60 protein-coding genes, 2 rRNA genes and 1 riboswitch (2 of these 63 only partly in view) are annotated in these 87,329 nt (G+C 58.4%); of the genes, 7 read left to right on the forward strand and 55 right to left on the reverse strand.

Translation table 11 applies throughout. The features are described 5' to 3' along the window. The 24 genes from KB449_RS30930 to urtA form a co-directional block, all read right to left on the reverse strand. Nucleotides 1-945: the 5' portion of a spermidine synthase family protein gene (locus KB449_RS30930; protein WP_282912031.1), read on the reverse strand. 1,479 nt of this gene lie to the left of the window's left edge; the window shows 945 of its 2,424 coding nt (coding positions 1-945); the start codon lies at nt 943-945; the stop codon falls past the left edge of the window. Nucleotides 946-952: 7 nt separating this feature from the next. Next, a complete protein-coding gene (locus KB449_RS30935) occupies nt 953-1,795 on the reverse strand; it encodes a carbohydrate ABC transporter permease (RefSeq protein ID WP_282912032.1) in 843 nt (280 codons plus the stop codon). Nucleotides 1,796-1,801: 6 nt separating this feature from the next. After that, entirely contained in the window at nt 1,802-2,749 is a 948-nt protein-coding gene (locus KB449_RS30940) for a carbohydrate ABC transporter permease (protein ID WP_282912033.1), read from the reverse strand. Nucleotides 2,750-3,064: 315 nt separating this feature from the next. Continuing rightward, entirely contained in the window at nt 3,065-4,438 is a 1,374-nt protein-coding gene (locus KB449_RS30945) for an ABC transporter substrate-binding protein (protein ID WP_282912034.1), read from the reverse strand. 106 nt (nt 4,439-4,544) lie between these two features. Further along, nucleotides 4,545-6,707, reverse strand: coding sequence for an amylo-alpha-1,6-glucosidase (locus KB449_RS30950; RefSeq protein ID WP_282912035.1), 2,163 nt, complete (start codon nt 6,705-6,707; stop codon nt 4,545-4,547). Nucleotides 6,708-6,862: 155 nt separating this feature from the next. Beyond that, nucleotides 6,863-7,882, reverse strand: a complete 1,020-nt coding sequence (locus tag KB449_RS30955; RefSeq protein WP_282912036.1) for a LacI family DNA-binding transcriptional regulator — start codon at nt 7,880-7,882, stop codon at nt 6,863-6,865. Between the two features lie 188 nt (nt 7,883-8,070). Continuing rightward, nucleotides 8,071-8,613, reverse strand: a complete 543-nt coding sequence (gene spoVT, locus KB449_RS30960) for a stage V sporulation protein T (protein WP_282912037.1) — start codon at nt 8,611-8,613, stop codon at nt 8,071-8,073. A 316-nt stretch (nt 8,614-8,929) separates the two neighbouring features. Next, nucleotides 8,930-15,415, reverse strand: a complete 6,486-nt coding sequence (locus KB449_RS30965) for a cadherin-like domain-containing protein (RefSeq protein ID WP_282912038.1) — start codon at nt 15,413-15,415, stop codon at nt 8,930-8,932. Nucleotides 15,416-15,741: 326 nt separating this feature from the next. Further along, nucleotides 15,742-16,431: a S1C family serine protease gene (locus KB449_RS30970; protein WP_282912039.1), complete on the reverse strand. Its 690-nt coding sequence runs from the start codon at nt 16,429-16,431 to the stop codon at nt 15,742-15,744. Nucleotides 16,432-16,493: 62 nt separating this feature from the next. Beyond that, nucleotides 16,494-24,980: an S-layer homology domain-containing protein gene (locus tag KB449_RS30975; RefSeq protein WP_282912040.1), complete on the reverse strand. Its 8,487-nt coding sequence runs from the start codon at nt 24,978-24,980 to the stop codon at nt 16,494-16,496. A 27-nt stretch (nt 24,981-25,007) separates the two neighbouring features. After that, the gene (locus tag KB449_RS30980) at nt 25,008-32,621 is read right to left on the reverse strand and encodes an S-layer homology domain-containing protein (RefSeq protein ID WP_282912041.1); all 7,614 of its coding nucleotides are present in this window, start codon (nt 32,619-32,621) and stop codon (nt 25,008-25,010) included. Nucleotides 32,622-32,741: 120 nt separating this feature from the next. Continuing rightward, nucleotides 32,742-38,138: a hypothetical protein gene (locus tag KB449_RS30985; protein WP_282912042.1), complete on the reverse strand. Its 5,397-nt coding sequence runs from the start codon at nt 38,136-38,138 to the stop codon at nt 32,742-32,744. Between the two features lie 501 nt (nt 38,139-38,639). Further along, nucleotides 38,640-39,476: an urease accessory protein UreD gene (locus KB449_RS30990; protein WP_282912043.1), complete on the reverse strand. Its 837-nt coding sequence runs from the start codon at nt 39,474-39,476 to the stop codon at nt 38,640-38,642. Beyond that, nucleotides 39,451-40,137 (reverse strand): urease accessory protein UreG, encoded by a 687-nt coding sequence (ureG, locus tag KB449_RS30995; RefSeq protein WP_282912044.1) that lies wholly within the window; start codon nt 40,135-40,137, stop codon nt 39,451-39,453. The genes KB449_RS30990 and ureG overlap by 26 nt, the downstream gene beginning before the upstream one ends. 34 nt (nt 40,138-40,171) lie before the next feature. Further along, nucleotides 40,172-40,861, reverse strand: a complete 690-nt coding sequence (locus KB449_RS31000) for an urease accessory protein UreF (protein WP_282912045.1) — start codon at nt 40,859-40,861, stop codon at nt 40,172-40,174. Nucleotides 40,862-40,877: 16 nt separating this feature from the next. Beyond that, on the reverse strand, nt 40,878-42,590 hold the full coding sequence (gene ureC / locus KB449_RS31005) for an urease subunit alpha (protein WP_282912046.1): 1,713 nt from the start codon (nt 42,588-42,590) through the stop codon (nt 40,878-40,880). Further along, the gene (locus KB449_RS31010; RefSeq protein ID WP_282912047.1) at nt 42,583-42,960 is read right to left on the reverse strand and encodes an urease subunit beta; all 378 of its coding nucleotides are present in this window, start codon (nt 42,958-42,960) and stop codon (nt 42,583-42,585) included. The genes ureC and KB449_RS31010 overlap by 8 nt, the downstream gene beginning before the upstream one ends. An 87-nt stretch (nt 42,961-43,047) precedes the next feature. Continuing rightward, nucleotides 43,048-43,350, reverse strand: a complete 303-nt coding sequence (locus tag KB449_RS31015) for an urease subunit gamma (RefSeq protein ID WP_282912048.1) — start codon at nt 43,348-43,350, stop codon at nt 43,048-43,050. After that, nucleotides 43,331-44,311, reverse strand: coding sequence for a HoxN/HupN/NixA family nickel/cobalt transporter (locus KB449_RS31020; protein ID WP_282912049.1), 981 nt, complete (start codon nt 44,309-44,311; stop codon nt 43,331-43,333). The genes KB449_RS31015 and KB449_RS31020 overlap by 20 nt, the downstream gene beginning before the upstream one ends. A 20-nt stretch (nt 44,312-44,331) precedes the next feature. After that, complete coding sequence (gene urtE / locus KB449_RS31025) at nt 44,332-45,039, reverse strand: urea ABC transporter ATP-binding subunit UrtE (RefSeq protein WP_282912050.1); 708 nt, start codon at nt 45,037-45,039, stop codon at nt 44,332-44,334. Then, entirely contained in the window at nt 45,026-45,802 is a 777-nt protein-coding gene (urtD, locus tag KB449_RS31030; RefSeq protein ID WP_282912051.1) for an urea ABC transporter ATP-binding protein UrtD, read from the reverse strand. Before urtD ends, urtE begins: the two co-directional genes overlap by 14 nt. Next, nucleotides 45,753-46,865 (reverse strand): urea ABC transporter permease subunit UrtC, encoded by a 1,113-nt coding sequence (gene urtC, locus KB449_RS31035; protein WP_434082533.1) that lies wholly within the window; start codon nt 46,863-46,865, stop codon nt 45,753-45,755. The genes urtD and urtC overlap by 50 nt, the downstream gene beginning before the upstream one ends. A 51-nt stretch (nt 46,866-46,916) precedes the next feature. Then, entirely contained in the window at nt 46,917-47,819 is a 903-nt protein-coding gene (urtB, locus tag KB449_RS31040) for an urea ABC transporter permease subunit UrtB (RefSeq protein ID WP_282912052.1), read from the reverse strand. A 110-nt stretch (nt 47,820-47,929) separates the two neighbouring features. Beyond that, complete coding sequence (urtA, locus tag KB449_RS31045; protein ID WP_282912053.1) at nt 47,930-49,198, reverse strand: urea ABC transporter substrate-binding protein; 1,269 nt, start codon at nt 49,196-49,198, stop codon at nt 47,930-47,932. 470 nt (nt 49,199-49,668) lie between these two features. On the opposite strand from urtA, the gene KB449_RS31050 reads away from it, so the two are divergent. From KB449_RS31050 to KB449_RS31065, 4 genes are all read left to right on the forward strand, one after another. Continuing rightward, complete coding sequence (locus tag KB449_RS31050; RefSeq protein WP_282912054.1) at nt 49,669-51,300, forward strand: plastocyanin/azurin family copper-binding protein; 1,632 nt, start codon at nt 49,669-49,671, stop codon at nt 51,298-51,300. A gap of 13 nt (nt 51,301-51,313) precedes the next feature. Beyond that, nucleotides 51,314-52,126 carry a plastocyanin/azurin family copper-binding protein gene (locus KB449_RS31055; protein ID WP_282912055.1) on the forward strand — a complete coding sequence of 271 codons (813 nt, stop codon included), beginning with the start codon at nt 51,314-51,316 and terminating at the stop codon, nt 52,124-52,126. Nucleotides 52,127-52,266: 140 nt separating this feature from the next. Beyond that, nucleotides 52,267-52,833, forward strand: coding sequence for an RNA polymerase sigma factor (locus KB449_RS31060; protein ID WP_282912056.1), 567 nt, complete (start codon nt 52,267-52,269; stop codon nt 52,831-52,833). A gap of 5 nt (nt 52,834-52,838) precedes the next feature. Next, nucleotides 52,839-53,624, forward strand: coding sequence for an anti-sigma factor (locus KB449_RS31065; RefSeq protein ID WP_282912057.1), 786 nt, complete (start codon nt 52,839-52,841; stop codon nt 53,622-53,624). A gap of 418 nt (nt 53,625-54,042) precedes the next feature. Here KB449_RS31065 and KB449_RS31070 read toward each other — a convergent pair whose 3' ends face one another. From KB449_RS31070 to pth, 4 genes are all read right to left on the reverse strand, one after another. After that, nucleotides 54,043-55,218 (reverse strand): peptidylprolyl isomerase, encoded by a 1,176-nt coding sequence (locus KB449_RS31070; protein ID WP_282912058.1) that lies wholly within the window; start codon nt 55,216-55,218, stop codon nt 54,043-54,045. Then, on the reverse strand, nt 55,205-58,729 hold the full coding sequence (gene mfd, locus KB449_RS31075; protein WP_282912059.1) for a transcription-repair coupling factor: 3,525 nt from the start codon (nt 58,727-58,729) through the stop codon (nt 55,205-55,207). The genes KB449_RS31070 and mfd overlap by 14 nt, the downstream gene beginning before the upstream one ends. Nucleotides 58,730-58,838: 109 nt before the next feature. Further along, nucleotides 58,839-59,069, reverse strand: a complete 231-nt coding sequence (locus KB449_RS31080) for an anti-sigma-F factor Fin family protein (protein ID WP_090117844.1) — start codon at nt 59,067-59,069, stop codon at nt 58,839-58,841. Between the two features lie 171 nt (nt 59,070-59,240). Continuing rightward, nucleotides 59,241-59,807: an aminoacyl-tRNA hydrolase gene (gene pth, locus KB449_RS31085; RefSeq protein WP_282912060.1), complete on the reverse strand. Its 567-nt coding sequence runs from the start codon at nt 59,805-59,807 to the stop codon at nt 59,241-59,243. Between the two features lie 107 nt (nt 59,808-59,914). Between pth and KB449_RS31090 the strand changes: the two genes are divergently transcribed. After that, nucleotides 59,915-60,118: a hypothetical protein gene (locus KB449_RS31090; RefSeq protein WP_350356252.1), complete on the forward strand. Its 204-nt coding sequence runs from the start codon at nt 59,915-59,917 to the stop codon at nt 60,116-60,118. A gap of 503 nt (nt 60,119-60,621) precedes the next feature. Here KB449_RS31090 and KB449_RS31095 read toward each other — a convergent pair. From KB449_RS31095 to KB449_RS31160, 14 genes are all read right to left on the reverse strand, one after another. Continuing rightward, nucleotides 60,622-61,269 (reverse strand): 50S ribosomal protein L25, encoded by a 648-nt coding sequence (locus KB449_RS31095; protein ID WP_282912061.1) that lies wholly within the window; start codon nt 61,267-61,269, stop codon nt 60,622-60,624. Nucleotides 61,270-61,477: 208 nt separating this feature from the next. Then, the gene (locus KB449_RS31100) at nt 61,478-62,434 is read right to left on the reverse strand and encodes a ribose-phosphate diphosphokinase (protein ID WP_282912062.1); all 957 of its coding nucleotides are present in this window, start codon (nt 62,432-62,434) and stop codon (nt 61,478-61,480) included. 87 nt (nt 62,435-62,521) lie between these two features. Next, on the reverse strand, nt 62,522-63,946 hold the full coding sequence (gene glmU, locus KB449_RS31105; protein WP_282912063.1) for a bifunctional UDP-N-acetylglucosamine diphosphorylase/glucosamine-1-phosphate N-acetyltransferase GlmU: 1,425 nt from the start codon (nt 63,944-63,946) through the stop codon (nt 62,522-62,524). Between the two features lie 160 nt (nt 63,947-64,106). Next, complete coding sequence (gene spoVG, locus KB449_RS31110; RefSeq protein ID WP_067781204.1) at nt 64,107-64,394, reverse strand: septation regulator SpoVG; 288 nt, start codon at nt 64,392-64,394, stop codon at nt 64,107-64,109. A 407-nt stretch (nt 64,395-64,801) separates the two neighbouring features. After that, nucleotides 64,802-65,629, reverse strand: coding sequence for a pur operon repressor (purR, locus tag KB449_RS31115; protein WP_282912064.1), 828 nt, complete (start codon nt 65,627-65,629; stop codon nt 64,802-64,804). Nucleotides 65,630-65,755: 126 nt separating this feature from the next. Further along, nucleotides 65,756-66,613, reverse strand: a complete 858-nt coding sequence (ispE, locus tag KB449_RS31120) for a 4-(cytidine 5'-diphospho)-2-C-methyl-D-erythritol kinase (RefSeq protein ID WP_282912065.1) — start codon at nt 66,611-66,613, stop codon at nt 65,756-65,758. 197 nt (nt 66,614-66,810) lie between these two features. After that, complete coding sequence (locus tag KB449_RS31125) at nt 66,811-66,996, reverse strand: small, acid-soluble spore protein, alpha/beta type (RefSeq protein ID WP_090117853.1); 186 nt, start codon at nt 66,994-66,996, stop codon at nt 66,811-66,813. A gap of 148 nt (nt 66,997-67,144) precedes the next feature. Continuing rightward, complete coding sequence (gene veg / locus KB449_RS31130; RefSeq protein ID WP_277529852.1) at nt 67,145-67,417, reverse strand: biofilm formation stimulator Veg; 273 nt, start codon at nt 67,415-67,417, stop codon at nt 67,145-67,147. Nucleotides 67,418-67,569: 152 nt separating this feature from the next. Beyond that, the gene (gene yabG, locus KB449_RS31135; RefSeq protein ID WP_282912066.1) at nt 67,570-68,454 is read right to left on the reverse strand and encodes a sporulation peptidase YabG; all 885 of its coding nucleotides are present in this window, start codon (nt 68,452-68,454) and stop codon (nt 67,570-67,572) included. Nucleotides 68,455-68,555: 101 nt separating this feature from the next. Then, the gene (gene rsmA, locus KB449_RS31140) at nt 68,556-69,470 is read right to left on the reverse strand and encodes a 16S rRNA (adenine(1518)-N(6)/adenine(1519)-N(6))-dimethyltransferase RsmA (protein ID WP_434082534.1); all 915 of its coding nucleotides are present in this window, start codon (nt 69,468-69,470) and stop codon (nt 68,556-68,558) included. Further along, nucleotides 69,467-70,222 (reverse strand): ribonuclease M5, encoded by a 756-nt coding sequence (gene rnmV / locus KB449_RS31145; RefSeq protein WP_350356253.1) that lies wholly within the window; start codon nt 70,220-70,222, stop codon nt 69,467-69,469. The genes rsmA and rnmV overlap by 4 nt, the downstream gene beginning before the upstream one ends. A gap of 339 nt (nt 70,223-70,561) precedes the next feature. Then, on the reverse strand, nt 70,562-71,713 hold the full coding sequence (locus KB449_RS31150; RefSeq protein ID WP_282912067.1) for a resuscitation-promoting factor: 1,152 nt from the start codon (nt 71,711-71,713) through the stop codon (nt 70,562-70,564). 311 nt (nt 71,714-72,024) lie between these two features. Next, nucleotides 72,025-72,236, reverse strand: a riboswitch (cyclic di-AMP (ydaO/yuaA leader). Between the two features lie 154 nt (nt 72,237-72,390). Further along, on the reverse strand, nt 72,391-73,188 hold the full coding sequence (locus tag KB449_RS31155) for a TatD family hydrolase (protein WP_282912068.1): 798 nt from the start codon (nt 73,186-73,188) through the stop codon (nt 72,391-72,393). Between the two features lie 81 nt (nt 73,189-73,269). Then, a complete protein-coding gene (locus KB449_RS31160; RefSeq protein WP_282912069.1) occupies nt 73,270-74,562 on the reverse strand; it encodes an HD domain-containing protein in 1,293 nt (430 codons plus the stop codon). Between the two features lie 317 nt (nt 74,563-74,879). Between KB449_RS31160 and KB449_RS31165 the strand changes: the two genes are divergently transcribed. Continuing rightward, on the forward strand, nt 74,880-75,128 hold the full coding sequence (locus tag KB449_RS31165; RefSeq protein WP_067781230.1) for an AbrB/MazE/SpoVT family DNA-binding domain-containing protein: 249 nt from the start codon (nt 74,880-74,882) through the stop codon (nt 75,126-75,128). Nucleotides 75,129-75,219: 91 nt separating this feature from the next. Here KB449_RS31165 and rsmI read toward each other — a convergent pair whose 3' ends face one another. From rsmI to KB449_RS31220, 11 genes are all read right to left on the reverse strand, one after another. Then, nucleotides 75,220-76,281, reverse strand: a complete 1,062-nt coding sequence (gene rsmI / locus KB449_RS31170) for a 16S rRNA (cytidine(1402)-2'-O)-methyltransferase (RefSeq protein ID WP_282912070.1) — start codon at nt 76,279-76,281, stop codon at nt 75,220-75,222. A gap of 3 nt (nt 76,282-76,284) precedes the next feature. After that, nucleotides 76,285-77,076 carry a tRNA1(Val) (adenine(37)-N6)-methyltransferase gene (locus KB449_RS31175; RefSeq protein ID WP_282912950.1) on the reverse strand — a complete coding sequence of 264 codons (792 nt, stop codon included), beginning with the start codon at nt 77,074-77,076 and terminating at the stop codon, nt 76,285-76,287. 236 nt (nt 77,077-77,312) lie between these two features. Next, nucleotides 77,313-77,696, reverse strand: a complete 384-nt coding sequence (locus KB449_RS31180) for an initiation-control protein YabA (protein ID WP_282912071.1) — start codon at nt 77,694-77,696, stop codon at nt 77,313-77,315. Between the two features lie 54 nt (nt 77,697-77,750). Then, nucleotides 77,751-78,551 (reverse strand): PSP1 domain-containing protein, encoded by an 801-nt coding sequence (locus tag KB449_RS31185; RefSeq protein ID WP_282912072.1) that lies wholly within the window; start codon nt 78,549-78,551, stop codon nt 77,751-77,753. A gap of 41 nt (nt 78,552-78,592) precedes the next feature. Next, nucleotides 78,593-79,576 carry a DNA polymerase III subunit delta' gene (gene holB / locus KB449_RS31190; RefSeq protein ID WP_282912073.1) on the reverse strand — a complete coding sequence of 328 codons (984 nt, stop codon included), beginning with the start codon at nt 79,574-79,576 and terminating at the stop codon, nt 78,593-78,595. Nucleotides 79,577-79,632: 56 nt separating this feature from the next. Then, nucleotides 79,633-80,076 carry a YaaR family protein gene (locus KB449_RS31195; RefSeq protein WP_282912074.1) on the reverse strand — a complete coding sequence of 148 codons (444 nt, stop codon included), beginning with the start codon at nt 80,074-80,076 and terminating at the stop codon, nt 79,633-79,635. A gap of 25 nt (nt 80,077-80,101) precedes the next feature. Beyond that, the gene (locus KB449_RS31200; RefSeq protein WP_067781248.1) at nt 80,102-80,431 is read right to left on the reverse strand and encodes a cyclic-di-AMP receptor; all 330 of its coding nucleotides are present in this window, start codon (nt 80,429-80,431) and stop codon (nt 80,102-80,104) included. A 143-nt stretch (nt 80,432-80,574) separates the two neighbouring features. Beyond that, on the reverse strand, nt 80,575-81,213 hold the full coding sequence (gene tmk, locus KB449_RS31205; protein WP_282912075.1) for a dTMP kinase: 639 nt from the start codon (nt 81,211-81,213) through the stop codon (nt 80,575-80,577). Nucleotides 81,214-81,260: 47 nt separating this feature from the next. Further along, nucleotides 81,261-82,811 (reverse strand): glycan biosynthesis hexose transferase WsfD, encoded by a 1,551-nt coding sequence (gene wsfD, locus KB449_RS31210; RefSeq protein WP_282912076.1) that lies wholly within the window; start codon nt 82,809-82,811, stop codon nt 81,261-81,263. A gap of 41 nt (nt 82,812-82,852) precedes the next feature. After that, entirely contained in the window at nt 82,853-84,319 is a 1,467-nt protein-coding gene (locus tag KB449_RS31215) for an aminotransferase class I/II-fold pyridoxal phosphate-dependent enzyme (protein WP_282912077.1), read from the reverse strand. A gap of 147 nt (nt 84,320-84,466) precedes the next feature. Further along, complete coding sequence (locus tag KB449_RS31220) at nt 84,467-84,652, reverse strand: sigma factor G inhibitor Gin (protein ID WP_282912078.1); 186 nt, start codon at nt 84,650-84,652, stop codon at nt 84,467-84,469. Nucleotides 84,653-84,809: 157 nt separating this feature from the next. Here KB449_RS31220 and KB449_RS31225 point away from each other — a divergent pair, with 157 nt between their 5' ends. Beyond that, entirely contained in the window at nt 84,810-85,337 is a 528-nt protein-coding gene (locus tag KB449_RS31225) for a transposase (protein WP_282912079.1), read from the forward strand. Nucleotides 85,338-85,618: 281 nt separating this feature from the next. Here the strand turns inward: KB449_RS31225 and rrf are convergent. After that, a 5S ribosomal RNA gene (rrf, locus tag KB449_RS31230) occupies nt 85,619-85,735 on the reverse strand. 134 nt (nt 85,736-85,869) lie between these two features. Next, a 23S ribosomal RNA gene (locus KB449_RS31235) occupies nt 85,870-87,329 on the reverse strand; it runs 1,471 nt beyond the window's last position.

Here is an 87,329-nt window from a genome sequence, read left to right on the forward strand (position 1 = left end):
GGCAAGCCCCGCCACCGAGGCGAGATCGCCGTCGAACTTGTACATATAGCTCCCCGCGCCGCCGTCGATGAACACGGTCTTGCGCGCGGGATCGCTGCCGGAGACGACGTCCGCCCGGGCGAACGCATCCCATTCGGTCCGCTCCAGCGTCGCGCCGGGCTGCCGGAGCGCGCTCACGATTGTCTTATCCGGCGCAGCGCCGCGCATGCCGGCGTAATCGATGTTCCACCAGCCTGCGCCGGATGCCAGGCCGACGACGACGGCCACGAGCGGCAGCAGCGGTGCGAAGCGCAGCCAGCCGCGACGCTTCGGGCCGGCCACGGATGGCGAAAGAGACGGCGCAAGCAGCAGCACGGCCGCGGCAAAGGCGGGAATGGACAGCGCGAACATCGCCTGCAGTCCGCCCCAGAGTTGAATCAAGCCGTAGGCGGCGGCCACGCCGAGTCCGGCGCCCAGCAGGTCGGCGGCGTAGAGCGAGCGCGTGCGGACGCCGCTCGCCAGCGCGAGTCCCATGCACCAGCCGAACAGAACGAACGGCATGGCGCCGAGCAGCGCGTATACCGCCAACTGGTCGACGTAAGGGAATTGGGCAAGGAAAAGGCTGAGCAAGGCGATGAATAAGCCGAGCTCGAGGGCCGCGAGACCCGCGGATCGGCCGGAAGCCGCATTAGAGGCGCCCGATTCGTCGGCAACGCCTGCAGCGGCCGCGGTCGAAGAGGCGGCTGCACGCCCCGCCGACTCCGACTGCCTGCGCGCCGCATAGCTGCCTGCCCCGATGCCGAAGACGGCCAGCGACACGACAAGCGATACGTAGTGATACTGCAGCAGCACGCCGAATACGTTGGTGAGCGCCATTTCGAGGCCGAGCGCGGACGCCGACAGACAGCCCAGACCCAGCATCCAGCGAAACGCTCCGCTTTTTCCACCACCACCCGCTACAGCCATCCGTCCGTCACCCCTTCATGCCGGTCAGCGTAATGCTCTCGACGAAGTACTTTTGACCGATAAAATAAAACAGCAGCGAAGGCAGCATGGTCACCATAGAGGCCGCCATCAGGTAGTTCCACTGCACGTTGTTCTGGCTCTTGAAGAAGTTGATGCCGAGCGTGAGCGTGTACAGCTCCGGTTTGCTCAGATACAGGATCGGCTGCATGAAGTCCTTCCAGCTGTCGTTGAACTGGAAGATCGTAATCGTCACGATCGCCGGCACGGTCAGCGGGAGGATGACCCGCCATAGAATGCCGAAGGTGGAGGCGCCGTCGATCTTGGCCGCTTCCTCGAGATCTGCCGGGATGGACATGAAGAACTGCCTGAGCAGGAAGACGAAGTAGGCTTTGCCGAAGAACAGCGGCACGATGAGCGGATAGAAGGTGTTGATCCAGCCGAACTTCGTAAACATGTAGAACTTCGGAATCATCGTCACGGTGTCCGGCAGCATCATGGTCGCGAGCGTCAGGATGAACAGGAACGACCGGCCCCGCGCTTTGAACCGGGCGAAGCCGTAGGACACGATGACGCAGGAGACCACGGCGCCGATGATGGAAAGAACGGTGATGATGATCGTGTTGTTGAACCATTGACCGAACGGCAAGCTTGTGAAGGCGGTCTTATAGTTGCTCCACTTGACCGGATCCGGGATCCACTTGGGCGGCCACGTGAATACCTGGTACGATTCCTTGAGCGAGGTCGAGAGCATCCAGGCGAAAGGAACAAGCATGACGAGGGAGCCGATCGCCAGCAGGACGTAAATCAGCGAATTTTTGAGCAGCAATCTGCCGCGGTTCGTAGTGGTCATGTGGCCTCAGTTCCTTTCCCCTTCGTAGTAGACCCAAGCCGCCGAGGATTTGACGACGAGCGCCGTGAGCGCCAGGATCAGGATGAAGAGCACCCAGGCCAGCGCGGAGGCGTAGCCCATTCTGAAGTTTTGGAACGCGTGATCGAACAGGTAGAAATTGAAAAACAGCGTGGAGTTCATCGGTCCGCCCTTGGTCATGACATAGGCTTCGCCGAACGTCTGCATCGCGCCGATCACGCCCATGACGAGGTTAAAAAAGATCGTCGGGGTCAGCATCGGGATCGTGACGTTTTTGAACTTCTGCCAGCCGCCGGCGCCGTCCAGCTCCGCGGCTTCGTACAACGAAGGCGGAATGCCCTTGAGTCCGGCGAGCCAGATTATGACGCTGCCGCCGACCGTCGACCAGAGACTCATAATGACCATGGAGGGGAGCGCCCAATGCGGATCGAAGATCCAGCCCGGGCCCGCGATGCCGAAGTAGCCGAGAATCGTGTTCAGCAGGCCGATCTGCGGATTGAAAATCCACATCCACAGCACCATGACGGATACGCCGCTCACGACCGCCGGCAGGTAGAAGATCGTGCGGAACAACCGCATGCCCCGAACCGCCTGATTGAGCAGCAGAGACAGCAGCAGCGACGCGATGAGGCCGAGCGGCACGGAGAAAACGGAGTACAACGCGGTCACCTTGAGCGACTGCCAGAAGAGCGGATCGTGATTGAACGCGGTATTGTAGTTTTTGAAGCCGACGAACTTCGCCGGGGTTAGCATATCCCATTGATTCAGGCTGATCCAGAGGGAGGCGACCATCGGTACGGCGAAAAAGATGAGCAGCCCGATCAGCCACGGCCCAGTCAGCAGGTAGAAAGTACGTTCCTCCTTGCGCTCCGCTTTGGACAGGCGGCGCTTGGTCTTGACGGGCGTGTATTCGGATGCGTTCGCTGCCTTTTCCATGATCAAACACCTCTTTCTTTTTGAAAATGCCGCAAGGGCGGCGGATAGCTGCAAAAATGCAGTTAAATCTGGTCGCAAATCGAGGGCCGCAATTCATGGAGCCACTTTGCAATGGGGCCGCTTTTGAGCCGCAAGGGTGAATTAAGTGCATTTTTACAGCTATCGAATCCGGTTGCCGGTGCGCGTGTCGTTGTTGCGAGTGCGGGAACGCGCGACCGTTCTTGCCCAGACGCCGGAGAAGCCGGCGGGGAAGTAAAGCTGTGGACTCCCCGCCGCCGTTCCGACCGTGTTGCTTGCCGTGACTCATTCGTTCTTTTACTGATTTTTGGCCGCCGCGAGGTCGGTCGTCGCTTGCTTGGCCGCGGCGTCGAGCTCCTTTTTCACGTCGATCGGCTTGCCCAGCATCATCTTGTCGAGCACGGTCTGCATCGCCTTGGCGCCGGAAGCGCCGAAGAATTCGCTCGTCTTTTCCGGGAATTCCTTGATGTTCGGGATATCGTCGAGGAACGGCTTCAGATGCTCATCCGTTGCCTGACCGAGCTTCTCCGTCGTGGACTTGACCGCCGTGAAGGCGTACTGCGCCATGACCTCCTGGCCTTGCGGGCCGGTCAGGTACTTCAGATAATCCCAAGCTGCGTCCTTATTGGCCGACTTGGAGTAGAGACCGTAGCCGGAGTAGCAGATCGTGTTGGCCGCACCGCTCGGACCGACCGGCATCTGGGCGACGCCGAAGCTCAGGTCCGGGTTCTTCTGGTAGTCGGCAACCGGCCAGCGGCCCGTCATGGACATGGCGACCTTGCCTGCCGCGAACAGATCGACGCCTTGGAGAGCTGCGGAATCCGCATTGGACGGACTGATCTTGTCCTTGAGATACATGTCTTGGTAAAGTTCGAGCGCCTTGACGGTACCGTCGCTGTTCATGTAGCCTTCGAATGATTCGCCGTCCGGGCTGATGACGCTGCCGCCGTAGCTGTTGATGAGCGGCAGGATCGCGCGCAGCCAGCCGCCCGGGAGGCTGACGCCCCACTGCGTCGTCTTGCCGCCCTTTTGCACCGTCAGCTTCTTGGCCGTTTCGTAGAACTGATCCCACGTCCAGCCCGTCTGCGGATAAGCGACGCCCGCGTCGTCGAACAGCTTCTTATTGTAGTAAACCGCGATGTCGGAGTAGTCCTTCGGAAGCGTATAGTATTTGTCGTCCAGCTTGCCGACGTCCAGAACGCTCGTATAGTAGTCGTTCAGGTCGATGCCGGAGGCGCCCTGGATATAAGGCGTCAGATCCTCGAGCGCCCCCTTTTGCATGAACATCTTGACGTCGCCGTCGCCGATCTGGAAAATGTCCGGCGCTTGGCCCGCGGCCACCTGCGTAAGCAGCTTGGTGCCGTACTGATCCGGCACGGACTCGATGTTGATCTTTACGTTCGGGTGCTCTTTGGTGTAGTTGTCCGCGATTTGCTGCTGCTGCTTCAGGCCGTCTCCGCCGTCCCAAGTGCCGACGCGAAGCGTGACGTTCTTGGCTTCGGCGGACGCCGAAGGACTCGCCGACGTGGAAGCGCTTGCGGATTGCGTCGCGTCATTCGTGGCCGCAGCCGATGACGAGGACGCGTTATTGTTGTTGTTTCCCCCGCATGCCGTCACCGCCATCGCAGAAGCCAAACCGAGTGCAAGTAATGCCGTTCCCCTTTGTCTCATGCACGAACACTCCTTTGGTTAGGTGTGAAAATATGTTTAAGGGATTCCGCCGCCGCGTCTGGCGCACGGCGGAGCCTCTAAAACCGATGCTAGGCGTTTGCGCCGGTCAAGCGTTGACGCCGGCTGTCCGCCGATCGTCGACTTGAACGGCGAAGCCGCTCGAGTTGCCGACGACGTCGACTTCGTAGCCGCCCTCGCGATCCCGCCGCACGTCGACGTCCAGCGTGCCGGCGCCGAGCTTGATGCGCCGTGCCCGGAGCCGGTTCATGCCCGGTGGCAGCGCGGGCGCGAGCCGAACGGTGCCGCTCGGGCCGTCGATGGCAAGGCCGAGCATGGCCGTGAGCATGACGAGCGGCGTGCCGGCCGCCCAAGCTTGCGGCGAGCAGGCGACCGGATAACGGACCGGTCGGCCGCGCTCCTTCGCGTAGCCGCAATATAGCTCGGGCAACCGGGCGTTCTCGAAGTGCGTGGCGGCGGCCAGCAAACCATCGATGACAATGCCGCTTTGCTCCGGGAAGCCGCCGGCAGCGAGTCCCATCAGACACATCGAGTTGTCGTGGGGCCAGACGCTGCCGTCGTGGTAGCTCATCGGGTTGTAGCCCGTCTGGCCCTCGGCCATCGTGCGGATGCCGTAGCCGCCGAACAGATCCGGCGCCGTCAGCCGCTTCGCTACGGCAGCCGCCCGCTCCGGCGCGAACAGCCCGGAGGCCAGCACGTGTCCCGGATTGGAGGTGACCGACCGGACCTGGCGGCCGTCGCGGTCCAGCGCGATGGCGTAGTAGCCTTCCTCCTCCATCCAGAACGCCGCTTCGAATCGCTCCCGCAGCGTCTCCGCCTCTTCGGCGAGCCGTGCGGCCATGCCGCGCCAGTCGCGGCCCGGCTCCTCCGGCAAGCGGGGAAGCTGCTCGGACAGCAGCCTCTTCGCCTGGTAAACGTAGCCTTGTACCTCGACCAGCGCGATCGGCGTCCTCGCATACTCGCCGTCCCGATGGACGACGGAATCGGCAGAATCCTTCCAGCCCTGGTTCGCGATGCCCTTGGCCGACTCGCTGTGATAGGTGACGAAGCCGCCCGATGCAGCTGCGTTGCGGTCGATCCAGCCGAGTGCGGCTTCTGCGTTCGGCAGCAGTTCGCGCAGGGCGGACAGATCGTTGGTCCACTTGACGTACTCGGCCAGCAGGACCAGGAAGAGCGGCGTGGCGTCGACCGTGCCGTAGTAAGGCGTGAACGGCACCTGGTTCGTGTTCGCCAGCTCCCCGCGGCGCATCTCGTGCATGATCTTGCCGGGCTGCTCGTCGCGCCAGGCGTCGTCGCGCTCGCCTTGATACCGCGCCATCGTGCGGAGCGTGGCGAGCGCGACCTCCGGCCTTACCGGCAGCATCTGCAGCGCGGTGATCAGGCTGTCGCGGCCGAAGAGCACCGCGTACCAGGGAAGTCCCGCGACGGGGAAGCGCCCGAGACCTTCATCGTTCAGCAGCACGCGCAAGTCCAGCAAGCCTCTCGCATACAGGGCGTCAAGCTGCGGATCGTCCGTTTCAAGGGTCGCGGACGTCGACACCCACTCGGCGTAGTCCGCCTCCAGCCGCGCCAGCGCTTCCGCTCTCGGCGCTGCGGCTTCGGGCTCGGCATCCCCGATCGAAGGAATAAGCAGCAGCTCGAGCGACCGGGAGGCGCCTGGCGCCAGGGAGACTGCCAAGCGGACCGTGCCGTCGACGCCTGCGACGGCTTCCGGATCATCCCAGCGAATCCGCAGCGCGCGCCGGATGCCGTCCGCGCCCGCATAGCCGAAGCGCAGCGCGCCCGCCGATGCTTCAAGCTGTTCAGCCGTGCCTAGTTTGCCCCCCATGAACCCTCTAACCACAAACATATCCGTAAAATCAGCTTCGAACCGCAGCGAGATGTCGAAGGATAGCTGCGCAGGACTGAAGTTGGTCATCGTCAGCTTGTCGTACAGCACGTCGCCGTAGATGAACCGCGTTCTGCGCAGCTCCACGGACTCCCGCCAGAGGATCAGTTTGCCGTCCTCCTCCATATGCGGATTCGTCAGCACGGTCTCGGACAGATAGTTCTGGTCCGCTTCGGAGGACAGGACAATCGGCTTGCGGCCGTTGATCAGCAGCTCCATCCGGCTCAGGAACCGGGTATCGCTGCGGTACAGCCCGTAGCCTGCTTGCTGCCCCTCGCCTGCGTCGGCAGGCGGCGGAACGACGTCGCCGGACAGGTCGGTCAGAAGGAAAAGGTCGTTGTCTTTAATCACCCGGTAGTCCATGCGGCATTTCTCCTTCTTGCGATTGGTCGGCGGCGAGCGGTTGTCGGTTGAGATTTATTAAACCGCTTTCATTACGCCGCCAAGGATTTCCAAAACGTTTCGGTTTTTAAGGAAACAAAAACGCCTCTCAGTCATCATGGCGTGGAGCCAAGCGATTACCCGGAAAAAGGCGCGGTGCTCTGACGGACGATCAATTCGGATTGAAGCGTGATCTTGCGGCCGATGTCCCGGTTCTCCAGCATATCTACCAAAAGCTGCGCGGCTTGGTAGCCCATTGCGTAGCGGTCCTGGCGAATCGTGGTGAGCGGCGGCGAGCAGTGCGCGGCGATGGCGATATCGTCGTAGCCGACGATCGACATGCGCTCCGGCGCCCGGTGTCCGAGCCGCTCCAGCGCCCGCAGTGCGCCGAGCACCATCAGGTCACTTGCCGAGAAAACGGCGGTCGCATCGGGATGCTGGTACAAAATGCCGTACATGGCCTCGAACCCGCCTTCTTCCTTGAAGCCCCCGTTGTAGATCAGCTTGGGGTCGAAAGGAATGCCTGCAGCCGCAAGTGCCAGCCGGTATCCCTCCAGCCGGTCCTGGCTGACGGCCGCTTCGTCGTGGCCGTTAATCATTGCGATCCGGCGGTGGCCGAGCCCGATCAGGTGATTCACAGCCGCGGCGGCGCCGCGTACATTGTCCGTCGTGACATGCCCGACGTTGCGGCTCTCGGCTGGAATATCGATGAGCACGCACGGGAAGTTCGTCTTGTGCACGACCTCCTCGAGGTACGGATCGTGCAGCCGTAGGCCCGACAGAATAGCGCCGTCGACATTGCGTTCCTTGCACAGATCGGCATAGGACTTGGACAGCTGCTTCTTGGGGTTGGTGCTGAAAAGCAGAATGTCGTAATCCAGCTCGACAGCGCGGTCATTAATGCCGCACAGCGTCTCGAAGGCAAGCGAGTCCTTGGCCCCTTCGCGATTGATCTCTGACAGGATCACGCCGATGGTGCGCGTCTTCTTGGTAACCAGGCTCCTCGCAACGGCATTCGGTCGGTAGCCCATCTGATCGGCGAGCGTCTGTATGCGTTTGCGTGTCTTCTCGTTCACGTCGCTGTAACCGTTGAGCGCCCGGGAGATGGTCGTAATGGATACGCCGGCGGCCTTGGCCAGGTCTTTGATTGTCGTCAACGTATCCACTCCTTTTCCAAAACGTTTCGGAAGCTCGTGTAGTCATTATAATTCTAGATGTAAGCCTTTGCAACGATTAATTTAAAATAGAAAAACAAAAAAAGCTTCCGGTTCCGGATCTCTCCGTTCGCGAAGCTTGATTTGTATCTGGAACAAGGTTCGCGAGTAAAAGTCGCGGCCGCCTGCTGTTATTGCTCCATCTGCTTGGCCAGGAATCCGGCTGCCGTCTCGACCATCTTGCTCTCCATCTCGCCCATCTTCATGCCGTCTTCGCGGCTAAGCAGCACGACCGTCCCAATCGGGTCGCCCCCCGCCACGATCGGCGCGGCTACGAATGCACTCAAGCTCTCGCTGTTGTCGCGCAGCAGGTCGAATTGCCCGCCGCTTGCTTCGAGCGTGATTTTGCGGCTCTCCATGCAAGTCTCAAGCGTCTGGCCGATGGCCTTGTCCAAATATTCCTTCTTGGATGCGCCAGCCACGGCGATGACGGCATCCCTGTCGGAGATCAGACAAATATGACCCGTGCTCTCGGCGAGCGACTCGGCGTACTCCTTGGCGAAATCGCCCAGCTCGCCGATCGGCGAATACTTTTTAAGAATGACTTCCCCGTCGCGGTCCACGAAAATCTCGAGCGGATCGCCTTCACGGATGCGGAGCGTCCTGCGGATTTCCTTCGGGATGACTACCCGGCCCAGATCGTCGATGCGGCGTACTATTCCGGTTGCTTTCATGGTTTCGAGATGCCCCACTTTCCTTGGATGTTTTGGACCATGGCCCGAAGCCGCATCAGGTACGGCATACGGCATGTATGACGAACGCGGTAGCTCAGGGATAAGGATTGATCTTTTACCATGGGAGTAGTATTTAACCCCTCCCAATTTCTTATGCGCTCGCCCACAGACGGGCACAGCGACCAGTCCTCGTTTTCCAGTTATTACCCCCCACCTTCCGCACGTGAATCATTGAATATGTCGGCGAAAAAAGGAAAAAGGCCCGTCACGGTCTCCGGGGAGACCTGGTGAACGAGCCTTTTTCGCCAAAAATGGCTTAATGAACGTTATCGTCGATGCTCTTCACATAAATCTCGCTGCCATCTGCAGCTCGCGTGGATTCGTGCGATCTCGTGGCCTCTTCGACCTGGCCGAACGCCCAGCTCGACGTCGGCACATCCGGGAAGGAAGCCGCGACGCCGCCCAGCGGACCCCGATACAGCAGCCTGTTGATCATCGTGACCGCCTCCTGGCGGACGATCGGAGCGCCCGGCTTGAAGGTGCCGTCCTCGTAGCCCGTCGTGAGCGCGTTGCGGAACAGCGCTTCGATGGCGGCCGACGACCAGCGGCCCTCAGCGTCCGCAAATTTCGGATCGAGCGGCTGCGCGACCTTCAATTTCAGATAGCGGACCATGACCGCTGCGAGTTCTTCGCGGGTGACGGGGCTGTCCGGGTGGAAGCTGCCGTCCGTATAGCCCGTAAAGATGCCGTTATCCGACGCGATGCGGATGTAACCGCTCGCCCAGTGCCCTTCGCGGACGTCGCTGTACTGCGCCTTAAGCGTCGTGCTGCCGCCGTCGATCAGACGCGCGATGATCGCGGCCAGCTCCGCCCGGGTCAACGTCCGGTTCGGAAGGAACTTTTTGTCCGGATAGCCGAGAATGTAACGGATATGCGAAACGTTGCCATAGCGGTTGGAGAAAATAAGCAGCTTGGCCGACGACTCAGCGTTGGCTGCGCCTTCGGGCGTAAAATTCGCGGCCGATGCCTGGGCATCTACCTCGGCCATCCGTTCAGCCGCGTCGATCTGCGGCCACTTCAGCTTAGCGAGGAACTGTCCGCCTGCAGCCGTCTCCACCGTGCCCGGCTTCCAGACGATCTTGCCGTTCGATACCGTACCGCCGGCAGCGTCCAGCACTTCCGCGCCTTCGGGAATCGTTAGCGTGATTTGCGCGTCCTTTGCAGCGGCATTGCCGTTGTTTTTGTATTTGACGGTTACGGTCGCCGTGCTGCTCTCCTCATAAGTGCTGCGATCGATCGCAACATTGACGGTCAGATCCGGCTTGCCCGCAGGCTCCGGATCGGCCGGCGTCGACGGAACGACCGGGGTCGGCGATCCGGACTGAGGCGTCAGCGGAACGTCGTGACGTACGATCGCGAACTCGACAGGAATCGTCGGGCTGACGTACGTCTCATATCCTGCAGCCGTCACAACCAGGTAGTAATCGGTCGTCGGATAAACCATGTAGGCGTATTTGCCGCCGCCCTTGCTCGTCTGCGGATTGGCGTTGTCGTTGGGCGCGAAGCCTACGATCGCAGGCAGCACGACTTCGGTGCCAGGCGTAATGCCCGCAGCCCTGTTGCGCGGCGTATCCGCATAGTAGAGGACGACGTGCGCGCCGTCGACAGCCGTACCTGCCACTTTATCCGTGATGTCGCCATAGGGGTCGATCAGTTCGTCGAGAATGTTGAGCTCGCCGTCCGCCGACAGCTCGAACTTCGGCAGCGTGCCGTCGTTGTCGATCGCGTTCATGATGATTTCCTTGGCCGCACCGCCGCCCTGGGCGTCGGGTAGGCTGTACACGATCGCCAGGCCGTATTTCTTGCCTTTGACCAGGCCCGGGATGCTGAACACGCCGCTCGGATCGAGCGCGAATGCGTCTTGTCCATTCACCGTGACGAACGCGCCGGTGTCCGGGTCCTTGATCTTGACCTTAATTTGCGCCGCCATATCGCGGTCGGCCGAATCCTGGTCGTTGAGCAGCTTCTGCGAGCCGTCGGGCTTCGCCAGAACGATAATACCCGTCGCAACCTTTTCGGAGTCGAAGTATTCTTCGCCGCTGCCCGTAATTTGGCCGACCTTCGCCGTCTGCTTAAACGATACCTGCTTGGTCTCTCCGCCGACGGTGACCGGCTTGATGATCTCGATGTTGTAGTCGAGATCACCCTCGGGAACCGGAATTGCATATTGCCCCAGCTCGTCCGTCGTGGTCTCGGCGGAGAAGCCGATTGCCTCGTTCGTGATGCGTACCGTAACGCCTTTTTCGACGACGCGCTGGCCGTTTACCGTCGAAGCCACGACGCCGCGGATCGCAGCGGGCTGGAATGTTACGTTGAGCTGCTTCTTGCTGTAGATGCCTCTAACGGTATCGTACACCTCCGCCGTCACCGGAATGACCTGGGCGGTTGTGCTCGCGATTTTAGACGTCTTGTACGGGATGACCGCCTGACCGAATATATTCGTCACGGCTTCGTCCCCATCAGGGAAGGTGCCGGACGGCGCGCTGAATTTGACCTTGACGCCCGCGACTGGCTGCGCCTCGCTATCCAGCAGGGTCGCCGTCAGTTGCGACGTAGAGACGCCGTCGCCGATGAGCGTGTCCGGATCCGCTACAAGACGGATGACATACGTGCCTGGCTCCGCGATCGCGATCGTTACCTTGGCTGGCGCGGACTTGGCGCCATGGTTGTCGGTGACCGTAAAGGTGAAGCTGTCTTCGCCGCCGTAACCCGGGGTCGGCTTGTAGGTGTAGGTACCGTCCTCGTTTACTTCCACATTGCCGTGCGATGGACCGCTCTCCTTGGCAAATATCAAAGTGTCTCCAGAATCGGGATCGCTGCCCTGCAACATGCCGTCGTATACCGCGCCGTTCACGCTAATGACAACATCTTGCGCGAATGCGGTCGGCTTGCGGTTCGTGATCGTGATCGTCACCGTAGCCACGTTGGAGTATGCCTTGCCGTCGGTTGCCTTGAAGGTGAAGGTATCTGTGCCCACATAACCGGCAGCCGGCGTGTATGTGTAGCTGCCGTCCGGATTCACCGTGACCGTGCCTTGAGCGGCGTCCGTATCCAATGAGTAGGTCACCGTGTCGTTCGTATCGGCATCCGTGGCGGAGAGCGTGCCGTTTACCGCCGTATTCGGATACGTGGACTTCGAGCCGTCGTGCGCGACAGGCGCGACGTTTGCAGACACGATTGGGCCGTAGCCAGTGCTTACGACCGGTAAGCCCATGATTACGCCGTCTTCCGCGACTGGCGTGACCTCGAAGAAGAGATACTTGCCCACATCGCCTGCGACCGGCGTATACGTCTTGCTCGTCGCGCCGGTTACGACCGTCTTGTCGCTGCCGTCAGCTTGGGTGCCGACGTACCACTTGAACGTCGAAGTTCCTTGCGTGTCGTCGTCTGCGTCACCGTACGTGTAGCCGCCCGTCAGCGTTTTGCCGACTTCCTTGTCGCCCGTGATGGCCACGTTCGTCGCTACTGGTGCCGTGTTCGCCGGCTTGATAACGCCATAGCCCGTGCTCACGACCGGCAAGCCGGTAAGGACGCCGTCTTCCGCGACTGGCGTGACTTCGAAGAAGAGATACTTGCCCACATCGCCTGCGACCGGCGTGTACGTCTTGCTCGTCGCGTCGGCGACTACGGTCTTGCCGCTGCCGTCAGCTTGGCTGCCGACGTACCACTTGAACGTCGAAGTTCCTTGCGTGTCGTCGTCTGCATCACCGTACGTGTAGCCGCCCGTCAGCGTTTTGCCGACTTCCTTGTCGCCCGTGATGGCCACGTTCGTCGCCACCGGCGCCGTGTTCGCAGGCTTAATTACACCGTAGCCCGTGCTCACGACCGGCAAGCCGGTAAGGACGCCGTCTTCCGCCACTGGCGTGACTTCGAAGAAGAGGTATTTGCCCGCATCCCCTGCGACCGGCGTATACGTCTTGCTCGTCGCGCCGGTTACGACCGTCTTGTCGCTGCCGTCAGCTTGCGTGCCGACGTACCACTTGAACGTCGAAGTTCCTTGCGTGTCGTCGTCTGCGTCACCGTACGTGTAGCCGCCCGTCAGCGTTTTGCCGACTTCCTTGTCGCCCGTGATGGCCACGTTCGTCGCTACCGGCGCCGTGTTCGCCGGCTTAATTAAGCCGTAACCTGTGCTCACGACCGGCAAGCCTGTCAGTACGCCGTCTTCCGCGACTGGCGTGACCTCGAAGAAGAGATACTTGCCCGCATCCCCTGCGACCGGCGTGTACGTCTTGCTCGTCGCGTCGGCGACTACGGTCTTGCCGCTGCCGTCAGCTTGGTTGCCGACATACCACTTGAACGTCGAAGTTCCTTGCGTGTCGTCGTCTGCATCACCGTACGTGTAGCCGCCCGTCAGCGTTTTGCCGACTTCCTTGTCGCCCGTGATGGCCACGTTCGTCGCCACCGGCGCCGTGTTCGCAGGCTTAATTACACCGTAGCCCGTGCTCACGACCGGCAAGCCGGTAAGGACGCCGTCTTCCGCCACTGGCGTGACTTCGAAGAAGAGGTATTTGCCCGCATCCCCTGCGACCGGCGTATACGTCTTGCTCGTCGCGCCGGTTACGACCGTCTTGTCGCTGCCGTCAGCTTGGGTGCCGACGTACCACTTGAACGTCGAAGTTCCTTGCGTGTCGTCGTCTGCGTCACCGTACGTATAGCCGCCAGTCAGCGTTTTGCCGACTTCCTTGTCGCCTGTGATGGCCACGTTCGTCGCTACCGGCGCCGTGTTCGCCGGCTTAATTACGCCGTAACCCGTGCTTACGACCGGCGAACCAGTAAGCACGCCTGACATTGCGACCGGCGTGACTTCGAAGAATACGTACTTGCCTACGTCACTTGCGACCGGCGTATACGTCTTGCTCGTCGCATCGGCGACTAAGGTCTTGCCGCTGCCGTCAGCTTGGGTGCCGACGTACCACTTGAACGTCGAAGTTCCTTGCGTGTCGTCGTCTGCATCACCGTACGTATAGCCGCCAGTCAGCGTTTTGCCAACTTCCTTGTCGCCCGTGATGGCCACGTTTGTTGCTACCGGCGCCGTGTTCGCCGGCTTAATTACGCCGTAGCCCGTGCTTACGACCGGCGAACCAGTAAGCACGCCTGACGTTGCGACCGGCGTGACTTCGAAGAATACGTACTTGCCTACGTCACTTGCGACCGGCGTATACGTCTTGCTCGTCGCGTCGGCGACTACGGTCTTGCCGCTGCCGTCAGCTTGGGTGCCGACGTACCACTTGAACGTCGAAGTTCCTTGCGTGTCGTCGTCTGCGTCACCGTACGTATAGCCGCCAGTCAGCGTTTCGCCGGCTTCCTTGTCGCCCGTGATGGCCACATTCGTTGCTACTGGCGCCGTGTTCGCAGGTGCGATCGGGCCATAGCCTGTGCTTACGACCGGCGAACCGGTGATTACGCCTGCCGTTGCGACCGGCGTCACTTCGAAGAATACGTACTTGCCTACGTCGCCAGCGACTGGCGTGTACGTGCTGCCGGTTGCGCCGTTCACCAAAGTCTTACCCGTGCCGTCGGCATTGCTGCCGACGTACCACTTAAACGTCGACGTGCCCTCCAAGTTACCGTCCGCGTCGTCGTAGTGATAGTCGCCCGTCAGCTGTTGACCGACTTCCTTGTCGCCCGATATCTCGACATTTGTCGCTACCGGCGCCGTGTTTGTAATCTCCGAGGTGTCCGTTGCCGGCGTGGAAGGATTGCCATTTGCATTAACCACGCTGGCTGTCACCTTGACGGCACCCATCGCCAATGAAGATAAATCGACGTTCTTGGTGTAGCCGCCTCCGCTCACAACATTTGTGGTAAAAGTAAGAATCTTTCCTGCGGAATCTTCGACCGTAATCGTGACTATGTCACCGGTTGAAGCCTTTGTGGTTGTGCCCGATAGAACGACATTCGGAAGCTCAGCAACCGACAGCTTCCCATCCGTGCCGTCCTGGACCTCCACGTTAATTGTAGGAGAATCTGCGTTACTATAGGTTGCCGGGTCATCGAATATACCGCCAGGCGCACCAAAATTAAGCGAGAATTGTCTCCCTATTCCAGTGCCATTATTAAGAGAGCCCGTATTGCCAATTAACACGCTAATTGTCTGAACAGGCGCATCGTAATGGGCAATAAACGAAGCCGTATTGTCGAAGCTCACGTCCTGAAGCGACTTGAGGACTCCCTTAAATCGTGTGCGGCCGCCGCTCGGACGATCACTGACAGGCGAGTTTGCATCATAAATGGTCAAACTCGTTCTGTAGTCTGTAGTGCTCGAATTTTTATTGCCGACTTCATAGCTCGAAAATCCCCCGACTTCGGCATATTCCTGGTAGGAATTGTTGCCGTCCAGATCGATCGCTGTCAGATTGAAGCCTTTCAGATAAACAGGATCGCTCGTCCCGGTTCTTACAAAGCTGATCTGAAACAGGATTCCGCCGGCTCCCCCGCTTGTAGATATCGTTGGATTAAACCGTCGGAGGATATCAGCGGATTTTCCGGACGGGTCGTCGTCCAACAAGTTCAGGGTGGCCGTCGTATCCTTGCTGACGATTTTGACCAGCGCGTCGACCGTAACGTTGTTTTTGGTCAGAACATTTTTATAACGATAAACGTTGCCTACCGCATTGCCCGAAGTCCCCGATTCCTTAGAAGGATTATTCGCCGATGAATTCGATGTAAAATCGAGGTAATCGCTGTTCGTTAAAGGCACCAGCAGCGGCTCGGAAGCTGCACTTGCTTTTGTAGGCGACAATGAAATCGAGGATCCGAGCAGAGCAAGAATTAACAGGTTCAAAAAAAGTCTATTCATCCATTTCGATTTATTTGCGTGGTTCGCTAACATAGAGAATGAATCCCTTCCTTCTTAAAATTATATGTTGAAAAATCAAAGAAAATTTTCCAAAAATCCTCCCTTGTACCTTTGCTTTCCTTTGAACTCCAGCCTTTTTTACTATTATCAACGATCGTTCTGAACATCTACTGAACAAATTGCTAATTTTTACTCCCATGATGGCTTATAAATAAAAAAATCCTCCCGCAGGAGGACATTTTTGGCCCGCTACGGGAAGATAAAAGGAATTACTTCAGCTTGCCCGGCAAAATCTTGCGAATGTCATTCGTATCGATAACGAGATGAATATTGTCCATCGTGCGAAGCGAGCCGGATATGGTACCTGCCAGACGACCCGCATCATCGAGTACAGGACCGCCGGACATCCCGCTGACGATCTGCGAGGAGGTCAGGACGCGATCCCGGCCGTTAATTTTCGCCTTGGGATTGTTGACGATGCCTTGCGTAATAATTGGCGTGTTCTTCAGCGGATATCCGATCGCATAGACCGTCTCGCCAAACTTCAGCGCCTCAGACCGTATAGTCAGATACGGATATGCGCCGCTAGTCAGCTTGGCTGTCTTTGGATCGGGCAGCTCAAGTACTGCAGCATCCGTCAACTCATCGTAGCTTACCACTTTGACCGGGCTAAGCACCCGTCCGTCGCTCAGCTGCGCTTCAACGCGGGCAGCGCCCTTTACGACATGATAGGCGGTAAGCGCAGAGCCTCCGGCCGAGACGATCGCGCCAGAGCCCGTCGCTTGAAGCGTACCCTCGCTGTCCAACACCCGCAAATACAACGTCGCAGTGATGGCCATTTCGTAGCTCTGTACGGCGTCGATGCTATCCGTCTTGGCCGCGCTCCCCGTACCTACGCTTAAGATCAAGGTTGCCAAGAGCGCAAGCACCATACCGGTAAACCTTATTTGTGCTCTCAATCTAGTTCCTCCTATGCAAGGTGTAAAAATGGCGGGGCTTAGGCCCCGCCATACTACGACCGTTATTGCACGACAGACATGATGTCTCGATAAGCCCAGTGTGTAGCAGGAAGATCCTTGAATCGGACAGGCAATGCTTCCGTGTTGATTCCGATGATCCGGTTAATCAGCACAACCGCTTCAGCCCGCGTAATCTTGCTCTCCGGACGGAAGGTGCCATCCGGGAAGCCCTTGATATAGCCTGCCGTGGTCAAGGCGCCGATGTAATTCTCGGCCCAGTGACCCTTCACGTCGCTCTGCTTGACGGCGCCGCCGGTTGCCGGATCCAGATGAAGCACGCGTGTCAGAACCGCAGCGAACTCCGCTCTGGTCAGTCCCCGGTCTCCTGCGAATCCGCCGCTCGGATAACCTTCGATAATGCCGGCTGCGTTAAAGAAGGCAACCGTATCTGCGGCATCCGATTTGACGTCGTCGAACAGGTTGGCGACGCTGACTTGCTCTTTGTCGAGCAGCGGTGACAGCGCGTCGACAAGCTCGTAACGCGTAATCGCCTGGCTCGGCTTAAACGTATCATCGGCATAAGCCTTCATGTAGTTAACGTCTTTAGCGTCTTCTTTCAGGCTGTAGCTTGCATTTTCCACCTTGTAATCGATGGAGACGACTTTGTTGTCCTTGTCGGTCATGAACTTGATCGTCATGCTGGAGCGAAGCACGATCGGCCCCGTGTAACGCAGACTGTTCGTCGTCGGTTCCGTGCCGTCCGTCGTGTAGTAGATCACTTGTCCGGTCGGCGCGTTCAGTTCCAGCTTGCTGTTCTTCGCGACAACGACAGGAGCGGTGCCCGTCGTATCCTGCGTCTTGCTGCCGATGGATGCCGTTACGGGCTCGGTCGGCGTTACTGGCGTGGATCCGCCGCCACCGCCGCCGCTGGAAGGCGCAGCCTGAGCGATCCAGCGATCGCTGAATATATCGCTGTCTTCTTTGCCATCGGCTACAGCGATCGCTTTCAGCGTCGTGGTACTCGTCAGCAGCACGGAACCTGGGTACAAGGTCGACGTGAACGGATTCGGCGTCGAACCATCCAGCGTGTAATAAATTTTCTCGCTTGAATCAATCACGCGGAAAATGACCTGTGTCGATCCGTTAAACGAGCGGCTGTCCGATTGAGGTTGCGGCACGTTTGCTTTTTCCGCGAACTTGAAGTCCGACGGACCGACAATGATATAGCGCGATGCGTCGCCAAAAGTCACCTTCAGCTTTACCTTTTGGCCTTGCGGCACACTACCTTTCAGTTGTCCCTCATCTTGACTCAGGCTCAAAGCCGCAGGAGGCGCGAAGGAAGTCCAGGTCAGGGCATTCGTCTCGGCCTGGGACAAACCGAACTTGCTAGAAAGCTTGTTCAACGTGTCCTGCGCGCTCGGAATCACGGCAGCCGATGCCAACAAGCCATCGTTTGTCTGACTCCAGTCAGCGAGAATTGGATAGAATCCTTCTTGAACCGCCCATACGTTTGCATCGAAGCCTTCCGGAAGCTTGCCGTCCGTCAGGCTTGCTGCCGACATGCCGAGCGCGCCGGAGGCATTGCCCGCAGCCGCCTGACCGGATGCTTCGAAATAAGGCGTATTGCGCTTAAGCGCTTGAGCGTTGTATCGCGATCCGGATACCGAAGTGCCATCGACGATCTGACCTGCGATGCCGCCAAAGAACGATTGCCCCGGCAAAATCGTGCCGCCGATGCCAGCCCCGACTTCGCCGGAATTCAGCGTGCGCAGGATCGAACCGCCTTCGGCCAAACCGACGATGCCGCCGGACCAGGCTTGCACATTCCCCTTGGCCACGATCCGACCTGCGGAGTAACCGTCCTCGATAGTCCCTGCGCTGTTGCCGGCGATGCCGCCCGACAAAGCTTCTTTGGCTTCAACCGAGACATCCGCCATTGAGAACGACTTCAGTACCCGGCCATCCGCCGTATTGACGGCAGCGATGCCGCCTGCGATAGCGCGGCCTTCCGGTGATGTGCTCTGAATCGCGCCCGAGCTGTAAGAATTCTCGATTAAGCCGCGGTTAACCGAAGCGATGCCCCCGGCACGATTCGCGGCTGTCACTGCAGCGTCGCGTACGGCAACGCCACGAATGACCGCGCCGGTGTCGTTGACGCCGGCAACGACCGCTGCGTCAACGGTCGATGAGACAATCGGCCGATCGAAGACGACGCCAACGATCTCTCCGCCATTCGTCGATGCAAAGCTGGCCGACCCGCTGCTGGCGGGCTGAAGCGCAGTCAGCTTGTGCCGACCGCCTTCGAACGTGCCGGTGAACGTCTCGTAAGGCACAAAACGGATGCCTTCGAGGTTCAGATCTGCCGTCAGCGTCAGCTTCGGCAGATTCGGCGCTTCGTTTGCCGACCGATTAAATAGCTTATAGTAAGCTGCGCCGGTCGAGTTTTTCAGCAATACCGTTCCTTGAAGACGCGGAGCTGTAGCGATCTCTACGTTGCCTGCATCCGGTTCGTTCAGGAACAGGGTATCGACGTCAATGGTCCATTCGCCCTTGGCGTAGACATTGATCGTCTCCGCCTTCGTCGCTTGTCCCGAAGTGCCGCCGTGTCCGACTGCGTCGAGTTGGCCTGTATAAACGGCGCCGGAGAGCGTGCCTCCCGTCAGGAGATTACCGATAATAGAACCGGTGTAAATGCCGCTGCCGGTAGCCGGTGCGCTCACTTCCTTAATATCGGCGGAGACACCCTCCAGCGTACCAGCGTTTGCGCCGGCGATGCCGCCGGTATGCGCGCGGGTAACCGCCTTAGCGGACGAAGCAGTCAGCTTCTGCTGCAATGCATAGGAATCGATAATCGATCCGGATGCTTCAACCGATCCCGCCAGACCGCCAGTGCGAAGGTCCAGACCGCTCTGCTGAACGTTACCGGAGGCGTATGCGTGCTCGATACGATAATGATCCACCGAGCCGGACAAGCCGCCCGCATAAGAAGCCGACTTCGCTGTAACGGTGACTGCGCCCTTGGCCCAAACGTCGCGGACAAGCGCTGTATCGGGACCAGTACCCGTGAGCTGTCCCGCGAATCCGCCGACCATCGGCGTGTTAAACGAGTTGGCTTCCGTCAACGTCACCGGCATGTCCGTCGACGCGTTCTGAATCGAAGTGCCCGATGCTTTTCCGACCAGACCGCCGGCATGGGTATATGGCGTTTCGCCTACCGCAGAGATCGCGCTCGTGACGACCAGCTGCTTGCCGCCGGAAGACAGCACTTGCGTATAGTAGATTCCGCCGCCTGCGGCTTGACCTACCGCGCCGCCTGCTTCGTACGCCGTACCGTTCGCCACCCGAACGCCGCTGTTCGTCTTCGAGGCTGCGATAACGCCGTCGCTATAACCGGCAAGACCGCCTGCCAGGATCGTATCGCCGCCGTTCACGGACAGATCGGTTTGCGAGTCCGCGTAATAAATGGAAGCATTGCTGTTCTTGCCGACGATGCCGCCGGCATACAGCTTGCCTTGGAAGTTCAAGCTGCCTGCCGTTTGCGAGCCGCCCTTCATTTCCGCCTGATACAGCCCCGGATACAATGGGGTCATCAGGCCAAAATCGAACGCCCGGTCCCGATCGGTTGCGGACAGCTCGCCGACGATGCCGCCGACGACGGTATCGCCGCTGCGCGTCGTAGCGCTGATGTCGCCCGCCATCTTCGTCTTGTAGAGAACCGAATCCCTGGCCGAGCCGACAATACCGCCGGCTGTCACGGTTACACCCGCGCCGCGCACGGTAGCCGACGAATCGACATTGCTGGTAGCCGTATTTACGATCTTGCCGGCCAAACCGCCGACAAGCGCGCTCAGGCTGTCGCCCGAAGAGGCGACGTTGAGATCGCCGATCGTCACGTTGCGGATCTCGAACGAATTGTTGCCTGCGCCTGCTTTGTCGCCCACGACGCCGCCGACGATGCCTTTGCCCAGCACGTGAATGCCGGGAACTTCGGCGCTAACGTCGATGTCGGACAGTATCGTACCGGCTGCCGCACGACCGACGACGCCGCCGATGACCGATTCCGGCCCGCCTGCCTCCAGAGCAGCCCCTTCGAACACCAGCTTCACGTTATCGGCTTCGCCGTACACGTAGCTGCCGATCGCGCCGCCGACAATATTGCGATCAGCGTTGGAAAGGATCCGGAAGTCCGGAGAAATCGTTAGCTCGAATCCGTGAATGTCCCCGGATTGCCGGCCGACAATACCGCCGATAATCGCATCTTCTGTGTAGCTTACGACAGAACCTGCGGTTGAAGCGAGCGACAGTTGCCCGTCGATCGGAAACGTATTGTCGCCGACGAAGCTGCCGACAATCGAGCTATTGTACGCAGCTTCGACGCCGCCGTCGTTCATAATCAGACTTAAATGACCCAACGTACCCGTGTTGCTGCCCAGAATACCGCCAACGACGCGTCCGCTAACCTTGGCTCCGCCAAGCAGTCGGACTTCAATTCCGTCTACGGTTCCTTCGTTGGAGCCTGCCAACGCGCCGGTATACTCAAGACCGGCTACGGCCAGCGGCTCCAGCTTGATCTTCTCTACCTTGCCCTCCGGTGCAATGACGCCGAAGAGACCGGAATACGCATGGGCCGGTTGCAGGCTGAGACCATCGATCAGATAATCTCCGCCGTCCAGATGCCCACGGAAAGGATTCTCCAGCTTGTCGCCGATCGGCGTCCATTGCCTGGACTGGATATGAATCGGACCAACGATCTGGATGTTGCGATCCTTGAAGTCGAAGCGGTCTACGCCGGCGATGCTGCCGTTGACGATGCCCGCCAGACCTGCCAGCTCCGCTTCGGTGGAAATCTGGAAGTTGATCGCACCCTTGTCGTTCATGTACCAGTTGATGTTGGCATTAACGCCGCCGCTGGTGTCGTCGCCCGAATTCGCGATCCGGTTCACTTCCGGATACTTGTACTGGGCGTCAAGCGACCCGTAGCGCCAAGCCTGGACAAAGTCCCATCCCGACTGGGCAGGGAACACCGTCCGGTCCCGCAGCGTGCTCACGGTCACCGTATCCAGACGCAACGGCTCGTCCAATGTCGTGGCAGTGCCGGTAGCGAAGTCGCTCAAACCGACATTCAGGTTGCCGGATGCGTCCTTGACCACATAGTTCTTGTACAACAGCTCCATGTCTGCGCTATCGTAGCGACCGGCATAGGCGCCGGCTGCCGCGCCGCCCGAAGCAAGCACCTTTGCGGCGGAGTACGTATACGAGATCTTGCCGTCTGCGATACGACCGGCCAGACCGCCGACAAAAGAATGATCCATTGTTGCGGAAGCTTCGCCTGCTGCATAAGCATTTTTAACAGTGCCTGCCGCCTGGTCGCCGACCAGACCGCCGACGACGCTGTAGCTGCCGCTAGCCGTGGCGATGCCGGCAAAGTAAGACAACTCGATGCTGCCGCTATTGCGTCCGACCAAACCGCCGAGATAAACGGGAACGGAAGAAGTGCCCGTCGCCCTGCCCGTGACCTCGATATCCACGTAGGAACTCTTGACGGCGCCGTCGTTTTGTCCGACCAGGCCGCCAACCAGCGTGTTCTCGCCTTCCACGTTCAAATTCGCGTTGGAATACGTGTAATACAACGTGCCGGTCGCCCGGTTAATGCCTGCCAAACCGCCCACGGTGGCGTCACGGCCGCGCGAGATCACCGGGACCTTGTCGGCCACGTTGTTATTCGCGATAAGGCTGCCGTTGTCGCCGACCATCCCGCCGACCAGAGCCGACGGAGCGGTGACGTTCACGCTGCCGACCGCCCGGCTGTTGCGAAGCGTGCTGACGGCGCTGCCGGGATTGATAACCGGATCGCCTGCGCGAGCGGCATTGACGCCGACCAGTCCGCCAACCGTCGTGCCTGTAGCTGAAGCGTTAACCTTCAAGCTGAGGCCTTCCGTCGAGCTGTCCGCGATAAATGCGCCTGTCGCTTGATTGTAGCCAACCATGCCGCCGACTACAGTGGACGGATTGTTGACGTTCAGATTGATGCCCATCGACATGATCTTCTCGATGCGCGTCGCTTCCGCGTAACCGGCGATGCCGCCGATGATCGGATTGGTAGAAGCCGCAACCGTGCCGATCAAAAGATCGTCGACGTTGACTGCCGTTGCATCGCCAACGATGCTGCCGTCGATGATGCGGCCGGCGATGCCCCCCGCTGCCGAGCCCGCCGCCTGAAGGGCCAGATTCACATAGTTCGGCGCATCCGCCATCGCTTGCGGATTGCCAATGTCGGTGCTCTTTGCATATCCGACGATGCCGCCGGCGTTGATGTTCGGCGCCAGCACGCTGACCGTCGGGTTCTCTCCGCCGATCAGCTTGACGTTGTTCAGGCTGGCTCGACCGCCGTCCGGGCCTTCGGAACGGCCCACAATGCCGCCTGCCGACGAATCGGCGCCCGAAGCTTTAATCTCGATTGCTTCCGCTGTCGAGCTGCTGACGGAGCCGCGGTTGAGGCCAGCGACGCCGCCGATCGAACCGCGCGCGCCCGAGGCCGTAATGACAGTGCCGCTCACCTTGCTGCCTGCAGCCGCACCATGGTTTTCTCCGAATACGCCGCCCAGGCGGACGTCTTCTCCGGTAGATTTCAGCTGCACGCGCTTCACCTCGACGACCATGACCGGTGCCCGATTGACCCCGACCGCGCCGCCGAAGCTGCTGTCCGTCGCGCCCGCATCAATCAGGAAGTCTTGTACGATTACCGGCGCTTCCGTCGTACCTACGCTGGCTTCGGCTGTCAGACTCCCTGCAATGCCCCCTGCTGTATAAAGACTCTTACCGCTGCCTGCGGCAATGCCGACCCGAGTGACCTTGCTGCCCGTGATGGTCAGCGGCTTCTCATTGAGACCCGCAATGCCGCCGACGGTCCAGCTGTCCGCGCCGGTCGGAAGGCCGGTGACGGCCTCCAGCTTGACGCTGTCATAGCCGTTGTATTCCGATGCGCCAACCTCCGCACCGTACACGCTGCCCTGCATGCTGCCGCCGACGCCGCCGACGGCGCTGCCGACCGTATGGGTTTTGAGCGAGATATACTTGACCGACACTCTGTTGACTGCGCCGTCAATATACCCACCGACACCGCCGATCGAACCGTCTGCATCGATTGTCGCATACTTGCTTGCGATGCCGCCGACCGCGACTTGGGTGTAATGACCGCTGCCGTCCCCATTCGCGTCGCCGACGCCGCCGCCCTTGGCATAGCCGACGATGCCGCCGGTATAGGCATTGGCGCCGTTAGCTGCAATGTCCGCATTAAACGATACGTTCATGATCGTGCCGCCGACGGAATAGCCGGCGAAGCCGCCGGTATACACCTTGTCCGCGCCAATCGCTTGAATGTTGACTTTGTTCAGGAACGATCCCGACCAGCTGTAGTTGTCTCCGAAATAACCGGCAACGCCGCCGGTATAAACGCCGGTGCCGCCGCTATTGTGGATCGTGCCTTTGTTCTCGAAGCTGCCGCGGAGCACGGACCGGTCCGTAGCAGGGGCTTCTGCGGCGCCGACAAAGCCGCCTGCATAAGAACCCGTTCCTCCGGGAGTGTCCACGGTAATTGTTCCTTCGTTCTTCGTCAGGCTGGAGATGGAGATCCGCCCGCCAACCCGGCCGGCGATCCCGCCGGCATAGCTGACCGTCGCGCCGTTTGCGCTAATGTTGCCCTTGTTGACGATCGGCGTATCCTGGTCCTCAAGCTCGAGCAAGCCCTCGACGTAGCCGACAATGCCGCCTACGCCGATTGTCCCGCCCTTACCGTCTACCGTTATATCCTTTTGATTCTCGGCTTGCTTGATTCTTAATCCATGCGCGCCGCCGTAGCCGGCGATGCCGCCAGCGTACGAAGTGCCGTTGGTCGTGACCGTCTTGGTATTCACGACGTTGGCGATGGTGCCTTCGCCCATCCCAACAATACCCCCGGCATACACGTTGTATGCCGCGTCGGTCACGCTGATCTCGATATTGTTGGTGATGTTATATACGAGGCTGCTGCCCGTCATCTTGCCGACCGCAGACCCCGCGTATACTTCGTACGCGGAATCGGCGACGCTGATCCGGCCGTTGTCGGCAAAGGTAAAGCCGCCGAGCGTACCGGCCTCCATATACCCGATTAACCCGCGATAGCTGAGATTGTCCGGAATCTTCATCCCCGAGATCGTGAATCTGGCGCCGTTTTGCGCGATCATCGTTCCCTTGAAAGGATGTTCTTTGTCTCCGATCGGCAGCCACTCGTAGTTAGAGAGGTCCATATCGCCGGCGACTTCAAGAATCTTGTTCTTGAAGCCGTTCACTTTGCCGTCCGGATCTTCGCTGACCAGCTTCGCTACGCCGGCCAGCATTTCGGGCGTATTGATATTAAAGGTCGAATAAATGGGATTATACCAATTCGTCTCTGCCACGGAATCCCAAGTCTGAGGATCCGCCATAGCCTTTGGTCCGAAGGACAGAGCCAGGCTCCCCGTCAGCACCGTCGCCAGGATCGTCCCGACGACGGATTTCAACTTAAATGCCATCTTCACACCGCCTTAAGGAACTCTGTCTTATTCGCCGGCGATCAACCGGTCCAGTCTCATTGCAATCGCTGCGGCCTGTGACCGGGTCAATGCATCCTCAGGACGGATATACCTATTCTCGCCCTGGATAATACCGTATTTGATGCTGAGCGCGACCTGCTCTCTCGCCCATGCCGGAATGGAAGCACGATCCGCGAAACCAGCGAGCTGATTATCGATCTCGGCGGCACTAAGCGGCTCCACATTACCCGTCAGCGTCAGCAGACGCCCCGCCATCGTCATCGCTTGAACCCGCGATAACGTCTCCTGCGGTTTGAAAACGCCGCCTGCGAGTCCGTTCGCCAAGCCGAGCTTGGATGCGATCGCTACGCTGCGCGCGTACCAGCTGTCCGCCGACACGTCGCTAAAGCTGGAAGAGGCGTTCTGATTCATTAGTCCAGCTACGCGGAGGAGCAGCGTCGGATATTCGGCCCGGGTGATCTTGCTCTCCGGATCGAATTGCTGATCGCTCTTGCCCTGGACGAACATCTTGGCTGCGGCCTCCTGGATGGATTGACGGCCCCAATAGCTGTCCTTTACATCTGCAAAGCTCTTCGCGCTACTAATGAGGAACAAGCTGCCTTCTCCGGTCACTTTGATCCGGAAGCCGTCCTTCGTCTTGCTCCATGGAACGGTGGTCCAATTGCCGTTAGCATCCTTTAGCACGATGGCGGTCACTTCGTCCGCCTTAACGCCGTCCGGTACGTTCAGCTCGGTAATGACGCCGTTCATCCAGCCGTTTTCCGCCAGATTGGCTTTAAACGTGAGGCCGGCACCCGCGCCCAGCAGCGTCACCTTTTGCCCGGCTGCAATCGTCCGCATGGCTGCGATATCGCCGTCGGCATTGGCCGTTGCCGTTACGGTAAGATCGCCGGCGACGCCGGAAAGTTGATCCTTCGTCAGTGTCAGCTTGCCGGTAGGCAGCTGTACGATCAGCTTCTTGCCGCCATCCGCGAGCTGGCGAACTGCAGCCGAAGCGATGTGGAATTCATATCCTTGCGCGCTGCCTTCCTTCACGCTCAAGGTCAGATCGCTTTCGCCTGCCGCCACGGTGTCTTCTGTCGTCAGCGTGACCTTGGCAATGCCGTCAATACCCAATTCGCTCTTTACTTCCTTGCCGTTAAGCGTGATGGTCGGCGCTTCTCCCGAAGGAGCGATTGGTCCGCCACCGCCACCGCCGCCTGCGCCGCCTCCGACATTCGTAGCACCCTTGTACTGCAGCATGCCACTGGTCGCCATAGCCAGCTTGCCTGTAGAGGTCCGTTTGGCAACCACGATGATATCGCGCGAGGTAGCGGTAACCACCCCGTCAGTCGGGAAGATGCTCCAGTCGGACAAATCCTGCTTGAACGTCGGCAGTACAGCTCCTGTGTCCGGGAACACCTTGTACGCGAGCTGTTGGCCGGTCAAATCGCCGACATCTCCGATTGTGACCTGCGCCAGGGATGCTTTTTCATTCAAGACACGGATACTAGCCGACAAGCTTCCCATAGCCGTAGGCTCCGGAATCTTAACCTGGGCGGCAACCATGGCCGTCAGCGAAACGTCGTCGGAGACTTTGTAGGTCGCTTCGATCAAACCTGCGCCTTCGGTCAAGCCGGTAACGGTTCCCTTGGCCAGGCTGTTCGCGTCCACGGTGAGGTCGACTGCATCGCCCATCAGCAGCGTGTAGCTAAGCTTGGCTTTGATATCTTCCGCAGAGATCGGAACCTCTTTAAAGGTCACCTTGCCCTGCGCATCCTTACCGTCGACGACCTTCAAGTAAGCTTGAATCGTCTTGCTCTCTCCCGGCGTCAACGCCGGCAGTTCCTTCAGTACCAGCGAAGCCGGCGCCTCAAAGCCGTCGTTCGTGATGCTGACCGTCGCCGAATTCTCATTGCCGGCTGCATCTGTAGCAATCAGCTGCAGATCCACGGTCGGGTCGCTGCCCAAGATCGCGACGTCGCCCTCATACTTGCCGTCGTCCGCTACCGGAATGACGGTGCCGCCTGCGGTCAGCTTCGTACCAACGCTAGTCGTGCCTGCGACGTGAATCAAGTTCGCAGACTTGCCGTCGATCTGGCCCATTTGCGTTCTTGCGCCGGTCGTCGGCTCATCGATGTAGAGTGTCGGAGCGATCGTATCGACGGTCAGGTACAGCATCGTAACCGAGGCGTCCTTCGTCTTCGTGTTCGTTGCCGTCAGCTCGATGGCATAAGGACCGTCGGTCGTGAAGCTGCTCAGCTTCAACGTGCCGCTGCTGCCTGAGGTGCCGTTAGTCAAGGAAACTTGACCGACGGTTTCGCCGGCATACTTGGCTTCAACTTTTACGTTTTGCTGATTGGACACGAGCTTGATGCTCTGCGTCTTCTCGTTTGTGATCAGATTAGGCGCCGTTCCCGTGTCGGGCGTCGTGCTGACGGTGCCTTGATCCGAAGAGACGGTCAGTCCCGGCTTCACAGGGACCGGCAGCAGCGTCAGGCTGCTGTCGACGCGGTCGGCGTAATGATAGTTCTCGTTCTTGTCCAGCGTCGCGGCAGGTTTGTTGGCCGCAGATACGCCGATGACGTATTTCTTGCCGACCTGCAGGCCGATGTACTTCTCGCCCGCCGCGTCAGTCGTCGTCGAACCTTGCAGGCTGTCCTGATCGACAGTGTCGGAAGTCGTGCTCGCCGTCCATCCGCCGACCGGAATGCCTTCATAGCGGCCGGTCGATGCGTTCCAATACGGCTGCAGCTCCTCTTCCGTCATCAGCACTTCGCCGTAATTGTCATATGGCTTCAGGCTGCCGGTCTGGTCGCTCTGCGCTTCGATAACGTAGTTGCGCGGAATGTTCTCCTGACCCGGCTTAACGGCGCCCGGCTTGAACGACAACGAGAAGTAGCCGTTGCCCGCCGTTTCGATCTTCACGTCGCCGACCTTCTGCGGCGCGAGCGGATCGACGATCGTGAACTTCTGGGCCGAAGTCTTCGTGCCGAAGGCCGCGGATGCTTTCAACTCGGCGCGCAGATAGTAGTCGCCTTGGCGCAGCAGTCCCCGGATGTCCTCAGTGCCGCCTACCAGCGATACCTTCGTGACGTCGATGGTTGCGGTGCCTGCGGTAGCCGGCAGGTCCTTAGCAATCAGTAGACCAGGATCGCCAGCGGCCAGTACCGAAGTGCCGTCGTCGAGCTTGACGGTGCCGCTGCCAACCGCGTCCTGCGTCAGGTACAGGTTGACCGTATCGCCTGCCTTGGCGTTGGATACGTTCCAAGTGGCGTTGAACTTGTTCGGATCGCTATTGCTTACCGCCAGGTTGACCTGGTTCAGCTGCGGCAGTACCGGTACGTTCAGCAGCTTGGTATCGACGCCCGATTCGGCCGTCAGCGTCCATGTGCCGCCCTTCTTGGCTTCCGCCTCCGGCACGATGATGTACGCTCTGCGGATATCGACCTTTTCCGTGTTGCCTTCGTCGTTCGCCAGAATGATCTGAGAAAAGGCGTTGGCCTTCGGATTGGTATTCGTGTTGTCGAAAACGATCGGGTAATCCTTTTTGCTTGCATCCTTCAAAACGAGCTTCGGCAGCGTCTTGTAGTCGTAATCGACTTCAATGATGGCGTTGCCCGAAATATCATTCATCGGAATCGAATGCTCGCGGCCGTTGTTCTTGGTCACGATGCCACCGACCCCGAGGTTCATCGCGTCGCTTTCCATCAATTGCACGCCTTTGGCTACGTCGCGATAAACGATTTCTTGACTGCCCTGCTCCGTGTCCTTCCACGAAGTCGCGACCGTCTCAACGCCTTGGCCGATGACCAGCATGCGCGGTCCCTTTTCGGGGTCGTTCACGACCATATGAATCAAGCCGTCCGGCAGTTCCTCGCTGGAGGTGCCGAATTCAACGCCGCCGCCCCAATAGTAAGTCACGCCGAGCGTGATGAGCAGAATGCCGACGCTGCCCCAGATTTTGTCGTTGTTGACGCCGAAGAACACGCTCGCGAGCGGCATGCCCCCGACCACCGGTACGCTGTTCGGGATTTGCAGCCTGGAGCCGATGTAGCCTTCAAAGTCGATCCGGTTCTTCTCCAAATTCTGCCCGACGAAAATGCCCGCCTTGCCGACGATAACATCCCAGCCGCCGATGTCGACTTCGGTCTGAACGCGCACGAACCATGGGGTTACCCACTGCGCCTCAAGCAGCGCCTTGGTCAGCATGGGCAGTGCGTCTTCCCCGTCCGGATTCGTCGAGAAGTCCAGCTTGCCCTCAATCTTGAGACCCGTCCGCTTCACGGTCAGATCCGCCTGGCCTAAGAAATAAGCCGGCGCAATACCGAAGCGCATGCCCACGCCCGCCTGTACGACAAGCGGGAACGGGTCCTTGCCCGTGCCTGCGATCGTATCCGCCAATTCGCGAACCGCACCGCGGATATCGGTGAGATACGTCGCGCCGGTGATCAGAATCCCCGGCTTCGGAAGTCCAGCGCCAAATCCGATGACGTCCGGCAGAATGCGGCCGTCCTCTACCTTTTTAAATGCCAGTTCGATCTGTACGCCGAGCATACCCTTCAGATCGGCTTCGAATTTCATGCCGTATTTGCTAGGCTTGTATTCGCCGTTGATCTGCTGAACATAATGAGAGATAAAGATCTCTCCGCTTGGTCCTCCGCTTTTCTTCTCCTGATCCAGCGGCCCGAACAAGCCGAGGTTTCTGTTCAAGCCAAACTTCAGCGCGGCGTCGATGCCGACAAAGCCTTTGTTATTGAAAATAACGTTGTTGATCTCTGCGTCGATGATCTTCATCGAGATCATGCCGCCAAAAGAGATTCCGCCTTCTCTCAAGATGAAATCGTTGAAAGACAAGCCGAAACCGGAAATGTTAAACGACGGCACCGAGAACAACGATTGCCGATTGAAGTACACGTTCGACACCATCAGCTGACGGAGCGGGTTGAGCCGGTCTCCGATGAGGCCCGATGCCCACTTCAGGCTGCCGTTAAGCGACGTGTCTTCCGGATTGTCGTCGTTATCCGCCTGTTCCGCAGGGGACAGCGGGCCGCTGCCGAGCCGCTTGTTGAAGCCGTTGAAAAAGTCCAACGTCCATTCGCCGCTGTGGAATACGAAACCGCTGCCGGCCACGCTCAGCGTACCGTCGCCCTTGACGAACGTCGAGGCGAACAACGGATTGTTGGAGAAGCCCGGTACGAGATTCTGGACACCGAATACGTCCAGCTGACCCCGGACGATGACGAGATCTTTGCCTTTGTAGGCAACCGCATCGTTAATGATAGCGGGCTCGGTCTTGGTATCGACGATGACCTGGGCGTCCTTGCCCTTGCCCACCGTCTTGATCATGCCTTTAATGACGACAAGTACCGAGCGGCTCTTGTCTTCCTTTTGAAATTCCTGCAGATCGGCTTCGGAGCTGAATGCCTTGTAGCTGTAAATCGGAACGGCTTCCAGACTGTCGTCGTCAAGGAAGGCATCGAGCTTAAATTTTGGATCGACCGTCTTGCTCGCGACGCCGATTGCTTTTTTAGCCGCCTTGAAATTATCGAGCGTGCTTTTCAGCTGATTTTTGTCGGCGAACGGAGGGGTCGCGAACATGCCGTTCAGCTCGTCCATGTTCTCCAGAGTCTGGCCGATCGCAGCGCCCTTCAGATCGAACGCCTGCTTATAAACGGCGAGAATATGCGCTTCGCGTACCCGGGTCTCGTCGTTGTCGGTCACCATGATCGTCTGAGGGGCAGTGATGTCGTACAGGGACGCTTCTTCGTCGTCTCCGCCCGTATTGCCCTTGTAGTCGATCTGGATCTGGTATTCGCCGAGCGGCATTTCGGGTCCGGTATCGGACGCCAGCACGTTGCCGTTAGCATCCACGCGATCACCGGTGTTGTAAGTGATGCGCATGTCGCCGGATGCGCCGTCGTCGGTCGGCTGGAGCAGCACGGAGCTCTGCACCGGCACCTTGTAACGGTCCCCGGTCACTTTGTTGCGGAAATAAAGATCGAAGTTCGGCGCGGTGTTCGCGTCGCCGGTGTTGTAGGCTTCGATGTTGGACAAGTTGACGGTGACGTACTTCGTATCGGTGCTGTACAGTTCCTTCGGCGATACGCCGTACACGTAAGTCGGCAGCGCTTCGCCGACGGCGGGCAGCAAGATGAAGTTCGCCTTGCTCGATTCGTATTGGGCTTTGATGCCCTCGTCTGTCACGCCGTCCAGCTTCGCCAGCGTTTCCGGGCTCTTAGCCGTCAGCATGTACTCGCGCGTGGTCGGCCAAGCCTTGCCTTTGGCCTTGACCTTAAACGAGACGGTGACGGTGTCGCCAGGCTTGTACTTCGGCTGAATGCCGAGCTCGGCCTCTGCGGGCGTCGCTTCCTTTTTGTACGCGAGTATTTTGCTTTGGAAGGTTTCCGTTAAAGCTTTGCCGGAAGAGTCGCGGATGATATTGCCCTGGTCATCCAGCTTAACGAAGCTCAATCCGCTCTGCAGCGTCAGCTCCAGATCGATCTTGGATTGCTCCATATTGTACTGCGCCAGATTTTCTACTTCCGCCGTGATATCGAAGATGCCTTCGTTCACATAATCGCTGTCGTCCGGCAAGGTTGCCAGCGTCTGGATCGGATCCAGGTAGCGGATGGAGAAAACGTGATCCGGCTGCGTCAGTTCGCCGAGACCGTATACCGTTTCGAACGTCTGGAAGCCCTTGGCAGCAATTTTGTCCGGATTCCAGTAGTAAGCGACGGCGGAGTCGGAAGATCCGTAATCGTTGGTATCCCGGGTAAAATCGAGGTTAGGGTTCGGGGTATAATCCCACTTCGTATTGGCCATGCCGGCCCAGTGTCCGACGATCATCTCGTCGACGATGTTGATGTTCTGCTCGGCATAGTTGTTGAGGCCGTAAGCGACGACGTTCGTCGCAAGCGGATTGTCGAAGTCGAGCTTGTCGCGCATGACCCAGTAGGCAGGCAGCTTGTAGAAAGCGACGTCTGCCTTTGGAATGCCGATAGCCTCCGGATCGTGCACGAGCTTGCGCTCGACCGACAGCGGCGCCTTGTAGGCCGTGCCGATCTGGAACGCGGGGCCGTCATTGGATCCGACCATCGTATCCAGCAAAATACGGCTGCCTACGGCGACCGTGGCGTTGCCAAGGTTGTTCACTTCATAGCGGATATTGATATTGCCGGAGTTGATCTTGTCGGCACTATCCCTGTACAGCATCAGAATTTGCTTGATCTGCACATTTTTGATGCTCCAGACCGTCTCGATCTGCTGCGTCCCGTTCGGATTGTCGACGACTTTGGCCGGAACGACCGAGGATTGCGTGCCGTCGTCCAGCTTGTAGCGATTGCCGAAAATAAAGTCCGTACCGTCGATCCTGAACGTCGTAAACGAGGTTTCGGGCTCGTCGCCGCCGTACAGCAGGTTGACGTTCTGGTCCTTTTTGCGAATCGGCTGGCCCTCTACCGTACGAATGCCGTAACGTCCGCTGTTTTTGTCGACGGTGACCTTGATAAAATCGTTCTGGATCGCGACCGAGTTGGCGCTGTTCAACGTCTCGGCGAGCGATCGCAAAATTTCTGACGAAGATAAAAATATTAATATGAATGAGAGCAAAGCGGCTGTCGTTCTCTGCCAAAGCTTCACTTGCTTCCCCCCGATCATAATTAGCCCCTCTTTGCCGCCGCTGCGGCGAAGAGCCATCGCCCGTTTACGCCCGGAATCCGGTCTCTTCGCTCGTTTCTACAGCGCGGTTGGTAGTGCGTATTAGTTCGTGCTGCCGATGAAGAAGGATGCGAATTCGCGATCCCGCTCCTGCGTTCTGACGATGACGGTATACCAGCCTGCTTTCGGGAAAGTAACCTTGAACTCGCCCTTCACCAGCTCGTCGTAGGTGACCTTGGTAGCGATCGCCTTCATTTGACCTTCGCGGTACAGACCCGGTTGATAATACAGGTCATAGGTCGCCCATTCGTTGGTCAGATCCTTGCCGCCAACCTTGATCAGGTTATAGCCCGAGATGCGGAAGGTCAGCTTGTTCGTATCGAACAACGCCGTCTCCCCGGAATTGGCCGAGATCAGGGTGTTGTTGCCGAAGATGAGCAGTCCGCCGTTCTTGACGACGATGACGCTCTGCGTCGCAACCGTCTTGTTGCCGACCTCGTCCACGGCCGTGTACGTTACTTGCTGGCGGCCCAGCTTGGTCAGATCCAATCCGCTGATGGACACCTTGATCTTGTCCGCGGCGGAAATGTTGTCGCTCACGGTGTAACCGCCCAAATCCTTGGCGTAGTCGAAGTCCGCCTTGTTCTGCACGATGCCTACCGATGTCTGGTTCAGCGTCAGCGCCGGTCCGGTGCTGTCGATGCCTTGAATCGTCACCGGCACGCGGGTCATATGGCCGAGCAGGTCGGCCAGGCCTACCTGCGTAGAGCCGTTGGTCTCGTAGACGCGCGAATAGGTGAACTTGCCGGTAGCGTCGCTGATCTTGTTGAGATAAGCGCCGGTCATCTCATCCACTGCCGGTGCCGTACCGGAGAATACGGCGTTGGCCGCCGGATTTTTGCCGGTAATCGTCACTTTGATTTTGCCGCTTGCGTACTTCTTGCCGCCGATCGTGACGATCTTGTCGTCGGCGATCGCCTTGCCTTCGCTGTCGACAAACGTATAATCGACTTTCTCGGCCGTCGGGCCGGAAGTGACCAGGTTGTCCACCGTCTCCTTGACGATCGTCGTGTTGCCGTATTCGTCTGCGACCGTGAAGGATACGGTACCGTTGTCGCTCACCGCTCTCGGATTGCCGCCGTCCGTGACGAAGATCGGTTGGGCCGGGCTATCTCCGCTTTGGACCTCCAGCGTCAAGCCGGAAGTATAGATTACGTTGCCGTTGCCGTCCCTGATGGTCGGGAACGTCGTGCTGCCGTTCACGTAGGAGCGTACGATTTTGACGTTCGGCGCATTCTTGCGAATATTGCCTACAGTTGCCGTCTTTGTCGCCGTATTGCCTGCCTGATCCTTGAATTCAAAGGTGAAAGAACCGTTTTCCTTAAACGTATAGACATTGCTGCCGCCGTTGTTCGTCACGATTACCGGTTCCGAAGCAGACAGCTTGGCTACGACGTTGGCGTTGGTTGGCGCTGTTCCCCCAAACTCGATAGATCCGATCGGGGCCGTACCGTCGACGTTTTTGACCACGATATACAAATTGTCTTTCCGGCTAGGATCGTTCAGATCGATCACTTCAAAAGCATAGTAGCCGTTCTCAGGCACGTTGAACGTATTGCCCGTACGTACGAGCTTCGCGGGATTCACCGCCGCAGGTACAACCTTGAGCCCTGCCGGCACTTGAATGTCGATGTTCGCGCCGACGCTCGGAAGCACCATGCTCGTGCCGCTGACCGAAGCCAGCGCATAGATCGGCTTCTCGTCGAGCGACGCGTTCGAGCTGTCGAGCGGGAATGCCTCGCTGATTGCGCCGCCCGGCGTGCGGTACTTGACCATCACCTGAAGCTTGGACGGGTCCCCGCTCGGTACAGGCAGCGAGACAAAATTCGTATACGGCTTCCATCTGGTCCAGCTCTCGCCTTGGTCCGGCGAGACGGAGTATTCGTAACCCGCCTTGTTCTCCGTATCGAGACTCAGCTTCAGAATGGCGGTGTAGCCATCCTTTTCGTCGCCGTACAGATAGATCAAATCGGACTCGGTGTCTGCCGGAGGCACCGTCTCGTCCCCGGTATGCGTAACCTTGAACAGATCGGAGGTTGCGACGATTGAGGTATTGCCCGCGCCGTCAGTATTCCGCACGTACAGGCGGAAGTTCGCGATCTCTCCGGCAGGCAGCACGTCCTTGCCTTTGATGGAGACCGATCCGCCTTGCGGCAGCTCCGCCCATCCTTCAGATGCCTCTGTAGGCGCAATCTCGGGGATGCCTTCGTCGACCCGTACCCATTGGTACTTCGAGATCATGTTTTTCTTGCTATAAAGCTCGTTGATGCTGACCGTCGTCTCCTGAACGTCCAGCGGATACGGTACGCCGCTCTTGCTGAACGTAATCTCCGACGGCGAGTTGTCCCAGTAGTAGGCCTTCGCGTAGTAATAGTCCTGGCCGTCCTTCTTCACCAGCACATGGACATACTGAATGCCGCTGTGCGAGGTATCCTCCGGAATCCGGTAGGACAGGGACACCTCTGGCGTCGGGGTTGGCGTTGGTGTCGGTGTCTCCGACGGTGTTGGTGTCGGTGTCTCCGACGGTGTTGGTGTCGGTGTCTCCGACGGTGTTGGCGTCGGCGTTTCCGTAGGTGTTTCTGTCGGCGTTGGCGTCGGTGTCTCGGTTGGCGTCGGCGTTGGTGTCGGTGTTTTCGTCGGTTCGGCCGTCAATCCCGCGAACGCATCATCCGACGGGTGAATCGAGCTCGAACTGATGGCATACCCGACATAATCCGGCTCGGTGCCGTTTATCGTAAAGGTCACTTTTTGACTCTTCACATAATTGCTGTCCGCTTCGGGCGAGAAAGTGCCCGGAAGCGACGTACCGGAGCCGACAACGGCCGGCAAGTCTACCTTTTGCACGGACTCGTTGCCGGCAAGGTCTGTCATTCTAAGATAGAGCCAGAAGGTGCCGTACTCGAACACTTCGTTCAGCGTCGATTCCTTCACCTTGCCGTTGTCAACAACGGTCGGCACCCAGTTGATGTCCGACGGCGAATCGCCGTCCTTCACCCATTGATAATCGACCTTGTCGACGCCGCTGTGCGGGTCCAGCACAAGCGCGCTTACCTGAACATCGCCCGTGTTGCTTCCGTAGACGTTGTCGGCTACCGACGTCGGACCCTGATTATCCAGCTTCAGTACGCCTACGCTGTGCGTCCAGTTCGAGTCGTCATGCTTAAAGTCGTCCAGACTCCATACGCTCAGATCTCCGTATTGTCCGACCGCGACAAGCGCTTTGTTATCCGCGTAAAACGTCTTGTCTGCGTCTGAGCCCGGCGCCTCCGCTTTCCAGGCTTCGTACTGCTCCGAATGCGTCCGCACGTATTCCTTCATCTTGTCGTACTGCATCAGCTCGCGGGCGGAATCCCAGGTCATATCCGCAGTCCACGTATGCAGGTACCACTCGCCGCTGTTCTCCGGCAGATACGCCTCGGCAGGCGGCGTGATCAGATTCGTCTTGTTGTTTGCAACCGTGAGCTTGACGCCTTCGAATCCGGTGGGATATAGATCCTCGGACGGCTGCTTGGCCGACAGCGCATAACGCTTTAAGGCGGCATAATTGTCCCCGACCTGGGCAGCGAACGGATCTGTCGCGCTCTTGCTCCACCAGTAGTACACCAGACCGACCGCAGGCGATGCTTCGCCGGTCATGTTGGTCGGGCGGTAGATGCCTTTGCTCGGGTGGGATACGCCCCGTTCGGCGACATCGGGATCGAGCATCGGTACCTTGATCGCCGGATCGTTGGCGTCGATCGTGATTTTGCCTACCTTTTTGTAGGTCGTGTTGTCAGCGCCGCCAAGATCGAAGTGATAGCTAACCAGTGGCTTCGTGTTGTCGATGGACAGGTTTGCCCAGTCGATCTTGGAATTGACTAGCGATACATCGCCGTCAGTGTGCTCGCCGTTAAAGTTAGCGGGCTGGAACAGCAGATTGCCGGCATAGTCGGAGATGACATTGGTGTCGGAGTTGTCGCCTTTGCCGTCATTGGTCAAGGCGATGACCTTGAGCAGCGGCGTCTCCAGCTGTACGCCGTCGTCGACAGTCGCCCTGAAGATCAGATTTTTGCTGCTGCTTCCCTTGAGATAGTACGCCTTCATACCGTTGTTAAAGTAGAGAAATGTCTTCCCTTCAATTAAAGCTTTATTACCGATGCCTTCTTCCGTTAATTGCACGTTAAAGTCGATGATATCCCCTCTGTTGAGGGTGACCCCGGTCAAGATCTCCGGTTGAATGCCATTGCCTGTCTTGGTGTACTTGGGTCGTACCGCATCGACGATGACGCGGAAGCCCTTATTCTTATAGTCGAACGGATTACCGACCTTGCCGCCGTTTTGTAACAGGTAGGATAGGCTGCCGTTACCAGCTTTGACGGAAGCCAGGTTAGGCTGCAGCACGTTGCCCGCGCCGTCTGCGAATACGGCCGCATCCATCTTCTCTTGCAGCGTCTGATCGATCGGCGCATTGCCGGGCGTCGTGCCGGTAATGAGCGGTTCGAGCGGCAGATTGCCGCTGTTATGGTAGCGGACGCCGGTGTAGTTATACGTCAAACTACTATTGTAGGTTTTCAGGTTGGAGCTGCTGTAGGTGGTGTTTTGCAAATACTGCTGCTGACCGTTGGCCGGAAGACCCGTACCGGCCGGATTGACGAACAGCGGATGCCGGAGAAAGAAATCGCTGTTGGACGAAGTCAGCGCCGTAGGCCGGATCGGCTCGCTGAAGTTGTAAGTCAGCGTGATGTTCTCGTTTTCTTTGGCGTAGAGCTCTTCTTGATTGATATTCGGATTCGTACGTTCATTGCCATTGCCCGTAAACGTATAGCTGTCGATGACGGGACGCTGCTTGTCCTGGAACTTCAGGTAGAAGCCACGTACGCCGGCTCCCTCGCCGTCGTCCTCGCCCTGTCCCCATATACTAATGTCAATGACTGAGTTCGGCTTGATCAGCTTTGTCGCTTGTTTGTTATAGACCTGGCTGCCGCCGGTTCTATAGTTCATGAGTTCTTGACCGTCAACGTAAATCTTGATCTCAGAACGGCGAACCCATATGAAGCCGCTATGCCGGCGCAGGACGGCAAAGCCCGTGATCATTTCCGCCTGGCCGCCGAGCGCCATCTCACGCAAAATCGGGTTGTCCGCGACTCTGACCTGCAATGTGACATAGGATGATTTGTCGTTTGTACCGGCGTATACGTCCCCGCCAGCCCAGTCGACGGTAGCGTTGCCGTCTTTCCGTGTCGTATAAAATCCAGGAACCTGGTTGTTGTAGAAGTTCAGGAACGTATTGTCCGCGTTGTAGGTCGCATTGCCTACATGCGCGCCAGTACTGAACATGACTTCAAGATCCTGCCCCGCCGCCGTCGCCTTCCCGTTCAAGGAACTCGGAACCAACGACAGCAACAAGCAGATCACCAGACCGACCGCTGTAATTCGTTTCGCATAGCTGCCTTTTCGCAACGCGATCCCCCGCCTTTGTTCTGTTTGAATGTAAGCTTAATATTATAAAATCGCCCGCCTTACCTGCCGCCGGGGCGCTGATCGCCTCGATCGCAGGGGCATAGACGCCAATCGCAGCCGACGCTGTCGAAAACTAGCCATTGCCCGTCGCAGAACGCCGTAGAACAAACCGTCATGCAGCTGTCGTCCGGACTATCCGAGTCACCTTCGAGCCGTCAAAATCAAATCCCCCATTCGCTATAGGCATAAAGACATAATCGGATCGGGACCCGCCAATATGAAGCCCGAAGATGTAAAAAACCATCCCGACTCATGTCAGAAAATGTAGAATCAACTCGAGCAGTATACATTCTATCAGGCACCTCTAAACAAGCTCTGAACATTTCCATAAATAAGCGCTTGAAATACAAAAAAACTTGCCCGCACGTTTGGCAGGCAAGCTAATCCATCTATTAAATACAACATTCAGCCGAAGCTGTCACGGCCCGGCAGCTTCCACGGTTACTTCCCAAGCAGCGCCCTCGTCACCACCTTCTGAACGCAGCCGATGAACCGCTGCAGCTTCCAGGCCGAGTCGGAAGCCGCAACGACCGACAGGCCGTAGCGATACGTGAGCGATGCGCCTGCGTACAGTCCCAGCTCGCGAATCTCCTTTTCCTCGAGCGTCTCCCGAACCACTTCCAGCAGCGACGGCGTTACCCGATCCGAAAAAACGTAAAAAGTGCTCAAATGGCTGTAATCTCCCCAGCCTCCTTGCGCTGCTATCCGTTGCAATCGCGGACGGACGAGCTGCCGCTGATGATAAATAATCTCGTCCTCATAATATACGGACAGGCGGTTGTCCAGGGATTCGAATTGAAAAGCTTCTCCCCGCAGCGTTCTGCCCGGACATACGACCTCGCCTTGCATCCAAACGGCGCCCGGCGCCAGATCGACGACGGTTCGGTTCTCGTAGACGGCGTCCCTATAGAGCATAAGCGGCTGCATCATCGCCTCCACGCACGCACCCGTTCCGACCCGATACCGGGTATGCGTAGATGCGAACTGCCCCGGCTCGCAGGGGTGAACCTTGGTAAAGCCTTGATTTGTCAGAATAAGGTGGGTGTCGGTTCCCGCCTCCCACTGCAGCTCGTATCGGTCGCCTGCCAGCATGCCGGGAGAAGCATCCATAACCATCACGAACAGCGCCCGGTCTTGCGAGAAGGTCTTGGCGATCTTGATCGGCGACGTGCAGTAACGACCGGCAAGAATCGTCGCTCCCTCTCGCAGCGAAGCCGATGCCGCCAGCACGGCGACGCGCGCCTTCTCCTGGTCAGCGGTGACTATGCTCGATGCCATGGGCATGATCATACTCGTGCGCGAGCCAGGCGACGATCTCTTGCACGCCCTCCCCGCCTCGCAGGTTGGAAAATACGTAAGGCCGATCGCCCCGCATCCGTCTGGTATCAGCCTCCATGACCGCCAGGCTTGCGCCTACATGCGGAGCAAGATCGGTCTTGTTGATGATGAGGAGGTCGGAGCGCATAATGCCGGGGCCGCCCTTGCGCGGAATCTTCTCTCCCTGCGCGACGTCGATGATGTAAATGAATCGGTCGGCCAGCTCGGGGCTGAACGCGGCCGCCAGATTGTCCCCGCCGCTCTCGATTAGAATGATCTGCAGCTCGGGGAATCTTTCTTCAAGCTCGGACACGGCCTCGAAGTTCATGGAGGCATCCTCCCGAACGGCAGTGTGCGGGCATCCGCCGGTCTCCACGCCAATAACGCGTTCTTCGGGCAGCACGCCCGTCGCGAGAAGAATCCGGGCGTCCTCCTTCGTATAGATATCGTTCGTTATGACGCCGAGACTATAGCGGGATTTGAGCTCGCGTGCGATATTTTCCAGCAGCGCGGTCTTCCCCGATCCTACAGGTCCTCCGATGCCGATCCGCATGGGACGCGAGCCTTCAAAGGCCGGCTGCGACCATTCGGGGTGATGGTGATGCCCTTTACCTTGGCACATTGCACATTCCTCCAATCGTAAATATAGATAGGGCTTATGACATAAACAGACGGGAATACAGCGTCTCATGCCGGATGGCGCCGATCTCGGCCAAGGGCGCGTTCGTATAGGCTTCCTCCGGCGCCAGATCCCGCGCAATGCGCCAGCCCTCGTCGATCGCCGGACCGAGCCTGGCGATGAGCGCCTGACATTCGGTCTGCCCGACGGGCAGCAGACGCAGCGCGCTGCTCGTCGCGGTGACGACGCAGGCGTACAGATAGCCCTGCACCGCCTGCTCGAGCGGAAGGCCGAGCCGCCAACAGACGAAGCCGTGCACCAGCGGATGCGTCGCAAGGCAATCGCCGGCTTCGCACGCCGCAAGCAGCGGCGACCAATCAAGCGCGGGATGGATCGAGGCCGCCAACTGGAGCAGGCGCCGCCCCATTTTCTCCACGCCCGCACGCGATTCGGCGCCGGCTCGCTGCAGATGGACGAGCCGCTCTACGCGCCATAGCCGGGACCAGTCGCCGCTACCCGCCGTCTCGTACACCGCCTTGACGGCCATTGCGTCGGCCGTCGACCAGCTCTGAACGAGCATCGTGCGCATATACTGCTCAAGCGCTCGCAGATCGGGGACGAGACCGTCCTGCACGGCAGCCTCAAGGCCGAACGAGTGCGCGAAGCCGCCGATCGGCAGCGCGGAGTCGAGCAGCTGCTGTGCCGCGAGCCACCGGATCATAGGCATCGTTCTCCTCCCGACGCTAGAATAAAAAGTATCGCTGCGCCATCGGCAGCGTCTCCGCCGGCTCGCAGACGGCGGGCACGCCGTCTACCGTCACCGCGTACGTCTCCGGATTCACCAGGATTTCGGGCGTCGCGTCGTTTAGCACCATGTCGGCCTTGGAGACGCTGCGGCAGTTGCGGACCGGCTCGATCCGTTTGCGCAGACCCAACTGCTGCGCAAGGCCGCTATCAAAAGCCGCCTGCGAAACGAACGTAATCGCGCACCGTTCCACCGCCTTGCCGTATGCCGCGAACATCGGCCTGCCCATGATCGGCTGCGGCGTCGGGATCGACGCGCCCGGATCGCCCATTTGCGCATAAGCGATGCTCCCGCCCTTCAATACGAGATCCGGCTTTACGCCGAAAAATGCCGGCGACCAGATCGCGAGGTCCGCGAACTTGCCCGGCTCGATCGAGCCGACGAGATGCGAGATGCCGTGCGTGATGGCGGGGTTAATCGTGTATTTCGCGATATATCGCTTGATGCGGAAGTTGTCGCTGTCCGCATCCGTACCGAGCGGACCGCGCTGCCGCTTCATCTTGTCCGCCGTCTGCCACGTGCGAAGGATGACCTCCCCGACGCGCCCCATCGCCTGCGAATCGGAGCTGATCATGCTGAACACGCCCAGATCGTGAAGGATATCCTCCGCAGCGATCGTCTCGGGACGGATACGCGAATCGGCGAAGGCGACGTCCTCTGGAATGCGGCTGTCGAGGTGATGGCAGACCATCAGCATGTCCAGATGCTCTTCAATCGTATTGACGGTAAACGGCCGAGTCGGGTTGGTGGACGAGGGCAGCACGTTCGGATGCGAAGCCGCGCGGATGATGTCCGGCGCATGACCGCCCCCCGCCCCCTCCGTATGATAGGTGTGGATCGTCCGGCCGCCGATGGCGGCCAGCGTATCCTCCAGAAAGCCCGCCTCGTTCAGCGTGTCGGTATGGATCGCGACCTGTACGTCGTAAGCATCCGCTACGCGCAGGCATGTATCGATCGCCCGCGGCGTCGTGCCCCAATCCTCGTGCAGCTTGAGCCCGATCGCGCCCGCCCGGATCTGTTCTTCAAGCGGCGCTGCGAACGAGGCATTTCCTTTTCCCGTGAACCCCAGATTCATCGGAAAAGCCTCCGCCGCCTCGAGCATCCGCCGCAAATGCCAGGCGCCGGGCGTGCATGTGGTAGCGTTAGTCCCGGTCGCAGGTCCCGTGCCGCCGCCGATCATCGTCGTCACGCCGGATGACAGCGCCGTCTCGATCTGCTGCGGGCAGATGAAGTGAATGTGCGCGTCGATGCCGCCCGCCGTCACGATCCGGCCCTCGCCGGCGATGACCTCGGTGCTCGCTCCGACGATCATATCCGGCCGGACCCCGTCCATAACATCCGGATTGCCGCCCTTGCCGATACCGACAATGGCCCCGTCCCGGATGCCGATATCGGCCTTCACGATGCCCCAGTGATCGATAATGACGGCGTTCGTGACGATCGTATCCAACACGCCGGCGTCCCGCACGGCATGAGCGGATTGTCCCATGCCGTCGCGGATAACCTTGCCGCCGCCGAACTTGCACTCGTCTCCGTAGACGGTGTAGTCCCGTTCAATCTCCGCCCACAGTTCCGTATCCGCGAGCCGGATCGCATCGCCTGCCGTCGGTCCGAACATGCCGGCATAATCCTCGCGCGTCATTCTAGCCATAATCCGCCTCCCGGCTCTCCCAGCTCGCAAGGCGCCGCGCCGCCTCCTCGGGCAGCGCCTCGTGATCGGCCGCGCCTTCGGTCAGGCCGTTCAGCCCGTAAACCAAACGCTTGCCGCCAAGCATGGTCAGCCTTACAGGCTTCTCCTCTCCGGGTTCGAATCGAACGGCGGTGCCCGCAGGAATATCCAGCCGCATGCCGAACGCTTGCTCCCGAGCGAATCTCAATTGCTTGTTAACCTCGAAAAAATGATAATGCGAACCGATCTGGATGGGACGGTCCCCTATGTTAGCTACCAGCACTTCGAGCTGTCCGCGTCCCTGGTTCAGTTCGATTTCGCCTGCTCGAATGCGATATTCGCCCGGTATCATTACGTTCTCACCCGCCTTAATCGCTGTTGTAGACTTTAATCCGCACATCCCGCACTACCGCACATCCCGTTACATACCTCCCCGGCATCAAGCGATCGGCTGATGTACGGTCACCAGCTTCGTTCCGTCCGGAAAGGTCGCCTCGACCTGCACCTCGCGAACCATCTGCGGGACGCCCTCCATCACCTGCTCGGCGGTCAGAATCTGCCGCCCGTAGGCCATGAGCTCTGCCACGCTTCGCCCGTCCCGCGCGCCTTCCATGATTTCCGACGTAATCAGGGCGACGCTCTCCGGATAGTTGAGCTTTACACCTCGTTTCATTCGATCTCTCGCCAGATTGGCCGCCACCGTGATCAGCAGCTTTTCTTTCTCACGCTCCGTCCACTGCATGGCCGCTTCTCATTCCTTTCCTGGCGATTGCGAATCCCATCCATGTCAAAGCGAACAATCCGACCAGACCGTATCCGAGATAGACGAAGTCGATACGGTCCGTCCAGGCGAGCCATGTCCGGGGCAGCCGGTCCTCGAACAGGTGCGACAGCTGCAGAAAACCGACGAACAAGGCGGAGACGACGGAGACGCCCGTCACGACGAGGTTGTAAGCGAGCCGCTTGCCCGCCGAGACGGAAGACCAGCTGTACGCCCGGCTCATCAGCACGCCGTCGAGCGTATCGAGAAGCGTCATCCCCGAGGCGAACAACAGCGGCAGCGACAAAACGCCGATTAGCGATACCGATTGGCTGGCGGCTCCTGCCGACAGCGCCAGCAGGCCGATCTCGGTGGCGGTATCGAAGCCGAGCCCGAATAAGAAGCCCAGCGGGTACATATGCCAGCTGCGGCTGACGAGCCGCAGGACCGGACGCAGCAGCGCGACAAGCGGACCCGACGGGCGCGGCGCATGACCGGCATCGCGCCAGCCGGACCGACGGGCGCCGGATAGCGCGCGGAGCAGGACGACGAGATTAACGCAGCCGATCGCAACCAGGAAAAAGCCCGAGACGGATGTCCCGATCAGCGAGCCCATCTCGCGCAGCGCAGCGTTGTCGAAAATGTAAGTATCCGCCGTGAGGCCGATGGCAAGCACCATCAGAAGCACGACCGTGGAATGTCCGAGGGAAAAAAACAGACCGACGCCGTTCGAATCCGAACGCGCCGCAACGAGCTTGCGGACGGCATTGTCGATGGCTGCGATATGGTCCGCGTCGAATGCGTGCCGCAAGCCGAACGAGTAAGCCAGCAGGCCAAGGCCCCAGAAGGCAGGCTCCCGAAGAGAAGCGTAGACGATGCCGATGATGCCGATCACATGCAGCAGGCTCACGACCCGCCAGTAAGTTCGTCTAGGTTGTGTCATTTGGTCCGCATCCTCTCTCTCTAAATCGTCAGATACCGCATGACGGCCGGATCGTCCAGCTCCTCCTTGCCGCCGGACCACACGATCGTTCCTTTTTCCATGATGTAAAATGCGTCGCCGACGCTGCGCACGAAGTCCAGACTCTGCTCGATGAGCAGAATCGACGTTCTGCCTTCGTCCGCAATGCCGCGGATGACGTCCTGAATCGCCTGCACGATAGAAGGCTGAATGCCCTCCGCCGGCTCGTCGAGCACCAGCAGCTCCGGCTCCGATACGAGCGCGCGGGCAAAGGCAAGCTGCTGCTGCTGACCGCCGCTCAGATCGCCGCCGCGACGTCCGTACATTGAGGACAGCACGGGAAACCCAGCAGTCGCGCCCTCGGGAATCTCTCCCGACCGACGCCGCTTCGGGTCTCGGCTCGCCTCCAGCCCAATGCGCAGATTGTCCAGTACGCTCAGCTGGCCAAAAATCTCGCGCCCCTGCGGCACGTAACCGATACCGGACCTCGCTCTTTCCCCAGAGGCGGCGCGAGTAATATTCCGGCCTTTAAAGGAGATGCTGCCCCGCCTCGCCCGCAGGACGCCCATGATGCTCTTGGCGAGCGTCGACTTGCCTACGCCGTTGCGCCCCATCAGGCAGACGACCTGGCCGGGCTCTACCTTAAGGCTGACATCGCGCAGAATGATACTCTCGCCGTAGCCCGCTTCAAGCGCCTCAACCGACAGCATGCGCATCCCGCCTTTTGCCCAGATATACTTCGGCGACCCGGTCGTCGCTCTGGACCTCGTCCATGGTGCCGTCCTTGAGCAGCTTGCCTTCGTGCATCACCGTCACCTTGCTCGCAAAGTTGCGCACGAACTCCATGTCATGCTCCACGACGACGACCGTCCGCCGCTTGACGATCTCCCGCAGCAGCTCGCCCGTCTTGTCGGTCTCGCGATCGGTCATGCCGGCCACAGGCTCGTCGAGCAGCAGAATCTCGGGCTCCTGCATCAGCATCATGCCGATCTCGAGCCATTGCTTCTGTCCGTGCGACAATAATCCCGCCCGCGCATGCCGTTCATCGCCAAGGCCGATGAGCGCCAGCTCCTCGTCGATGCGCGCTCGCTCCCGGGACGTAAGGGAAGCGCGCAGCGTCGCCCATACGCTGCGATTTTGCGACATGGCGATCTCCAGGTTCTCCATGACCGACAGACCGGCAAAAATCGAAGGCGTCTGAAACTTGCGGCCAATGCCAAGCTCCGCAATTTTGTGCTCTTTTCGTTTCGTGATATCGACGACGCCCGTTCTGCTGCGAAACGAAATCGAGCCGGCCACGGGCTTCACCTTGCCGCAGATGACATCGAGCATCGTCGTTTTTCCCGCGCCGTTGGGTCCGATCAGGAAACGAAGCTCCCCCGGCTCGAGCGACAAGCTCATGCCTTGCACCGCCTTAAATCCGTCAAACGCTACGGTTACTTCCTCGCAGGACAGGATGGGCGCCTGGCTCATGTTCGTTCCCCCTTCCTGTTTTCTTGCGGACGCTCGCGGTTCCCTTGCGGATCAAATCGACGATGCCGCCCGGCAGGAATACCGTAACGACGATGAAGAGCGCACCCAAGAAAATCGTCCAGATCTCGGGGTAAGCCTCCGACAGTCCGCTCTTCGCATAGTTGAGGGCCAATACGCCGATCAATGCGCCGACGAGCGTGCCGCGACCGCCGATCGCAACCCATAAGATCATCTCGATGGACGGTACGATTCCCATCATCGACGGCGATATGATGCCGACATGAAGCACGAACAGCATGCCTGCCAGACCCGCCAGCGCGCCGGATACGGCGAACGTCGCCATCTGGTAAGTCGCAGGATCGTACCCGAGAAATCGCACGCGGTTCTCGCCATCGCGGATCGCGCGCAGCACTTTGCCCATCCGGCTCTTCGTCAGGTAGCGGCAGAGCGCGTAGGCGACGATAAGCGCAATGACCGTGGAGAGATAGAGCGCGATCTTCATGCCGTCCGAACGCAGCGGATGATTCAGCAGCTTCGTGAACCCGGTCAGCCCGTTCGTGCCGCCGGTATAGGCTTGCTGGCCGATGAACAACGTCGTCACGATAATGACGAGCGCCTGGGTCAGAATCGTAAAGTAGACACCCTTAATCCGGTTGCGAAACGTAAAAAATCCGAGGAAAAGCGCAAGCAGCGACGGGATAAGGAGGCCGAGCAGCACCGCGGCGGGGAAAGACTTGAACGGCTGCCAGAACCATGGCAGATTCGTCAGTCCGCTCCAATCCATGAAGTCGGGAAGCCTGCCGCCGCTCGCCGCCAGCTTCAGGTGCATGCCCATCGCATAGGCGCCAAGACCGAAAAAAACGCCATGGCCAAGACTAAGCACGCCGGTATAGCCCCACAGCAGGTCCAGTCCGAGCGCCACGATTGCGAAGGCTAAAAATTTGGCAAGCAGGTTCAGGCGAAAATCGCTTAAATAGAGCGGTGCGGCGAATAGCGCCGCCGCTGCGGCCGCATAGCCGAGCATCAGCCACAGTCGCTTGCGGTCCGACCATAATCCAGTCATAGCGGCCTCACCTTCTTTTCGAGGAAAGTGGATGTCGCGGTTCTCAATGTGTCAATCCAGCTGCCGCGTACGAACGGCGAACAGTCCTTTCGGCTTCCACTGGAGAAAGGCGACGATGCAAAGAAAAACGAACACCTTGCCGAGCGACGCCGTCGACCACCATTCGAACATCGTGTTAAATACGCCAATGCCGAGCGCGCCCAGCACCGTGCCGACGAGCTTGCCCACGCCGCCCAGCACGACGACCATGAAGGCGTCGACGATGTAATACGTGCCGATATTCGGTCCGATCGGTCCGATCAGCGTCAGGGCGCACCCGGCAACGCCGGCGATGCCCGAGCCGATCGCGAACGTCATTCCGTCGACGCGGCGCGTCGAGATGCCGAGGCAGGCAGCCATCTCGCGGTTTTGCATGACCGCCCGCATTCGCCTGCCGGAATGACTCCGGTTGATATACACATACATTGCCGCCAGACAAACCGAGACCAGCGCGAGAATGAACAGCCGCTTGTAGGGAAGGTCGATGCCGTCCATCACGTGAAGGCCTCCGTTCAACCAGGAAGGGCTGTTCACGGCGACGTTGGGCGCGCCGAAGATGCTGCGGGCGATCTGCTGCAGGACGAGTCCGACGCCCCAGGTCGCCAAAAGACTGTCGAGCGGCCGGCCGTACAGGTGACGAATCAGCAGGTTTTCAAGCAAATAGCCGACCGCAAAAGCGACGAGAAAACTGGCCGGAAGCGCCACGAGGAAGTAAGTGTCGAACATGCTCTTGGGCAGCTCCTTGAACGCATTTTGCGTCAAATACGCCGCATAGCTGCCGATCATGATAAACTCGCCGTGCGCCATGTTAATGACACCCATTAGTCCGAATGTAATCGAGAGCCCGAGCGCGATCAGCAACAGAATGGAGCTCACGCTCAACCCGTTGAATAACTGGGTAATCCACATCTCCAAGGAAAATCGCTCCTCCCTGTATCGAAGGCACTGCGGGGCGTGCACCCGGACCTCCGTTCGTCTCCGGGCGCAGCTCCCGCTCCTCCGTTCGCCTTGAAGTCAGGACGTCGTCACGAACCGGCGCTCAGATCTTTGGCCCAATCATAGCCTTTGAGATACGGATCGGGCTTCACCGGGCTGCCGGAGTTCCACAGTTCCTTGATCATGCCGTCCGGTTGGATCTCGCCGATACGCACCGTCTTATAAATGTGCTGGTTATCCCCGTCGATGGTCACCTTGCCTTCGGGCGCATTCCATTCGATGCCCTTGGCGGCTTCCTTGACCTTGTCGACGTCGAAGGAGCCTGCCTTCTCTACCGCCGCGGCCCATAAATAGACGGCCGTATAGCCTGCTTCCATGGGATCGCTCGTCACGCTGTCCGCGCCGTACTTCGCCTTGAAGTTCTCGACGAACGTCTTGTTCTCCGGCGTGTCTGTCGTCTGATAATAGTTCCAGGCGACGAGGTGGCCGGCCAGGAAGTCGGGACCGATGCCTTTGACCTCTTCTTCCGCAATGCTGACGGACAACGTCGTCAGATCCGCCGCGGCGATGTTGGCATCCTTCAACTGCTTGAAGAAGGCTACGTTGCTATCCCCGTTCAGCGTGTTATAGACCACGTCCGGCTTGGCTTCCTTAATCTTGGCGATGATCGTCGTGTAATCGGTATGACCGAGCGGGGTGTATTCTTCGGCGACGGTCTCTCCGCCTTTGGCGGCGAGCTGCGCCTTGATGATCTTGTTAGCCGTGCGTGGGAAAACGTAGTCCGAACCGAGCAGGAAAAATTTCTTCTTGCCTTGCTCCAGCAAGTAATCGACCGAAGGTACGATCTGCTGGTTTGTCGTTGCGCCGGTGTAGAAGATGTTGGGAGACGACTCGAGTCCTTCGTATTGAACCGGGTACCATAGCAGGCCGTTCAATTCCTCGAAAACCGGCAGCATCGCCTTGCGGCTCGCCGACGTCCACCCGCCGAATACGGTGGCGACTTTGTCCTCGGACAACAGCTTGCGCGCTTTCTCCGCGAAGGTCGGCCAGTCCGAGGCGCCATCTTCGATGACGGGCACGATCTTTTTACCCAGCACGCCTCCCTTGGCATTGATCTCGTCAATCGCCATCGATTCCGAATTTTTAACCGTCACTTCGCTGATCGACATGGTCCCGCTGAGGGAGTGCAAAATACCGACCTTCACGGTATCTCCGCCTCCGGAGGCCGCGGCAGATCCGGCGGCGGACGAAGCCGGTGCAGAGGAAGCATTATCCTCGTTATTGCCGCCGCACCCTGTTAACGCGAGACTTAAGGATACGGCCAACCCTGCGATTTTTAACCATGCGATTTTTTTCATGAATCCACTCCCTTTTCATGTTTGTATCTGAAACACGAACGTTATGTAATCATTTTATAATTACCGTTCGCGATTCATATTATAAAGTTGGACGAAATTGGATGTCAATATAATTAACATAAAATAAGTTTTATTGGCAAAAGCATCGCCTTATACGCTATTATTATAAAATATACCAAACAATATGTTAGTTTATATTACATTTAGAGTAGAATTAATAAACGACAAGAAGGAACTAGTTCAATAAAAGAAATTTACATGGACATTTCATAACGTCTAGTATTTATTTCCTGTAAAATGTCGATATATGACGAATGTTCGTATTTAATTTTCATCAAGTAAATGACTTTGCCCTTTCACTCAGTCTTTTTCAGGTTTTTTAAGCGCCTATCAAACCGCTTTTTCCTTCCGTTCGTTACCTCTTACATAACCGGAACGATAACCGGAACGATTAAGAGGAGGGCTTACTAATGAACGGGTTCGGGAAAATGATTGCATCCATCTCCATATGCGCGACGATGTTGATGCCGTCGCTTGCATCGGCAGAGGAGACGCAAGCCGCAACAGTCCAGCCCGGCGGTTCAGCGGTCATGACCGACGGGCAGACGGCTGCCGATCTGGGCTTGCTGATCGGCGACGGCAGCGGCGTCAACGCTGAATACTTGGCCAAAGGTACGACACGCATCCAAGCCGCCATCATATCGCTCAGACTGCAGGGCAAGCTGGAAGCGGCCAAGGCGTATACCGGCACCGACAGTTTTGCCGATGCGAATCTCGCCGGCGCCAGCAACCGGCCCATTCTTGCCTTCCTCCACGGCAATCCCGAATACGGCTGGACGGGCGAAGGCGCGAACCGCTTCAATCCGCTCGCGCCCATAAGCTCGCAGCAGTTGTACAAGGTGCTGCTCGAGACGCTCGGCTATCGCTCTAATGCGGATTTTGCCTACAAGGATACGGAATTGTTCGCTTCCGGCAAAGGATTGGTCTCGATCGCCGGCACATCCGCCTTGACCAATGCGCATCTGGCCGCCGCGCTGGTCGAATCGCTGTCGGCGCAGACGGCAATGGGACATTCGCTTTTCGATATGCTGCAAATGGAAGGCGTCCTGCCGGCAACAGCGGCGCTTCCCGCCGGCGAACGCATCACGCTTCGCCGGGGCGCCGACGGCAGCTCTTATCTGGCGGACGGACAAGGCCGTACGTTGTACTTCTTCTCGAGCGATGCGAACAATTTGGACGCTTGCCAGGGCCCATGCATCGACAATTGGCCGCTGCTGACATCAGAAAAACTGCGGATACCGGCCGGTCTCGATGCAGCGGACTTCACAGTCGTCATGCATGCAGATGGCGTTAAACAATGGATGTACAAGGGCTGGCCGCTCTATCGGTTCATCAAGGACGTCAAGGCGGGAGATACGCTGGGCGAGGGGGTCGGGGGCGTATGGTTCGAAGCGAAGCCGGACTATCGCGTCATGATCGGCAAAAGCGCAGCGCTTGGCAATTACTTGACCGACAGCGAGGGGCGTACGCTCTACTATTTTGACAAGGACATTCCACAGACGAGCGCCTGCACGGAAAATTGCCTGGCCAACTGGCCGGCTTATGGAGCGGGCACGGGAGAAGTGCCGTCTACCTTGAACGCAGCGGATTTCGGTACGATCGCTCGGCCGGACGGCAGCAAGCAGGCTGCTTTCAAGGGCTATGCGCTATATTACTTTGTGAAGGACGCGAAGCGCGGCGACGCCACCGGTCAGAACGTCAACCAGGTCTGGTTTGTGGTGGATCCGGCAACATTTACGGGTACCTCCGCAGGAAAAGCGGCGCCCGAGGTTCCTGCCGAGCAGACCGGCAAGACCTATCGCGTCGATATCAAGGACTATTCATTCGGGTCGGGGCCGCTTACGGTCGAAGCCGGATCGACGATTATTTTCACGAATTTCGACGATATGAAGCACAATGCGGTGGCGGTGAACGGCAGCTTTGCCGGTCCGCTCCTTGCCAAAGGCGAATCCTTCACGATTAAGCTGGATAAGCCCGGAACGTACGATTATTACTGCCAGCCGCACAAATCGTTCATGACCGGCCAAATTATCGTAAAATGAGAGGTGCAGGCGAATGAAAAGCTTCCTCGCAGCGCTCCTGTTCGCTGCCATGTTGGCGCTATCCGGGTGCGGCGCCTCCTCCGATAACGCGGCAGAGGCGGATGGCAGCCATGCCGGACATTCGGCAAGCACCGCAGCACCGACGCAGACCGCTGAAGCCTCTGCATCGGCCGACGAGCAGGCGCAGGCAACAGCAAGCGCACGGACTCCGGCGCAGACTCAGACGATTGAAAACTCGCCGAAAGCGACTGCGAAACCCGCAAGCGCGACACCGAAGCCGACTGCCGCCCCGACTGTGCAGCCTTCCGGCGAAATCGACGACGACGGTGGTCATTCCGGCAGCGACGATCACGGCAGCGGTCACTCCAGCGGATCCGGGGACAGCGGCGGTCATGCCGACGCCTCCCATAAGCCGTCGCCTTCGGCGGAGCCGGCCAAGACAGCGAGCCCGCGCCCGTCTTCGGGCATAAAGGGGACGCCGTCCCCCTCGGCCAAACCGTCTCCCTCCGCTTCGGCGCAGGATGACAAGCACGGCGGCAAAAGCGGCACCGACGACGGGAATCGGGCTGCCAAGACATACACCGTCGAGATTGCGGACTTCAGCTTCACCGTGGAAAAGCTGGACATTCATCCGGGCGACTCGGTCAAGTTCGTCAATCGCGACAAGATCAAGCATACGGCTACCGCGGACGATGGCTCTTTCGACACCGGGCTGCTCGGACAGGACGAATCGAAGACCGTCGTTTTTGAAAAAGAAGGCGAATTTGGCTATTATTGCACGCCCCATCCGGGCATGAGGGCGACGATCGTCGTCAAGGCCGATTGAGCGCCCGCGCGCAAATGCCCGAGCAGGGAGACCGCCAAGCCGGTCCCCCTGCTTTTGCCGTATCGCCCGCTGCAATCAACCGGTCGGAACGCCGCAAGCGAGAAGGAGTTCCCCAAGCCGACCTTGGAGGCTGCGTCCCCATGCATCAATTGACCGATAATGAGTTAATGCTGCTCGTCAAGCTCAAGCAACAAGAAGCGCTGTCCGTCCTGTACGACCGCTATGCGAGTCTCGTCTACTCTTACGCGTTCAGAGCGGTCCGGGACGAGCAGGCCGCGCGGGAAATCGTGCAGTCGGTATTCGTGCGTCTATGGACGACCGAATCCGATTATAGCGAAGAAAAGGGCAAATATATCAACTGGCTCATCACCATTACCCGCAATATCACGATCGATTGGCTGCGCAAGCAGCGGAGGCAATCGGAAGGCATCGTTCCTTTTACGGCCGAGCAAATGGCGCGCATTCCGGGCGACGAAGACGCTTCGCCGGAAGCGAGCGTCGAACGCGAATCGATCAAAGGCCAAATCCGCGTCGCTTACCGTTATTTAACCGGCCCTCAGATCGAGCTGCTGGAGCATTTCTACTGGCAGGGCTTCACGCTCAGGGAGCTGGCAGCCCGTTATGGAGAGCCGCTCGGAACCGTGAAGAACAGGCTGCATCAGGCATTGAAAATCTTGCGCAGGCATTTGGCCTTGGAAGGAGAGTGATGGCGATGCAAGACAAGCAAAGGCCGCTATGCGATCTGTGTCTGTCCGTACTGACCGGCGAGTGCAGCGACGAAGAGCGGCTCGCTTTTGAACGTCATCTTCCGGGCTGCGAGGCCTGCCGGGCCGAATGGAACGATCTGGAGGTCGCATGGGGGGCGCTTTACGCAGACATGGAAAAAATCAAACCGCCTGAGGATCTGAAGCGTCAAGTGATGGATGCCGCGCTGGCGGCGGATCTGGCAATGGCAAAAAAACCGGACACAAAAAAGGCGGAGACGGCCCCAGGCAGACGGAATAGCAGGCGTACGGGTAGGGGACGCTGGCTCGCGGTCTCCGCATCCGTCCTGCTGATCCTGCTGGCGGTCAGCTCCGTCTGGAATTACAAGCTCTCCCGGGAAAACGGCGCCGCCCCGCTGCCCATCGAACGCGCGCTGTCCGTAACGGCTTCGCAAGTGAAGCTTGCCGTCCCGCTGCGAGCGGAGGCGTCCGAAGCTTCCCAAGCGTTCGGCATCGCCTGTATCGTCGACAACGGGAAGAGCCGCCAATTTGTCGTCTATGTCTATGGCGCTTCGCCGACCAGCGGCGAGGAAGCTTACCAGGTTTGGCTGCTCAAGGACGGCGTCCGCAAGAGCGCCGGCACCTTCCGCGTAGCCGACAACGATCAGGGGCTTGGCGTGCTGGCCATGCCGATTGAGGCGGACAGCCTGGACTTCGACAAGATCGGCATCACGCTCGAGCCCGACGACCGCGGAAGTCAGCCGCGCGGAGAGAAAATGTTCGGCTCCGTTTGAGATGACCTCTACATTTGCATTCGTTTCATCGCACGTAGCAGCTCGCCGGAAAAATGCATGGATTCATACGGCATTCGTTCCGACAGACCTGCCTATCGCTGCCGGCGTCGTTCTTTGGCCGCATTGCCTGCAAATATACATCTATTTTTTCCGATGTCGACTCTATCGAGAAGAAAAGATGCAAATGTGCAGGTATTTTCCTTCATCAGCCCGATTCCCGGCCTGTGCTTCGAATTTACCTGCATTTTTGCAGGTATTTCATCGCGTGTCGTGAGTCGGGAGAAAATACATGCATAGATGCAGGTTTTTCTATCTACGATTCGCCGCCGCACGAGTCAGATGGAAAGCAGACCATTCATCATTGTTAAAAAAAATCACCCGGCCGTTTGCGCAGCCGGGTGATTTTATGCGTTCTCTATTATTTGCTCGATGCGGATGCCGACGGGGATGCAGGCTCGCTGCTGGCTGGCGCAGATGCGCTGGCCGAAGCCGAGGCGGAAGCGGATGCCGATGCGCTAGCCGATGGCGATGGAGAAGGCTCGGCCGGCAGCGTTACCTTAATCTTCAGCTTGTCCGTTTCTTCCTGAATGTACGTCTGCATCTTCGGATCGACGAGCGAAGTGACGATCGCGTCCTTGTCCGTCTGGGACAGCTTGTCGTAGGCCGCGACTTCGCGAGCTTCGACCTTCATCACGTGATAGCCGTACTCCGTCTTCACGGGATCGCCGATGACGCCGATGGCTTGCGTGTTGGCCGCGTTCTTGAATTCTTCGACCCAGGTCTTGGCCGGCGTCTTGTCATAGAGGCCACCGTTGTCCTTGGAGCCGGTGTCGTCGGAGTATTCCTTCGCCAGCGCGGTCCAGTCTCCGCCGTCCTCAAGCTTCTTCTTCACTTCTTGCGCGCGCTTCAGCGCATCCGCGTCGGAACGTTCCTTGTTCGTAGCCGGATCCGTGAAGGAGACGAGGATGTGGCGTACGGTGTCGACGTTGTAGTCTGCAGGCGCCTTATCGAACTCTGCTTTGATGTCGGTGTCCTTGATCGTCGCCTTGATTTCGTTTTCCTTGGCGGTGCTGATCTCCCCGCCCGTCGCCAGCGTAACGACGAGGTCGACCATCTCATCCTCGGTGATGTTATTGGTCTTCATCGATTCCTTGACCGTTGCGCCGTTCGTCTCGTCCTTCAGCGCCGTATCGAGCTGCTTCTTGAACTCGTCGGCTTGCGCCTTGCCGGACTTCTTCTGTTCGTCCGTCGCACGCTCCGCGAACACCTTTTGCAGGATGTATTGCTTGACGATCTCTTCCTTGTACTGCGGAATCGACAGGTACATCGCCATCTGCGGGTTGGTCACGTTCATGAACGCTTCGTACTTGCCGAACTCGGCTTGCTTCAGCTCGCCGCCCTCCCAGGTGGCAAGCACGGTATCCGGATCTATGCTAGCGGTCGGGCTGGCCGAAGCGGATGAGCTGGCCGAGGCGGACGCGCCGGAGTTTTCATTTTTGCCTTTGCCGCAGGCGGTGGCCATTGCGGCGAGCAGAACGAGGGCCGCCAGCATGAATGCGAACCGGCGATACGTTCCGCGTTTATTGTACAGCATTTTGCAATTCCTCCTTGGATTTTGTCGCTTCTTTATATTGTAACAGAAACTCTTCTACAAGCGCCAACATCGAATCGTCGTCGAGCCCCTTGACCCGGATCCGCACGAGGGGAGCCGGCGTCTGCTGCACGAGCTGCACGCGTCCCTGGTACCGGCTCTCGAGCGCCTTGAATTTCTTGGCGTCGAGCTCCGCGCTGCGGCGCTCCTCGAACTTGATCGTCAGGTCGTCGTTGCGGTTGACGATCGACTCGATGCCGTACGAACGCGCGAGCGCCTTGATTCGCGCTACGCTCAAGAGGCTCAGCACCGGCTTCGGCGGATCCCCGAACCGGTCGACGAGCTCTTCGAGCAGGTCGCTGACGTCTTCTCCGGAAGCCGCAGCGGCCACCTTTTTGTAAATCTCGATCTTCTGGATGCTGTCGTAGATATATTCGGGCGGCACGTAAGCGTCCACGCCAAGGTCGAGCTGCGTGTTGACCGGCGGCGGCGGCGGCGCCTTCTCGCCGTGCCATTCTGCCTTGCGCGCATTGACCTCTTCGGCCAGCATCTGCGAGTACAGGTCGAAGCCGACGGAAGCGATGAACCCGTGCTGCTCCGCGCCGAGCAGGTTGCCCGCGCCGCGGATCGACAGGTCGCGCATCGCGATCTTGAAGCCCGAGCCGAGCTCGGTGAACTCTTTGATCGACTGCAGCCGCTTTTCCGCCACTTCGTTAAGCACTTTGTCCCGCTGGTAGCCGAAGTACGCGTAGGCGATCCGATTGGACCGCCCGACGCGGCCGCGTAGCTGGTACAGCTGGGACAGCCCCATCTTGTCCGCATCGTGCACGATCAGCGTATTGACGTTCGGAATGTCCACGCCCGTCTCGATGATGCTCGTGCTTACGAGCACGTCGTATTCGCCGTCGAGGAAGTCGAGGATCGTCCGCTCGAGCTCCTGCTCGGACATCTGGCCGTGCGCGACCGCGATCTTGGCGTCGGGGACGAGCGCAGAGATCTGCTCGGCCATCTGGTAGATGCCCTGCACGCGGTTGAAAAGGAAGTACACCTGTCCGTCCCGCGCCAGCTCCCGCTCGATCGCCTCCCGGACGAGCGTCGGGCTGTATTCGACCACGTAGGTCTGCACGGGAAAACGGTTCTCGGGCGGCGTCTCGATGACCGACAGATCGCGCACGCCGAGCATCGACATGTGCAGCGTCCGCGGGATCGGGGTCGCGGTCAGCGTCAGCACGTCGACGCTTGTCTTCAGACGCTTGAGCTTCTCCTTGTGGGAGACGCCGAAGCGCTGCTCCTCGTCCACGATGAGGAGGCCGAGGTCCTTGAACACGACGTCCTGCGACAGCAGCCGGTGCGTGCCGATCAGTACGTCGACGGTGCCCGCCTTGACGCCCTTGATCGTCTCCGTCTGCTCCTTGCGCGTCCGGAACCGGCTCAGCACCTTGATGTTGAACGGATAGCCGGAGAAGCGCTCGCGGAACGTCTCGTAGTGCTGCTGCGCGAGAATCGTCGTCGGCACGAGCACCGCCACCTGCTTGCCCTCGATGGCGGCCTTGAACGCCGCACGGATCGCAACCTCCGTCTTGCCGTAGCCGACATCACCGCAGAGCAGCCGGTCCATCGGCCGCGGCTTGCGCATGTCGGTCTTGATCTCCTCGATCGCGCGCAGCTGGTCCGTCGTCTCGTCGTAAGGGAACATCGCCTCGAACTCTTGCTGGTACGGCGTATCTTCGCCGAATCCGTAGCCCGGCGTTGACTGGCGATCCGCGTACAGCTTGATCAGATCGTCGGCGATATCCTTGACCGAGGAGCGCACCTTGGATTTGACCCGGGTCCATTCCGCGCCCCCGAGCTTGCTTACCTTCGGTTCCTTTTCGTCCGAGCCGACGTACTTCTGGATCAGATCGAACTGCTCGACCGGGATCGACAGCTTGTCGCCGCCCGCGTAAATAACGTGCAGGTAGTCCTTGTGAATGCCGCCTACCTCAAGCGTGCCGATGCCCATATATTTGCCGATGCCGTGGTTCTGATGGACGACGTAATCCCCGACCTTCAGCTCCGTGTAGCTCTTGATGCGCTCGGCATTGTCCATGCGGCGGTCCACGCGACGGGCCTTCCGCTGCTTCTGGGTGAACATCTCGCCCTCGGTGATCACGACGAGCCGGACCGAAGGCAGCTCGAACCCGCTCTGCAGGTTGCCCTCCACGATCTCCGGCGTCTCGATCTGATAGTCGTCGAGCACCCGGCGCATCCGCTCGGCCCGCTCCGCGCTGCCCGCCAGCATGACGATATGCGCGCCGCCCTTGCGCCAGCGCTCCATCTCCGCCTTGAGCAGGTTCATCTGCCCATGGAAGCTCTGCATCGATCGGCAGACGAAGTTCACGATGTTCTGCGGCTGCGTATGCGGAATCTGGCGTACGAACAGCGACAGGTACACCGTCTGGAAGGTTCTCGGATACAGCGCTTGCTCAGCCGGCACGGCCAGCGTGAAGCCCGGCAGCGATTTGCCCTGCTGCAGCAGGTGCGTCGACCATTCGGACTCGTCCCGCTCCAGCTGACGCGCTGTCTCGGCGAGCCGGTTCGGCTCGTCCATGATGAGCAGCGTGTCCTTGGGCATATAATCGAACAACGTTTGTCTCTCGGGATAAAGCAGCGATATATATTTATAGATTTCGGAGAAATACATATTTTGGCGCAGGTCGTCAATTTCGCGGGTTATCTCGGATTGCAGGCGCTCCTTGGCCTGGCGGTCCGCCATCTTCTCCAGCTGGCGCTCGAGCAGCTCGAAGGCATGCTGCGCCGCGTTCGCGAAACGCCGCTCGTCGGCGATGATCTCGCGGCAGGGACGCACGGTATAGCTGTCCAGCTTTTCGATCGAACGCTGGTCTGCGGGATCGAACGTGCGGATCGAGTCGATCTCGTCGTCGAACCATTCGACGCGCACGGCGCTGGCGCTCGTCAGCGGGAAAAAGTCCGCGATGCCGCCGCGCACGCTAAGATGCCCCTTCTGTTCAACGCGGTCTACGCGCTCGTAGCCGAGCCCGATCATGCGCCTCAAAAATTCGTCCATCGGCAGCGTCTCGCCCGCGCGCAAGGTGACGAAAGCGCTTGCCATCGTATCCTTGCTCGGCTGGAAGCGGCGCACGCCGGAGAACGGCACGACAATGACCCCGCGGAAGCCTTCCGCGAGTTGCAGCAACACATCCATGCGCCTGGCCGACGTCTCCGGACTCGAGATCGCCGTCTCGGCAGCGATCAGCTCGTTGGCCGGGTAGAGGAGCACTTCCTCCGCGCTCAAGCATTCCTGCAGGTCCTCCGCCATCTTCTGCGCGGCGAACATATTGTGCGTGACGACAAGCACGGGTCTCCCCAGCTCCCGGACGGTCGCGGCGATCATGACCTGCCTCGCCGAACCGGACAGCCCCGCTACCAACTGCTCCCGCATGCTGCCCCGAAGGCCCGCAAGGACCGACTGGAAGTCGGGGTCGGTAGCTAACGTATTCATTAGCGGCTTCATCGCTTTTCCCCTTATACGTACAATCTACGTTCACGTTCATTCAAAAAGAAGCCTGGGCGCAAAGCCGAGGCCTCTTATATCGTTCGTTTGTCGCAGCGGACGACGGCGCTTATTGAAGCGGATTGCTGAGCAGCGCCAGTTCGGGGTGATGATCGAGCGCCTGGCTGCAGTAATCGCAGACCACCTGCACCGTCACATCTCCGTTAGAATTATACGCTATTATACGCTTTCGCTCTTCGGGGGTCAAGAAATGCAAGCCGAGCCTATATTCGGATACATCGGCCCCCTCGAATCGGCCAAGCGGCGTGCGGCAATGCCGGCAAACGTAGTTCACAGCCATATGGGTATGCCTCCTGAAGGCAGATTATGCGGCCACGGACAAGCCACGGAACCGCGCTCCCTTCAGTATGCCCGACCGTCGGCGATTTTAAGCGGAAATGGATGGCGCATCCTGCGGATGACCGCTCCTCCTCGCTCTATGCGTACGCGCAAGGCCCTTCGTTTCACCCTGTTACTTGCCGTTGAACTTCGCCATCGTCTCTTCGAACGGGTGATCGAGCGCGTATTCGATCGCGTCGCACGCATCCGCGACCATCGTCCGCAGCGCCTCCTGCTCGCTCTTGGGGAATGCGCCGAGCACGTAGTCCACGATCTTCATGCCGCCCACGGGACGCGAGATGCCCATGCGCACCCGATTGAACACCTGGGTACCCGTATGCGCGATAATGGACTTGATGCCGTTGTGACCGCCCGCGCTCCCCTGATAACGAAGCCGTATCTTGCCCGTCTCCGTATCAAGATCGTCATAGACGACGATGCCGTCCTCGAGCGGGATCTTATAAAAATCCATCAGCGCCCGTACCGACTCGCCTGACAGATTCATATATGTCATCGGCTTCAGCAGCGCGACCTTGCGGCCTTGGATGCGCGCCTCCCCGTACATGCCCTTGAGCTTTTTCTGATGCTCCAGCTGCGTGCCCCAGCGCCTGGCCAGCTCATCCACGACCATGAAGCCCGCATTGTGCCGCGTCGCCGCGTACTCCGGCCCCGGATTGCCGAGACCTACGATCCATTTCATTTCTTCCCACTCCGTTTCAATAATTTTAGGGGCAAGCTGCAACGAATTGGCCTGCAGCCGTGTCATCTAGATTACATAGCACAAACGCCAGGGTGGTGATGAGATCAATGATGTACATGAACGGCCAGACCTTGTCTCATGACAGGCATTTCGCTGATCATATCGTAGCAGAGGTGCCCGTCCAAATCTACAAAGACAAGCAGCACAGCGACATCGGCTTTATCGAGCGCTACGGCAAGGAGTTCGTCAAGGTCAACAATCACGTCTATTGCCGCAAGGAATTCACCTTCGTGTCCAGGCCCGGCTACTGAAGCTTCGCCCGACCGATCCGGCGTCGGACACCAGCGCGATATTTCCGGCGCCTCGACCGCATTTCCCCGCTGTGCAAGTCCTCATTGCCTCCTGCATAAGCTTTATTCGCAGAAATATGCCAAATCCGCAACAGGCAAATTCCCCTCATCCCGGGTACGCTTAGGAGAGGGGATTGCCTAATGGAGAATGTGCTTCGCAATCGGCCCGACCGGAATTAGATGGTAGAAACAAATAGATCCCAAAAAAACATGTACCGATGTCGAAACTGCTGCCGACCGATCGGCAAGTAGATTTCGGAGGTCGGTCTATTCGCCTATAAGATATACGGAGGTCGCCAATTCACGTAAGCACTTTTATTTATCAAATATCCACAATTCATAAACAGACATGTCGTTATGTAGCGAATGGATAGGACAATAACCCTATACACATGAACAACCGCCAGACTTATCCACAGTCTGGCGGTTGTTGTACACATATGTGGATAACGTTGTGTGAATCTTTATGCGTCGGTCTCCACAGCCTTGGCTGCATCCGAATGCTTCGCGTTCTCTTCGGCAGCGTCTGCCGAAGCCTCCGCTTCGTCTTCGGTGATCTCCTTTTGCGGCGCGAGCACGGCAATGACGACCGTATCCTCGTCTTGAACCGCCTTGACGCCGGACGGGAACGCAAGCTGGCCGATCGTCAGATTCTCGCCGAAGCCGAGCGACGAAATATCAGCCGTCACGGACTCAGGCAGGTCGCGAGCCACGCACTCCACTTCAAGCTCGTGCAGAACGACGGTCAGCAGACCGCCTTCCTTTTCGCCAGGACTCGTACCCGTCACTTCAACGCGAACCGGGGCTTTGATCTTCTCGTCCAGATTAATCTGGTGGAAATCGACATGAAGCACCTGGCCGCTCAGCTTGTCGCGCTGAATATCAGTCAGCAGCACGGACTGGTTGCCGCTGCCCGGCACCTCCAGCTGCAGCACCGCATGCGCGTGTCCGCGCAGCAGGCCGGAGAGCTCCTTGCCGTCGAGCGCGATGGCGCTCGGCGCCTTCAAGCCCTTGCCGTATACTACGCCGGGTACCCGGCCTTGTATCCGTAGCTGCCTAAGCGCACCTTTCGTGGAACGCTGGCGAGATTCCGCACGCAATGTCGTCGTCATACCGATTCCTCCCGATTGCTGCAAGATTTGAAGACATGCATTTATTTTACCCTTCGGGAGGGTGCGTTAAACAAAGAAGGAAACTCAGTGGAGTCACGCAGAGCCGAAGTGGAGCCATAGCAGAGCCGCAGCGGAGCCAGTGCAGAGCCGCAAGAAGCCGCAAGAAGGCCGCGTCATCTCCACGGAGACGGCGCGGCCTTCAAAACGGTCAGGCGTGCGGTTCAAATAGCTTGCTGATGGATTGCTGCTCGTGGATGCGCACGATCGCTTCGCCGAGCAGCGGAGCGACCGACAGCACGCGCATCTTGGTCGAGGCGCCAGGCGAGCGGAGCGGGATCGTATCGGTCACCGTCACCTCGGTGATCGGCGATGCTTCCAGCCGTTCCATAGCTTGTCCGGACAGCACGGCATGCGTGCAGCAGGCGTAGATCTCGCGCGCTCCTGCTTCCTTGAGCGCCTGCGCCGCCAGGCAGATCGTGCCGGCGGTGTCGATAATGTCGTCGATCAGGATCGCGGTGCGTCCGGAGACGTCGCCAATGATGTTCATCACCTCGACGACGTTGGGCTCCGGACGACGCTTGTCGATAATGGCGAGCGGCGCCTGGAGCTCGTCCGCCAGCCGGCGCGCCCGCACCACGCCGCCGTGGTCGGGAGACACGACGACGGGGGCGATCAGGCCCTTGCTCTGGAAGTAATCGCCGAGGATCGGGACGCCAAGCAGATGATCGACCGGGATGTCGAAGAAGCCCTGGATCTGCATGGCGTGCAGGTCCATGGCGATGACGCGGTGAGCGCCTGCCGTCTCGATGAGATTGGCGACCAGCTTCGCGGTGATCGGGTCGCGCGACCGCGCCTTGCGATCCTGACGTCCGTAGCCGTAATAAGGAATGACGACGTTGATCGTCTTGGCGGAGGCGCGCTTGAGCGCATCGACCATGACGAGCAGCTCCATCAGATGCTCGTTGACCGGCCAGGAGGTGGACTGGACGACGAATACGTCCGCGCCGCGCACGCTCTCGTTCAGCCGGATATGGATCTCCCCATCGCTGAAGCGGGTGACCTTCACGTCGCCGAGCGGCACGCTGATATGCCTGGCGATCGCTTCCGCCAGGCGAGGATTCGAGCTGCAGGAAAATAGCTTCAGGGTATTGTCAGGGTAGCTCATAAGCGCCTCGCTTTCGTGAGGTCGGCGAGCCCCCGCCCGCGCCGGAGCGCGGGACGGCGGCGCATCGCCCCGTTTGCATCTGTGCCGCTATTCTCTGGCGTCTTCTCCGTCTTTGCGCTTCGCGGTGGATTCCTTCTTCGACTTGGCTCTTGCGCGCAGCTTATCGGCGTAGCCTTCTTTGTTCACCTGCCGGGCGCGCGCAATCGCGACGCTGCCGCCCGGCACGTCCTGCGTGACGGTGGAGCCGGCGACCACGTAGGCGCCGTTGCCGATGGTCACCGGTGCGATCAGGTTGGAGTTGCTGCCGATGAAGGCATCGTCGCCGATGACGGTCTTCGATTTATTATACCCGTCGTAGTTGGCGGTAATCGTCCCGCAGCCGATGTTGGTGCCGCTGCCGACGACCGCGTCGCCTACGTAGCTCAGATGCGGGACTTTGGTGCCGGCGCCGATCTCGGCGTTCTTGATCTCGACGAAGTCGCCGATCTTGACGTTGTCCGCGAGCTTCGTGCCCGGCCGCAGGTAAGCGAACGGGCCAACGGCGCATCCGGCGCCGAGCTGCGCGGACTCCGCCACCGACTGGCGGATCGTCGTGCCGTCACCGACGGATGTATCGGTCAGATCCGCGCCAGGGCCGATGACGCAGTCCTCGCCGACGATCGTGCCGCCGCGCAGGAAAGTGCCCGGATACAGCACCGTGTCGGCGCCGATCTGGACGCCTGCCTCGATATAGGTGCCGGCCGGATCCACGATCGTCACGCCGTTCGTCTGATGGCGGCGCGCGATGCGCTCCCGCATCAGCCGCTCCGCCTCGGACAGCGCGATGCGATCGTTAACGCCGATCGACTCGGCCGGGTCCGCCGCGACCGAGGCCGAGATACGCTCGCCGCGCGCCTGGAGAATGCCGATGACGTCGGTGAGGTAGTACTCGCCTTGGGCGTTGTCGTTCGTAACCGCGGCGAGCGCATCGAACAGCTTCCTATTGTCGAAGCAATAGGTGCCGGTATTGATCTCACGGATCGCCGCTTGCTCCGGCGTGCAATCCTTCTGCTCGACGATGCGGAGCACGCTGCCGTCTTCGCCGCGGACGATGCGTCCGTAGCCTGCCGGCTGCGCGAGCTCGGCGGTCAGAATCGAGGCCGCAGCGCCTTCGGCCGCATGCAGCGCGATAAGAGCTTCAAGCGTCTCCGAGCTGACAAGCGGCGTATCTCCGCAGACGACGAGCGTCACGCCATCTGCGCTGCCGATCGCGGATGCGGCCTGAAGCACCGCGTGGCCGGTTCCAAGCTGCTGCTGCTGAAGCGCATATTCGACGGAGTCGCCCAATGTCTGCTGTACCGCCTCCGCGCCGTGGCCTACGACGACGACGGCACGCTCGCAGCCGATGCCGCGGACGGCGTCCAGCACGTGCCCGACCATAGGCTTACCGCATACAGGATGCAGCACTTTATATAATTTAGATTTCATCCGCTTGCCTTGTCCGGCAGCCAGAATCACAGCCATTCTCGTCATATCGGGCAGATGCCTCCTTTTCCCGCTTCCCGCGCGCACGGTATTTTTCACTTGTGATCATAGCCTATTACAAAGCAAATGAAAAGAGAGCCGTCGCCGGCTCTCGTCGATGCTACTTCATATTCTCGGCACCTATTGTCGCTAAGCGCGAACACAAGCACTACGCACCTTCGACCAGCACCTCTTCTTCTTCCACGGCAGCGCGCTCGTACTCGGCGAGTACGGCGGACTGGATCTTCTCGCGCGTGCCCGAAGAAATGGGATGAGCGATATCTCGGAATTCTCCGTCGGGCGTACGCTTGCTCGGCATCGCAACGAACATGCCGTTGTTGCCGTCGATCACGCGAATATCATGGACGACGAACTCGTTGTCGATCGTGATAGACGCGATGGCCTTCATTCGCCCCTCGGAATTAACGCGGCGGAGTCTAACATCTGTAATTTGCACTTGTGTTCACCACCTTTGCCCCATCAGAAGACTTGGTGTAATATTCCACAAAATCGTGCCGAATCCTTCTTAAATCTGGTAAAACTAGTCCATTATTTTAAATATTTTTTCAGTACCGGATAATGTCGACATTGTACGCCCGCTTTGGCTTTTTTTCGACAAAAACGCCGTTTTTACGCAGGACCTGCTATTGGAAAAGGAAGCTCAGCGACGACGTTTTATTGCCCTCTCCCAACAAGTCCTTCCACAATTACACGCGTTGTCAGAAGCTGCCCTCGGCTCGGGCAATCGAATTGGTAATGGAGACCGCAATTCGCAAAAAACCGCTAACCGCAAAAAACCGCCGGCTTCAGGCTCGAAGCTGGCGGTCTATTTTCGCGTAATCGATTCCCCCGTCCCCTGTCTGATCAAGGCTGAAAGAAGTTGCCTGGCTGTACCGCGATATGCCTCGACTTCAGATCGACCTCCGTGAGGCGCGCCAGCGAAATATAATCGTGAAGCAGACGTTCCTCGTTGTCCACCTCGCCCGATTCGACCAGCACGCCGACGCCGGCAACGATCGCCCTGAATTCGCTAAGCAAATCGACCATGCCTTGGATTGTACCTCCGGCCTTCATGAAGTCGTCGATGATGAGCACGCGGCTCTGCTCCTTAAGCGCGCGGCGGGCCAGCGACATCGTCTGAATCCGCTTATTGGAGCCGGAGACGTAATTGATACTGACGACGGAGCCCTCCGTCACCTTGTGATCGCGTCTGACGATGACGACAGGGACGTTGAGATATTGGGACGCGGCATGCGCGAGAGGAATACCCTTCGTCTCCACCGTCATGATGAAGTCGATGTCCCGGTCCGCGAACGCGGTGGCGAACATGCGACCGAGATCCTGCAGCAGCCCGGGCTGGCCGAGCAGATCGGTCATATATAAGTATCCGCCGGGCAGCAGACGATCCGGCTGCTCCAGCATGCTGCATACCTCTTCGATCTTGCGGAGCGCTTGGTCCTTGCGGCACTTCGGAATGAAGCGAACGCCGCCGGCCGCACCCGCCAATGTGTGCAGCTCGCCGATTCCTTCGTCCTCGAATACTTCCTTGATGATCGCAAGATCTTCGCTGATCGACGACTTGGCGGACTGGTAACGCTCGGCGAATGCTGTCAACGATATTAACGTGTGGGGACGATCCAGCAGATATTGCGTCATTTCTACGAGCCGCGCACTGCGCTTTAACTTTTTCATCCAACCCACCCCGTCCAAAACCGAATATTATAACGCTATAATAACACTTTTATCCGGTTTTGGGCAAGGCGTCAAAAGTCTCATGGCAACCTTTCTTACACCTGATGGAACCGGGCTCTCGATTGCTTAGGTGAGCATACGCACAACGTAAACTTCTTTGCAAAAACCGCGCAGACCGTTGTAGATGCGAGCGAGCTTCGACTCCTTGGACACGAGCCCGAATACGGTCGGTCCGCTGCCCGACATGAGCACGCCGTCCGCGCCGAGCCGCGTCATCACTTCCTTGATCTGCCTGACCTCCGGATAATGGGCCAGCGTCACCTTCTCCAGCACGTTCCCCAGCGCCCCGCACATCCGGTCGAAGGAGCCTTCTCGCAGCGCCGCCAGCATATCCGGCACGGATGGATGCACGCCGACCTCGCTCGCCCGGAACCGCCCGTACACGTCCGCGGTCGACACGTTGATCGGCGGCTTGGCCAGCACGACCCAGCATTGCGGTGGACTCTCCAGGCTCTCGAGCCGTTCGCCGCGGCCAGTCGCCAGCGCGGTCCCTCCACGCACGCAGAAGGGCACGTCCGAGCCCAGCTCGGCGCCTAGCGCCTCAAGTTCCGGCACGCCGAGGTTCAGATCCCAGAGCCGGTTCAGCCCGCGCAGCGCCGCGGCGGCGTCGCTGCTCCCTCCTGCAAGCCCGGCGGCGACGGGGATCTGCTTGTCCAGGTAAATATATACGCCTTTCTTAACGCCGTAGCGCTGCTTGAGCAGCTTGGCCGCCTGAAAAGCTAGATTCTTCTCGTCAAGCGGAATAAAGCCGGCTTGGCTGGCCAGCACGATCTGATCGCGCTGCAGCTCCTCGAGCGTGAGACGATCGGCAAGATCCACCATCGTCATGACCATTTCCACTTCATGATAGCCGTCTTCGCGCTTGCGCAGCACGTCCAGCACCAGATTGATTTTCGCCGGCGCCTTCTCATATATTTTCGTCATATGCCCACCTGCCAGACCTTCTGCTTCGCCTGATTCCTGTCGTTCCAAAGCTTAACATATTATAACAAACCCCTGCCCGAATTGCGATTTGACAAGGTTGGACTTTTATATGCAAAAGCCGGGGATGCCCCCGGCGGCTTCTTCTTCCCCGCTATACGCCAAGCCCTCTTCGCTATGACCGGGCAACAGCCGCTGCGTCAGTCCTGCTTGCGCGCAAGCGACTGCTCGGCCAGCTGAATCGCCCGCTTGACCATATTGCCGGCGTCCTTCGTGCTGATGGCGCCCCAGCCTTCGCTCTCGACCTTCCCGTAGAAACCCAGATCCTTGGCGAGCTCCGTCTTGAACGACTCGGTCATCGTCCGTCCCCTGCGCCTGCGGCTCATGCGAATCCCTCCCCGTATGGCTGTGATGACGCTTCGCGCCTGCAAGCTGCGCGGTCGTCAACCGTTAGGGTGTCCCCGGGCCGCCTCCAAAATGCAAAACAGGCAGTCGCGCCTGTAACGGCTCGACTGCCTTAACGATCACAAAAGCTCAGTGCTGCAAATCGATGCGGACCTGACCTTGTTCATTGCACAGCATGACTTCGACGGACTCGGTTAGAATGTCGGCATAGCTGTACGAGACACGCTTGAACGCATTCTGCTCCTGGTCCAGCTTGACGATGAACACCGACGGGTAAATTTCTTCGAGAACTCCCGTGCGTTCGATGGTTTTACGGCGGCCACCGTTGGCGCGGAGCATGATCTTGGATCCGATATGCGGCTCCAAGCTTCGTTTGATATCCAGAAGCGCGTTCTTGGACATGTCCACTACCACCTCTTTCCCTGTAAATTATACCTAAATCCAGGGGAGGTGTCAAGTGGTTAAATATTATAGCAGCGGACAAGAAATTTTGTCAATAATGTTTTTCTAATATCATTTTAATTTTGAGTAAAATGAGTCTGAGGAAATACAAATCAGCCAAATTCCGCAGCTGGTAGCGTAGGGACGATGTTGGTCGGCTTGATGTTCGGAAGTCCGATGCGATATTTGCCCAGCGATTCGACGCCGCCGACACCCCGCATGCCGCTGATTGTATTCGAGATGACATCCGGCAGGTCGATCGTCTCCCTGAACGGCGTAAAGGCGGCACGGACGGCGACATACACCGGATCGAGCGCGTGGATCATGATGCGTGCCGGGGAGCTGGCGAAGTTGGCTCCGGCGGACATCAACGCCTCGAAGTGAGACTGGCAGGCGCCTGCGACGACAATCAGGGAGTCCTTGCTCTTATCGTAGCTGCGCGCGGTTCGGACGGCCTGGATGAAGTTGCCCGTGTTTTTATAGCTCGACAGCTGCTCGTAATCGGTCCTGTTCTTATAGACACCATCGTGACCTGTGATCACTACAATATCGGGCATTACCTTTGGCAGCAGGTCGGCAACTGCGGCAGCCATCTGCGATTCGTGGCAGTGCACGCCTTCGGCGGGCATGCGCAGCTGCCTGTATACGGCCATGCTCTTTTTCAAATAATTGACGTCGCCGTCCAGGTGAAGCACCTTGCCCGGCATCTCAAAGTACGGCTTGCGCTGCCCGGTCGTGCCCGCTTCCTCGATCCCTTCCTGGGCGTGGGCACGCTCCGCCTGCATCCGTCTCACCGATTCGCCGGCCTGCACGCGCGCTGTTCGGGGGCCGCGCAGCTCGTCCGGGTTCCGTACCTGCTCGAGGTCTCCTACGGGCGCGTCCGCGAGCAGCCGATAATCCGTTCCCCGCAGCACCGCCGTAGTCTGCAGCAGGGCGGCGATTCGGAACAATACATCGCCGCCGTAAGATTTGCGGACGACCAAGTCCCCTAGCTTCATGGGCGAATCACCTCTTCGTCTATCCTATGGAGAGGGGCGCCCAAAGGTGCACGCATTAACGCAAGCAAGGGTCCCCGTCAACATGACAGGGACCCTAGGTTTTATTCGATCAAGCCTGCGGAGGCCAATGCTTCGGACAACGTCGCGAATTCTTGAAGCGACAGCGTCTCGCCGCGCCGCTCCGGCTTTATGCCGCTCGCTTCAAGCAGGCCGGCGAGCTCGCCCTTGCGATCCTTGCCGACGAGCGCGGCCAGGTTGTTGTGCAGCGTCTTGCGGCGCTGCGTGAAGGCGGCGTGCACGACGCGGAAGAAGCGCGTCTCGTCGGAAACGTCGACCGGCGGCGCCTCTCGCTTGGTCAGCCGAATGACCGCCGAGTCGACGTTGGGCGCAGGGATGAAGGCGCCGGACGGCACCACGCAGACGATGTCCGGCACGCAGTAATATTGGACGGCGATGCTAAGCGTGCCGTAGTCTTTGCCGCCGGGCTTGGCCGCCATCCGCTCGGCCACTTCCTTCTGGACCATGACGACGATCCGGTCGAGCGGCAGCTTCTGCTCGAGCAGCGTCATGACGATCGGCGTCGTCACGTAGTACGGCAGGTTCGCTACGACGCTGACCTGGCTGCAGCTAGCGAACCGCTCTGCCCATAACTTCGCAAGGTCGGTCTTCAGCACGTCGCCGTGTACGACGGATACGTGCGGATAGGGCGAGAGCACTTCTTCGAGAATCGGGATCAGCCGGTTATCGATCTCAACCGCGGCGACCTTGCCTGCTTCCTGCGCGAGCCGCTCCGTCAGCGCGCCGATGCCGGGGCCGATCTCCAACGCGCCCTTGTCTTTGTTGAGCGCCGCGGCATCCACGATTTTGTCCAATATATTTTTGTCGATCAGAAAGTTCTGACCGAGGCTTTTCTTGAAGGTAAAGCCGTGCTTGCGGATAATATCCTTCGTCCGCGTCGGCGTCGCGATGTCCATGGCGCCCGCCAGGCCGCCCGCGCCTCCCGCATGCTTCGTCATTCGCCTACTCCCTCTCTCGTCAACTGCCTCAGCGCCTCGGCGAACTCCGTCCGCGTAATGCGAAACATGCCGAGCCGCTTATAGAACTGCTTGCCGTTGGCGTAACCGATGCCCAGCAGCTCGCCCATGCGCTCCCTGCGGCTCGCAGCGGCCGGATGCACGATCAGCCCCGCATCGATCAGATCCGGCCAGGCGATCTCAGGCTCCCCGGCTCCCGCGGAGGCGCTGGCTGAGGCCCTGTGGTCAGCGCCTACCGCGTCAACGCCCGCCGTCGCTGCCTCAGATGCAGTCGCCGCTGATGCGGCCTCAGCGCCAGACTGCGCAATCGCGCCATGGGCACTGACCGCAATGCGGCCCCCTGCCGATGCCCGTACGCGGGCCAGCGCCGCACGTATCGCCTCCGGGCTCGCGTGCTCGACGCCTATGCCGTCCTTGCCGCGCGCATCCGCCTTTGCCAAGAAGGCATGGCTGCACCCCGGCACCCTCGCCTCGATGATCTTGCGTATTTTCTCGCCCGGCACGTCGGGATCCGTGAAAATAATGACGCCGCGCCGCTCGCGGGCCAGCTCGATACGCCGCAGCACTTTTTCGTCGATCGCAGAGCCGCCCGTCTCGATCGTATCCGCGTCGACGGCCCTCCGGATCGCCACGGTATCCTCCTTGCCTTCAACGACGATGATCTCCGCTATTCTAGCCAGGCTGATGCCGTCCACCCCGCTCGCTCCGTTGTTTCCCCGGTCCGCTCGTATCATTTTTTCCAACCCGTTATTTCGTTCTTTCCCATATCCGCTCAAAACGTTGTTTATTACTTTCTCACTGCCGTTCGTTGTCGTTGCCGTTCGTTGTCGTTGCCGTTCGTTCGCATCGTTCTTCCCGTTCAGTCCGTTCCCATCGTTCTTCCCGTTCAGTCCGTTCGCATCGTTCCGTATGCCCTATTATAGCCCACATCCCGCAAATGACAAAGGGAAGGGGCATAGGCCCCTTCCCAGGACGCAGCGACCCGACCAGGCCGCCGCCAAAAAAACTTGACCGCTCCGACATAATACAGACACAAAATTAACAATAGCGGGTAAAGATGACTAAGAAGCTTTTCAGTCGGCCGACGGCTTAACCGGACCGATGACGTATACGGTGTTACCGCGTTTCTTGCCGAACTTATTCGCATATCTCTCGCTGTCGTAGTACACGTCGATCTTCTTGCCCTTGATCGCGCTGCCCGTGTCTTCCGCGCGGCGGAAACCGATGCCCTCGATGTAGACCCACCAGCCCAAAGGCACGACATCCGGATCGACGGCAATCGTGCGTCCTTCGGATACTCTGGTACCGGAGGCTGTGATGCCGTAGCCCACGTCTCCTACGTCCTTGCCCGTCGAAGCCGGACCCGCGGAATAAGCGGTTAACGTAACCCCGGACAATACGCTCTTCACCTTCACGGATTTACCGTTCAATTGGAGCGTCTTTACATTGTCCGACGCCTTGTTGTAGGCGAGCGATACGACAGCCGCTTTTTTCTTCGCGCCGACGGCTACGACTTGCTGCACGATCGGCTGATCAAGCGATTTGTAGACGAGCTGTTCATTAACGAGCTTGCCGTCTTCGTAGACGCGCTCGAATTTTTTCACCAACAAGCCTTGCTTGCCCGTCTGCACGACCTTCGTCTTGCCGACCAGCAAGTTTTTATCCGCTGTCTTGACGACTTTGTACGCCATCGGATGCTCGGTCGTAACGACCTCCCGGGTGACGCGGACGACTTTCACCTGCAGACCCTCGTCGATCTTCGACGTAAGGGCCGGCGTGACTTTGTCTTCGGCGGAGAGCGCGATGCCTTCGTTCTTGAGCAGATCGCCCACCGTCTTGACTGTTGTATATTTGGTCTCTTTCTTCCCGTCTGCGACGAGCTGTACGCTCATAGCCCGATCGATGACGACTCGCGTGCCGTCCTCAACCGAGGACGTGAGCGCTGACGACAACCGATCGTTTGGACCGACCGTGATGCCCATCTCCTTCAGCAAGGCGGAGACATCGGAAGTACGGGTTTGGATGACGGTAGATTTCCCGCCGTCCACGACGGTCACGCTCTTGGCGGACGCGCCGTGTAGCAGCATGATGAGACAGATGGTAAGAGCAAAGGACAAAATTGCGCTCAAGAGAATCAAACGCAGATGCTCATGCAACCATCGCGCTGCGGTAAGCTTGCCGGTCGGTCGTGGATCATGGGTCCCTTGGAGGGGAATTGCACCCATTTTCTCGTTCCTCCTTCATAGCCTCGCCGTCGACTGTTTTACATGATATTCGTCTGACGCGACTATCCATTTGTGATAACGGCGCTGGAAGCTTAGTGTGGAGCGGCTTGCACACTAGCGAATTGCGCCGCCTTGCCCAGCTGTGGAGGCATATCATGCGCCTGCCATTCATCCCGTAGTTGCCTCCGTGGAGCGGTCTTTGCGGCTATCTGCACCGAATGCGTAAATTCGGGCACAAAAAAAGCCTGCGACAGAGGGCCTGGTCGTGGCTTCCGCTCAACTGGACGAGGGACGATGGGGCGGCACGAGGTTACCTCTCTCTACTACGCTTGCGAGGTTAGCTGTCGGGTTCGGGCGTCGAGAGTTGCCCTAAGCAATCGGTCGGTAAGCCGTCAGCCGGACGGCACCCGTCGTTCGCCATTCACCCCAAGATTGCTCGGACCGCTGGGACATCGGCAAGCGCCGATATCGTCCGCGTCGGGTCCCCCGCTCTCCCCACTGGGAGATTAAGCGCACTGGAAAAGGAATGTCATATTCGGACTTCTGGATTAGATAATAACCCGCCTGCCCCAAAGGTGTAAAGAACGTGCAAAGAGCGAATTTCAGCGTTTTAAGGCAAATTTAAGCCAAATTTTTAGGATTTCAGAAGCAAAAGCTAGTTTTTTCTTAGAAAATATTTATTTTTCTGCGTTTGTTGGCGCTTTTTCTTCGAGTCGGAAACAGACACGTGCATTTCGATCCGTAATTTCTTCTATTTTTTCCCTAGAAAGGCCTGTGATTTCCGCAGCGGAATCGGCTACGAATTGCACATAAGACGACTCATTTCGCTTGCCTCGATAGGGGTGGGGGGTAAGGTACGGAGCATCTGTCTCAATCAGCAATCGGTCCAGGGGGACACGCGCCAAAACCTCTTTGGGAACGCGCGCGTTTTTGAAGGTGACCGGTCCTCCGAAGGAGATATAGAAGTTCATGTCCAAACATTGCTTGGCCGTCTCCCAGCTGCCGGAATAGCAGTGCATGATGCCCCCGATCTCGGCCGCTCCTTCTTCGCGCAGAATACGGATGACGTCTTCATGAGCGTCCCGATTGTGAATGACGATCGGCATGCCGATCCGCTTCGCAAGCCGGATCTGTTCGCGGAATACGAGCTGTTGGACATCCTTGGGCGAAGTATCCCAATAATAGTCGAGTCCGATCTCGCCGATCGCTACGACCTTCGGATGACTGCATAGCGACTCGATCCAGGCCAGATCCTCCTCCAAGCGCATATCGGCTGCATCCGTCGGGTGCCAGCCTACGGCGGCATAGATGAAATCGTGCTTTTCGGCCAATGCGATGGTCGTCGGGATCGTCTCCCGGTTGAAGCCGATATTCACGATGTTGCCGACGCCCGCTTCCTTGGCGCGAGCGATCGTTTCTTCCCGGTCTTCATCGAACTTTGGCGAATCCAGATGAGCGTGCGTATCAAAGAGCATTTCGTAGAAGTCTCCTTTTGCGAAGTTTTTATTATTGGGTGGCCAAGCGGAGCTTGCCGGGACGACTTCCCGGATAAGGGACTACAAACCCAGCATCTCGCGGATCTCTGGCTTTAGGCGATTGACGTGAGGCAGCACCAGGTCTTCGGGATAATAGATATAATACTTCCCGGTATGAAGTCCCGCGATCGAGCGAACGATATCGCTTTTCAGGGATATCTCGGTCAATCGGTCTTTTTCGTCCAGCACGAGGACGGGGGTTTTTTCTTTGGGCTCGGGATCCGGCGATCCTGGCTTGTACACGTCGTAGGGAAGGTTCGTCGGGGTGTCCATCTGAAGGTGGTAATCCGGATGCAGACCGATCCTTTCCCATTGCTCCCGCAGCTCCTCCTCCAGTGTTTCGTGCGGATTGTCGAGGGGTACATACTTGTACAACCGGCGGTTTAAGAATCGTTTACATAAGTCTGCCAGTATCTCGTCTTCTTCGTCCGCCCATTGGCCGAACGCAGTCTGAACCATCGCTTCATCCAGGGCCAGGTAGTCCCGCAGTCCGATCGTGCCGTTCAACAACTGCGCTAGCGGCGGCAGCAGGAATTTGAACGCATGGCCCTCGCGGAACAATTCGCGCGCCCTCATGAAAATTTGCCTCAGTACGATATCCGAACTGCGCGTTACGGGATGGAAGTAGATCTGCCAGTACATCTGATATCTCGACATCAGATAATCTTCTACCGCATGCATCCCGCTCTCCTTCACCACGATACGTCCACGATAAGGACGCAGCACGCGCAAGATTCGATCGAGGTCGAAGGTACCGTAGTTCACGCCCGTGAAGTACGCATCCCTGAGCAAATAATCCATCCGGTCCGCGTCCATCTGGCTGGACACGAGGCTCACGACGATCGGCTTGTCGTACGTCTTGCAGATGACGGCGGCAACCTTCTCGGGGAAGTCCTCGCTTACTTCCTTTAATACCCGATTGATCTCCGTATCTCCCAGTATGATCGCGCAGGACCATTCTTCATGATTGGTATCGAACACTTGTTCGATGGCATGAGAAAAAGGACCGTGTCCGACATCATGCAGCAAAGAAGCGCATAAACTGACCATTTTTTCCTCTTGCGGCCAGTCCTGGTATCCGTTACGCTCAAATTGACTGATAATTCTTCGCGTGATATCGTATACGCCCAGCGAATGGGAGAATCGACTGTGCTCTGCCCCATGGAAGGTCAGGTACGAAGTCCCCAACTGGCGTATGCGCCTCAATCGTTGGAATTCGGCGGTGTTGATGAGCTTCCAGATCGTCGCTTCCTGTACGTAGATGGACTGATGAACGGGGTCCTTGAATACTTTTTCCTCTCGAAGACGGTACATGTTCGATCACCTCGTTGATTGGACTTCGCATTCGACAAACGGTTATGATTTTTGTCGAAAGGTGTCATTCACTAATTTTAAGAACTAATCCCGTTTTTTACCTAATATATTAGTGAATTGGTGCGAATCTGTGGAAGTTAGCGGGTATTCAGCTAAATTTCAGCTAAAGTTACCGCTATTTCTGGTTGACTTATTTGGGAATCGTTGGTACGATAGAGTACGGAAAAGAAAGAATTTTGTCGAATGATGGCGAATATGCGGAGGTTCTCCGACATTTCGTTTAATCTTATTTTACGCGAATGAGGGAGGATTTCCAAATGTTGAAGTCGACGGGCATTGTACGGAAAGTGGATGAACTGGGTCGTGTGGTCATTCCGATCGAGCTGCGCAGAACGCTGGGTATCGGGGAAAAGGATGCGCTGGAAATCTACGTGGACGGCGAGCGCATCATGCTGAAGAAATACGAACCGGCTTGCATCTTCTGCGGCAATGCCGACAACGTTATTTATTTCAAAGGAAAAATCGTTTGCAGAGAATGCTTGAAGGATTTACCTGCAACTGTGTGACAAAATAGAGAATTTCGTTTATAATGGAAGAAGCACTTACCAACATCGTTATTTCTAACCTTTTTATATCTCCTTGCAGCCCCTCCCGGACTTAGTCCGCGGAGGGGTCTTTTTCTTCTTCGAGCAACATTTGGTACACTTCCCGGCGGGACAAGCCTAGGTCGCGCGCCGCCAACCGCATCGCTTCCTTGCGATTTTCGCCGTTCTGCGCTTCGTATCTTGCGACATGCTCGGCTGTTGTCAGCCCGAACCACCAGGCATCGCTAGGATCGGCCGACGATGCGGTTGACGGGTCCGCGCCTTCGATGACCAGACAGCATTCGCCTAGGGGCGGATGGGCTTCAATATATTGCAGGCAAGCCTCGGCCGTCCCCCGTACGATCTCCTCGTGCTTTTTCGTCAGCTCACGCACGACCGCCATCCGCCGGCCGCTCCATCGCTCGGCGACCGCCTCAACCGTTTTTTTCAGACGATGCGGAGACTCGTACAGCAGGAGCGTGGCCTCTTCCCGGTCCAGGCGGGAGAGGAAGGCTTCCATTCCCTTGCGGTCCCTGGGCGGGAAGCCCGCGAACAGGAAGCTGTCCGTCGGCAAGCCGGATACGATGAGTGAGGAAAGTGCGGCGTTCGCGCCCGGAATGGGTACGACCGGTATGCCTTGCGCGGCGGCTGCAGCTGCGAGATCGGCGCCCGGATCCGAGATAGCCGGCATGCCGGCGTCGCTGACGAGGGCGATCGTCATGCCTTCGGCCAGCAGCCTGACAAGCTCCGGACCGCTCGCTCGCTTATTGTGCTCGTGGTAGCTGACCAGGCGTGTCGAGATCTCGAAGTGGGTGAGCAGTTTGCGCGTCTGACGCGTATCCTCGGCGGCGATGAGGTCCGCTTCCTTTAACATCCGAACGGCCCTGAACGTCATATCCTCCAGATTGCCGATCGGCGTCGCGACGAGATAGAGCGTGCCCGGTCCGTCTGTCTCTCGAGCCGCGAAGCTTTTCTGGACCTGCGCAGCTGCTTGCAGCGGTAGCTGTGTCTGAGCATCAGACGTACGATCGGTGTCCCGCTCCCGGTCTTGTCCGTGCCCCTCCGACAGTTCGGCGCGCTCTGATGCGCCTTGCGGATTTCTTCCTCGCCAGCTGCGATCCCGCTTCTCCTTCATCGTTCAATCCTCCGCCCTTTCACTCGTATCCGTGTCGTTCAATTGCTTTTTACGCCCGTAAAATACGTCCAGCAGTTCTTCTGTATAAGTACGGCCTTCTCCTTCGTAAACGATTAACGGCGGGAGCAGGCGAAGCTCAGGTCGCCCGCCCAAGCTGGCCTCGATAAGCACCATGTTCGCTTCCGCTCCCGCACGCGAATGCACGAAGCGCATCCGTTTCGGTTCGAGCCGGTACTTCTGCATGGCGGCCATAATCTCCGCCAGCCTGGACGGACGATGCACCATAGAGACGCGCCCGCCCTCGCGCACGCTTCTCGCGCAGGCCGCCACGACATCCTCCAGCGTGCATCCGATCTCATGGCGCGCGAGCGCTTGATGCAGATTTTCCTTGTGCTCGCCGGAGCCGACGGGCTTGTACGGCGGGTTCACTGTCACCGCATCGTAAGCCTCGCTGCCCTGCAGGGCGGGCAGCACCTTTAAATCCGCTTCTCGTATGTCAATCCGCGACTGCAATTCGTTGTAGGCAACGCTTCGCCGGGCCATATCTGCGAGCCTGGGCTGCAGCTCTACGCCTTCGATAGTCGCGCCGGTCCGCGTCGCGAGCAGCAGCGGGATCACGCCGTTCCCCGTGCATAGGTCGAGGATCCGTCCTTTCTTCGGAATGCCTGCGAATCGGGCTAATAGAACGGCATCCAATGAGAAGCTGAAAACCTCTTTGCTTTGTATAATTTTATAATCATGCGTCAGCAGGTCGTCCAGCCGTTCGCCTTCCAGCAACGGCGGCTTCCCGTGCATAATGTTATCGTTTTCATTCAACGCTCCAAGCACCGTCCCAAATTTTTTCTTCTATTATATATGCGTCATTTCGTACCACTTTTTTATACCGGTTCTTGATGCCGGCATCACGTCTCTAAGCTTACTCGATTTGCCTACCCAATGCCAGCATCCGGACAGCGACAACTCCCGTGCAACTGCAAAAAAAAGCCGGCTCCCCCGGATTGGAGAGTCGGCTGTGCGCGGTTAAATCCCAATTAAGGCTTGCTCAGAAACGAGAGACAGAACAAGCAATCGCCTTCCATGCGCAAATGCCCATAATACACATTGCAAATATGGAAGCCTTCGTGATACAACCGGGCCAGGTTGTCGTAGCCTTCGCCAATGGAAGACCCGGCCGCAGTCTCGGCTTGCTCCTGCTGACGGGTATCGGCCGGTTCCTCCGATACGTCGACCGCAGGTTCTGCCGCGAATTCGATTGTCTCGCGCTTGAAAATCTTGCGCAGCTGCTGGTTCTCGATGCGCAGCCGCTGGTTTTCTTCGACCAATTCCTTAATCTTGAGCTTCAGCGAGCCGAATTCCGTATGGAGGCCGCCTAGCTTCGCTTCGAGTTCATCCACGCCTAAATATATATCCTTCATGGCAAGCTCCACCTTAAAGCCAGGTTGTGTCGGTGACGATAGGTGCTGCTGGAATTACTTTACGACGACTTCTTCAAAAGGAAGCTCTTTGACCTTGCCGACCTCGAACAATTGTACGTGAACGCTGCGGCTGCCCGCATTGAGTCCGACGACCTTGCCGTCTCCGAACGAGGTGACGACGATCTTGCCTACGGCCGGCATCTCTTCCTTGGCGCTCTCATAGTTGTCATGCTCGAACTTGAGACAGCACATGAGGCGGCCGCACAAGCCGGAGATCTTGGTCGGGTTCAGCGACAGGTTCTGATCCTTCGCCATCTTGATCGAGACCGGCTCGAAGTCCCCCAGCCAGGAGGAGCAGCAGAGTACGCGGCCGCAAGGGCCGATGCCGCCCAGCATCTTGGCCTCGTCGCGCACCCCGATCTGACGGAGCTCGATACGGGTACGGAAGACGCCGGCCAGGTCCTTCACCAACTCGCGAAAGTCAACGCGACCCTCGGCCGTGAAGTAAAAAATAATCTTGTTGCGGTCAAACGTGTATTCGACGTCCACCAGCTTCATTCGGAGCTGATGGTCCTTAATTTTCTGCAATCCGATGGTAAATGCATTTTTCGCCGCGTTCCGGTTTTCCTCGACTGCATGCGCATCGCTGTCCGCAGCGACACGTATAACCCTCTTGAGCGGAAGGACGACGTCGGCCTCGCCGACGGTCTTCGGTCCGATGACGACCGTGCCGTATTCGACGCCTCGCGCAGTCTCGACGATGACATGCTGGTCCTTGGCTACCGGATGTTCGGCGGGGTCAAAGTAATAGACCTTGCCCGCCTTCTTGAAGCGGACGCCGACAACCTCGTACAAAACTACCCCTCCCGTACGCCGCTGCAGACGCTCCGATACGGTTAACCCGCCGTCTGTGCGGACGTCACTAGAAATTGCTCGAAAGCGAGCTGCGGCTGCACGTTCGCCTTGATGCGGCGAACGGCGGACAGCGCCGCTTCCATAGACCGGGTCCAGGCATGGACACTTCGGGTCCAGGCCTGCTTGGAGAGCCATTCCGCTTGATCGGAAAAAACGAGCCTCTCCTCGCGACCGGTCATAACATAAATCATATCTCTATACCATAAAGCAAACAGTTGCAGCAAAATGTCGGTATGCTCGGCCAGATCCGTCTTAAACACCTGGGTCTGCGCAGTCAGCAGCACGCCAGGGAACCGGGACGGGATCTCCCTGCCTAATTGTATCACTACGTTTCGGATTTCTGCAAACCAATTCTCGGCCGCCAGCGCCAGCGCAGCTTCGAACCCCGCGGACAGATGAACGACTGACTTAGCGATCAGCGGCGGCGTGCCTTCGCGTACTAGCAGCGCCTCCATCGCCTTTGGATCGCCCGGCGTGAACGGTACAAGCTGCGTCCGCGATACGATCGTCGGGAGCATCGCCTGCTCGCTCGGCGCGATCAGAATCGCCACGACGGGCGACGGCGGCTCCTCCAGAAACTTCAGCAGGCTGTTCGCCGCTTGGACCGTCATCGTCTCCGCGGCCTCGATGACGTAGATCTTGCGCTGCGCGCCGGCGCTGCGATAAGACAGCTCCCGCTGCAGCTCGCGGATCTGATCGATCTTCACCGTCTGACCGTCCGGAACGACGCGGTGCAGGTCGGGATGGTTGCCGTGCTGGACCTTGCGGCACGTCAGGCATTCGCCGCAGGCATCGTCGCCCCCGCGCTCGCAGAGCAGCGTCATCGCGAAGGCCAGAGCCATCGCGCTCCTTCCCGACCCTTGCGGGCCCGCGAACAGGTAGGCGTGCGCGACCTTGCCGCTGCGGAGCATGCCCTGCAGCAGCCGCTTGGCCCGATCCTGTCCCGGTACCGATGCGATCGTCATTGCGCCAAACCTTCTCTCGTTGATGGACTAAATGTATAACAACGACGGATACGCCGTTAAAAAACCAGGTTGATCAGAAGCCCCCGAATCTCGCCGACCTTTTGCAGAAGCTCCAACCGGCCTTCTTCGCTGCCGAGCAGTTCCTCTCCCATGGCCACGAGCATCGAATCGACTTCCTCCAAAATTTTATACCGCTTGCCGCGCCCGCGACGATCCCAGCCCTTAGTTTCCTTCAAGGCGATTCCGCGTTTGAGCGTATCTTCAAGGAAGCCTTTGACCATCATTCTGTACAGCTTCAGCTCGCGGACGGTCATGGAGCGCATGAGACGGTCGCCCTGCTGGCGGATGTCCTCCAGCTTGCGCTGGAGCTCCTCCTGGGTGCGTCCTTCTTCGTTCTGCTGCATCAGATCGCCGAAGTTAGGCATCTCCCTCGGCCTGGAGTTGGTATCCGTACGTTGAATCTTGTTGTTCGGGGGAAAATAACCCGGCTGGATCTTCATCCCGCTTCACATCCCGCCTGATAGGTTAGAAGTGTTCGAATCGTTCGACCGGGACCACGAAGACGGCTGCGCCGCCCACCTGCACCTCGACCGGAAATGGGATGTAGGAGTCGGCTGCGCCGCTGACCGGAGAAACAGGGGTAACCAATTGGTCGCGCACCTTACAGTTGGCTCGGATCACGTCGAGCACCTGCTGCACGCGTTCGTCCTCGATCCCGATCAGGAACGTCGTATTCCCGGCCTTGAGAAATCCTCCGGTACTAGCGAGCTTCGTCGCGCGGAACCCTTCTTTGATGAGCGCATTGGAGAGCCTGTTGCTATCCTTGTCTTGTGCTACGGCGATGACCAGCTTCATCCATCATTCCTCCCAATTCAATGTAATATAAGCTTCTTTTTATAAAATTTGACACCGCAGCTTCAAATCCTGCCCATCGACGCATTTTTGCAAGCGCTATCCTGGCCTGGCGTCTTCATTGCCTGCATTTATACGCTATTATCTTATTCAGCCCGTTTCAAAAAGCGATCCAGTACCCCCGCTACCGCCGCGAATACGTCCTCGGCAGGCGGATTGGCATCGACGCGTACGATTCGATCCGGGAACCGCGCCAGGGCCTCCAGATAACCGTCACGTACGCGGTGGTGAAACGCTAGAGACTCCAGATCTAGACGATTGATCTCCCGGTCTCCATGCGCATGAATCCGTTCGATGCCGATCTCGGGGTCGACGTCCAGATAGATCGTCAGATCGGGGAATCCGTCTTCGATCGCAAAAGCGTTAATCGACATGACCTCATCGATGCCAAGGCCTCTCGCGTATCCCTGGTAGGCGAGGCTGCTGTCGATAAATCGGTCGCATAGGATTGTCTTACCCTGTTCGAGGGTAGGAACAATCTTCTCGACGAAGTGCTGCCTGCGGGCCGCCGCATATAGCAGTGCCTCCGTGCGGCCGTCCATGGCGGTATTGCCGTTGTCGAGCACGATCGCGCGGATCTGCTCCGCGATCGCGATACCGCCGGGTTCGCGCGTCGCCACGACATCCAGGCCCTTCTTGCGCAAGTGATCGAGCATCATCACCGCGATCGTCGATTTTCCCGCGCCTTCGTTGCCTTCTATTGTAATGAAATTACCTTTCTTCATCCTGCGAATGCCCCGATTCTATATAATAGGCAGACGCCCCTTAGCGTCTACTCTTCTCTATTATAGCCTGAAAGCTTCGCAGGTTGAACGATTATCGTCGACTGTCTGCGATTCCCGCTCCTGACGGTGAGCGCCCTTACTCCCCACAGCAGTCCATAAACGCCTCCAACGAGCGCACTGGCTGCCATAATATCGAAGCATACGTTAAACATGAACAGATGTTTGCCGAGATCCGCTTCCCCGTCCCCCATGAGCGACACGGTTACAGCTACCGCGCCTGCAGCACCGATGACGGCAAGCAGCTCCGAGAGCAGCCTGGTACCCGGGCGGCCAGCGCTTCTAATCCACCATGCTGCGAGAAGCGCATAATAGACCGCATAGCAGGAGACAAACCAGGACAGCGTATTCGGCATATCCCGATGCTTCCATTCGCTCCATGCGCTAAACGCATAGGACAGCTTGCTTCGCTCACGGCCGGCGGACTCGCTATAATTTCCCAGGTAATAGGGTCTTACAGCCGTACCGTTATTCGCCGCTTTCTCGAGCTTGCTCACGAACCGTTCGGGATGCCGCAAATAATACAAGGCGATGTCGCGGTGCGACAGCCGATCCAACACCTCCCGCCGAAGCGTAGGGTCGCTCTGGGGAACGATCGTGTCTTTCTGAAAATAGTTCGTACCCGCCAATCCCGCATATTTGTCCGGAATACCCAACTCGCCCATGTCCCGCTTCAGATCGGGCGTATCCTTGAGCGCGCCGAAAAAAATCGATTGATACAGGTTGATATGCCGGAGCTGATCCGGCGCCAGCGCCATCATGAGGACGGCCGATAAGGCCAGAATGGCTGCGCCGATTCTGGCGCGCAGCCGCCAGCCCCTATCGGGACGCAGCGCGGCCATGCGCCATGCCAGAATGGCCAGAAGGAAGCCGATGGGCGCGTTTTGGATTTTGGAGCTAGCCAAGGCGACGCCGGCGCTTACGAACAGCGCCAAGAGCCATGCAGACGGGGGGCGGGAGATCTGTTGCGGGTCGGATTGTTCTGTCGAGCTCCGCTTATCCGGATCGACCCGCGACGCGATTGCGACTGCTGCCCCCAGCGCGAGCAGAGTAGCGACCAGCGCAAAGGGCTCACCGAAGAAAGACTGATAATACGCGGTATAGCCGACGTCGCAAAAAATGCCGATGCCGATTACCGCCATAAAGGAGGCGGCTATTCCGGTTGCGTATTTGCCCCGTATCGCTGGCGCATAACGCACGAGAAGCCACAAAGCAGAGAGCGTGAGCGCCATATAACAAAAGCCGAGTACGCGAATATCGAAAGTATGTGAATCGATGAGTCTCCCGATCCCTCCAGCGATCGCCACAAGCAGCACATGCGTGGATACATAACCGCCGGAAGTGAAGCCGCCGTAGTGATAGAGCTGGTGAGCATAGCCGAAGTAACGGTCCGCATAGGACTCGTGCGGATCTGCATAGGCGATACCCGCAGCGCCCATGACGCGATTGAAGTCGCCATTGTCCGCTACGCCGATAACGGGCGGTACGAACAGCAGATAAACGATAATGGCTGCCGCTGCGCAAATAGCTATCCATGCCACAATTAATCGTGATTCTGGAATTTTAGGCGATGCTAAGCCCTTCATACGTTATCCCCTTCCGTCAGGACTCGAATCGACGCCAAGGTTTCGTCCGCCGCTCCCTGGAATCGCGCTCCGGCGGCAGCCAAGCGTTTTAGCTCAAGGACGGTAACTTCAGATATAGGCTCCCCCGGGTACAGGAGAGGAATGCCCGGCGGATAGGGAATGATCCATTCTCCGCATATATGACCCGCTGCCGCCTCTAGCGCCACGCTGGATGCAGAGGCAGTTCGTCTTCTGATCGTGACCGGCTCCGAAATCTGGCCGTATGCAGCTTCGGGTGACAGGTTATTGGTCGGGACCTCTTGATTGCTAGAGCTTTTCTGGCCCTGTGCATCCAATTCTCCGGCGATATTGCTCAGCGCGTGCAGCAAGATCTCCCCATCCTCTTTTCTCGTGCCGGGTCCGAGTGCCAGCACCGCATAGCTTGCATCCGCCATTTCAGCGACACAGCCGCGCTTTTCAAGCTCCGATAGCAGCTCGAATCCGCTCAGCCTTCCCCATTTATCCTTTATTGATAGCTTTAACGGATCATCCGCGTTCAGCGCCTCGAAGGGCAGCTCGGCAAGGGCCTCGCGCACAGTGCTGGACACCGCAAGCGCCATCTCGAACAAGTCTGGTCCTTGTACCTGGATTTCTCTGCGAGCCAGATCGAGGGATGCCATCAGCGGATAAGACGGACTTGAGCTTTGCACCATACCAAGGGCTTGCCGAATCGCCGGTCGGGGCACCAGCTCGCCTTGTATATGCAGCATAGCGCTCATGGTGAGCGAGCTCAGCATCTTGTGCGTCGATTGAACGACCACATCCGCTCCAGCCTGGAGCGCGCTGCGGGGAAATGCGGGATGCAGCCCGAAGTGGGCGCCATGCGCTTCATCGACAAGTACCGGCATCCGCGTTGCATGCGCTGCTTCAACCAAAGGAGCCAGATCGGCGGTTATGCCATAATAGTTGGGGCTGCACAGAATAAGCGCTTTAGCTTCTCCATAAGTTTCGACAGCCCTCATTACAGTCTCTACGCTTGGAGCTATAGCAATACCTGATTCGCCGTCCAGCACCGGTGTCAAAAAAACGCATCGGACACCCGCGAGCGCCAGACCGTGAATAATGGATTTGTGCACGTTGCGCTGTACCAATACAAAATCGCCCGGATCGCATAGCCCGAGTATCATCGCCAGATTGCCTGCAGTGCTTCCCCCAACGAGAAAATGTGTCTCATTTGCACCAAAGCACGCTGCAGCCAGATGCTGCGCCTGCGCGATCGCTCCGCTCGGGTCGTGAAGATCATCCGTATCCGATAGCTCGGTCACATCTATATTCATCCATATTCCGAAGTCTGCAGCCGCTTCATAGCCATCTTTGATAGCGCGCTGTTTATGTCCCGGGACATGGAAGGGAATCAAACCCTTTTGCGCGCGGTCTACTAGCATATCAAATAAAGGAGCTTGATCACCTTTTGCTGGTTGCATTCAAGTTCATTCCCCGTTTTGGTTTCATAAAATTTTACATAATCACCATTATATCAGATCTTTTGTAGTGCCCCAAACAACACAAAAAGCGCCGTTCTCTCCCGGCACTTCTTCGTCTTCTGCGCTTCATCCTCTTCGCAGCGGCTGTCAGCCTTCCGTATGCACCCACAGTTGCTTCAGCTGCTGAACAAAGTACGGATATCGTTGATCCTCGACAGGCGTATTCACCATTTCCGACTCGCACGAATGACAGATAAATGAACTCATGATCCGAATGCCTTCCCGATCGCGTTGTCCGCATACGATGCAGGTTTTGCTCTCTTCTTCATTCATGGCATTCCCGCCTTTGGTTGGCTTATTACGACTAGTATGCCTCATACTCTATGAAAATATACCTCTTGCTAGCGCGGTACTGCCAGAATTTTAACAATATGCGCAATTCGAGCCGATAGTAACTACAGAACCTTAGCGTCATACAAGGAGATCCTCTATGAAAATGCCCGAGCCATCACGCGAGGCCACCGTCTATCATTACAAACTGATTCGCAAAATTCCGATGCGACCGGAAACAAAATATAGCTATATGACCACCGCACTTTTAGGCGCCGGGTTCGTCACAGGCTTCTACGCTTGGAAGGGGCTTGAGTGCATGGCGATCGGCTTGATTTTAATGATACTTATTCATGCCGTGGTCCTGCGCATCACGCTGCGCCGCGTAGATGCCACAGCCGGCAAACGCTGGAGCTTCCGCATTGACTGGCCATGGATTGGTCCGCTGCCGGTCATGGATACGAGCCTAGGCCTATTTCGCCGCTTGCACTTTCACTTGATGCTGGTCGGATGCTGCGCCTCCGCGCTGGTTTATCCTTGGGTGCATCCAGCCTTGGTTATTTCGCTCGTTTACTGGCACTTCTGGCTGCTCTCCCCGCGCCTCACACTGCTACTGCGCATGCGCAAGGAGCGAGGCAATGGCGTCATTCGCCTATCCGATACGGAAGTCTCCTACTATCATATATAGGAGTAGCCCTATATGGGCTGCGTCTGGATTTCGGATCTACTGCATGCTCCAGTGGGTCCTTTATTTTTACTCATTTTGCACCTGTGAATCGCAGAGCCCGGCTTCCCGCTCCTCGTGAACACGCATATCCGTCCCTGCCATTCCTTCATCGGATTTGCCATTTACAGCAGAGAGGTTGACAGCCGACGCGCCGCCGCACCTCGCGCGGGGAGCTGCGTGAACCATTGCTGTAGTACAAAAAACCACCTTCCGAAGAAGGTGGTTCTCTTTGCTGTGCTTTAGCCTGGCGACGTCCTACTCTCCCAGGACCCTGCGGTCCAAGTACCATCGGCGCTGGAGGGCTTAACGGTCGTGTTCGAGATGGGTACGCGTGGGACCCCTCCGCCATTACCACCAGACCTACTGTGCGACGGGTGTCGTACAGATTTGCAGCTTCACAGAGCTTGCGCCCTGAAAACCGGATGCGAAACGAATCTGCGCCTAGAAATTTTCTTGCCTGTGCGGCTTGCCGTTTGTTCCTCGGAAGGAACAGTAGGATAAGCCCTCGACCGATTAGTACTCGTCAGCTGCACGCATTGCTGCGCTTCCACCCCGAGCCTATCAACCTCGTGTTCTCCAAGGGGTCTTACTAATTGGGAAATCTCATCTTGAGGCGGGCTTCGCGCTTAGATGCTTTCAGCGCTTATCCCTCCCGCACTTGGCTACCCAGCGATGCTCCTGGCGGAACAACTGGTACACCAGCGGTGCGTCCATCCCGGTCCTCTCGTACTAAGGACAGCCCCTCTCAAATTTCCTACGCCCGCGACAGATAGGGACCGAACTGTCTCACGACGTTCTGAACCCAGCTCGCGTACCGCTTTAATGGGCGAACAGCCCAACCCTTGGGACCTACTTCAGCCCCAGGATGCGATGAGCCGACATCGAGGTGCCAAACCTCCCCGTCGATGTGGACTCTTGGGGGAGATAAGCCTGTTATCCCCAGGGTAGCTTTTATCCGTTGAGCGATGGCCCTTCCATTCGGTACCACCGGATCACTAAGCCCGACTTTCGTCCCTGCTCGACTTGTAGGTCTCGCAGTCAAGCTCCCTTATGCCTTTGCACTCTTCGAATGATTTCCAACCATTCTGAGGGAACCTTGGGGCGCCTCCGTTACGCTTTAGGAGGCGACCGCCCCAGTCAAACTGTCCGCCTGACACGGTCCCTTCACCGGATTCACGGTGACAGGTTAGAACCTAGATACGATCAGGGTGGTATCCCAACGGCGCCTCCATTGAAGCTTGCGCTCCAACTTCTTAGGCTCCCACCTATCCTGTACAGACCGTACCCAAGTTCAATATCAAGCTACAGTAAAGCTCCATGGGGTCTTTCCGTCACGTCGCGGGTAACCTGCATCTTCACAGGTACTAAAATTTCACCGGATCTCTCGTTGAGACAGCGCCCAAGTCGTTACGCCATTCGTGCGGGTCAGAATTTACCTGACAAGGAATTTCGCTACCTTAGGACCGTTATAGTTACGGCCGCCGTTTACTGGGGCTTCGGTTCACAGCTTCGGGTTGCCCCTAACCGCTCCCCTTAACCTTCCAGCACCGGGCAGGCGTCAGCCCGTATACTTCGCCTTACGGCTTCGCACAGACCTGTGTTTTTGCTAAACAGTCGCTTGGGCCTATTCACTGCGGCCCCCTCGGGCTATTCACCCTACCGAGGCACCCCTTCTCCCGAAGTTACGGGGTCATTTTGCCGAGTTCCTTAACGAGAGTTCTTCCGCGCGCCTTAGAATTCTCTTCTCGCCTACCTGTGTCGGTTTGCGGTACGGGCACCTTCTCCTGGCTAGAGGCTTTTCTCGGCAGCGTGAGCACGGAACCTTCGGTACTGTAATTTTCCCTCCCCATCACAGCTCAAGGTTAAAGCATGCGGATTTGCCTACATGCACCCCTCACTGCTTGGACGAGCTATTCCATCAGCTCGCGTTCTTGCCCTCCTGCGTCCCCCCAT

Source organism: Cohnella hashimotonis, from assembly GCF_030014955.1.
GTDB lineage: Bacteria > Bacillota > Bacilli > Paenibacillales > Paenibacillaceae > Cohnella > Cohnella hashimotonis.

What these genes read in the sequence shown, in the direction of transcription:
- urtE (WP_282912050.1), bottom strand. Translation starts at nt 45,039, where the DNA reads ATGCTGTCGGTTGAGGCGCTTGAAGCGGGCTACGGCGAGAGTATCATT.
- spoVT (WP_282912037.1), bottom strand. Translation starts at nt 8,613, where the DNA reads ATGAAAGCAACCGGAATAGTACGCCGCATCGACGATCTGGGCCGGGTA.
- KB449_RS30945 (WP_282912034.1), bottom strand. Translation starts at nt 4,438, where the DNA reads ATGAGACAAAGGGGAACGGCATTACTTGCACTCGGTTTGGCTTCTGCG.
- KB449_RS30990 (WP_282912043.1), bottom strand. Translation starts at nt 39,476, where the DNA reads ATGGCATCGAGCATAGTCACCGCTGACCAGGAGAAGGCGCGCGTCGCC.
- rsmI (WP_282912070.1), bottom strand. Translation starts at nt 76,281, where the DNA reads ATGAAGGAGAAGCGGGATCGCAGCTGGCGAGGAAGAAATCCGCAAGGC.
- KB449_RS31095 (WP_282912061.1), bottom strand. Translation starts at nt 61,269, where the DNA reads ATGACGACGACATTGCGTGCGGAATCTCGCCAGCGTTCCACGAAAGGT.
- KB449_RS31215 (WP_282912077.1), bottom strand. Translation starts at nt 84,319, where the DNA reads ATGCAACCAGCAAAAGGTGATCAAGCTCCTTTATTTGATATGCTAGTA.
- KB449_RS31090 (WP_350356252.1), top strand. Translation starts at nt 59,915, where the DNA reads ATGATGTACATGAACGGCCAGACCTTGTCTCATGACAGGCATTTCGCT.
- ispE (WP_282912065.1), bottom strand. Translation starts at nt 66,613, where the DNA reads ATGACGAAAATATATGAGAAGGCGCCGGCGAAAATCAATCTGGTGCTG.
- KB449_RS31000 (WP_282912045.1), bottom strand. Translation starts at nt 40,861, where the DNA reads ATGCCTATGATCCGGTGGCTCGCGGCACAGCAGCTGCTCGACTCCGCG.
- rsmA (WP_434082534.1), bottom strand. Translation starts at nt 69,470, where the DNA reads ATGACGAAGCATGCGGGAGGCGCGGGCGGCCTGGCGGGCGCCATGGAC.
- KB449_RS31155 (WP_282912068.1), bottom strand. Translation starts at nt 73,188, where the DNA reads ATGCTCTTTGATACGCACGCTCATCTGGATTCGCCAAAGTTCGATGAA.
- KB449_RS31010 (WP_282912047.1), bottom strand. Translation starts at nt 42,960, where the DNA reads ATGATACCGGGCGAATATCGCATTCGAGCAGGCGAAATCGAACTGAAC.
- urtA (WP_282912053.1), bottom strand. Translation starts at nt 49,198, where the DNA reads ATGAAAAAAATCGCATGGTTAAAAATCGCAGGGTTGGCCGTATCCTTA.
- KB449_RS31055 (WP_282912055.1), top strand. Translation starts at nt 51,314, where the DNA reads ATGAAAAGCTTCCTCGCAGCGCTCCTGTTCGCTGCCATGTTGGCGCTA.
- ureC (WP_282912046.1), bottom strand. Translation starts at nt 42,590, where the DNA reads ATGGCTAGAATGACGCGCGAGGATTATGCCGGCATGTTCGGACCGACG.
- KB449_RS31070 (WP_282912058.1), bottom strand. Translation starts at nt 55,218, where the DNA reads ATGCTGTACAATAAACGCGGAACGTATCGCCGGTTCGCATTCATGCTG.
- ureG (WP_282912044.1), bottom strand. Translation starts at nt 40,137, where the DNA reads ATGTGCCAAGGTAAAGGGCATCACCATCACCCCGAATGGTCGCAGCCG.
- KB449_RS31065 (WP_282912057.1), top strand. Translation starts at nt 52,839, where the DNA reads ATGCAAGACAAGCAAAGGCCGCTATGCGATCTGTGTCTGTCCGTACTG.
- urtD (WP_282912051.1), bottom strand. Translation starts at nt 45,802, where the DNA reads ATGAGCCAGGCGCCCATCCTGTCCTGCGAGGAAGTAACCGTAGCGTTT.
- KB449_RS31020 (WP_282912049.1), bottom strand. Translation starts at nt 44,311, where the DNA reads ATGACACAACCTAGACGAACTTACTGGCGGGTCGTGAGCCTGCTGCAT.
- KB449_RS31015 (WP_282912048.1), bottom strand. Translation starts at nt 43,350, where the DNA reads ATGCAGTGGACGGAGCGTGAGAAAGAAAAGCTGCTGATCACGGTGGCG.
- KB449_RS31160 (WP_282912069.1), bottom strand. Translation starts at nt 74,562, where the DNA reads ATGTACCGTCTTCGAGAGGAAAAAGTATTCAAGGACCCCGTTCATCAG.
- KB449_RS31200 (WP_067781248.1), bottom strand. Translation starts at nt 80,431, where the DNA reads ATGAAGCTGGTCATCGCCGTAGCACAAGACAAGGATAGCAACAGGCTC.
- KB449_RS31225 (WP_282912079.1), top strand. Translation starts at nt 84,810, where the DNA reads ATGAAAATGCCCGAGCCATCACGCGAGGCCACCGTCTATCATTACAAA.
- KB449_RS30940 (WP_282912033.1), bottom strand. Translation starts at nt 2,749, where the DNA reads ATGGAAAAGGCAGCGAACGCATCCGAATACACGCCCGTCAAGACCAAG.
- KB449_RS31100 (WP_282912062.1), bottom strand. Translation starts at nt 62,434, where the DNA reads ATGAGCTACCCTGACAATACCCTGAAGCTATTTTCCTGCAGCTCGAAT.
- KB449_RS31150 (WP_282912067.1), bottom strand. Translation starts at nt 71,713, where the DNA reads ATGGGTGCAATTCCCCTCCAAGGGACCCATGATCCACGACCGACCGGC.
- glmU (WP_282912063.1), bottom strand. Translation starts at nt 63,946, where the DNA reads ATGACGAGAATGGCTGTGATTCTGGCTGCCGGACAAGGCAAGCGGATG.
- pth (WP_282912060.1), bottom strand. Translation starts at nt 59,807, where the DNA reads ATGAAATGGATCGTAGGTCTCGGCAATCCGGGGCCGGAGTACGCGGCG.
- KB449_RS31175 (WP_282912950.1), bottom strand. Translation starts at nt 77,076, where the DNA reads ATGCACGGGAAGCCGCCGTTGCTGGAAGGCGAACGGCTGGACGACCTG.
- mfd (WP_282912059.1), bottom strand. Translation starts at nt 58,729, where the DNA reads ATGAAGCCGCTAATGAATACGTTAGCTACCGACCCCGACTTCCAGTCG.
- KB449_RS31165 (WP_067781230.1), top strand. Translation starts at nt 74,880, where the DNA reads ATGTTGAAGTCGACGGGCATTGTACGGAAAGTGGATGAACTGGGTCGT.
- KB449_RS31180 (WP_282912071.1), bottom strand. Translation starts at nt 77,696, where the DNA reads ATGAAGGATATATATTTAGGCGTGGATGAACTCGAAGCGAAGCTAGGC.
- yabG (WP_282912066.1), bottom strand. Translation starts at nt 68,454, where the DNA reads ATGAAGCTAGGGGACTTGGTCGTCCGCAAATCTTACGGCGGCGATGTA.
- veg (WP_277529852.1), bottom strand. Translation starts at nt 67,417, where the DNA reads ATGTCCAAGAACGCGCTTCTGGATATCAAACGAAGCTTGGAGCCGCAT.
- KB449_RS30950 (WP_282912035.1), bottom strand. Translation starts at nt 6,707, where the DNA reads ATGGACTACCGGGTGATTAAAGACAACGACCTTTTCCTTCTGACCGAC.
- KB449_RS31080 (WP_090117844.1), bottom strand. Translation starts at nt 59,069, where the DNA reads ATGGCTGTGAACTACGTTTGCCGGCATTGCCGCACGCCGCTTGGCCGA.
- KB449_RS31220 (WP_282912078.1), bottom strand. Translation starts at nt 84,652, where the DNA reads ATGAATGAAGAAGAGAGCAAAACCTGCATCGTATGCGGACAACGCGAT.
- KB449_RS31125 (WP_090117853.1), bottom strand. Translation starts at nt 66,996, where the DNA reads ATGAGCCGCAGGCGCAGGGGACGGACGATGACCGAGTCGTTCAAGACG.
- urtC (WP_434082533.1), bottom strand. Translation starts at nt 46,865, where the DNA reads ATGACTGGATTATGGTCGGACCGCAAGCGACTGTGGCTGATGCTCGGC.
- KB449_RS30935 (WP_282912032.1), bottom strand. Translation starts at nt 1,795, where the DNA reads ATGACCACTACGAACCGCGGCAGATTGCTGCTCAAAAATTCGCTGATT.
- KB449_RS30975 (WP_282912040.1), bottom strand. Translation starts at nt 24,980, where the DNA reads ATGGCATTTAAGTTGAAATCCGTCGTCGGGACGATCCTGGCGACGGTG.
- KB449_RS31050 (WP_282912054.1), top strand. Translation starts at nt 49,669, where the DNA reads ATGAACGGGTTCGGGAAAATGATTGCATCCATCTCCATATGCGCGACG.
- KB449_RS31060 (WP_282912056.1), top strand. Translation starts at nt 52,267, where the DNA reads ATGCATCAATTGACCGATAATGAGTTAATGCTGCTCGTCAAGCTCAAG.
- purR (WP_282912064.1), bottom strand. Translation starts at nt 65,629, where the DNA reads ATGAAAAAGTTAAAGCGCAGTGCGCGGCTCGTAGAAATGACGCAATAT.
- tmk (WP_282912075.1), bottom strand. Translation starts at nt 81,213, where the DNA reads ATGAAGAAAGGTAATTTCATTACAATAGAAGGCAACGAAGGCGCGGGA.
- rnmV (WP_350356253.1), bottom strand. Translation starts at nt 70,222, where the DNA reads ATGATACGAGCGGACCGGGGAAACAACGGAGCGAGCGGGGTGGACGGC.
- KB449_RS31195 (WP_282912074.1), bottom strand. Translation starts at nt 80,076, where the DNA reads ATGAAGATCCAGCCGGGTTATTTTCCCCCGAACAACAAGATTCAACGT.
- holB (WP_282912073.1), bottom strand. Translation starts at nt 79,576, where the DNA reads ATGACGATCGCATCGGTACCGGGACAGGATCGGGCCAAGCGGCTGCTG.